This window comes from uncultured Sphaerotilus sp. (assembly GCF_963924895.1).
In the GTDB taxonomy this organism is placed as follows: domain Bacteria; phylum Pseudomonadota; class Gammaproteobacteria; order Burkholderiales; family Burkholderiaceae_C; genus Sphaerotilus.
Genome location: NZ_CAWURG010000014.1, coordinates 55784 through 171126 on the forward strand (window position 1 = coordinate 55784; position 115343 = coordinate 171126).

At 67.9% G+C, this 115343-nt stretch carries 91 protein-coding genes and 1 riboswitch (2 of these 92 running past the window's edge); of the genes, 45 read left to right on the forward strand and 46 right to left on the reverse strand.

Annotation, left to right across the window (positions count from 1 at the left end):
• Both AABN02_RS05545 and AABN02_RS05550 read right to left on the reverse strand, forming a co-directional pair.
• Positions 1 to 538, reverse strand: the 5' portion of a protein-coding gene (locus AABN02_RS05545; RefSeq protein ID WP_338413920.1) for an AbrB family transcriptional regulator. The gene continues 410 nt to the left of window position 1, outside the view; only the first 538 of its 948 coding nucleotides appear in the window; the start codon lies at positions 536 to 538; its stop codon lies off the left edge, out of view.
• Between the two features lie 98 nt (positions 539 to 636).
• Complete coding sequence (locus tag AABN02_RS05550) at positions 637 to 3294, reverse strand: FG-GAP-like repeat-containing protein (protein ID WP_338413921.1); 2658 nt, start codon at positions 3292 to 3294, stop codon at positions 637 to 639.
• A gap of 239 nt (positions 3295 to 3533) precedes the next feature.
• On the opposite strand from AABN02_RS05550, the gene AABN02_RS05555 reads away from it, so the two are divergent.
• Positions 3534 to 4541 carry an XdhC family protein gene (locus tag AABN02_RS05555; RefSeq protein WP_338413922.1) on the forward strand — a complete coding sequence of 336 codons (1008 nt, stop codon included), beginning with the start codon at positions 3534 to 3536 and terminating at the stop codon, positions 4539 to 4541.
• Between the two features lie 3 nt (positions 4542 to 4544).
• Here the strand turns inward: AABN02_RS05555 and AABN02_RS05560 are convergent, their stop codons facing one another.
• Entirely contained in the window at positions 4545 to 6668 is a 2124-nt protein-coding gene (locus tag AABN02_RS05560; RefSeq protein ID WP_338413923.1) for a xanthine dehydrogenase family protein molybdopterin-binding subunit, read from the reverse strand.
• A 1-nt stretch (position 6669) separates the two neighbouring features.
• Entirely contained in the window at positions 6670 to 7137 is a 468-nt protein-coding gene (locus AABN02_RS05565; protein ID WP_338413924.1) for a (2Fe-2S)-binding protein, read from the reverse strand.
• A 137-nt stretch (positions 7138 to 7274) separates the two neighbouring features.
• Between AABN02_RS05565 and AABN02_RS05570 the strand changes: the two genes are divergently transcribed.
• Positions 7275 to 7931: a nucleotidyltransferase family protein gene (locus tag AABN02_RS05570; protein WP_338413925.1), complete on the forward strand. Its 657-nt coding sequence runs from the start codon at positions 7275 to 7277 to the stop codon at positions 7929 to 7931.
• Between the two features lie 60 nt (positions 7932 to 7991).
• Positions 7992 to 8285, forward strand: coding sequence for an antibiotic biosynthesis monooxygenase (locus AABN02_RS05575; RefSeq protein WP_338413926.1), 294 nt, complete (start codon positions 7992 to 7994; stop codon positions 8283 to 8285).
• A gap of 25 nt (positions 8286 to 8310) precedes the next feature.
• Here the strand turns inward: AABN02_RS05575 and AABN02_RS05580 are convergent, their stop codons facing one another.
• Positions 8311 to 9354, reverse strand: a complete 1044-nt coding sequence (locus AABN02_RS05580) for a pirin family protein (protein ID WP_338413927.1) — start codon at positions 9352 to 9354, stop codon at positions 8311 to 8313.
• A 223-nt stretch (positions 9355 to 9577) separates the two neighbouring features.
• On the opposite strand from AABN02_RS05580, the gene AABN02_RS05585 reads away from it, so the two are divergent.
• Both AABN02_RS05585 and AABN02_RS05590 read left to right on the forward strand, forming a co-directional pair.
• Positions 9578 to 10141 carry a hypothetical protein gene (locus AABN02_RS05585; protein WP_338413928.1) on the forward strand — a complete coding sequence of 188 codons (564 nt, stop codon included), beginning with the start codon at positions 9578 to 9580 and terminating at the stop codon, positions 10139 to 10141.
• Complete coding sequence (locus AABN02_RS05590) at positions 10138 to 10767, forward strand: RES family NAD+ phosphorylase (RefSeq protein ID WP_338413929.1); 630 nt, start codon at positions 10138 to 10140, stop codon at positions 10765 to 10767. Before AABN02_RS05585 ends, AABN02_RS05590 begins: the two co-directional genes overlap by 4 nt.
• A 23-nt stretch (positions 10768 to 10790) precedes the next feature.
• On the opposite strand, the gene AABN02_RS05595 is transcribed toward AABN02_RS05590, so the two are convergent.
• The 14 genes from AABN02_RS05595 to AABN02_RS05660 form a co-directional block, all read right to left on the reverse strand.
• Positions 10791 to 13247: a glycoside hydrolase family 3 C-terminal domain-containing protein gene (locus tag AABN02_RS05595; RefSeq protein WP_338413930.1), complete on the reverse strand. Its 2457-nt coding sequence runs from the start codon at positions 13245 to 13247 to the stop codon at positions 10791 to 10793.
• Between the two features lie 16 nt (positions 13248 to 13263).
• Positions 13264 to 14433 carry a Gfo/Idh/MocA family oxidoreductase gene (locus AABN02_RS05600; protein WP_338413931.1) on the reverse strand — a complete coding sequence of 390 codons (1170 nt, stop codon included), beginning with the start codon at positions 14431 to 14433 and terminating at the stop codon, positions 13264 to 13266.
• A complete protein-coding gene (locus tag AABN02_RS05605) occupies positions 14430 to 15506 on the reverse strand; it encodes a sugar phosphate isomerase/epimerase (protein WP_338413932.1) in 1077 nt (358 codons plus the stop codon). The genes AABN02_RS05600 and AABN02_RS05605 overlap by 4 nt, the downstream gene beginning before the upstream one ends.
• Positions 15507 to 15519: 13 nt before the next feature.
• Positions 15520 to 16281, reverse strand: coding sequence for a sugar phosphate isomerase/epimerase (locus AABN02_RS05610; protein WP_338413933.1), 762 nt, complete (start codon positions 16279 to 16281; stop codon positions 15520 to 15522).
• A gap of 9 nt (positions 16282 to 16290) precedes the next feature.
• Complete coding sequence (locus tag AABN02_RS05615) at positions 16291 to 17370, reverse strand: Gfo/Idh/MocA family oxidoreductase (RefSeq protein WP_338413934.1); 1080 nt, start codon at positions 17368 to 17370, stop codon at positions 16291 to 16293.
• The gene (locus tag AABN02_RS05620; RefSeq protein WP_338413935.1) at positions 17367 to 18407 is read right to left on the reverse strand and encodes a substrate-binding domain-containing protein; all 1041 of its coding nucleotides are present in this window, start codon (positions 18405 to 18407) and stop codon (positions 17367 to 17369) included. The genes AABN02_RS05615 and AABN02_RS05620 overlap by 4 nt, the downstream gene beginning before the upstream one ends.
• Positions 18408 to 18423: 16 nt before the next feature.
• Positions 18424 to 20982, reverse strand: coding sequence for a glycoside hydrolase family 2 protein (locus tag AABN02_RS05625; RefSeq protein WP_338413936.1), 2559 nt, complete (start codon positions 20980 to 20982; stop codon positions 18424 to 18426).
• Positions 20983 to 21007: 25 nt separating this feature from the next.
• A complete protein-coding gene (locus tag AABN02_RS05630) occupies positions 21008 to 22093 on the reverse strand; it encodes an ABC transporter ATP-binding protein (RefSeq protein ID WP_338413937.1) in 1086 nt (361 codons plus the stop codon).
• A gap of 35 nt (positions 22094 to 22128) precedes the next feature.
• Positions 22129 to 23007 (reverse strand): carbohydrate ABC transporter permease, encoded by an 879-nt coding sequence (locus AABN02_RS05635; RefSeq protein ID WP_338413938.1) that lies wholly within the window; start codon positions 23005 to 23007, stop codon positions 22129 to 22131.
• A 21-nt stretch (positions 23008 to 23028) separates the two neighbouring features.
• Positions 23029 to 23928 (reverse strand): sugar ABC transporter permease, encoded by a 900-nt coding sequence (locus AABN02_RS05640; protein ID WP_338413939.1) that lies wholly within the window; start codon positions 23926 to 23928, stop codon positions 23029 to 23031.
• Positions 23929 to 24051: 123 nt separating this feature from the next.
• Positions 24052 to 25290 (reverse strand): ABC transporter substrate-binding protein, encoded by a 1239-nt coding sequence (locus AABN02_RS05645; protein ID WP_338413940.1) that lies wholly within the window; start codon positions 25288 to 25290, stop codon positions 24052 to 24054.
• Positions 25291 to 25303: 13 nt separating this feature from the next.
• The gene (locus tag AABN02_RS05650; RefSeq protein ID WP_338414015.1) at positions 25304 to 26647 is read right to left on the reverse strand and encodes a GH1 family beta-glucosidase; all 1344 of its coding nucleotides are present in this window, start codon (positions 26645 to 26647) and stop codon (positions 25304 to 25306) included.
• Between the two features lie 190 nt (positions 26648 to 26837).
• Positions 26838 to 27527 (reverse strand): aquaporin Z, encoded by a 690-nt coding sequence (gene aqpZ / locus AABN02_RS05655; protein ID WP_338413941.1) that lies wholly within the window; start codon positions 27525 to 27527, stop codon positions 26838 to 26840.
• A 156-nt stretch (positions 27528 to 27683) separates the two neighbouring features.
• The gene (locus tag AABN02_RS05660; RefSeq protein ID WP_338413942.1) at positions 27684 to 28451 is read right to left on the reverse strand and encodes a helix-turn-helix transcriptional regulator; all 768 of its coding nucleotides are present in this window, start codon (positions 28449 to 28451) and stop codon (positions 27684 to 27686) included.
• Positions 28452 to 28606: 155 nt separating this feature from the next.
• Between AABN02_RS05660 and AABN02_RS05665 the strand changes: the two genes are divergently transcribed.
• The 5 genes from AABN02_RS05665 (at position 28607) to AABN02_RS05685 (ending at position 33557) form a co-directional block, all read left to right on the forward strand.
• Entirely contained in the window at positions 28607 to 29092 is a 486-nt protein-coding gene (locus AABN02_RS05665; protein ID WP_338413943.1) for a YiaA/YiaB family inner membrane protein, read from the forward strand.
• Between the two features lie 79 nt (positions 29093 to 29171).
• Positions 29172 to 29603 carry a hypothetical protein gene (locus AABN02_RS05670; RefSeq protein WP_338413944.1) on the forward strand — a complete coding sequence of 144 codons (432 nt, stop codon included), beginning with the start codon at positions 29172 to 29174 and terminating at the stop codon, positions 29601 to 29603.
• A complete protein-coding gene (locus tag AABN02_RS05675) occupies positions 29600 to 30397 on the forward strand; it encodes a DUF2145 domain-containing protein (protein WP_338413945.1) in 798 nt (265 codons plus the stop codon). The genes AABN02_RS05670 and AABN02_RS05675 overlap by 4 nt, the downstream gene beginning before the upstream one ends.
• 74 nt (positions 30398 to 30471) lie before the next feature.
• Positions 30472 to 32436 (forward strand): MFS transporter, encoded by a 1965-nt coding sequence (locus AABN02_RS05680; protein ID WP_338413946.1) that lies wholly within the window; start codon positions 30472 to 30474, stop codon positions 32434 to 32436.
• The gene (locus AABN02_RS05685; RefSeq protein ID WP_338413947.1) at positions 32433 to 33557 is read left to right on the forward strand and encodes a GNAT family N-acetyltransferase; all 1125 of its coding nucleotides are present in this window, start codon (positions 32433 to 32435) and stop codon (positions 33555 to 33557) included. The genes AABN02_RS05680 and AABN02_RS05685 overlap by 4 nt, the downstream gene beginning before the upstream one ends.
• Here AABN02_RS05685 and AABN02_RS05690 read toward each other — a convergent pair.
• On the reverse strand, positions 33547 to 34515 hold the full coding sequence (locus AABN02_RS05690; RefSeq protein WP_338413948.1) for a LysR substrate-binding domain-containing protein: 969 nt from the start codon (positions 34513 to 34515) through the stop codon (positions 33547 to 33549). The genes AABN02_RS05685 and AABN02_RS05690 overlap by 11 nt on opposite strands.
• 194 nt (positions 34516 to 34709) lie before the next feature.
• Here AABN02_RS05690 and AABN02_RS05695 point away from each other — a divergent pair, with 194 nt between their 5' ends.
• A complete protein-coding gene (locus AABN02_RS05695) occupies positions 34710 to 35621 on the forward strand; it encodes a bestrophin family ion channel (protein ID WP_338413949.1) in 912 nt (303 codons plus the stop codon).
• 20 nt (positions 35622 to 35641) lie between these two features.
• Here AABN02_RS05695 and AABN02_RS05700 read toward each other — a convergent pair whose 3' ends face one another.
• From AABN02_RS05700 to AABN02_RS05710, 3 genes are all read right to left on the reverse strand, one after another.
• Entirely contained in the window at positions 35642 to 36070 is a 429-nt protein-coding gene (locus AABN02_RS05700; RefSeq protein ID WP_338413950.1) for a GFA family protein, read from the reverse strand.
• Positions 36071 to 36089: 19 nt separating this feature from the next.
• A complete protein-coding gene (locus AABN02_RS05705) occupies positions 36090 to 36722 on the reverse strand; it encodes a hypothetical protein (protein WP_338413951.1) in 633 nt (210 codons plus the stop codon).
• Positions 36723 to 37058: 336 nt separating this feature from the next.
• Positions 37059 to 37805: a TIGR04255 family protein gene (locus tag AABN02_RS05710; RefSeq protein WP_338413952.1), complete on the reverse strand. Its 747-nt coding sequence runs from the start codon at positions 37803 to 37805 to the stop codon at positions 37059 to 37061.
• A gap of 566 nt (positions 37806 to 38371) precedes the next feature.
• Here AABN02_RS05710 and AABN02_RS05715 point away from each other — a divergent pair.
• Positions 38372 to 38518, forward strand: coding sequence for a hypothetical protein (locus AABN02_RS05715; RefSeq protein ID WP_338413953.1), 147 nt, complete (start codon positions 38372 to 38374; stop codon positions 38516 to 38518).
• A gap of 96 nt (positions 38519 to 38614) precedes the next feature.
• Here the strand turns inward: AABN02_RS05715 and AABN02_RS05720 are convergent, their stop codons facing one another.
• The 3 genes from AABN02_RS05720 to AABN02_RS05730 all read right to left on the reverse strand — a co-directional run bounded on the left by AABN02_RS05720 (position 38615) and on the right by AABN02_RS05730 (position 43926).
• The gene (locus AABN02_RS05720; RefSeq protein ID WP_338413954.1) at positions 38615 to 39631 is read right to left on the reverse strand and encodes an NADP-dependent oxidoreductase; all 1017 of its coding nucleotides are present in this window, start codon (positions 39629 to 39631) and stop codon (positions 38615 to 38617) included.
• Between the two features lie 81 nt (positions 39632 to 39712).
• A complete protein-coding gene (locus AABN02_RS05725; protein WP_338413955.1) occupies positions 39713 to 40216 on the reverse strand; it encodes a hypothetical protein in 504 nt (167 codons plus the stop codon).
• Positions 40217 to 40236: 20 nt separating this feature from the next.
• Positions 40237 to 43926, reverse strand: a complete 3690-nt coding sequence (locus AABN02_RS05730) for a DUF748 domain-containing protein (protein WP_338413956.1) — start codon at positions 43924 to 43926, stop codon at positions 40237 to 40239.
• 119 nt (positions 43927 to 44045) lie between these two features.
• On the opposite strand from AABN02_RS05730, the gene AABN02_RS05735 reads away from it, so the two are divergent.
• Genes AABN02_RS05735 through AABN02_RS05745 form a run of 3 tightly spaced genes read left to right on the forward strand, consistent with a single transcriptional unit; the run spans position 44046 to position 47676 of the window.
• On the forward strand, positions 44046 to 46130 hold the full coding sequence (locus AABN02_RS05735; RefSeq protein ID WP_338413957.1) for a PAS domain S-box protein: 2085 nt from the start codon (positions 44046 to 44048) through the stop codon (positions 46128 to 46130).
• A complete protein-coding gene (locus tag AABN02_RS05740; RefSeq protein WP_338413958.1) occupies positions 46130 to 46945 on the forward strand; it encodes a response regulator in 816 nt (271 codons plus the stop codon). The genes AABN02_RS05735 and AABN02_RS05740 overlap by 1 nt, the downstream gene beginning before the upstream one ends.
• Before the next feature lie 11 nt (positions 46946 to 46956).
• Positions 46957 to 47676, forward strand: coding sequence for a Crp/Fnr family transcriptional regulator (locus AABN02_RS05745; protein WP_338413959.1), 720 nt, complete (start codon positions 46957 to 46959; stop codon positions 47674 to 47676).
• On the opposite strand, the gene AABN02_RS05750 is transcribed toward AABN02_RS05745, so the two are convergent.
• From AABN02_RS05750 to AABN02_RS05765, 4 genes are all read right to left on the reverse strand, one after another.
• Complete coding sequence (locus AABN02_RS05750) at positions 47622 to 48257, reverse strand: PAS domain-containing protein (RefSeq protein WP_338413960.1); 636 nt, start codon at positions 48255 to 48257, stop codon at positions 47622 to 47624. The genes AABN02_RS05745 and AABN02_RS05750 overlap by 55 nt on opposite strands.
• Before the next feature lie 10 nt (positions 48258 to 48267).
• Positions 48268 to 50850 carry a chemotaxis protein CheB gene (locus AABN02_RS05755; protein ID WP_338413961.1) on the reverse strand — a complete coding sequence of 861 codons (2583 nt, stop codon included), beginning with the start codon at positions 50848 to 50850 and terminating at the stop codon, positions 48268 to 48270.
• A gap of 262 nt (positions 50851 to 51112) precedes the next feature.
• Entirely contained in the window at positions 51113 to 51340 is a 228-nt protein-coding gene (locus AABN02_RS05760; protein ID WP_338413962.1) for a hypothetical protein, read from the reverse strand.
• A 259-nt stretch (positions 51341 to 51599) separates the two neighbouring features.
• A complete protein-coding gene (locus AABN02_RS05765) occupies positions 51600 to 52508 on the reverse strand; it encodes a hypothetical protein (RefSeq protein ID WP_338413963.1) in 909 nt (302 codons plus the stop codon).
• A 153-nt stretch (positions 52509 to 52661) separates the two neighbouring features.
• Positions 52662 to 52794, forward strand: a riboswitch (TPP riboswitch).
• A gap of 83 nt (positions 52795 to 52877) precedes the next feature.
• Here AABN02_RS05765 and thiC point away from each other — a divergent pair.
• Genes thiC through AABN02_RS05790 form a run of 5 tightly spaced genes read left to right on the forward strand, consistent with a single transcriptional unit; the run spans position 52878 to position 58513 of the window.
• Positions 52878 to 54758, forward strand: a complete 1881-nt coding sequence (gene thiC / locus AABN02_RS05770; RefSeq protein ID WP_338413964.1) for a phosphomethylpyrimidine synthase ThiC — start codon at positions 52878 to 52880, stop codon at positions 54756 to 54758.
• Entirely contained in the window at positions 54755 to 55819 is a 1065-nt protein-coding gene (locus AABN02_RS05775) for an FAD-dependent oxidoreductase (RefSeq protein WP_338413965.1), read from the forward strand. Before thiC ends, AABN02_RS05775 begins: the two co-directional genes overlap by 4 nt.
• Complete coding sequence (gene thiS, locus AABN02_RS05780; RefSeq protein ID WP_338413966.1) at positions 55816 to 56022, forward strand: sulfur carrier protein ThiS; 207 nt, start codon at positions 55816 to 55818, stop codon at positions 56020 to 56022. The genes AABN02_RS05775 and thiS overlap by 4 nt, the downstream gene beginning before the upstream one ends.
• Before the next feature lie 5 nt (positions 56023 to 56027).
• The gene (locus AABN02_RS05785) at positions 56028 to 56843 is read left to right on the forward strand and encodes a thiazole synthase (protein ID WP_338413967.1); all 816 of its coding nucleotides are present in this window, start codon (positions 56028 to 56030) and stop codon (positions 56841 to 56843) included.
• Between the two features lie 8 nt (positions 56844 to 56851).
• Positions 56852 to 58513, forward strand: coding sequence for a bifunctional hydroxymethylpyrimidine kinase/phosphomethylpyrimidine kinase (locus AABN02_RS05790; RefSeq protein WP_338413968.1), 1662 nt, complete (start codon positions 56852 to 56854; stop codon positions 58511 to 58513).
• Here AABN02_RS05790 and AABN02_RS05795 read toward each other — a convergent pair.
• On the reverse strand, positions 58503 to 59831 hold the full coding sequence (locus AABN02_RS05795) for a GGDEF domain-containing phosphodiesterase (protein WP_338413969.1): 1329 nt from the start codon (positions 59829 to 59831) through the stop codon (positions 58503 to 58505). The genes AABN02_RS05790 and AABN02_RS05795 overlap by 11 nt on opposite strands.
• 194 nt (positions 59832 to 60025) lie before the next feature.
• Between AABN02_RS05795 and AABN02_RS05800 the strand changes: the two genes are divergently transcribed.
• Complete coding sequence (locus AABN02_RS05800; protein ID WP_338413970.1) at positions 60026 to 60823, forward strand: hypothetical protein; 798 nt, start codon at positions 60026 to 60028, stop codon at positions 60821 to 60823.
• On the opposite strand, the gene AABN02_RS05805 is transcribed toward AABN02_RS05800, so the two are convergent.
• Both AABN02_RS05805 and AABN02_RS05810 read right to left on the reverse strand, forming a co-directional pair.
• Complete coding sequence (locus AABN02_RS05805) at positions 60786 to 66629, reverse strand: CHAT domain-containing protein (protein WP_338413971.1); 5844 nt, start codon at positions 66627 to 66629, stop codon at positions 60786 to 60788. The genes AABN02_RS05800 and AABN02_RS05805 overlap by 38 nt on opposite strands.
• A gap of 23 nt (positions 66630 to 66652) precedes the next feature.
• Positions 66653 to 67633, reverse strand: coding sequence for a caspase family protein (locus tag AABN02_RS05810; protein WP_338413972.1), 981 nt, complete (start codon positions 67631 to 67633; stop codon positions 66653 to 66655).
• A gap of 217 nt (positions 67634 to 67850) precedes the next feature.
• On the opposite strand from AABN02_RS05810, the gene AABN02_RS05815 reads away from it, so the two are divergent.
• Entirely contained in the window at positions 67851 to 68828 is a 978-nt protein-coding gene (locus AABN02_RS05815; RefSeq protein ID WP_338413973.1) for a GMP reductase, read from the forward strand.
• On the opposite strand, the gene AABN02_RS05820 is transcribed toward AABN02_RS05815, so the two are convergent.
• The 5 genes from AABN02_RS05820 to AABN02_RS05840 form a co-directional block, all read right to left on the reverse strand.
• Positions 68776 to 71667: an EAL domain-containing protein gene (locus AABN02_RS05820; protein WP_338413974.1), complete on the reverse strand. Its 2892-nt coding sequence runs from the start codon at positions 71665 to 71667 to the stop codon at positions 68776 to 68778. The genes AABN02_RS05815 and AABN02_RS05820 overlap by 53 nt on opposite strands.
• The gene (locus tag AABN02_RS05825) at positions 71664 to 73034 is read right to left on the reverse strand and encodes a FecR domain-containing protein (RefSeq protein WP_338413975.1); all 1371 of its coding nucleotides are present in this window, start codon (positions 73032 to 73034) and stop codon (positions 71664 to 71666) included. The genes AABN02_RS05820 and AABN02_RS05825 overlap by 4 nt, the downstream gene beginning before the upstream one ends.
• A gap of 146 nt (positions 73035 to 73180) precedes the next feature.
• Entirely contained in the window at positions 73181 to 74068 is an 888-nt protein-coding gene (locus tag AABN02_RS05830) for a Dyp-type peroxidase (protein WP_338413976.1), read from the reverse strand.
• Between the two features lie 70 nt (positions 74069 to 74138).
• On the reverse strand, positions 74139 to 74963 hold the full coding sequence (locus tag AABN02_RS05835) for a ScpA family protein (protein ID WP_338413977.1): 825 nt from the start codon (positions 74961 to 74963) through the stop codon (positions 74139 to 74141).
• Position 74964: 1 nt separating this feature from the next.
• A complete protein-coding gene (locus AABN02_RS05840; protein ID WP_338413978.1) occupies positions 74965 to 75165 on the reverse strand; it encodes a DUF3460 family protein in 201 nt (66 codons plus the stop codon).
• A gap of 63 nt (positions 75166 to 75228) precedes the next feature.
• On the opposite strand from AABN02_RS05840, the gene AABN02_RS05845 reads away from it, so the two are divergent.
• Complete coding sequence (locus AABN02_RS05845) at positions 75229 to 76167, forward strand: CYTH domain-containing protein (RefSeq protein WP_338413979.1); 939 nt, start codon at positions 75229 to 75231, stop codon at positions 76165 to 76167.
• Here AABN02_RS05845 and AABN02_RS05850 read toward each other — a convergent pair.
• From AABN02_RS05850 to metG, 3 genes are all read right to left on the reverse strand, one after another.
• Positions 76130 to 77938, reverse strand: coding sequence for a SulP family inorganic anion transporter (locus AABN02_RS05850; protein ID WP_338413980.1), 1809 nt, complete (start codon positions 77936 to 77938; stop codon positions 76130 to 76132). The genes AABN02_RS05845 and AABN02_RS05850 overlap by 38 nt on opposite strands.
• A gap of 169 nt (positions 77939 to 78107) precedes the next feature.
• Positions 78108 to 79565 carry an alpha/beta hydrolase gene (locus AABN02_RS05855; RefSeq protein ID WP_338413981.1) on the reverse strand — a complete coding sequence of 486 codons (1458 nt, stop codon included), beginning with the start codon at positions 79563 to 79565 and terminating at the stop codon, positions 78108 to 78110.
• Positions 79566 to 79678: 113 nt separating this feature from the next.
• Positions 79679 to 81748, reverse strand: coding sequence for a methionine--tRNA ligase (gene metG, locus AABN02_RS05860; protein WP_338413982.1), 2070 nt, complete (start codon positions 81746 to 81748; stop codon positions 79679 to 79681).
• A 68-nt stretch (positions 81749 to 81816) separates the two neighbouring features.
• On the opposite strand from metG, the gene AABN02_RS05865 reads away from it, so the two are divergent.
• Entirely contained in the window at positions 81817 to 82152 is a 336-nt protein-coding gene (locus tag AABN02_RS05865) for a 2Fe-2S iron-sulfur cluster-binding protein (protein ID WP_338413983.1), read from the forward strand.
• A 123-nt stretch (positions 82153 to 82275) separates the two neighbouring features.
• Entirely contained in the window at positions 82276 to 83373 is a 1098-nt protein-coding gene (gene apbC, locus AABN02_RS05870; RefSeq protein WP_338413984.1) for an iron-sulfur cluster carrier protein ApbC, read from the forward strand.
• 21 nt (positions 83374 to 83394) lie between these two features.
• Here apbC and AABN02_RS05875 read toward each other — a convergent pair whose 3' ends face one another.
• The 4 genes from AABN02_RS05875 to AABN02_RS05890 form a co-directional block, all read right to left on the reverse strand.
• Positions 83395 to 84825 carry a DUF1501 domain-containing protein gene (locus AABN02_RS05875; protein WP_338413985.1) on the reverse strand — a complete coding sequence of 477 codons (1431 nt, stop codon included), beginning with the start codon at positions 84823 to 84825 and terminating at the stop codon, positions 83395 to 83397.
• 8 nt (positions 84826 to 84833) lie between these two features.
• Positions 84834 to 87011, reverse strand: a complete 2178-nt coding sequence (locus AABN02_RS05880) for a DUF1800 family protein (RefSeq protein WP_338413986.1) — start codon at positions 87009 to 87011, stop codon at positions 84834 to 84836.
• A gap of 174 nt (positions 87012 to 87185) precedes the next feature.
• Positions 87186 to 87752 (reverse strand): hypothetical protein, encoded by a 567-nt coding sequence (locus AABN02_RS05885; RefSeq protein ID WP_338413987.1) that lies wholly within the window; start codon positions 87750 to 87752, stop codon positions 87186 to 87188.
• A 95-nt stretch (positions 87753 to 87847) separates the two neighbouring features.
• Complete coding sequence (locus AABN02_RS05890) at positions 87848 to 90502, reverse strand: S8 family serine peptidase (RefSeq protein WP_338413988.1); 2655 nt, start codon at positions 90500 to 90502, stop codon at positions 87848 to 87850.
• Positions 90503 to 90644: 142 nt separating this feature from the next.
• Here AABN02_RS05890 and AABN02_RS05895 point away from each other — a divergent pair, with 142 nt between their 5' ends.
• Genes AABN02_RS05895 through AABN02_RS05915 form a run of 5 tightly spaced genes read left to right on the forward strand, consistent with a single transcriptional unit; the run spans position 90645 to position 96944 of the window.
• Positions 90645 to 91616, forward strand: a complete 972-nt coding sequence (locus tag AABN02_RS05895; protein WP_338413989.1) for a LysR substrate-binding domain-containing protein — start codon at positions 90645 to 90647, stop codon at positions 91614 to 91616.
• 36 nt (positions 91617 to 91652) lie between these two features.
• The gene (locus AABN02_RS05900; protein ID WP_338413990.1) at positions 91653 to 92156 is read left to right on the forward strand and encodes an NAD(P)H-dependent oxidoreductase subunit E; all 504 of its coding nucleotides are present in this window, start codon (positions 91653 to 91655) and stop codon (positions 92154 to 92156) included.
• Positions 92153 to 93724 carry an NADH-ubiquinone oxidoreductase-F iron-sulfur binding region domain-containing protein gene (locus AABN02_RS05905; protein ID WP_338413991.1) on the forward strand — a complete coding sequence of 524 codons (1572 nt, stop codon included), beginning with the start codon at positions 92153 to 92155 and terminating at the stop codon, positions 93722 to 93724. The genes AABN02_RS05900 and AABN02_RS05905 overlap by 4 nt, the downstream gene beginning before the upstream one ends.
• A gap of 23 nt (positions 93725 to 93747) precedes the next feature.
• Positions 93748 to 96675 carry a formate dehydrogenase subunit alpha gene (fdhF, locus tag AABN02_RS05910; protein WP_338413992.1) on the forward strand — a complete coding sequence of 976 codons (2928 nt, stop codon included), beginning with the start codon at positions 93748 to 93750 and terminating at the stop codon, positions 96673 to 96675.
• Positions 96672 to 96944: a formate dehydrogenase subunit delta gene (locus AABN02_RS05915; RefSeq protein ID WP_338413993.1), complete on the forward strand. Its 273-nt coding sequence runs from the start codon at positions 96672 to 96674 to the stop codon at positions 96942 to 96944. The genes fdhF and AABN02_RS05915 overlap by 4 nt, the downstream gene beginning before the upstream one ends.
• Before the next feature lie 28 nt (positions 96945 to 96972).
• Here the strand turns inward: AABN02_RS05915 and AABN02_RS05920 are convergent, their stop codons facing one another.
• A complete protein-coding gene (locus AABN02_RS05920; RefSeq protein WP_338413994.1) occupies positions 96973 to 98679 on the reverse strand; it encodes a S8 family serine peptidase in 1707 nt (568 codons plus the stop codon).
• Positions 98680 to 99108: 429 nt separating this feature from the next.
• Here AABN02_RS05920 and AABN02_RS05925 point away from each other — a divergent pair, with 429 nt between their 5' ends.
• The 15 genes from AABN02_RS05925 to AABN02_RS05995 all read left to right on the forward strand — a co-directional run.
• On the forward strand, positions 99109 to 99732 hold the full coding sequence (locus AABN02_RS05925) for a WecB/TagA/CpsF family glycosyltransferase (protein WP_338413995.1): 624 nt from the start codon (positions 99109 to 99111) through the stop codon (positions 99730 to 99732).
• A gap of 12 nt (positions 99733 to 99744) precedes the next feature.
• Positions 99745 to 100554, forward strand: coding sequence for a WecB/TagA/CpsF family glycosyltransferase (locus AABN02_RS05930; RefSeq protein ID WP_338413996.1), 810 nt, complete (start codon positions 99745 to 99747; stop codon positions 100552 to 100554).
• A gap of 80 nt (positions 100555 to 100634) precedes the next feature.
• Positions 100635 to 101711, forward strand: coding sequence for a DegT/DnrJ/EryC1/StrS family aminotransferase (locus AABN02_RS05935; protein ID WP_338413997.1), 1077 nt, complete (start codon positions 100635 to 100637; stop codon positions 101709 to 101711).
• Between the two features lie 134 nt (positions 101712 to 101845).
• On the forward strand, positions 101846 to 102931 hold the full coding sequence (locus AABN02_RS05940; RefSeq protein ID WP_338413998.1) for an NAD(P)-dependent oxidoreductase: 1086 nt from the start codon (positions 101846 to 101848) through the stop codon (positions 102929 to 102931).
• 227 nt (positions 102932 to 103158) lie between these two features.
• Entirely contained in the window at positions 103159 to 104580 is a 1422-nt protein-coding gene (epsF, locus tag AABN02_RS05945; RefSeq protein ID WP_338413999.1) for a chain length determinant protein EpsF, read from the forward strand.
• Between the two features lie 113 nt (positions 104581 to 104693).
• Positions 104694 to 105551, forward strand: coding sequence for a polysaccharide biosynthesis tyrosine autokinase (locus AABN02_RS05950; RefSeq protein WP_338414000.1), 858 nt, complete (start codon positions 104694 to 104696; stop codon positions 105549 to 105551).
• A 22-nt stretch (positions 105552 to 105573) separates the two neighbouring features.
• Positions 105574 to 106497, forward strand: a complete 924-nt coding sequence (gene xrtB, locus AABN02_RS05955) for an exosortase B (RefSeq protein WP_338414001.1) — start codon at positions 105574 to 105576, stop codon at positions 106495 to 106497.
• Positions 106498 to 106560: 63 nt separating this feature from the next.
• A complete protein-coding gene (epsI, locus tag AABN02_RS05960; protein ID WP_338414002.1) occupies positions 106561 to 107217 on the forward strand; it encodes an exosortase-associated protein EpsI, B-type in 657 nt (218 codons plus the stop codon).
• 34 nt (positions 107218 to 107251) lie between these two features.
• Positions 107252 to 108553, forward strand: coding sequence for an oligosaccharide flippase family protein (locus AABN02_RS05965; protein ID WP_338414003.1), 1302 nt, complete (start codon positions 107252 to 107254; stop codon positions 108551 to 108553).
• 55 nt (positions 108554 to 108608) lie between these two features.
• A complete protein-coding gene (locus AABN02_RS05970; RefSeq protein WP_338414004.1) occupies positions 108609 to 109823 on the forward strand; it encodes a Coenzyme F420 hydrogenase/dehydrogenase, beta subunit C-terminal domain in 1215 nt (404 codons plus the stop codon).
• Between the two features lie 16 nt (positions 109824 to 109839).
• On the forward strand, positions 109840 to 111030 hold the full coding sequence (locus tag AABN02_RS05975) for a polysaccharide pyruvyl transferase family protein (protein ID WP_338414005.1): 1191 nt from the start codon (positions 109840 to 109842) through the stop codon (positions 111028 to 111030).
• Positions 111031 to 111062: 32 nt separating this feature from the next.
• On the forward strand, positions 111063 to 112553 hold the full coding sequence (locus AABN02_RS05980) for an O-antigen ligase family protein (RefSeq protein ID WP_338414006.1): 1491 nt from the start codon (positions 111063 to 111065) through the stop codon (positions 112551 to 112553).
• Positions 112550 to 113599, forward strand: coding sequence for a glycosyltransferase family 2 protein (locus AABN02_RS05985; RefSeq protein ID WP_338414007.1), 1050 nt, complete (start codon positions 112550 to 112552; stop codon positions 113597 to 113599). Before AABN02_RS05980 ends, AABN02_RS05985 begins: the two co-directional genes overlap by 4 nt.
• A 94-nt stretch (positions 113600 to 113693) precedes the next feature.
• Complete coding sequence (locus AABN02_RS05990) at positions 113694 to 114842, forward strand: glycosyltransferase (RefSeq protein ID WP_338414008.1); 1149 nt, start codon at positions 113694 to 113696, stop codon at positions 114840 to 114842.
• Between the two features lie 11 nt (positions 114843 to 114853).
• Positions 114854 to 115343 carry the 5' portion of a glycosyltransferase family 2 protein gene (locus tag AABN02_RS05995; protein WP_338414009.1) on the forward strand. It continues 416 nt past the right edge of the window, so 490 of the gene's 906 nt are visible here — the first part of the coding sequence; its start codon is at positions 114854 to 114856; its stop codon lies off the right edge, out of view.

Sequence of the window (115343 nt, forward strand, 5' to 3'; positions counted from 1 at the left end):
GCACCCACGGATTGGGCTGCCGCAGCGCGTGCATCGCCAGCGCGCCGGCCGCGGTCGCGAGTCCGAGCAGCACCAGCCCAAGTGGCTGCACACCGACGCGCGAGAGGGCCGCCGGATCGTGCCCGTGCAGCCCCAGCCCCTGGTAGCCGAAGGGGATGACGAGCACCACCAGCATCACCCGCAGCGAGTGCGCCGCCGCGACCAGATCGACCCGCGCGCCGACCCGCTCGGCAAACGCCGCCATCTCGGACGCGCCGCCGATGACGGAGGCGAAGTAGGCGGTCGTGGCATCGACCGTGCCCGCCGGCTGCGACCACAGCAGCCAGCGCCCGAACAGGTAGCCCATCAGCAGCGCCCACAGCGCACCCAGCAGCATCCACGGCGCCAGCGCGAGCGACTGCGCTGCGACGGCCGGGGTGAAGTACAGCCCGAGCACCGTGCCCACGATCCACTGCCCGCCATTGCGCAGCCGCCGCGAGGACAGCAGCGGCGCCCCGGCGATCGACAGCGCCGCCGTGGACAGCAGCGGGCCGATCATCCAGGGCAGCGGGGTGTTCAGGTGGACGCAGGCCTGGGCCGCCAGCCACGCGATGAGCAGCGTGGCGAGCAGGCGCAGGGGTCTGGCCGTGTCCAGGTTCAGTGGATGCTCCCGCCGTTCACCGGCGTGCGGCGCAGGCCGAAGCGGGTGCGCGGGCCGGCCAGCGGCGTGGCTACCTGCGGCAGGGCTGCGGCCCGGGTTGCAGGCGCTGCGCTGAATGCAGCGGCCGTGGGGCTGTCGGCGGGACGCTGGTACTGCAAGCGGAACCAACCGTAGTCCAGTGACATGAAGTCCAGCAGTCCATCTCCATTGAAATCTCCCAGGACAGGGGCGCCACGCCAGGTGTTCCAGTGCGGCGTACTCTCGACCAGTTGCTCGCTGCGCAGCAGTCCCTGTCTGGTCTGCAGGTACAGGCCCAGACGCGCATACGCTCCCAGATGTTGCACCACAAGGTCTGGTCGCCCATTGCCGTCCATGTCAGCGAGTGCAAGCCCGATCGGGGCAAGGCCAGTGTCGAGTTTCACCGGCGATGCCAGCGTGCCGTCTGCGCCTTGCAGGTACAGCAGCAAGTAGGGCGCCGCGCCGTTGGCATCGCCACTGACGATGACATCGGCGCGGCCGTCGCTGTTGAGATCGCCCACCAGCACGGCGGCTGGGCTCGCCAGCGTAGTGCGGGCTGGCATCGGCAGAAAGGATGCCGGGGCGAGCGTGCCGTCGCTGCGCTGCTTGATCAGCATGATGGCCTGGGCGTTCTCGGTCGTGTAGGGCAGCGCGACCAGATCGGTGCGGCCATCGCCATCCAGATCACCTGCGGCCAGACCAGTGAAGTAGGCCGGACTGGGATAGTCCGTTGGCGTCGGCAGCGCTGTCCGGATGATCGGACCGAAGCCGCCCGACGCCTTGCCGTAGGCGATGTGCAGCGCGTACTCGCCATTCGCCGCCCCAACCAGATCGGATCGGCCATCACCATTCACGTCGGCCACAAGGAGTTGACTGAAGGACGGCATGGCCACAGTGGCGGTGACGGACCATGTTCCGCTGGCCGAGCGTTCGGCAATCAGTACGCCGCAGTCCACTGAACCCAGAACGATGTCCGTGCGACCGTCGCTGGTGACATCCGCCAGGATCAGCGCTTTTGGCAGACAGGAGGGTGCCAGTGTGAGTGGTAGCGTGACGTGCGGATCTAGCGGCGAGCTGGACTGGTGCGGGTAGATGTGCAGGGCGGAAGTGGTCGAGCCATCGAACATCGACGGCCCGACTGCCACCACGAGGTCAGTTCGGCCATCCCCGTCGACATCACCGGCCTGTGCGGAATACGGGAAACCGCCAGGGCTGTAGTTGCGGGCCGGGTAGAAGCTGCCGAAGCCCCCGGTCGTGGTGAAGTTCGGGCCGGTGACGCTGGCGACGTTGCCGGCGCGGTCGGACAGTGGCGCACTGGTGGACACGCTGTAGATCTGCCCGGGGTCGATCTGCGCACGCAAGGTGACCTGATGGGCCGTCGTCCGGGTGGCCGACTGCACGGCGTACACGAGGTTGTTGCTGCGCAGAACGAAGGCGCCCGGCGTGACGCTGTCGGGCGCCAGCGGCTCACTGAAGTCCAGGGTGAGGGTGGCGTCCGGCATGCCGGCGGTGCCGCCGAACGCCGCAGTGAAGTTGGCCATGAACGGCGCGGTCAGGTCCGGTGCGACCAGGGTGAAAGACGTGGAGGGACCAGCCTTCAGCGAGTGCCCCAGCACGTCGGTGACGCCGCTGCCCAGCGTGACCGAGTAGGTGTCCGGCGGGAGTGTGCCGCTGGGGCGGAATTCCAGCCGGTCGCCGGCCACGCGGACAGTCTCGCCGGGCACCGCGGTGCCGTCGGCATGGCGCACGGTGATGGCGTCCCGTGCCACATTGCCCAACGCGCTGCCACCCAGGTCGAGCACGACCGGGCCGTTCCAGGCGCTGCTGGTGATGGTGGTGCCATCGACTGGCGACACACCCGTCACCGCCGGTGCGCTGGCGGGCTGCTGGCGACCACCGACGCTGAAAGCGACCAGTTCCAGCTCGTCCGTGAGCGTCTGGTTGGGAAAGACACTGACCTGCCGGTTCCTGACCAGGCCGACGCCCGGTGCGTACCAGTCGATGAAGGTGATGGTGCCGGTGAGCGTCTGGCTGCTGCGCGTGAGGGTGACGGTCTCCTTCAACACGGTGACGACACGCGCCGCGTTCGGGAAGGTGCCGGCCGACACCGTCACCGCTTCGGTGGCTTCGACGGTGGTCTGCGCGCGGACGCCCAGGCGCTCGTTGCGGCCGTCGCCGTCGAGGTCCTCGCCGAAGTCGAGATCGACCTGGTCGACCGACACATGCTGCGTGCCGGGCTGCAGCGGGAACCGCAGCACCTCGACGCGCGAGAGGCCGTAGATCAGCGAAGTGGGGGACGTGTCCGGCGACAGCGAATAGACCCCGCGGCCGGTCTTGGCGTAGTACTCGTCCCCGTCCTCGATCTGGCCGGTGGCGATGTCCTGCCGGCGGCCCACGGCCGCGCTCAGGCCCTGCACCGTGCGCGTCTCGGCGATGAAGTCGGCCTTGAGGGCGTCGGTGCCGTCGCTGCTGGTCTTGCGGTAGACCCAGCGGTCGCCGACGGCCATCGGGAAATGGTTGCCGACATCGCCGGGGCCTGTGGTGTCGATGGGCGTGTCCCCGGTGGCGGAACTGCCGTCGCCTCCACCACCGCCGCAGCCAGCGATCAGCGCGGCCAGTGCCCAGGTGGCCGTCATGGCGACGCGCCGAATGCGGGCCACTGTGTGCCTGTGTCTGAATCCCATGGGGTCTCCCTGCGTGTGACGCTGTCTGGCGTCTGGTTTCTGAAGAATTTCTTATTCTTTCTGATTCGGTCGGTGGCGTCGAGTTGGTGCATTCGCGACAAGCGACTTTGCTGCGCCTCTGCTACGTTCACGCCCGACCACTGCCACCACCACCGCTACCGCACGCCAGCGATTCACCAGGACACCGCACGATGGACAACCTCGACCTGCAGGTACTGCAACAAGCCCGCCAGTGGCGCACCGCCGGCCACGCCGTCTGGCTGGTCACCGTGATCGAGACCTGGGGCTCGGCGCCGCGGCCGCCGGGCGCGCTGCTGGCGGTGCGCGACGACGCGCAGGTGGTCGGCTCGGTGTCCGGCGGCTGCGTCGAGGACGACCTGATCGACCGTGTGCGCCGCCAGGAGCGGGTCGTGCGGCCGGCGCTGATGACCTACGGCGTGACGAAGGAGGAGGCGGCCCGCTTCGGCCTGCCGTGTGGCGGCACGCTGAGGCTGGTGCAGGAGCCGCTGGGCGACACCGGCTGGATCGATGAAGTGCTGGACCGCACGGCGCGGCACGAGCTGGTCGCGCGGGTGCTCGACCTCGACACCGCCGCGGTGACGATCGAGCCGGCCGCGCGTGGCGAGGCCTTCACCTTCGACGGGCGGCGGCTGCGGGCGCTGTTCGGGCCGCGCTGGCGGATGCTGGTCATCGGCGCGGGGCAGTTGTCGCGCGCGGTGGCGCAGATGGCGCTGATGCTCGAATTCGAGGTGATCGTCTGCGACCCGCGCGAGGAGTACCACCAGAGCTGGGACGTCGCCGGCACGACCTTCAGCACCGCCATGCCCGACGACCTCGTGACCGAGCTGCAGCTCGACCCGCACAGCGCGGTGATCGCCGTCACGCACGACCCCAAGCTCGACGACCTGGCGCTGCTGGAGGCGCTGAAGTCGCCGGCCTTCTACGTCGGCGCGCTCGGCTCGCGGCTCAACACCGCCCGGCGCAAGGAGCGGCTGGCGCTGTTCGACCTGTCCGCGGCCGAGATCGACCGGCTGCACGGGCCGGTCGGGCTGGACCTCGGCAGCCGCACGCCGGCGGAGATCGCGGTGTCGATCGTGGCGGAGGTGGTGGCCGTGCGCAATGGGGTGACGCTGCAGCAGAAGAAGGTCGGATCGGCGGCACCGCCACCCGGTGCGGGGTGTGCAGTGCCGGCCCGCTGAAGCTCAGGCCCGCTTCAACGCCGCGGTGTCGAAAGGCAACGACCGCAGCCGCTTCCCCGTCGCCGCGAAGATCGCATTCGCCACCGCGGGCGCGATCGGCGGCGTGCCCGGTTCTCCGATGCCGCCGGGGCCTTCGCTGCTCTCGACGAGGTGCACCTCCACCGCCGGCATCTCGGTCATGCGCAGCACCGGGTAGTTGTGGAAGTTGCCTTGCTCGACACGCCCGTCGGCGTAGCTGATGCGGCCATACAGCGCGGCCGACAGCCCGAAGGCGATCGAGCCTTCGATCTGGCGGCGGATGATCGCCGGGTTGACCGTCATGCCGCAATCGACCGCCGCGACGACGCGGTGGACCTTGGGCGTGCCGTCCGCGGCGACCGAGACTTCAGCCACCTCGGCGACATAGGTGCCGAAGCTCGACACCACCGCGATGCCCCGGTGCACCCCCTTCGGCAGCGCGCTGCCCCAGCCCGCCTTCTGCGCCGCGACCTCCAGCACCTTCAGATGCCGCGGCGACTTGCCGAGCAGGCCGCGCCGGAACTCGAACGGGTCCTTGCCCGCCGCGTGGGCCATCTCGTCGATGAAGCTCTCCATGAAGAAGCTGTTCTGCGAGTGCCCGACCGAGCGCCAGAACCAGACCTGCGGCCCCGGCTCGCGGCGCGCATAGCCGATCCGCTCGTGCGCGAAGTCGTAGGGGTGGTCGGCGATGCCTTCGACGGCGAAGTGGTCCACGCCGTTGTCGGGGATCTTCATGAAACCCGATGCGGCCATGATCGACGGCGAGGCCACGCTGCCGCGCAGCAGCACCGCCTTGCCCTGCGCGTCCAGCCCGCCGCGGAAGGTGGTCACCGAGGCCGGACGGTAGAAGCCCGCGGCCATGTCGTCCTCGCGGCTGTAGATCAGCTTGACCGGCGCACCGGCGAGCTTCGACAGCAGCGTCGCGTCGATCACGAAGTCCGGGGCAAAGCGGCGGCCGAAACCGCCGCCGAGCAGCATGGTGTTCACCTTGACCTGGCCCGGCTGGACCGACGCGATCTGGCCGAGGATGCCCTGCAGCGGCCCCTGGCTCTGCGTGCCGGCCCAGATCTCGACCGCGTCCGCGGTGACCGAGGCGGTGCAGTTCATCGGCTCCATGCAGGCGTGCGCGAGATACGGCGCCTCGTAGGTGGCGTCGACCGTGCGCGCAGGTGTTGCCGTGTCCGGGGTGCCCGCTGTCTTGGCGACCGCACCGGGTGTGCTGGCGCCTTCGGCCAGCATCGCGCTGATCTTCGCGGACGACAGGCCCGCCTTGTCGCCGAAGTCCCAGTCGATCTGCAGCGCATCGCGGCCCTTCTTCGCCGCCCAGTAGCCGCTGGCGAGCACAGCCACGCCGGACGGGATCGCGATCACCTTCTGCACGCCCTTGACCGCCCGCGCCGCGCTGTCGTCGAACTTGGCGATCTTGACACCCGGCAGCGGCGCCCGCGCCATCACGGCCACCAGCATCCCCGGCACCTGCACGTCGATGCCGTAACGCGCCGAGCCGTTGACCTTGCCCGGCGTGTCAAGCCGCTTGAGCGGCTGGCCGAGCAGGCGGAAGTCCTTCGGGTTCTTCAGCGCGGGTTTCTCGGGCGGGGTCTGGCGGCGCGCGGCCTCGATCAGATCGCCGTAGCGCAGGCGCCGGCCATCGGCGTGGATGACCTCGCTGTTCTCGGTGCGGCACTGGTCGGCGGTGGTCTTCCAGGTCTCGGCCGCCGCAGCGACGAGCATCGCGCGCGCTGCCGCGCCCGCTTCGCGCACCACCTGCCAGTGGCCGCGCACGGTGGTCGAGCCGCCGGTCGCCTGCATCCCGAAGGCCGGGTTGGCGTAGGCCTTGTCGACGGGGGCCTGCTCGACCTGCACGGTGCGCCAGTCGGCGTCCAGTTCTTCGGCCACCATCATCGGGATGGCGGTGAGCACGCCCTGGCCCATCTCGGCCGAGCCGCAGACGATGGTGATGCGGTGGTCGGGGGTCAGGCGCAGCCAGGCGCTGGGCGCGAACGGCGTGTTGCCCTGCGCCACCGCGCGCTGCGAGAGCACGGGCAGCGTGAAGCCGAGGACCAGCGCGGAGCCGGTGCCGGCGAGGAAGGTGCGGCGGGTGGTGTCCATCTCAGGCTCCCCGCTGCAGCGTGACCGCGGCGACCTGGATGGCGGCGCGGATCTGGTGGTAGGTGCCGCAGCGGCAGAGGTTGCCGCTCATCGCGCCGTCGATGTCGGCGTCGCTCGGCTTCTTGTTCTGCGCCAGCAGCGCGCAGGCGCTCATCACCTGGCCGGACTGGCAGTAGCCGCACTGCGGCACATCGCCCGCGTTCCACGCGGCCTGCACCGCCTGGCCCACCGGGCTCGCGCCGATGCCCTCGATCGTGGTCACGCGCTTGCCGGCAGCGGCTGACAGCGGGGTCTGGCAGGCGCGCACCGCCTGCCCGTCGAGGTGGACCGTGCAGGCGCCGCACAGCGCCATGCCGCAGCCGAACTTGGTTCCGGTGAGCTGCAGCTCCTCGCGCAGCGCCCACAGCAGCGGCATCTCGGGATCGGCATCGATCGACACCGCTTTGGAATTGACGTTCAACTGGACCATGACCACTGTCTCCTGGTGGTGCTGCCGGGCGACGGTGTCCGGCGAGCGCCGATCGTAGTCCGGCAACGGTGGCCCTGGTGGTCGCGCAGGTGTCCTTCTCGATCCCGGAAAACCCGTGGTTCCGTCATGCTCTGTCCATGGATGAACACACGACACCACGTTCGACTTCCACCCCGCAGCCCGTGGCCGGGCTGCTGCTGGCGGCGGGCCGCGGCGAGCGTTTCCACGCCGCGGGCGGCGAGGACAAGCTGACGGCGCGGCTGCCGGACGGGCGGATCGTCGTGCTCGAAGCACTGCGGCGGCTGCAGGCGGCGTTGTCGCCGTGCGGTGTGGGGTCGGTGGTCGCGGTGGTGCGCGCTGGGCGGGAGGATCTGGCCGACCTGCTGCGCGCGCACGGGGCTGCGGTGGTGGTCAGCGCGCGGGCGGCGCAAGGGATGGGCGCGAGTCTGGCGGACGGCGTGGCGGGCTGGCCGGACGGGCGGGCTGTGCTGGTCGCGCTCGGCGACATGCCCGCCATTGCGCCGACGACGCTGGCGGCGGTGGCCGAGGCGCTGCGTGGCGGGGCGTCGATCGTGCGGCCGCGGCACCGGGGGCAGGGCGGGCATCCGGTCGGTTTCGGGCCGGAGTGGCTGCCGGCGCTGCGTGCGCTGGAGGGGGATGAAGGGGCGCGCGCCGTGGTGCAGCACCACCGGGACCGCGTGCAGTGGCTGGAAGTGCCGGACGATCCGGGTTGCCTGCTGGACGTAGACACACCGGCCGACCTCGCACGGAACGCCCCACTTGCGCTGCGTTAACGCGGCGGGCGCACGCTGAATCCGCTTGTCCGCTGCATCCCACCACCGGAGGTTCCCACCATGTACGCCCGATTCATCACCGCCAGTGTCCGCCCCGATCAGGTGGAGGCGGCCATCGCGATCTACCAGGACTCGATCATCCCCGCGGCACGCCAGCAGCCCGGTTTCGTCTCGGCCATGCTGCTCACCGACCGGTCGCTGGGCCGCGCCACCTCGGTGACCATCTGGAAGGACGAGGCCTCGCGCGCCGCAGCCGATGCCAGCGGCTTCCTGCGCGAACAGATCGGCAAGCTCGCGCCGATGTTCCTGGCAGCGCCCACGCGCGAACTGCTGGACGTGGCGGCGCACTCCTGAGCGTGCCCGCCGGCAGGCCGCGAAGTCAGTCGCCCGGCTGCTCCTTGCGTCCGCCCGCGTGCTGCGCGAAGCGCGCCGGATCCGCGCCATGCACCGGCGCCGCATCCGGCCACTGCCAGCCGCCGAACTGCGTGCGCTGGTAGTCCGCGAACGCCTGCCGGATTTCGGCCTCGGTGTTCATCACGAACGGACCGTACTGCGCCACCGGTTCGCCGATCGGGCGGCCTTGCAGCATCAGCAGCTCGGCTGGTTCGCTGCCGCTGTTGACGATCTCGACCGGCCGGTCCGCGGCCACGTCGATGGCGGCGTGGCCCGGCACCGGCTGGTCGGCGATGCGCAGGCCGTTGCCGAGGAAGTAGTAGAGCCGCCGCTTCGTCGCCGCGCCGCCCAGCGCGGCGGGCAGCGTGAGGCGGGCGCCCGCGTCGAGCTTGAGCGTCCAGATCGCCACGTCGGCGTCGGCCACGCTGGCCCACGAATCGGGCGGCGGGCTGGGTGGCGCGGCCATGTCGGCCGGGGCGCCGGCCACGCACAGCAGCTCGCTGCACCGGCCGGCGCCGTCCGTCTCGACGCGGCGCGGGATGGCGTCGGCCCAGAGCATCGTGAAGTGCGGCGTGGCGAACTTGCTGCGCGCCGGCAGGTTCAGCCAGATCTGGAACAGGTCGAGCGGGTTCGGCGCGCTGGTGGACAGCAGCGGGAACATCTCGCTGTGCTGGATGCCGCGGCCCGCCGTCAGCCATTGCACGTCGCCGTCGCCGTAGCGGGCGGCCGCGCCCATCGAGTCGGCGTGGTCGATGCGGCCGGTGCGCACCAGCGTGACGGTCTCGAAGCCGCGGTGCGGGTGGGCGGGGAAGCCGGGCACCTGCTGGCCGTGGTACATGCTCCAGCCGTCGCGGTAGGAGAAGTCGCTGCCGATCTGGCGGCCGGCGAGCGACGCGGCGGGGCCGTACTGGCCGTTGCCTTTCGGGTAGCGGTCGTCGTGGTGGACGCAGAAGAGGAAGGGGTCCTGGGTCGGCCAGGGGAAGCCGAGGGGTAGGACGTTCAGCGGGGTGTCGGCAGGAGCGGTAGACATGGCGCAATCCGGGTGAGGGCGTCGGCGGTGGGGCTCACTGTACGTCGCCGTGCGGGTCTGTGCTCGATCCGGCGGGATGTCCGGCGTTTGACGCAACTGGAGTAACTGCCGATACTGACGTATCTGGAGTGACTTTCCTGCTCCGATTCTTCGAGGGGTACTGTCGATGACTGCCGCAGCCACTGTTTCTGCCACGATGCCCCAGGTGGGGAAATCTTCCAGGGTGTCGGCACGCAAGACGCCTGCTCCGGTCAAGGCCAATGTCAAAGCCAAGGCCACGCCCGGTGCCGACGAGCTGCCGGTCGCGCAAGGCTGGCAGGACTTGCTGGAGCGCGGGCTGCGGCACAAGACGGCGCTGCTGCAGTCACCGGAATTCAAGACGACGGCACAGGCCAGCGAACTGCTCGGGATCGGAGAGCCTGCTGTGCGCAAGCGCATCCGCGAAGGCAAGCTCTTTGCGCTGCAGACTCCGGGCGACGGGTCGCATCGCATCCCGGCGTGGGCGCTGGATCCCGCCATTGCCGGGTCGGTGACGCTGACCTTGCTGTCCTTGGCTGGAGGGGGCGATGCCTGGCTGCTCTACCACGCGCTGACCACCCCCAACGGCCATCTGCATGGGCTGCGGCCTTTCGAGTGCCTGCTGTCCCGGCAGAACCTGCCGCCCAGCCAGCGTGCGGCGCGTGAGGAACTGGCCGTGCACCTGCAGCTCTCTGCCAAGGATGCTTTGCTGGAGGTGGTCGGACGGGCGGTGCAAGCAGAGCTGGGCGACGCGGCCGCCACTGCATGAGTTCGACCTTGGTGCCCGCGCTCGACGCGGGTTTTCGCCTCGACATCGAGATCGTCACCCGAGCGGTGCTGCACCGGGTCTTCTGGCGCGGGCAGGATCCGCTTCGCCCCAGCGTCGCTGGCTCCAACCGCTATGACTGCCCCGGCGCCTCTGCCAAGGTGGACGAGGCATTCGGGGTGCTGTACCTGGGCTTCGATCTTGACACTTGCTGGATGGAAACCGTGGTCCGCGCCAACGTCGTCCGACCGGCGGGAACTGACATCGCGATTCCGATGGCGAAGATGGCCGATCGCTGGGCCTGCGAGGTCACGGCGTCCGAGCCTCTGGTGCTGGCCCGCTTCGCGGACACGGCACTCGTCCATCTGGGCGAGTGCGCATCCAACATCATGGCGGACAGCTACCTGCGGACACAGGCATGGGCGCGCTTGCTGCATGCCCATGCGCTTCCACAGGTGGATGGGCTTCTCTACCGATCTCGTTTCATGTCGGATCGTTTTTGCATCGCACTGTTCGACCGAGCGATCGGGGCGCGTGGGCTGCGCGTGCATCACCTGCGCAGCCTCCATCCAGCGACCTCGGCGGAGGCCCAGGCCGTCCTGCGCCGCTACAACGTGGTGCCGACCTGAGGCCCGCGCCCGTCACTCCACTGTCACGCCTTCGCGAACCATTCGCCCGCCAGCGTCACTGCGGCCGCGCCCCGGATGTCCCGCGACGACGCCCCGACCCGCAGCCCGAACGCCCCCGCCCCGGCCACCCAGCCGCCCCGCGCCGTGTCGAACCACGCGAACGCCCGCATCCCGAGCGTGATGGTCGCCGTGCCGGTCTCGCCCGGCTGCAGCGCGAGCTTGGCAAAGCCCTTGAGTTCCTGCGCCGGCCGGGCCACGCTGCTGACCGGATCGCTGACGTAGAGCTGCACCACCTCGCTGCCCGCCTGCGGGCCCGTGTTGGTCACGTCCACCGACACGGTGACGCTGCCGCCCGCGTCGATCTCGCTGCGGTCCACCCGCACCGCACCCCAGGCAAACGAGGTGTAGGACAAGCCATGCCCGAACGGGAACATCGGCTCGACCGCGTGCGTGTCGTGGTGCCGGTAGCCGATGAACACGCCCTCGTCATAGACCACGCGCCCGCCCTGGCCGGGGTAGCGCAGCGGGTCGCCGTTCGAGGTGACGACATCCGCCAGCCGCTTCGGCCACGTCTGCGGCAGCCGCCCGCCCGGCGCGGCGCGGCCCGTCAGCACATCGGCGATCGCGTGGCCGCATTCCTGGCCGGGGTACCACGCCTGCAGCACGGCCGGCACCTGGTCCAGCCACGGCAGCTCGACCGGCGCGCCGGTCTGCAGCACGACGATGGTGTTCGGGTTCGCGGCGACCACCCGCTCGACCAGCGCGTTCTGATGGTGCGGCAGCGCCATGTCGGGGCGGTCCAGGCCCTCGCAGTCCCACTCGGCGTTCAGGCCGATGAAGACGATCGCCACGTCGGCTTGACGCGCCGCCGCTTCGGCCGCCGCCAGATCGGCCTCGCCCCGCGGCAGGTGCACGCCCAGCCGCAGCGCCTTGAACGACACTGGCACGTTCGTCGGTGACGAATAGTCGACCGTGATCTTCACCGGCACGCCCGCACGCAGCGGGTGGCGCACGACACGCTCCGTGCAGCCGAAGGTGAAGTAGGTGTCGCCCTGGGCCCAGCTTTCCCAGGCTTCGACCACCTGCACGCCATCGACCCGCACCCGCGACAGCCCCGCGCTGGTGACCGAGATCTGGTAGTCGCCATCGGCCGGGGGCACGAAGTCGACTGTTGCGCGGGCCGAGAAGTGCAACGGGTCGATGCCGTCCTCGACCGCACCGGCCCAGAGCTTCTCGCTGCTCGGATAAACCGCCCGCAGCAGGGGCTCGCCGCTCAGGTCGGTCGAGGTGTAGAAATCGACCGCCATCGGCTGCTGCAGCGCCGGCACCCAGCGGTAGTTGTCGGCGCCTGGCACGCACACCAGCGTCGCGTCGGTCTGTGCCGCCAGTCCTTCGTGCGGCGTGATGCGGTGGAAGGCGTTCACGTTGGCGCTGCCGCCACCCATGATCTGCGCCGTGTCGACGTTCGGGCCGATCAGCGCGATGGTGCGCGCCGTGCCCGCCAGCGGCAGCAGCCCGCTGTCGTTCTTCAGCAGCACCGTGCCTTCTGCGCCGAGGCGGCGGATCAGGGCGCGGCGCTCGGGCACGTCCTCCGAGCGCTCGTCCGGAATGCCCGGCGACGCGAAGCCGCCGACCCGCTCGACCAGTTGCAGCACCCGCCCCGCGCAGGCGCGCACGTCGTCGGCCGACACACGGCCCTCGCGCACCGCTTGCACCAGCGCCTCGCCGCGGTGGCGGGTCGTGCCGGGCATTTCCAGGTCCATGCCGGCGGTGGCCGACTTGTGCGTGTCGTGCTCGGCGAACCAGTCCGACATCACCAGCCCGTCGAAGCCCCACTGCCCACGCAGGAGGTCGCGCACCAGCGGCGTGTTGTCGCCCGCGAAGTCGCCGTTGATGCGGTTGTAGGAGGTCATCACCGCCAGCACGCCGGCTTCCTTGACCGCCTTCTCGAAGGGCAGGAGGTACAGCTCGCGCATCGTGCGCTCGTCGACGATCGAATCGATCGACATGCGCTCCACCTCGCTGTCGTTGCAGACGAAGTGCTTGATGGTGGCGGCCACGCCGTTGTCCTGCAGCCCGCGGATGTAGCCGCAGGCGATCTCGCCGGTGAGGAACGGGTCTTCCGAGTAGCACTCGAAGTTGCGGCCGTTGAGCGTCGAGCGGTGCAGGTTGACGGTGGGCGCGAGCAGCACGGTGGCGCCCTTGAGCCTGGCTTCGTCCGCCAGCGCGTGGCCGGCTTCGGCGATCAGCGCGGGGTCCCAGGTGGAGCCGAGCGCGATGGCGACGGGGAAACACGCAGTCTGCGGACCGCCGTTGAAGATGCCGCCGCGGGCGCCGTTCGGGCCGTCGGTGACCTTGATGGCGGGGATGCCCAGCCGGGGAATGGCGACGGTGCACCAGAAGTCGGCGCCGGTGAGCAGGCTGACCTGTTCCTCCAGCGTCAGGGCGTCGAGCAGGGCGGGGATGTTGGGGGTCGTCATGGAATGGAGTTCCGGATCAGGACAGGTCGGAAGGCAGGTCGGTCCACGCGCCGTCATGGGCTGCGCTGGCGATGACCGTTTCGACGAAGGCGAGGCTGCGCACCCCGTCGTCCACGCCGGGCACGCGGGCCGGCTGGTCGAGGTGGCGCAGGTCGCTGGCGAAGTCGCGGTAGAGCTGGGCGAAGGCTTCGAGGTAGCCCTCGGGATGGCCGCCAGGGGTGCGGGTGGCGGCAGCGGCGACGGCGGGCAGCGACGCCATGCCGCGGGTCAGCCGCTGTGCCGGTTGGCCGGCCGGGTGCCAAGTCAGCGCGTTGGGCGTTTCCTGGTCCCAGTGCAGCGCGGCCTTGGTGCCGTAGACGCGCAGGCGCAGGTGGTTTTCCTCGCCCGTCGCGATCTGGCTGGCCCAGAGCAGGCCGCGCGCGCCGTTCGCATAGCGCAGTTGCACCTGCACATGGTCATCGACCCGCCGGCCGGGCACGAAGGTGGTCAGCTCCGCGCTGATCCGCTGCGGTGCCAGACCGGTGACGAACTCGGCGAGCTGCGCCGCGTGCGTGCCGATGTCGCCGAGGCAACCGGCGGGCCCCGCCAGCGCGGGGTCGGTGCGCCACGCGGCTTGCTTCTGGCCGGTGGCTTCGAGCGGCTGGGCGAGCCAGTCCTGCGCATATTCGACCTGCACGATGCGCACGTCGCCCAACTCGCCGGCCTCGACCAGCGCCCGTGCGGCGCGGACCAGCGGATAGCCGCTGTAGTTGTGCGTCAGGCACAGCCGCACGCCGTGCTGGCGGACGAGCGCCTGCAGGTGCAGCGCGTCGGCGAGGTTCGTGGTCAGCGGCTTGTCGCAGACGACGTGGATGCCGGCCTCGATGAAGGCGCAGGCGACCGGGAAGTGCAGGTGGTTCGGCGTGACGATCGCCACCGCGTCGATGCCGTCGCCGCCGTGGCGAGTGCGTTCCGCCTCGGCGCGGGCCATCTCGCGGAAGTCGCTGTAGCAGCGCGCCGGGTCGATGCGCAGCTCGGCACCACTGGCGCGCGCGCGCTCCGGATCGGACGACAGCGCGCCGGCCACCAGCTCCCAGTCGTCATCCAGCCGTGCGGCGATGCGGTGCACGGCGCCGATGAACGCGCCTTGCCCGCCGCCGACCATGCCCAGCCGCAGACGGCGCGGCGCGGTGATCGGTGCGTTCATGCGCGTGGCTCCAGCCCGAGCATCCGGCGGTTGGTCGCGTCGTCGGTGCCGCTGGCGGCGAAGTCGTCGAAGGCCTTGTCGGCCACGCGGATCAGGTGTTCGCGGATGAAGGGCGCACCTTCCGCCGCACCTTGCTCCGGGTGCTTGATGCAGCACTCCCACTCCAGCACCGCCCAGCCGGTGTAGCCGTACTGCGTCAGCTTGCTGAAGATGGCGCGGAAATCCACCTGCCCGTCACCGAGCGAGCGGAAGCGCCCGGCGCGGTCCTTCCACGACTGGAAGCCGCCGTACACGCCCTGTTTGCCGGTCGGGCGGAACTCGGCGTCCTTGACGTGGAAGGCCTTGATGCGCGCGTGGTAGCAGTCGATGTAGGCGAGGTAGTCGAGCTGCTGCAGCACGAAGTGGCTCGGGTCGTACAGCAGGTTGGCGCGCGGGTGGTTGCCGACACGCTCCAGGAACATCTCGTAGCTCGCCCCGTCGCAGAGGTCTTCGCCGGGATGCACCTCGTAGCAGACGTCGACACCGGCGTCGTCGAAGGCATCGAGGATCGGTCGCCAGCGCGCCGCGAGTTCGTCGAAGGCGGCTTCGATCAGGCCGGCCGGCCGCTGCGGCCACGGGTACAGATAAGGCCACGCGAGCGCGCCGCTGAAGGTCGCGTGTGCCGTCAGGCCGAGGCGCTGCGAGGCTTTGGCGGCGAGGTGCAACTGGCGCTTGGCCCACTCGGTGCGCTCGGCGTACTTGCCGCGCACGGCCTCCGGTGCGAAGGCGTCCATCGGCGCGTCGTAGGCCGGGTGCACCGCGACGAGCTGGCCCTGCAGGTGCGTGGACAGCTCGGTGATCTGCAGGCCGTGCGCGGCGAGGCGGCCGCGCAACTCGTCGCAGTAGGTGTCGCTCTTGGCAGCCAGTGCGAGGTCGATCAGGCGGGCGTCCCAGGTCGGGATCTGTACACCCGCATAGCCAAGCGACGCCGCCCAGCCGGCCAGGCCGTCGAGCGAGTTGAAGGGCGCAGCGTCTCCGGCGAATTGCGCCAGGAAGATGCCGGGGCCGCGGATCGGGGAGAGGGGGCTGCGCATCGCTTGCTCCGCTTCAGTGGCCGTTGATGATGAGCTGCTGGTACAGGAAGTCGTAGCTGGTCTTCAGCATCGTGGCGTGGTCGACCGGCCGGTCGTGCTCCAGCACGAACAGGCTGACATGCGCCGGCAGTTGCGCCAGCAGCGCCTCCCACGGCACGATGCCCTGGCCCAGCGCACACCAGCCGTCCTCCTCGATGGCGGTTCCCGGGGGCGCGACGTCCTTGACGTGCACCGAGACGAGGCGGCCTTCATGCCCGGCGATGGTGGCCATCGGGTCGAGCCCGGCGCGGGCGACCCAGCCGAGGTCGGCCTCCCAGCCCAGCTGCTGCGGCCGGGCGGTGCTGAAGATCCAGTCCAGCGCGGTGCGGCCGCTGTAGAGGTGGAACTCGAAGTCGTGGTTGTGGTACGCCAGCCGCAGGCCTTCGTTGTTCAGCTGGTTGCCGATGGTGGCCAGCCGCGCGCCGATGGCCTGCCAGCCGATCGCGGTGGACGGGCGCTCGCCCATCGGCAGCCAGGGCACGATGGCCAGACGGCAGTCGGTGGCGTGGCAGGTGTCGATCACGCCCTGAAGATCGTGTTCGGCCATCGCCATGCTGACGTGCATCGAGGACACCCGCAGGCCGTGCGCGGCCACCTTGTCGGCGAACTCCTCGGGCGGCAGGCCGTGGCTGGCCACCGATTCGACCCACTTGAAGCCGGCGGCGCGCGCCATCGCGAGCTGGGTGTCGAGGTCGCCCGCGTCACGCAGGGAATAGAGCTGGACGGAGAGTTTCATGGGGGGCTCCTAGAACAACTTGCCCGCGAGCGGCGCCGGGCGCTCGCAGCGGGTGGTGAGAGGAATGTGCTGGCCGGTGCGGCCGGCGTCGAGCGCGCGGTCCATCACCTCCAGCACGTGGAGGGCCATCTCGGCGCTGCAGCGGTGCGGGCGGTCTTCCTGCAGGGCCAGCGCCATGTCGATCAGGCCGATGCCGCGGCTGTTGGTGGTGTAGGGCCGGCCGCCGGGCGCACGCTGGAACTCGCCGGTCTGGCGGTTGTGGCGCACGGTGCCGCCGAACTGGTTCGGGTCGGCGCCGAGCAGGGTGCCGTCGTCGCCATACAGCTCCATCGGCGTGTGCGTGTGGCGCCAGACGTCGAAGCTGGAGGTCAGCACGATGTGCGCGCCGCTGGCGAAGCTGAGCGGCGTGACCACATGCGTCGGCACCACGACCGGCAATTGCTCACCGGCGCGCGGGCCGAGCGGGACGGTGCGCGGGTTGTGCGTGGTGTGGCTGGTCGAGGTCAGGCTGGCGACCGGGCCGAGGTGGTTCACCAGATGCGTCAGGTAGTAGACGCCGACGTCGTGCAGCGGCCCGCCGCCCGGCTGGTAGAAGAAGGCCGGGTTGGGGTGCCAGTGGTCGGGGCCGTGGTTCATGAACTGCGCGGTGCCGTGGCGGATGGCGCCGACCGTGCCGGCGTCCACCAGCGCCCGCAGCGCCTGCCCGGCCGCGCCGAGGAAGGTGTCCGGCGCGCAGCCGACCCGCAGGCCCTTGGCGCGTGCCAGCGTGACCAGCTCCAGCCCCTGCTCGAAGCTGGCGGCCAGCGGCTTCTCGGTGAAGAAGTGCTTGCCGGCGTTCAGCACGCGCAGGCCGACCGCGTGGTGGGCCTGCGGCGGCGTGAGATTCATGATGATCTGCGCCTCGCTGGCGAGCAGGGCGTCGATGGACAGCGCGGTGAGGCCGTGTTCGGCGGCGCGGCTGGCGGCGAGTGCCGCATTGGCGTCCGCGATGGCGACGATGCGCACGCGGCGGCAGCGCTGCAGCGTCTTCAGGTAGGCGGGAAAGATGTTGCCGCAGCCGATGATGCCGATGGGCAGTGCAGGGGTCATGGGAGTTCCAGCGGAGCGTGCGGACCGGGGCCGACCGAGGCGCGCCAGACGACTTCGGGCGGGAAGTCGCGCGTGACGGGCAGGTCCAGTCCGTAGCAGAGGTTGAGGACATGCCGGCAGGCGCTGGTGGCGACGCTGGCCGTGGGGATGCGGATCGTGGTCAGCGGCGGCGAGGCGTAGGGGGCGAAGTCGTCGTCGTCGTAGCCGAGCACGGAGATGTCTTCGGGCACGCGCAGCCCTGCCTGCACCAGCCGGCTGATGCAGGCCAGCGCCATCACGTCATTGGCCACGAACACGGCGGTGAAGGACGGCCGCCCGCCGGGTGCGGCGGCCAGCAACTGCCGCGCGGCCGCGTCGCCGCTGGGCAGGTCGAAGGCGCCTTCGGCGCTGTGCTCGGGGTGGATGCGGATGCCGTGGCGCGCCAGCTCGTCGTTGAAGCCGTTCAGCCGGGCCTCGTTGTCGGGGGTGTCGCGCGGGCCGCGCACGGTGGCGATGGCGCGGTGGCCCCGGGCCAGCAGGGTGCGTGCGGCCAGCTGGCCGCCGGCGCGGTGGTCGGCGCAGAAGGCGTTGTCGTGGTGCACGGTCAGCCTGCGGTTCACCGCCACCAGGGTGGGCACGCGGTCCATCAGCCGCTCCAGGTCGTCATCGTCCAGGCTGTTGGAGGCGACGATCAGACCGTCGCAGTCGCGGCCGATCAGGAAGTCGATGCCGTCGAGATCCAGCTGGCGGGACGAGCCAGTGCCGCAGCCGTTGGCGGCGATCATGTGGCGCCCGACCGAGCGCAGCACGCCGTCGATGGTGGAGACGATGCTGGAATAGAAATGGCCGTCGAAGCCGGGCACGTAGACGCCGATGGCGTTGGATTGCTGCAGCGACAGCGCGCGCGCCGTGCTGGAGGGCCGGTAGTCGAGCGCCGCGGCCGCGTCGCGCACGCGCCGGGCGGTGTCCTCGGAGACCGAGCCGTTGCCGGACAGGGCGCGCGAAGCCGTCGCCACGCCCACGCCAGCCAGCCGGGCGACATCCTTGATGGTGCTCATCGCGGTGGGGGGCAGGTCACCCCGGAGGGTCCTGCAGAGTATTGAGACAGGTCGCGATGATCCCATCGGCGGCACCCGCTGCCCCCGTCACCCGCAGGCGCTGCGGCTCGCCGGGCAGCAGATCTAGGAAGTTGTCCTCGAACCGCGCCCCCGGCACACCGGGCAGTTCCAGCCAGACGCCCTTGGCCGGCCGCGTCGCCTGCACGGTGACGGTGCCGTCCGCGTCGGTGGCGATCTGCAGCCCCGGGTCGGGGAATCGGTGCCAGCGGAACGGCTCGGGCCAGGCGTGGGCGCGGGCAGTGCCGTTGTCGGCGGTGAGCTGGAGCGAGGCGATCAGCGGCCGGCCCGGCTCGGCCGACCACGACGGCGGTGGCGCCAGCTCGGTGGTGGCATTGGCGAGCAGCGTTGCTGCGGTGGTGGCGTCGTCGACCGTGTCGCCGTCGATCGTGTGCAACTGCCAGCGCGCCTGCACGGTCAGTGGTTGCACCCCCGCGTGCATCGCCCAGGCCGCCACGCCCGACGCCCCACGCCGGACGCCGCAGGCCAGCGGCGCCATCGCTCGGCGGATGGCGTACCAGGCCGGCTTGGGCGTGCCGGCGCTGTCCACGATGGCCCAGCTGGTCACCGGCCAGCAGTCGTTGAGCTGCCAGACCAGCGCGCCGCCGCAGCCCCGCGCGCCAGCGGTCTGCCAGCGGCGGCGGAAGGCTTCGTAGGCGTGGCGCAGCGCCTCGGCCTGCACGAACTGCGTGGCGTAGACCTCGGCGGCCAGCGTGTCCGGGTGGCGCAGCGTGTCGGCGCGGTAGACGGCCAGCCGGCGGTGGCCGTCCGCGCCGACCGGGGAGAACGCCTTGTTGTGCCACTGCAGCGTGCGGCTGCCGGGGAAACGCTCGGCGGCGGGAATGGCTTGTTCCAGCACCGCCATTGACGGATGCGACTGCATCCCGAACTCGCTGACAAAGCGCGCGCCGACCTCGCCGTAGCGCTGGTACGGGAGCATGAGCTGGTGCCAGACCTCCCAGCTGTGGCGGTCGCCGACGGTGGGATCTTGCGACGGACGCACGCTGCTGCCGGCCACGGTCGCTTCCGCCCCCGTGCTGGCGGTGTAGGGACTGCCGGGCCAGTACGGGCGGCCCGGGTCGAGCGCGTGGCACAGCGTCGGCAGCACCTGTTCATAAATCGCCCGCGCCTCGAAACGCGAGAGATCGCCGCCCGGTCCGTAGGCGCCGACCGCCTCGGCGAGCATGTAGTCCTCGTTGTTGCCGCACCAGAGCGCCAGACTCGCGCGGTGGCGCAGCCGGGTGATGGCGGCACGCGCCTCGGCCTCGACGCTGGCGACAAACGCCGGGTGCGCCGGGTACAGGCCACAGGCGAACACGAAGTCCTGCCACACCAGCACGCCGAGCGCGTCGCAGGCGTCATAGAACGCGTCGTCCTCGTAGATCCCGCCGCCCCAGACGCGCAGCATCACGAGGTGTGCGTCCACCGCCTGCTGCACCCGCTCGCGGTAACGCGCCGGGGTGATGCGGTTGAGCAGGTTGTCGTCGGGAATCCAGTTCGCGCCGCCGCAGAAGACCTCGACGCCGTTGACCTCGAACACGAAGCTGCGTCCCGCCTCGCCCGCCACCGGCGCCTGCACCAGCCGCAGCCGGCGCAGGCCGAGGCGGCGCTGCTGGGCATCGACCACGGTGCCGTCGGCGCGGACCAGCCGGGTGTGCAGTGTGTAGAGCGGCTGCGCGCCGTGGCCCGCAGGCCACCAGAGCTGCGGCGCTTCCACCGACAGCGCCGCGGTGTGCTGCGCGGTGGCGGGGCTGCGGTGCGTGGCGACCGGCGTGCCGGCGTGGTCCAGCAGCGTGTGCTCCAGCGTGACGTGGCCGGACAGGTCGCCGTCGAGCCGGGTGTGCAAGTCGACGCGGGCGTGGGCCAGGTCGTCGCCGAGCGTCACCGGGCTGGCGAGTTCGGCGATGCGCAGGTCGGCCGACTCCAGCCGGATCGCCTTCCACGGCCCGCAGGTCAGCAGCGTCGGGCCCCAGTCCCAGCCGTAGTGGTAGGGCGCCTTGCGGACGTAGAGCCGGCTCGGGTCGCCGTTCCACAGCGGGCGGGCGCCGTGGTGCGCTTCGAGGGCGCGCCCGCGGCGCAGCGCGCTGTCGAAGCGGATCCACAGCGTGTGCCGGCTCGGCCCGGCGTGCGGCAGCCGGTCGGTGAGGTCCGTGCGCAGCGGCACGAACATGTTGTCGCTCTCGGCCAGCGGCTGGCCGTCCAGCCAGAGCCGGGCGAAGGTGTCCAGACCCTCGCACACCAGCGCCACACGCGCGCGCAGCGCATCGGCGCCGACCTCGAAGTCCAGCCGGTAGCACCAGTCCCGCTCGGCGACCCACTGCACGGCGGCTTCCTGGCGCCCGACGAGCGGGTCTGGAATGGCGCCGCTGTCGATCAGGTCCTGGTAGACGGTGCCGGGGACCGTGGCGGCGTGCCAGCCGTCGGTGGCGGTGAACTGTTCGGTGTCGCCCAGCCGAGGATCGGCCGCACGAAACCGCCAGCCCTCGTGCAGGGGCTGCTGAAGCAGGGGGCGGGCCATGGTGTGTCCTGTCTGGGGCGTCGGCTCAGAGGCGGGCTTCGCTCTTGGCGTCGAACATGGAGGCGCGGGGCAGGTCGAAACCGAAGGCGATGGTGTGACCGACCGTGCCCTGCCACTGGTCGTCGGCGATGGCGCTCAGCAGTACGTCGCCGACCGTGAACCAGACGATCTTCTGCGGACCGAGCGGCTCGATCAGCGTGAGCTTGCCGGTGTGCGGCGTGGCGGCGCCGACCTCGTGCGCCAGGCGGACCTGCTCCGGCCGCACGCCCAGCACCACTTCGCGGCCATCGGTGGCGGGTGTGGCAAACGGATAGGCCGACACGTCGGTGCTCAGGGCCGCGCCGGAGAAGGTGGTGCCGCCTGCGCGCGCGACCAGCTTGCCACGCAGCGTGTTCATCGTCGGCGAGCCGAGGAAGCCGGCGACGAAGAGGTTCACCGGGCGGGCGTAGATCTCGTCCGGCGTGCCGATCTGCTGGATCACGCCGAGCTTCATCACCGCGATGCGGTCGGCCAGCGTCATGGCCTCGACCTGGTCGTGGGTGACGTAGACCATCGTCGCGCCGAGCTGCTGGTGCAGCTGCTTCAGCTCGCGGCGCAGCTCGGCGCGCAGCTTGGCGTCGAGGTTGGACAGCGGCTCGTCGAAGAGGTAGACCTTGGCGTCACGCACCACCGCGCGGCCGATGGCGACCCGCTGGCGCTGGCCGCCGGAGAGCTGCGCCGGGCGGCGCTTGAGCAGCTCCGTCAGGTGCAGCATCTCGGCCGCCTTGGCCACGCGCCTGTCGATCTCGGCCGCCGGCACCCGCGCCACGCGCAGCCCGAAGGACATGTTGCGCTCGACGTTCATCGTCGGGTAGAGCGCATAGGACTGGAAGACCATGCCGATCTCGCGGTCCTTGGGGTCGGCCCAGGTGACGTCTCGGTCGCCGATGCGGATGCTGCCTTCGGCGACGTCATTGAAGCCGGCAATGGTGTGCAGCAGCGTGGACTTGCCGCAGCCCGAGGGGCCGAGCAGCACCAGGAACTCGCCGTCGGCGACGTCGAGGTTCATGCCCTTCAGGATGGTGTTGCCGCCGAGGACGATGTCGAGGTTCTCGATGTGGACGCTGGCCATGGTGGGGTCTCGTCAGAGTCTGCAGATGAAAGGAATCAGCCCTTGACGGCGCCGGCAGCGATGCCACGCACGAACCAGCGGCCCGAGAAGAAGTACACCGCCAGCGGCACGAGCGAGGTGAGGATCGTGGCGGCCATGTCGATGTGGTAGCGGCGCACGCCGAAGGTGGTGTTGACCAGGTTGTTGAGCTGCACCGTCATCGGGTAGTTGTCCTTGCCGGCGAAGATCAGGCCGAACAGGTAGTCGTTCCAGATGCCAGTGACCTGCAGGATGGTCGCCACGATCAGCATGGGCGTGCCCATCGGCAGCATGAGCTGGAAGAAGATGCGCCAGAAGCCGCCGCCGTCGATGCGCGCAGCCTTGAACAGCTCGTTCGGCACGGCGACGTAGTAGTTGCGGAACAGGAGGGTCAGCACCGGCATGCCGAAGATGCAGTGCACCAGCAGGATGGCCCAGTAGGTGTTGTAGAAGCCACCCAGCCGGAACCACGCCACCAGCGGATAGATCATCACCTGGAAGGGCACGAAGGCACCCAGCAGCATGATCCCGAACAGCAGGTCGCCCCAGCGCGAGCGCCAGAAGCTCAGCGCGTAGCCGTTGAGCGCGCCGAGGAACACGGACAGAATCGTCGCGGGCACGACCAGCCGCACCGAGTTCCAGAAGCCGCCCTGGATGCCCTCGCAGGCCAGCGCGATGCAGGCCTTGGACCAGGCTTCCGACCAGTTGCCGAACTGCGGCGAGGCCGGCCAGGCGAACAGCACGGCCTGCCGCACCTCGTCGGCCGACTTCAGCGAGGTCACCACCATCACGTAGAGCGGCAGCAGGAAAAAGGCCGAGGTGGTCAGCAGGAAGGCGTAGATGCCGATGCGGGCGGGGGTGACCAGCGGCCGGCGCGGACGAATGGCAGTGCGCATGTCGGTAACTCTCTCAGTCTCTCAGTGGCCGGCGTTCTGACGGGCCTGGACCTTGGAGCGCCAGTACAGCAGCGGCGCGAGCACGGTGAACACGGTGACCAGCATCACCACGGACGCGGCCGAGGCCAGCGCGATGTTGTTGCGGCCGAAGAGGTGGTCGATGATGAACTTGGCCGGCACTTCGCTGGCGTCACCGGGGCCGCCGCTGGTCATCACGATCACCACGTCGAAGGTGCGCACCAGCGCCACGGACAGCAGCACGAAGGCGGTCGCGAAGGCGGGGCCCAGCTGCGGCAGCACGACGCTCAGGTAGTAGCGCGGCTTGGACACACCTTCCAGGCGCGCCGCCTTCCACTGCTCCTCGTCCACGCCGCGCAGCGCCGCCAGCAGGATGGCCATCGTCGTGCCACTGCCCTGCCAGACCATGGCCAGACCGACGGCGTAGAGCACCATGTCCGTGCGCACCGTCCAGTCGAGCGTGAAGCTCTCCCAGCCCATCAGGCGGAAGGCGTTCTGCAGGCCCAGCGAGGGGTTGAACAGCCACTGCCAGATCAGGCCCGTGACCACGAAACTCATCGCGTAGGGGTAGAGGAAGATGGTGCGGAACCAGCTCTCTGCCTTGACCTGCTGGTCGATGAAGATCGCCATCAGCGTGCCGAGCACCATCACGCCGACGATGTAGACCACGGCGAGCACGCCCAGGTGCTGAATGGAGACGGTCCAGCGGTCGGTCTCGAACAGGCGCTGGAACTGGTCCAGGCCGACCCAGTCGTCGCGCGGGAAGAGCTTGGACGAGGACAGCGAGATCCGGATGCTCCAGAGCACCGAGCCCACATAGGCCAGCAGGGCGGTGATGGCCAGCGGCAGCAGGGCCGCGTGCAGGGCCAGGTTCAGGCGTTTGGGTCGTGCGGAGCGCGCCATGGCGGTTCTCGCTGGTCATGCAGCAGCCCGACCCGGCAGGCGGGGGGCCTGCCGGAATCGATTGCACGCGAAAGGGAAAAGCGGAGCGCGGAGCCGGTCAGGACCAGCCCCGCGCGGGGAACATCAGCGCTTGAGCGCTGCGCTCATCGACTTGATGGCGTCGTCGACCGACTGGTCGGAGTTCCAGAACTTGCTGACGGCGTCCTCGAAGGCACCCTTGGCATCGGGGCTCAGGAGTTCGTTGTCGCTCTGCAGCAGACGGCCTTCCTTGACGGCCTGGACGCCGGCTTGCGCGCAGATGTCCATCTTGCTGGTGTCGACGTCGGTGCGGATCGGGATGGAGCCCTTCTTGTTGTTGAAGGCCACCTGCATCGCTGGCGAGATCATCATCTCGGCCAGTTTCTTCTGGGCCGCATCAGACTCCTTCGACTTGGACTTCGGGAACACGAACACGTCGCCGCCGATGGCATACGCCATCTTCGGGCCGCCGGCCATGAAGCAGCCGTATTCCTTGCCCGCCGTCTTGCCGGCGTTGACGAACTCGCCCTTGGCCCAGTCGCCCATCATCTGGAAGGCGGCCTTGCCGTCGATCACCATGCCGGTGGCCAGGTTCCAGTCACGGCCCGGGGAGCCGGCGTCCACATAGCCCTTGAGCTTCTTGAAGGTCTCGACCGTCTTGCGGAATTGCGGGGTGGTCGCGTCCTTGTCCTTGAAGGTCTTCAGGTACAGGTCCTGGCCACCCACGGCCAGCAGCACGCCGCGGAAGGTGATGCCTTCCTGCCAGCCCTGGCCGCCCAGCGCCAGCGGGGTCACGCCGCCAGCGGCCTTGACCTTGTCCATGGCCGCGAACATCTCGTCCATGTTGGTCGGCTCCTTGGCGCCGGCCTTGGCCAGCACGGCCTTGTTGAACCAGACCCAGTTCTCGTTGTGCAGGTTGACCGGCACGGCGTAGTAGTGGCCGCCGACCTTCACGGCGTTCTTGATCTTCTCGGGCAGCAGCTTGTCCCAGTTGCCCTTGGCCGCGACGTCGTCGAGGTTGTTCAGCAGGCCTTCCTTGATGATCTCTTCGTACTGCTTGCCGTAGTTGTACTGGGCAGCGGTCGGGGGATCACCACCCATGGTGCGGTTGGCCATCACGGTGCGGGCCTGGGCGCCGCCACCGCCGGCGATGGGGGTGTCGACCCAGGTGCCGCCGCCCTTGGTGTAGGCCGTGGCGAATTCCTTGATGGCCGCGGCTTCACCGCCGGAGGTCCACCAGTGGATGACTTCGGCCTTCTGGGCCTGCGCGGCGCCGATGGCACCGAAGCTGATCAGCGCGGCCACGGCCACTTGCTTCATGCGGATGTTCATGGTCATCGTCATCGCTCTTGTCTCCTCAGGTTGTAAGGGCGGCTTGGGTAGCGGTCGCCCGACGCTGTTGAAGAAAGGAACGGAAGGCGAGGGCGCTGTCTTTCAGCGTGCGCACCTGGGTCCCGTAGTCGACGTGGACCAGCCCGAAGCGGCGCTCGTAGCCAAAGGCCCACTCGAAGTTGTCCATCAGCGACCACACGAAGTACCCACGCACCTCGACGCCCGCGTCCATCGCGCGGCTGACCGCGGCGAAGTGGCGCTTCAGGTAGGACTGGCGCTGGGTGTCGTCGATGCGTCCACCCTCGACGCGGTCATCGCTGGCCATGCCGTTTTCGGTGATGTAGATGGGCGGCAGATTCGGATAGACCGACTTGAAGCGGCGCAGCAGGTCTTCCAGGCCTTGCGGGTAGACCTCCCAGCCCATCTGCGTGCGCTCGACATCGGCCAGCGGCACATCGGCGAAGCCGTGCGCGCCGTCGCTGTGCAGGTTGCTGCGGAAGTAATAGTTGATGCCGAGGAAGTCCATCGGCTGGCGGATGAGGTCCATGTCGCCGGGCAGCACCAGCGGCGCGCTGCCGGGCCAGAGCTGGTCCCACAGGTCCGCGGGATAGCTGCCGGCCAGCAGCGGCTGCAGCACCCAGTCGTTGTGCTGGAGTTCGTAGAGGCGGGCGGCTTCCTGGTCGGCCGGGTCGGCGCTGTCGGAGGTGCCGCGGCCGATGTTGGCGACGATGCCGGCGGGCGTGCCCGGGTCGATCTCGCGGATCGCCTGCAGCGCCAGCCCGTGGCCGAGCAGCAGGTGGTGCATGGCCTGCGTCGCATAGCGCGGATCGGCCAGACCCGGCGCGTGGTGGCCGTTGCCGTAGCCGAGGAAGGCCGAGCACCAGGGCTCGTTCAGCGTCATCCAGCCTTCGACCAGCCCGTTCAGTTCGCGCACGACCAGCGCGGCGTACTCGGCGAAACGGTAGGCGGTGTCGCGGTTGAGCCAGCCGCCGCGGTCCTCGAGGTGCTGCGGCAGGTCCCAGTGGTAGAGGGTGACGTAGCGCTGGATGCCGTGGGCGCCGAGCCGTGCCAGCAGGCGGCGGTAGAAACCGAGGCCTTCCTGGTTCGGCGTGCCGTCGGCGTGCATGACGCGCGGCCAGGCGATCGACAGGCGGTAGGCGTCGACGCCCAGGTCGGCGATCAGGTCGACGTCGTCGGCCCAGCGCGCGTGGTGTTCGCAGGCCTGCTCGCCGGTGTCGCCTCCCAGGGTCTTGCCGGGGATGGCGGAGAAGGTGTCCCAGATGCTGGGCAGGCGGCCATCGGCGTCGATGGCGCCCTCGATCTGGTACGACGCCGTTGCCGCGCCCCACAGAAATTCGGGCTGCGCCATCGCCGATCCGGGCGGCGGGGCAATGCGGTGGGACAGCGGGCTCTGGTCGTGATCGGACAAGGGAGACTCCGGAAACTGGGACCGTTGGAACCGGTTCCAACGAACTGTCAGTTTCGCGGTGTCAGTACGTAGTCAGGAGAGGGGAAACCCGATTCATCGGGAATCCCCGCAGTGGACCTTCAGGATCAGCTCAGCGGTCGTCGTCGCCAATCAGGCGGTACAGGCCGGCACCCAGCAGGGCGCCCGCGATCGGGGCGACCCAGAACACCCACAGCTGCTCCACCGCCCAGCCGCCGACGAACAGCGCCACGCCAGTCGAGCGCGCCGGGTTGACCGAGGTGTTGGTCACCGGGATGCTGATGAGGTGGATCAGCGTCAGCGCCAGACCGATGGCGATGGGCGCGAAGCCGGCCGGGGCGCGGCGGTCGGTGGCGCCCAGGATGACGATCAGGAAGAAGGCCGTCATCACGACTTCGGTGACCACCGCGGCCAGCATCGAGTAGCCGCCCGGCGAGTGCGCGCCGTAGCCGTTGGACGCGAAGCCCTTGGCCACGTCGAAGCCGGCCGCGCCGCTGGCGATGGTGTAGAGCACCGCGCCGGCCGCGATGGCGCCGAGCACCTGCGACACGATGTAGGGCAGCAGTTTGCCCGCCGGAAAGCGCCCGCCCGCCCACAGGCCGATCGAGACCGCCGGGTTGAGGTGGCAGCCGCTGATGTGGCCGATGGCAAACGCCATCGTCAGCACCGTCAGGCCGAAGGCGAGCGACACGCCGTGCAGGCCGATGCCGACACCGGGGAAGGCCGCGGCCAGCACCGCGCTGCCGCAGCCGCCGAGCACCAGCCAGAAGGTTCCGAGAAATTCTGCGCCGTAAGCTTTCATGGGGATCTCCTCTTTTGGTTGAACAGGAGTGGTCCAGCTTAGGCAGCTGACAGGAGATGGTCTACTGGTCAAAAGACTTGTTCAGCCAGTTTCAAGCTGTTTACTGTCGTCTTTGATCAGCAAATCTGGACAATTTGGAGAAAATTGGCCCCTCCTTTAAGGCGCTGACAAGCTCTGCGGCGCGCCGCCCGCTTCGCGGCGCAGGTTGCGAAACGGCCCGAACAGCCAGGAGCGCATGCCGATCACCAGCGTGTAGGGCCGCTTCTGGTCGTCGGGCAGGCGCTGGTCGGCCAGGTGCTGCTGCGCGAAGTCGCCGGCGATGCGCGCCAGGCGTTCATTGAAGACCTGGGCGACGCGGGTGTTGATCTCGCCGTGCACGAGCATGAGCTGCTCGCCTTCGCCGTCGAAGCCGCCGCGGAAGTAGTCCGGCACCACCTCGGCGCGGAAGAACTGCATCACCGGCCCGTGCGGCCGCCAGCGGAAGGTCTTGGCCACCTTCAGCCGGTAGCGGTTGTGCGGCCTCAGCTCGATGATGCCGAGCCGGTCGAGCTGCACGAAGTAGCCCGTCAGTTCGGCCTCGGTGTAGCCGTAGCCGCCCAGCACCTGCTCGAAGGTCCACTGGCTCAGGCAGCAGATCGCCGCCAGCAGCAGCTTGCGGTCGGCGACCACGGCGCGCTCCTGCTCCGGGGTCAGCTCGATGCGGGGCGGCGTGTCCTCCGCCACGCGCCGCGCCAGCTCGGCGAAGTCGGTGCGCAGCACGCTGCAGATGGCGTCGATGCGCGACAGCGGCATGTCCCCCTGCGCGAACATGCGCTTGACGCTGGACTCGGCCATGTCGAGCTGCGCGGCCAGCGCGGCGTAGGTGATGCCGGCGGACTTCAGCTCGGCCTTGAGGACGCGGATCAGGTCGGCGGTGGTGCTCATGGTGTGGATGTGCCCTCGGGCTGCGAACTGGTATCGCCAAATGATACTCATCGAGGCATTGGCCGATATTGCGTTGCCTATGGTTGCACCCTGGGATGCTCTGCCCGAGTATCCATTCCGTGTTCCACGCACTGCCAGCCGAAAGGTGTTCCGCCATGATCCCCGATGTTTCCACCCCGTCGTTCTCGGCCGCTTCGTCCAGCCTGGTGCGCCGCGATACCCGCGCCTGGCGCCTGCAGGTCTGGATCTCTTTCGGTCTGGCGGTGACGCTGTGCGCAACCGGCCTGGCCTGGCTGCCGGGGCAGGACCTGGACCGCGCGTTCATGGTGATGGGCTACCTGTTCTGCCTGACCTCGGCCTTCGGCCTGTCCAAGTTCATCCGCGACAACGACAAGCGCCGCAACGACACCCCGGGCTGGCGTTACGTGGTCTGGGGCGGTTTCTTCCTGGCGATGGGCCTGACGGCGTGGGGCCTGTGGCGCATGGACGTGCAGCCGGTGTGGAAGGCCTACCTCGCGGTGAGTTGGCTGTTCCTCATCTCTTCGGTGTTCACGCTGGCCAAGACGCTGCGTGATGCCTACGAGGCCGATGTGCTGGAAGCGCGCCTGCAGGGCCGCCGCGAAGCCCGCGACGAGGCGTGATCGTGGGTCCTCGCATTCGCGAGGATGACGATTCCTGGTGGCGATTCCTTCTGCATGAAGCTTGAACAAGGTGAACTCCATGAAGACGATGAAGAAGCTCCTCGCGCTGGCGCTGGCCGCCAGCGTCGTGATCGCCCCGACGCAGGCCTGGGCGCACCGGGATGGCTCGGAAGCCAGCGCGCTCTCGGCCCTGTCGCTGGGCGTGCCGCTGGCGATCTCGGCGGCGCCGGCTGCGTCGGTGCTGACCGCCGGGGCCGTGGTGACGGTGGCCAGCGTGGAAGTGGCTGCCGCCGGTCTGGTCTGGGTGGTGACGCAGGCGGCGACCGGCGCCAGCGTCGCGCTGACGCTGAGCGCAGCGGGCGCCGAGGCGCTCTCGGTGACGGCGGGCACCACGGTGGTGGTCATGGCGCTGAGCACCGGCTGGATCCTGTCGGCCGCGGGCAAGGCGCTGTGTTTCATCCCCAACGAGATCGGTGCCTCGCTGATCTACAACGAACGGATGACGCGATGAACACCACCGCCGTGCGCCTGGCCCCCTGGGCGCTGCTGCTGCCGCTGGCGCTGACCTCACCGGCCGCCCATGCTGGCCGGAACTGCGAGCAGAAACCGCCGTCCCCCGAGCAGATCCGCAGCGCGCTCGACCTGGCCGTGAAGACCGCGCGCTGGCTCGACAGCAGCGGCGCCAAAGTGGCCGTCATCGCCCGCCGCGGCCAGAACCTCGACCGCTACGGCGTGCGCTACTCGCACCTCGGTTATGTCTACCGCGACGACAGCGCCAAGGCCTGGCGCATCGTGCACAAGCTCAACCAGTGCGGCACGGCCGAGTCGGCGCTGTACCGGCAGGGGCTGGCCGAGTTCTTCAGCGACGACCTCTATGACTTCGAGGCCGGGCTGGTGATCCCGACCCCGGCCGTGCAGGACGCGCTGCGCCCGCTGCTGCAGGACAACACCCGCGCCGCCGCGCTGCACCACAAGCCCTACAGCATGGTCGCCTACCCGTGGGCGCAGCGTTACCAGCAGAGCAACCAGTGGGCGCTGGAGACGCTGGCCTGCGCGGTGGAGCCGAGTGCCTGCGACCGCCCCCGCGCCCAGGCCTGGCTGCAGTTCAAGGGCTACCAGCCGACCACGCTCAACCTCAGCGCCGGCCAGCGCCTGGGCGCCCGCGTCGGCAGCGCCAACGTCGCCTTCGACGACCACCCGACCGCCCGGCGCTTCACCGACCGCATCGACACCGTCACCGTCGATTCGGTGTTCGCCTTCCTGCAGCGCGCGGGACTGGCCGGTGCGCCACAGACCGTGCGCTGATCCCGCACTGCTTGCACTACAGTGTTCCCGCGGCGCCGACCCCTGTGCGCTGCGCCTGACGAGGACCGCTCCCGATGAGTCACCCCGACCAGACCAGCCAGTTCGCGCTGCTCGGCCAACGCCGCTTTGCACCGTTCTTCTGGACCCAGTTCCTCGGCGCCGCCAACGACAACCTGTTCAAGTTCGCCTTCACGGTGCTGGTGACCTACCAGCTGCAGGTCGAATGGTTGCCGCCCTCGCTGGCGGGGCTGGCGATCGGGGCGCTGTTCATCCTGCCCTTCCTGCTGTTCTCGGCCACCAGCGGGCAGCTCGCCGACAAGCTCGACAAGGCGCTGCTGATGCGTTTCGTCAAGTCGCTGGAGATCGGCATCATGGGGCTGGCGGCCTGGGCCTTCGTGCAGGACGCGGTGAACGTGCGGGTCGTGACGCTGCTGGGCTGCGTCTTCCTGATGGGGCTGCACTCGACGCTGTTCGGCCCTGTCAAGTTCGCCTACCTGCCGCAGCACCTCGGCGAGCGCGAGATCACCGGCGGCAACGGCATGGTGGAGATGGGCACGTTTGTCGCCATCCTGCTCGGCAACGTCGTGGGCGGTCTGCTGATCGGCATGGCCGAGGGCGGGGCGCAGGCGGTGGCGATCGGCTGCGTGGCGCTGGCGCTGCTGGGGCGGGTGGTCGTGCAGTTCGTGCCGCCGACGCCGGCCACCGATCCGACGCTGAAGATCAACCCCAACCCCTTCACCGAGACCTGGCGCAACCTGAAGCTCGCGCACGGCAACATCGTCGTCTTCCGCTCGCTGCTGGGCATCTCGTGGATGTGGTTCTTCGGCGCGGTCTTCCTGAGCCAGTTCCCCGCCTTCGCCAAGGAGGTGCTGCACGGCAACGAGCAGGTCGCCTCGCTGCTGCTGGTGGTGTTCTCGATCGGCATCGGCACGGGCTCGCTGCTGTGCGAGGTGCTGTCGAAGCGGCATGTCGAGATCGGCCTCGTGCCGCTGGGCGCCATCGGGATGACGGTGTTCTCGGTCGACCTGTACTTCGCCGCGACCGGCCTCGCGCTGCCGCAGGGCGCCGCGTCGTACACGCTCGGCACCTTCCTCGCGCAGCCGGCGCACTGGCGCGTGATGCTGGATCTGGCGCTGCTGGCCGGCTCGGCGGGGCTCTACAGCGTGCCGATGTACGCGCTGATCCAGCTGCGCGCCCCGAAGAGCCACCGCGCCCGCATCATCGCCGCCAACAACATCCTCAACGCGCTGTTCATGATTGCCAGCTCGGTGATCGCCGGTGCGCTGCTCGGTGCCGGTGCCACGATCCCGCAGGTCTTCCTCGCGACCGGGCTGGCCAATGCGCTGGTGGCCGGCTACATCTTCCTGCTGGTGCCGGAGTACCTGCTGCGCTTCCTGGCCTTCATGCTGACGCGCTTCGTCTACCGCCTGAAGCTGACCGGCGACGCCAACATCCCGACCGAAGGTGCCGCCATCATTGCGGCCAACCACGTCAGCTTCGTCGACGCGATCGTGCTGGCTGCGGCCAGCCCGCGGCCGATCCGCTTCATCATGGACCACCGCATCTTCGCCACGCCGCTGCTGGGCGCGCTGTTCCGGCTGGTCAAGGCCATCCCGGTGGCGCCGCAGGCGGAGGACCCGGTGGTCTACGAACGCGCGTTTGCCGAGGCGGCGAAGGTGCTCGCCGAGGGCGATCTGCTCGGCATCTTCCCGGAAGGCGGCATCACCCGCGACGGCACGCTGCAGCCCTTCAAGGGCGGGATCATGAAGATCCTGGAGCGCCAGCCCGCGCCGGTCGTGCCGGTGGCGCTGGTCAATTTGTGGGGCTCGACCTTCTCGCGCATCGAGGGCGGGCGCGCGATGGCCCGGCCGCTGCGGCGCGGGCTGTTCAGCCGGGTCGAGGTGATCGCCGGCCCCGCCATCCCCGCGGCGCTGGTCACGCCGGAGCGGCTTCAGTCCGCTGTAGGCACGCTGTTGCACACTGGCGGCCAGCGTCCTGATCCTGTCCCCATGCCCGTCTCCCGTTCCTCCACGCCATGAACCTGCCCGAGTCCCGCGCCGCCGCCCTGTCCGTCACCCTCGTGCGTGACGAGTCCGCCTTGCTGGCGCTGCGGTCGGCGTGGGAGTCGCTGGAGGACCAGGCGGTGGAGTACGGGCTGTACGTGACCTGGGGCTATGTCCACCACGCGTGGCAGCACCTGGCCGAGCCGGGGCACGCACTGTGGGTGATGGCCGTGCACGACGCCGCGGAGCGGCTGGTGGGCGTGCTGCCGCTGGTGCGGGTGCCGGAGCGCCACTACGGCATGACGATGCAGGTGCTGCGCCACATCGGTATCTGGGAGGGGGACCAGCCCGGCCTGCTGGCGCTGGAGGATGCGGACCGCGTCTGGAGCGTGCTCTGGCAGGAACTGGTCGCGCTGCGCTCGGAGTGGCAGGTGCTCGACCTGCGCGAGCTGGTCTCCGGCGGCTGGCCGCTGCGCGAGCTGCAGCGGCCGGGGCGGGGGTTCTCCAGCGAGTCGCTGCCCGACATCGAGGCACCGTACCAGCGGCTGGACGGGGACTGGGAGCTGCACGTCGCCACCCGCCGCGACGCGGTGCAGGCGCAGTGGGCACGCATGCAGCAGCGGCTGCAGCTGGAGCAGCCCGGCGCCTGCAGGGTGGTGGCGCAGGGGCCGGACGACATCGTGGAGGCGCTGGAGCGTTACCTCGCGCTGGAGCAGGCGCTGGTGCAGGCCGGCGGCGGCGTGACCATCGGCAGCGACCCGCGCCGCGCCGCCTTCTACCGCGCGTGGCTGCCGGTGCTGGCCCGGCGCGGCGATGCGGCGGTGTGGCTGCTCGCCAGTGACGGCGGTGAGCTGGCCGGCCTGATCCGCCTGCGCTGTGGCGACACCTGGATCGAGCGCCACGCCTGCTACGACCCCGCCCACGCCGACATCACGCCGAGCCTGCTGCTCACCGTCGAGGCGCTGCAGCAGGCCTTCGAATCCACGGCCGAGGCCTCGACGCTGGTCAGCGTGCGCGAGCCCGAGGGCGCCAGCGCGTCGGTGCTGGACTGGTACGACGGCCGCAGCCTGACGCGGCGCCTGTCGGTGTGGAACCTGCAGTCCCGGCTCGGGCCGATCGCGCTGCTGAAGGGGCTAGGCAGCAAGTTCAGGGGCTGACGGCGTCCAGCGCCACCTGCGCCACGACCCACTGCCGGAATGCCACTGCCGCCGGCCGGCGTGCCACATCCGCCCGCGCCACCAGCCAGTAGGTGTACGGCGAGCGGATCGCCACCGGAAACGGCGCCACCAGCGTGCCCGCCGCCAGACTCGGCGCCACCATCGGCCGCGCCGCCAGCGCCACGCCCTGGCCGGCCAGCGCCGCCTCGATCGCCAGCATCGCGTCGGAGAAATGCCGCCCCGGCGTCGCCACCGGCGTGTCCACCCCCGCCGCCTGCAGCCACTGCGGCCAGCCCCAGGGCTGCCCGCTGCGGCCGGTGCTGCCGTAGATGTCGCTGTGGATCAGCACCTGCCGGCACAGATCGGCCGGGGTGTGCAGCGGCCGGGCGGCGGTCGCGAGACCCGGTGCGCACACGGGCACCAGCTCCGGCGCGAGCAGCGCGTCCACCCGGCAGCCGGCGTGGTGCCCCGCGCCGTAGACGATCGCCATCGCGCAGCCCTCGTCGCCCGGCGGGCGGTCCAGCGCCGCGAGCACGGCGGCTTCACCCCCCGGGTCCACCGTGTCGGCGCGGCTGGCCAGGTGCAGCTCGATCTCGGGGTGGGCGGCGTGGAACGTCGGCAGGCGCGGCACCAGCCAGTGGCTGGCGAAGGAGGGCGGCGCCACCACCGTGAGCCGCCCGCCGGTCTGCACCACGCCGGCCCGGCGCACCGCCTCGTCCAGACACCCGAACGCCGCCTGCACCGAGGGCAGCATCGCCGCCCCCTGTTCGCTCAGCCGCAGCGCCCGCGTCAGCCGCAGGAACAGCGGCACGCCCAGGTGCGTCTCCAGCGCCTTGATCTGCTGGCTCACCGCCGCGGGCGTGACGCACAGCTCGTCGGCGGCCTTCTTGAAGCTGAGGTGGCGGGCGGCGGCCTCGAAGGTGCGGAACAGGGGCAGGGGAGGGAGGCGGTCGCGCATCGGGGCTGGGTCAGGACGGGTAAGCAGAACTTAACCGTCGGATCATAAGTGCTCGTTTGTCGGCGGCGACCGGGCTGCCTAGAGTGCCGGGTTGTCTCCACTTTCTCCAGCCCCTGCTGCTGCGCCGACATGTTCCACGACCGCCGCTTCCTTCTTCCTGCCCTGCGCGGCCGCTGGATGCCGGTCGCCGCGGCATGATCATCCGACCGCGGCCGCACTGGGTGCACCTGCTGTTCGTGCGGCGGGGGTCGATGGTGCGGCAGATCCTGACGCAGCAGCTCTTCACCGTCGGCTTCGCGCTGCTGGTGGCGCTGGCGCATGGTTATCTCTTCCAGTGGAAGGTGACGCTCACGGCGAGTCCGTTCTCGCTGATGGGCGTGTCGCTGGCGCTGTTCCTCGGCTTTCGCATCAACGCGAGTTACGACCGCTACTGGGAGGGCCGCAAGCTCTGGGGCGCCGTGCTGGTCGAGGCGCGCAACCTGGCGCGCCAGGCGCTGACGCTGACCACGCGCGACTGCGAGACGCGGCCCTTCGTGCTCGGCCTGAGCGCGTTCGCCGCGGCGATGCGCAACCAGCTGCGCGGGCAGGCGCCGGACACCGGGCTGGTCGGGCTGCTGCCGCCGGAGGTGCTGGCGCGGGTGACGCGGGTGCGGCTGGTGCCGATGGCGGTGGCGCTGTGGCTGGGCGGGCAGCTGCGCGACTGGCGCGAGCGCGGCCAGCTCCAGCCCGATCTGGCCGTCAAGCTGGAGCAGTCGCTCGACCTGCTGACCGCCGCGCTCGGCGGCTGCGAGCGCATCGCCAGCACGCCGCTGCCGTTCACGTATTCGGTGATCCTGCACCGCAGCGTCTATTCCTATTGCCTGCTGCTGCCCTTCGGGCTGGTCGATTCCATCGGGCTGATGACGCCGCTGGTGGTGGCGTTTGTCTCCTACACCTTCTTCGCGCTGGAAGCCTTCAGCGAGGAGATCGAGCAGCCCTTCGGCACGATGCCCAACGACCTGGCGCTCGACGCGATGGTCGCCGGCATCGACGCCAGCCTGCGGGAGCTGCTGGGGGAGGTGCCAGCGGCCTTGCCGGTGCCGGATGGGGAGTTTGTGCTGCGCTGATGCGGGGGCGGGCCGGTGCGTCAGGCGGGCTTGGCGCTCGGCGGCGGCACGGGCTGCTTCTCGACCTGCTCCAGTGTTGCATCCAGACAGGCCCACGTCGGCGCGCTGCTGGTCCAGATGTTCATCGTCGGCTTGACGGACGAGGGATCGTCCAGCGCGCCCACGCGCACGACGGTGAATTGCGGGCGTGCGGACGAGTTGGCGAACAGCGACGAGCCGCAGGTCGGGCAGAACCGGCGCCGCATCGTGTTGCCGCTGTCGGCGGTGCTGGTGTATTCGCTGGTCGGGCCGTCAATGTCGAGTGCCGCGGTCGGCACCAGGATATTGACCGTGCCGTTTGCCGCCAGATGCTGGCAGTCGCGGCACCAGCAGATTCTGGTCGCGACCGGTTCAGCCGAGAGGCGGAAGCGGACGGAGCCGCAGAGGCATTTTCCGAGGCGAGTTGACACTAATTTTGCCTAGGCGTATTTATGTTTGGATTTGTGTCTCGGTAACTATTCCGTCACGAAAAACATTTTCATGAAATCTGCAGAAATGAATTGATAATTTAAATAGGAACATAAAAAATCCGATCTGACTGAGTGTGAAAAATTTTGTCTTCCCTGACATCCCATCTGAATTTAAAGTTACGCTGTGGAGATCGTCTAGGATGGCTATGTAGTCTTCTTCTAGTGGACCTCCTTCAGGGAGGTAAAAAATGGAGGTGACTTGTTGTTTTTTTATGGATTCAATTTTTGCTTCTATTGAATTAAATTCAGCATTATCTTTTTGAAGTTGTGCTTTGTATCTGCTTAGTTTAATTATTGGGGCAAATACATATTTTGGTGGAATCTGGCGCTTATTTTCTGTACTAATGTCGCAACTATTGCTTAATATTATACCTTTGGTGCTTTTTCTTTCAAGATTATTTGAATCACTGATGCGCAAAACATCAAGATTGCCCCAGCCATCACCTTGTAGAAAATCGTCTTTGCGCTGGTCTGTATAGTAATTAATTTTATTTGGAAAATCATCTTTTAATGCTTTTAACATTCCGTCTTTTGCGGACATTGTTAAATACAATGGAAGATGATCTTTTATGTCATTTATTATTGAACTCATGGTTAATCGTATAAATCCCAAAGATTTTTAAAAAGTATTTTTTCAAATTCCTCTCCAAGTCGCTCCTGCTTCGTTGTCAAGGATGAGTAAAATTCAGAGATTTCACTTATGAAGTGATTGGATGCATCGTGAATTGATGGATTTTGAGAGTTTTTTATTCCAGATAATGGTAGATAGTCATATCTTGCATTATTGCTTAAGCGATTTAGTGATGTGTGGTAGATTTTGGCGTCAATTTTATCTAGTGATTCAATGTCATGTGGGGAAATTGAGGCTAGTATGAGACCGGAAATTATCGCGGTCTGAATTGTTTGGGATGTTCCTTTGTACTTGATATTACTCATAAACTGGCCCTAGGTTGGATATTCCATCAACTGTCAAAGAGTTAAAGAAGGTTTCTTTGCTTACAAGGTGAATGTCGTCTAGAGATTTTTCCAGTAGTTGGCTTTCTGCACTTAATAAATCAAAGCCAATTCTAATTGTGTCGATGTCAATTATAAGTCCTGTTTTTGTTGATCCATTTGGCAGGGTTATTGTTGCGTTGGATATAATTTGCACGACATTTATGAATTCCCTTTCTAGGTATTCTGTTTTTAGATGAAATTGGCTATCAAGCATATCTTTCGGCCCCATTTTTATGATGATATTTGCCGCTTTTGACGTAGTTTCTGCATCGTTCTCTACAATATCTATATATTTCGTTGAATACCGCTCTATTTTTTGTATTAGATTTGATTTTTTTACAATAGATAAAATTTTCTTAATTGCCTCTTTGAAATTGTTCCATCCCTTGTACGGCAGGTTTGCTGCGATCGCTAAATTTCTATCTCCAATTAATATATTGTAGTCCATCCAATTTAATTTTATTATTGGTAAATATTGCAACAATGGGTCGTCTTTTCTGAGTTTTTCTGGAATTTCGGCTTGGGGGAGGCGCTCGAATCCTTTTATGTCTTTAAGTTCTGAAAAAAACAAACCTGGTAATACGCTTGCTATAGGGGTGCTGGAGTCGAATCTGATTTCGAAAATTGCATCAATGATCGGTTCTTTGGTTAGTCTTTTTGGTAACTTTGAGTTGTTCATTTGGGTAAATAGTTGAGTTGCTGTTTGGGCGCTGAAGACATCGACTAAGTGTCTGAGGTGTGCAGGAAAAGAAAATCAACCACTAGAAATTCACCCTGATATCGGCATCAATCATTGGTGGTGTAGTCGCTTGATTGTTTTGTGTGGCCTTATCGTTAAAACTGCACGACCTTACTGATTCCTATTAATAACCTAATACTTTCCATTGCTGGTGCAACTGGTTGAGCCCTTGCGCGATGATCCAGCATAGCGAAACTACCGTTTCAGGTCTACACCTGTCAGAGGTCGCTCTGGGGCACTTCTCGAAACCGGCCCTGACCTCCACCTGAGCCGAGCGCTGCGGCAAGATGCAGCCCATCTGTCAGCACGCACCCGATTTCCCCCCACCGAATACCCACATCCCACACCTACGCCACGGCCCCGACCAACCCCGCAGCGCCCCTGTCTTTTTTGCGCCCAGCCCTGACGGATCGCAACGGTCGCGCTGACATCCGCTCCTGAAATTATCATTTCCGGCGCATCAAGCGCCTGCCAAGCAGTTTCCTGTCTACCGAAGGCAGCGCCCCATGTTGAAGACTCCATTCGCGACTCCTGCCGTTCTGGCGGCAGTCGCCGCCTCGATGCTGGCCGGATGCGGCGGCGGTGACGGCAGCAGCAGCACCGTCCACCAGAGCACCGACGCCGGCACGACCGGCACACGCCGATCGCGGTGACGTTGAACAAGGGCTACAACACGGTGCGGGTGAAGACGCGGGTCGAGACCTCGGGGTTCGAGCTGACGGCGCTGGTGGTGAAGTAGGCGCGGCTGCTCAGTCCGCCGCAATGCGGATCAGGCGCTTGCCGAGGTTCTCGCCCCGGTACAGGCCCGCGATGGCGTCCGGGGCGTGCTCGATGCCGTCCAGGATGTCTTCGCGGTAATGGATCTGTCCGGCTTTCACCCAGTCGGTCAGCGCGCGCAGGCCTTCCGGGTAGCGATCGGCGAAGTCGAAAATCAGGAAGCCCTGCATCCGTGCCCGCTTCACGAGCAGGTGCCGTTCCACTCTCGGACCCAGGGGCGGCGGGTTCCATGAGGCAATGGACGCGGTCCCGCAGATGATCACGCGGGCGCCGACCGCCAGGTGCTTGAGCACGGCGTCGCTGATGGCGCCGGCGGTGTTGTCGAAGTAGACATCGATCCCGTTCGGGCAGGCCTCGGCCAACCGCTCTTCGAGCTGATCCGCCCGGTAGTCGATCGCGTGGTCATACCCGAATTCGGACAGACACAGCGCGGTCTTCTGCGCGCCACCAGCAATGCCGACCGTTCGGCAACCCTTGAGCTTCGCGATCTGGCCCACGCAGGATCCGACCGCGCCGGCCGCGGTCGACACCACCACGGTCTCGCCGGCTTTGGGTTGACCCAGGTCGAGCAGGGCGAAGTAGGCCGTGAGTCCGTTCAGTCCGAGCACGCCGAGTGCGGTCGAGATCGGGAGTTCCAGATCGGTGATCCGGCGCTGGACCATCGATCCGTCCACCACGGCATGGTCCTGCCAGCCAAACATCCCGGTCACGACGTCGCCCACCGCGCACCCAGGACTGCGCGAGGCCACCACCCGACCCACCGTGAAGGCGCGCATGACACCGCCGAGCGGGACCGGCTCGGCGTAGTTGCCGACGTTGCTGACCCAGCCGCGCATCGCGGGTTCGACGGCGAGGTACTGGTTGCGAACGACGATCTGACCCTCGTTCGGCGCCGGCACCGGGGTCTCGACGATCTCGAAGTGTTCGGCCTGCGGAATGCCCGAAGGACGCGCCTTCAGCAGTACCTGCCGATTGAGAAGTGTCTGCATGGGGTGACGCGCTTTCCAGGGGGTTCAGCGCAACGTCGGTGTCACGCCGTGGGCCAGCATATCGACAACACCCGAGCCGGTCTATGCCCGCCAGCGCTGGATGCGCCGGACCACCCCGCGCCGAAACCACCGCCCAATCCGCCAGGTCCGCGACGCCCGCACCCGCGCCAGCGCGGCCTCTTTCCACACGCTCCACCGCCCGTGCAGCCGCGCGAACCACGCCAGCTGCATCAGCGCCGGCTGCGTGAGCTGGAAGATCCGGGCCACCAGCGCGGTGCCGAGCAGCTTGGCCAGCACGATCACGGAGATGCCGACAACGACGTGACCGCGCGAGACCAGCGCCAGCGCGGCGAGCTTGACGGGCAGCAGCATCAGCCCCGGCGCGAGGAACACCACCAGCGCCAGCGCGGGCGGCAGCCGCGCGACGCGGCGCTCCAGCCAGCCGATCAGCGGCAGCTGCGCCAGTTGCGCCAGCAGGCGGGCCAGCGGCTCCCAGCCCCATTCCTCGAACAGGACGATCAGGGCGATCAGCCACTGGAACAGCCAGCGCAGCGGGCGGGTGAGCAGGTCGATCAAGGGGGGCATGGAGATCCGTTCCCGTTCGTTCACTTGGCCGACAGCGTCATCGCGGCCGAGGGCTTCCACGCCGCGGCGTCGCTTTCGCTGCGGCCCACCTTCGGCGCGCCGAGGAAGATCCGCTCGTTCGACAGCTGCCGCGCCAGCAGCGCATCGCGCACCGCTTCGCCGCGTTGCGCGGCCAGTTCGCGCCAGACGTCGGCGGACACGGGCATGGCGGCGGCCAGCGTCGCCGTTAGTTCGGCGTCGGTCGGCTCGCCGGAGGCCTTGGCAGGTGCAGCCGGCGCCGATGCCGCGGCCTTGCCCGGCGCCGGCTTCGGCATCTTGGGCAGTTGCCGGACCAGCGTCCGGAGCAGGCGCGTGCGTTCCTCGGCCGACAGCGGGGCGTCCATTGCCTCGGGCGCTTCGCCGGCCTCGGCCCGCTCGCGCTGGGCGGCGGCGAGCAGGCGCTTTTCCAGCGCGGCGGCCCGGTAGGCGTCCTGTTCGGTCGGGCCGTCGGCCAGGCCGTGCAGCGTCAGGGTCAGGGCTGGCCGGTCGGTCAGCGCCTGCGCGACCTTGTCGGCGGTGCTGCGGCCCTCGGCGGTGAGGGTGGCGGTGCCCGGCTCGAAGGTGACGGCGCTCAGGTCGTCGCTGCTGCCGCCGGAGAGGAAGGAGAAGGGCGCGGTGATCGCCTTGGTCAGCACATTGCCGATCACCTTCAGCGCCAGCCCGAAGACGCTGAACTGCGGGTCGTTGATCGAGCCGCTGATGGGGATGTTCAGGTCGATCACGCCGTTGCGGTCCTTCAGCAGCGCCACCGCCAGCAGCACCGGCAACTGCGTGGCGCTCGGGCTTTCGACCCGGTCGCCGAAGACGAGCTGGTTGATGACGATCTGGTTCTTCGCGTCGAGCGTGCCGTCGGGCGCGATGCGGTAGGACACGTCCATGCTCAGCTTGCCGCGCTCGATGCCGTAGCCGGCGTACTTGCCGGCATAGGGCGACAGCGGCGTCAGCTCCAGGTCGGTGGCACGGGCGCGCAGGTCCAGCGCCAGCGGCTGGGCGGTCGGGTTGATCTGGCCGCTGATGTCCAGGCTGCCGGTGCGCTGGACCTTGCCGCGCAGCGCGAGCGTGGCCATGTCGCGGTTGCCGGTGCGGAATTCGCCCAGCGTGCCCTGCAGCTCGCTCAGGTCGGCGCTGTAGTTGGGCTGGATGAAGCGGTCGGTGAAATCGACCGTGCCGCGGCTGATGCGCGTGGCGCTGATGGTGAGATCGACCGGCGGATCGGTGCTGGCGCTGGCGGCTGCGACGGCGGCGCTGGCCGCAGGGGCCGCACCGGAGGCCGCAGCAGCCGGCGCTGACGCTGCCGCGTCCGGGCTGGCCCCGACGTCCTGCAGGTTGAAGCGGCCGTCCTCGGTGATGACGAGCTTCGAGAAGAAGTTGTCCAGCGCGAGTTCGCGCACCAGCACCCGCGGGCGCTGCGAGGGCTTGATCGCCACGTCCAGGCCCTGCAGCGTCAGCGTCTGCCAGCGCAGCAACTCGTCGGCGTCCTCCGTGGTGCCGCCGGCCGCGTGCCGGCGGGTGTAGAGCTGCAGATCGCCGATCCGCCCGTCGCCGCGCAGCGCGACCGTCCAGCCGGCCGGCGCTTCCTGCAGCGCCAGATCGCCCTGGTAGCCGAGCAGCGCGCGGCGCAGGTCCAGCCCGAGCGCGTCGCCGAAGTAGGGCTCGACCGCGTGGACCGGGAATCCGTCGATGCGCAGCGCACCGCGCACCTGCAGCGGCTGCAGCGCGAGTTCGCCGCGGCCGTCGAGCGTGCGTGTGGCGGCGGCCACCTTGCTCGGGCGCGCCCGCGGCAGCTCGCCCGCGACGTTGCCGCTGAGCTGCCAGCGCAGCGGCGCCAGCGTGTGGTCGCCGCGGAGCTGCACGTTCTGCAGCCCGGCGGCGAGCTGGGTGATGTCGAGCTGGACTGCGCGGGTGCCGGCCTGCGCATCGGCATAGCGCAGGTGGCCGTTCTGCAGCTGCAGCTCCTTCAGGGTGATCTGCCAGGGCGGGGCGGCGGCGGGCTTCGGCGCCGCGGTGTCGGGCACGAGCCACTGCGCCACGTTCCACTGCCCCTTGGCGTCGCGGGCGACGAGGGTGTCGGGCTGGACCAGCTGCACCTTGCCCAGCACCACGGTGCGCGCGGCCACATCGACGGCGGCGTCGTCCACACGCAATTGGCCGAGGGCGGCCAGCGGCGGGGCATTTGCGGCGGCGGCGGGGTCGGTGAGTCGGAGCGTGTCGAGCTGGCCCTTCTGCAGCGCGAGCGTGAGCTGCATCGGCGTGTCGCCCGCGGCCGCTGCCCAGCGCAGCTGCCCTTGCGCGGACAGCGCGCCGCTCAGCCGCGGTTGCAGCACCGGATTCAGGTAAGGCGCCAGCGCGGACAGCGCGAGCTGGTCGAGCTGCAGATCGAGCTGCGCGGCCTTGTCGTCGGTCTGCCCCTGCACCTGCAGGCGGCCCAGCTCGGGCGCGCCGTCCGCCGTGCCGCGCAGCGTGGTGGCGGCCTTCACGGTGACGGGCTGGTCGAGCGGCCAGTGCACCGGGCCGGTGTCGAGCGACAGGCCGTCGAGCAGCAGCTGTGCCGCGGGCTGCGTGCCGGCGTCGTGCCAGCGCACGCGGGTGTTCTGCAGGGCGATGGCGTCCAGCGCGACGCGCCAGGGGGTGGCGGGCGTGCTGGCCGCGGCGTCCGGCTCGTCGCCGAGCTGCACGAGGTTGATCCGCCCGCGGGCGTCGCGCGTGACGTCGAGCGACAGGCCGTCCAGCGTCACCGCGCCGAGCGTGATCTGCCGGGCCAGCGGCTGGACGTCGTGCAGCGCCACGTCCAGCGCGCCCCAGGACAGCAGTGCGGCACCGGCGCGGTCGGTCAGGGCGAGGTCTTCGGCGTTCACGCGGCCGCTCAGGCGCAGGACGGGCGGCTGCTTCGGGGGCGCCTCGAAGTGCAGCGCCAGCTCGCTCGACACCTTGCCGCGCTGCAGCTTCACCGGCAGCGCGTCGGGCCAGTAGCCGAGCCAGGGCGCGAGATCGAAGCCGTTCAGCTTGAACTGCGCCTGGGTCGGGTGCTGGCTGGCGAAGGGCTTGGCCTTGGCGTCGGAGTCGAAGGCGGTGCCGTCGAGCTGGAAGGCCAGCCGCGACGTCACCTCGGTGTCGATCGCCGTCGGCAGGTTGGACAGGAAGGGCACGGCCAGCGTCAGGCCGGTGAGCCGGTGTTCGCGCTGCAGCGGCTGGTCGGTGAAGTGCACCGCGCCGCCCCGCAGCTGCACGTTGTGCAGCGCGAAGCGGGCCGGTTCCTCGTTCGGCTGTGCGGGGGCCGGCTGGCTGAAACGGGCGATCAGGTCGTCGATGTCGTAGTGGCCGGCGGCGGTGCGGGTCAGGCGCAGCTCGGGCTGGTCGATCTCCAGCGCGGTGAGCACGGGGGCCAGGTTCAGCACCGAGCGCAGGTCGGCATCGGCGTGGAGCCGGGCGATCTTCAGCAGCGGCTCGGCCGAGGCCGCCCCCGGCGCGGCGCCGATGGCGAACTGTTCGGCGGTCAGCTCCAGCGTCCAGGGCTTGAAGTCGATCCGGCCGACCGTCACCGGGCGGCCGAGTGCGGCGCTGGCGTGCTGCTCGATCTGCGACTTCAGCAGCGGCGGCACACCGACCCAGGCCAGCGCCAGCAGCCCCAGCACGGCCAGCACCGCCCAGCCCAATCGCTTCAGTCCTGTCAACACAGTTGCTTCTTTCTCGTGAATTAAATGGTCTGCCATGTATGGCACCGCACAGACGAGGGCCGGTGTGTCCGGGACGATTCGCGACGAATCGTCACACGCTTTGCACAGGAATCTGCATGTCCGAGACAGAAAACGGCCTCACCCTGGCTGAAGTGCAGCGCCAGGCGTCCATCCTGAAGACCGGCGCCTTGCAGGACGCGATCTTCAACAGCGCCAATTTTTCCAGCATCGCCACCGACGCCAAGGGCGTGATCCAGATTTTCAACGTCGGCGCCGAGCGCATGCTGGGCTACGCCGCCGCCGATGTGGTGAACAAGATCACGCCGGCCGACATCTCCGACCCGCTGGAGGTGATCGCCCGGGCGCGGGAGCTGAGCGCGGAGCTGTCGACGCCGATCACGCCCGGCTTCGAGGCGCTGGTGTTCAAGGCCTCGCGGGGCATCGAGGACATCTACGAGCTGAGCTACATCCGCAAGGACGGCAGCCGGTTTCCGGCCGTGGTGTCGGTCACCGCGCTGCGCGACGCCGGCAACCTCATCATCGGCTACCTGCTGATCGGCACCGACAACAGCGCCCGCAAGCAGGTCGAGGCCGAGCAGAAGAAGCTGGACCAGCGCCTGCGCGACCAGCAGTTCTACACCCGCTCGCTGATCGAGTCGAACGTGGACGCGCTGATGACGACCGACCCCTCGGGCATCATTTCCGATGTCAACAAGCAGACCGAGGCGCTCACCGGCTGCACGCGCGACGAGCTGATCGGCGCGCCGTTCAAGAACTACTTCACCGACCCGGGGCGGGCGGCGGCGGCCATCAAGCTGGTGCTCAACAAGAACAAGGTCACCAACTACGAACTCACCGCCCGCGCCCGCGACGGCAAGGAAACCGTGGTCTCGTTCAACGCCACCACCTTCTACGACCGCGACCGCACGCTGCAGGGCGTGTTCGCCGCGGCCCGCGACGTCACCGAGCGCAAGTTCCTCGACCAGGCCCTGCAGGAAACCAACCTGGAGCTGGAGAGCGCCAAGTTCGCGGCCGAGCGGGCGAACCTGGCCAAGTCCGACTTCCTGTCGAGCATGAGCCACGAGCTGCGCTCGCCGCTGAACGCGATCCTCGGCTTCGCGCAGCTCATGGAGTCCGGCGCGCCCAAGCCGACGCCGAGCCAGAAGGCCAGCATCGACCAGATCCTGCAGGCCGGCTGGTACCTGCTGGAGCTGATCAACGAGATCCTCGATCTGGCGCTGATCGAGTCCGGCAAGCTCTCGCTGTCCCAGGAGGCGATGTCGCTGAGCGAGGTGTTGGCCGACTGCGAGGCCATGATCGAGCCGCAGGCGCAGGGGGGGCACATCCACCTGCAGTTCCCGGTGTTCGATGGCCCGTTTTTTGTCAAGGCCGACCGCACGCGGGTGAAGCAGGTGTTCATCAACCTGCTGTCGAATGCCATCAAGTACAACCGTGTCGGGGGCGGGGTGGAGGTGTCCTGTCGCGAGGTGGGTGCCCGCACGCGCATCAGCTTCCGCGACACCGGTACCGGCCTGACACCGGACAAGCTCGCCCAGCTGTTCCAGCCCTTCAACCGCCTCGGGCAGGAGGGCAGCGCGACCGAGGGCACCGGCATCGGCCTGGTGGTGAGCAAGCGGTTGGTGGAGCTGATGGGCGGCGAGATCGGCGCGCAGAGCACGGTCGGCGTGGGCAGCGTGTTCTGGGTCGAGCTGAACACGACGGCGGCACCCGGGCTGGCGCCCTGCTTCCAGGCGCCTGAGCCGACCGCATCCGCGCCCGTGCCCGACGGCACGCCCATCCGCACGGTGCTGTGTGTCGAAGACAACCCGGCCAACCTGATGCTGGTCGAGCAGCTCATCGCGCGCCGGCCCGATCTCCGCCTGCTGAGCGCGCGCGACGGCCAGAGTGGCGTGGAAATCGCCCGCACGGCGCTGCCGGACGTGATCCTGATGGACATCAACCTGCCCGTCGTCAATGGCATCCAGGCGCTGAAGGTCCTGGCACGCGAGCCTGCCACGGCCGGCATTCCGGTGATCGCGCTCAGCGCCAATGCCATGCCGCGGGACATCGAGAAGGGGCTGGAGGTGGGCTTCTTCGGCTACCTCACCAAGCCGATCAAGGTCGATGTGTTCATGGCGGCGGTGGACGCGGCCCTGCAGGTGCGCGCCACCCCCCACGTTCTCACACCAGAAAGCACCTGATGGTCACCGAGCATGAAATCCGTGCAGCCAGCATCCTCATCGTCGATGACCAGGAGGCCAATGTGCTGCTGCTGCAGCGCCTGCTGGCCGACAGCGGCTACACCTGCGTCAGCGCGACCCAGCAACCGGCCGAGGTCGGTGCGCTGCACCGGCACCATTGCTTCGACCTGATCCTGCTCGACCTGCAGATGCCGGAGATGGACGGCTTCCAGGTGATGGAGGACCTGAAGATCGGCCTGCACGAGGACTACCTGCCGGTGATCGTGCTGACCGCGCAGCCGGGGCACAAGCTGCGCGCGCTGCAGGCGGGGGCCCGGGATTTCATCAGCAAGCCCTTCGACCTGCTCGAAGTCCGCACGCGCATCCGCAACATGCTCGAAGTGCGGCTGCTCTACCGCCACCTGGCCCACGCCAACGAGGTGCTGGAGGCCACCGTCGCGGAGCGTACCGCCGAACTGCGCGAGAGCGAGGCCCGCTTCCGCAGCCTGGCCGAGCTGGCCTCGGACTGGTACTGGGAGCAGGACGAACATGGCCACTTCACGCGGGTGTCCGGTCCGGTGCTGGAGATGCTCGGGATCTCCGTCGATCCGCTGGCGGGGGAGGCCGATCCGGCCCGGGGCGATGGCTGGAACGCGCTGGAGCGCCAGACGCTGCGGGACACCATCGCCGCGCGCCAGCCCTTTCTGGATTTCACCTTCAGCCGGGTCCATCCCGATGGCGTGGTCCAGCGCTACCGGGTCAGCGGCGAGCCGATGTTCGGCGAGGCCTGCCGCTTCGTGGGCTACCGCGGCATCGGCGTGGAGATCACCGCTTGAGCGGCTCCACCATGCCCGACCCGCTCCACCACACCGCACAGAACCACCTGCTCGCCGCGCTGCCTGCCGCGGTGCTCGCGCCGCTGGTGCCGCATCTGGAGCTGGTGGCGATGCCGCTCGGCCAGCTGGTCCACGGACCGGGGCGACCCCTGCAACACGCCTATTTCCCCACGACGGCCATCGTGTCGCTGCACTACGTGACGCAGTCCGGTGCCTCGTCCGAGACCGCGGGCGTGGGCAACGAGGGCGTGGTCGGCATGGCGCTCTTCATGGGCGGTGACACGACCCCCAGCTCGGCCGTGGTGCAGACCGCCGGCCATGCCTACCGGCTGGAGTGCAGCGTGCTGAAAGCGGTGTTCGAGCAGGAGCCGCAGGTGCGCGAGCCGCTGCTGCGCTACACCCAGGCGCTGATGACGCAGGTCTGCCAGACGGCGGTGTGCAACCGCCACCACTCGATCGACCAGCAGCTCAGCCGCTGGCTGCTGCTGAGCGCCGACCGGGTGCCGGAGCGCGAGCTGGTCGTGACCCAGGAGCTGATCGCCGGCCTGCTGGGCGTGCGCCGCGAAAGCATCACCGAAGCGGCCGGCAAGCTGCAACTCGCCGGCTGCATCCGCTACCGCCGCGGGCACATCGCGGTGCTGGACCGGGCGGGGCTGGAGTCCCGCGCCTGCGAGTGTTACGGCGTCGTCCGCAGGGAGTGGTCGCGGCTGCTGGACAGGGCCAGCAGGTAGCGCCCGCCGACCGGGTCCGCGGCGGCCGAGGCGTCGACGTGGCGGCGGCGGCCGTCGCGGGTGATCAGCTCCAGCGTGCAGGTGGCAGGGTCGTCGCCGTGGTGACCGTCACCGAGGCTGACATCGACCTGCCCCAGCAATGCCTGCAGCGCGTCGGCGCTGGGCGGGGTCAGAAAGGCGTTCAGCGTGCGCCCCGTCAGCGCTTCGCGCTCGACGCCGAGCAGGCGTGCGCCGGTCAGATTGACCTCGCACAGCACCGTGCCGCGGTCGATGGTGAAGCAGCCGACCGGCGCGTGGTCATGGCACTGGGTCAGGCGCAGCAGATCGGCTTCCAGCTCGGCGCGGCTGCGGTGCAACTCCTCGTCCTGCAGGTCCACCTCCATCTGGTGGACCTGCAGCTCGTGCAGCAGGGCCAGCGCGTCCGCGGCGGTCGAGGGCGACGACGCGAGCTGGTGCAGCACGCCGAGCGCCACCGAAGCGTTGGACCGCGTACCCGTCGAGGCGCTGTTCCCGGTCAGGCGGGACAGGGCCTGTGTGCGCAGGGCGTGTTGCCGGTCAAGTTCAATGGTGTGTTGGGGCATGGCGACCACTCTACGCCGCACGCAGCCGCGATTCGAGTTCTTTCGCGTCCGTGATGTCGACGAAGGTGATCACCACGCCCTGGATCACGTTGGCCACGGTCCGGTACGGCATGATCCGCACGTTGAACCAGCGCCCGTCCAACGTGGTGATCTGCTTTTCGGAGATGGCCAGCGTGCGCAGCGTTTCCCGGGCATCGGCGTGCAGTTCCGGGTAGAGCAGGGTGCTGGCGAGGTCGCTGAGCGGGCGGCCGATGTCGCCTTCGCGCAGGTGGATGATGCGCATCACCCGCTCGGTGTAGCGGCGCACGTTCAGCGCGCTGTCGAGGAACAGCGTGGCGATGTCGGTGCTGTTGAGCAGGTTCTGCATGTCGCTCTGCGCCAGCGCGAGGTCGTCGAGCTTGGAGTTCAGCTCGTTGTTGATGGTCTGCAGCTCCTCGTTCATCGACTGCGCCTCTTCCTTCGAGGTGGTCAGTTCTTCGTTGGCCGACTGCAGTTCCTCGTTGGTGGACTGCAGCTCTTCGTTGGCGGCCTGCAACTCTTCCTCCGACGAGCGCATCTCCTGGCGCAGCACGCGGAGTTCTTCCTGCAGGAGCACGAGTCCGTCGTTGAAGGACAGATCGCCCGCCCGTGCCGTGCGCCGCCGCCGTACCCCACTGGCCGGAGGAGGATCGGCCGCCTCGCGGAACACGATCATCACCATGCCGGCGAGCGGCTTCGGCTCCTCGACACGCTGCACCGTCACGTCCACCGTGCGGTGTGCGTCGTGTTCCAGCTTCAGCCCTTGCAGCGTGACGGGCCGCTTGTCCTGCAGCGTCTGGTGCAGCGCGGTGGCGATCTGCGTGCGCAGGCCGGGGCGCGCCATGACGTGGATGTTCCAGTTCGCCTTGCCCGCCGCGGGTTCGAGGTACTGGCCGGTGCGCCCGCTGATGTAGACGATGTCACCGCTGTTGGTGACCAGCACCGCTGGGGGCGAGAACTGCTGCAGCAGCACCTGTTCGGCGAGCGCCTGCAGGTTGGCGAGGTGGGGCGGAGAGGGGGACGGGGAGGAAGGGGACACGTTCGGTTCCTGCGCAAGGTTGCGCGACGGGAAATGGCGATGCACCGGGAAATCCAGCGTGCTGATGCGCAGGGCCTGGTCGTTGCGCTGGTAGAGCCGCGTGCCGGGGTCGAGCGGGGCGAACAGCGCCAGCGAGCGGCCGACGGTCTCCGAACCTCCCAGCAGCAGCACCCCTTGCGGGCGCAGGCTGTAGTGGAACAGCGGCACCAGCCGCCGCTGCAGCGTCGCGCTGAAGTAGATCAGCACGTTGCGGCAGGACAGCAGGTCGAGCCGCGTGAAGGGCGGGTCGAGGATCACGTCGTGCTGCGCGAACAGCACGCACGTGCGCAGCGACTTGTCCACGCTGTAGCCGGCCCCCTCGGCGTTGAAGAAGCGAGCCAGGCGCTCGGGGGCCATGTGGTCGGCGATCTTCTTGGGGTAGTGCCCCTTGCGGGCCAGCGCAACGGCGTCCGCGCTGAGGTCGGTGGCGAAGATCTGCAGCGTGAACGCCTTGGGATCGGGCTGGGCGTCCATCGCTTCCCGGAAGACGATGGCCAGCGAATACGCCTCTTCCCCGGTCGAGCAGCCGACCACCCAGGCGCGCAGCCGTGTGCCCGGCGCGGTGCGGGCCAGCAATGCGGGCAGCACGGTGTCTTTCAATGCTTGCCACACGGGCGGATCGCGGAAGAAGCTGGTGACGCCGATCAGCATCTCCTTGAACAGCAGGTCCAGCTCCTGCGGATTGCGGTGCAGGAACGCCTCGTAGTCCGCCACCGACGCCAGCCCATGCACGGCCACGCGCCGCTCGATGCGGCGCGTCAGCGTGCTGGGTTTGTAGAGCGAGAGGTCATGTTTGCTGCGTTCGCGCAGCAGGGCGAGGATGGTGGTCAGCGGGTGGGGGGCAGGGCTGTCGTCCGCTGGGAGGATGGCGGGGTGCGGCGGTGCCGGCGGTTGACTGGCGGTGATGCGCAGGATGTGCTCGGGCATCTCGGCCGGCAGCGCCACGATATCGACCACGCCGGCGGCGATGGCGCTGTGGGGCATGGAGTTGAAGGACGCCGACTCAGGCGACTGCGCCAGGGTCAGTCCGCCGCGGGCGCGGATCGCCTGCAGGCCGAGCGTGCCGTCCGAGCCCATGCCGGACAGCACCACGCCGACCGCCCGCTCGCCCTGGTCGCGGGCCAGCGAGCCGAACAGCACGTCGATCGGCAGCCGCAGGCCGCGCGGCTGGGCGGGATGGGCGAGGTGCAGCAGGTCGCCGGCCACGGTGAGTTCGGTGTTCGGCGGAATCACGTAGACCACATCGGGCTCGACCCGCATCGCCTCGGTGGCCTCGTGCACCGGCATGGCGCAGCCGCGCTGCAGCAGCTCGGCGAGCATGGCCTTGTGCGTCGGATCGAGGTGCTGCACGACGACATACGCCAGCCCGCTGGCCGCCGGGACGTGGGCCAGGAACTGCGTCAGCACCTCCAGCCCGCCTGCGGATGCCCCCAGCCCGACGATGCGTGTGTGGCCTGGTTCGTCGGAACGGGGCGTTCTGGGAAGCGGCTGGGACATGGCGGAGGTCTGGGTCGGTGCGGCGGCACGGAGTGGGGCGCGGCCCATTACAACCCAGTCCGCTGCAGCGTGGTTGCCTGGACGCTGCGGATGGTCGGCAGCGCACGCAACGACGGCACCGGTCCGGGCAAGGTGTCCAAGACCTGGCGCCGACCTGCTGGTACCAGTCGCCGAGTCCGCTGAAGCTGATCAGCCATGACGCACTCGACAAGGACAAGCAGGTCCAGTCACCCCGCACGAAGTGAGCCGGTCCCTCCGCGGTTCAGAGCCAGTAGTCCCACAACCGCCCGAACCATTCCTGCAGGTGCAACGCCGGGCTGCGGTGCTCCCATGCGGCGAGTTCGATGGCCGTCCACCAGCGCCGTCTTCGAATGCAGCACGACGCCGCGGCGATGGCGCCCAGCATGGCACGGCTCTGTGCGGCCGACAGCGGGCCGTGCACCCCCTCCAGCGGCACTGGCCGCGCCGATCGGTGCGCCAGATCGGGCACGAAGGTGGGCAGGCTGCTGCAACTCAGGCACAGCGGCGGGTGTCAGCACGGTCACGCCCCATCCGAAGTCAGCCTTGGCGTGTCACCGTGCTCAGCCGGGGGTTGGCCATGTCGGTCCTTGGGAGGTGCACTCAGTGCACGAACAGCGCGATCAAGATGATGATCGGAATGGGAATGCCGAGAAACAGCAGCAGAAGTGAACGCATGGCAGCCTCGATGAGCGTGGATGGGATTGGATGGGATTGGATGGGCGTGAGGTTCAGGCGTCGCGGCGTCGGCCTCCGAAGGTGGCGGCCAGACTGGCGACGAACGCACCGATGAGCAGCGACACGAACAGCCACAGCGCGCTGTAGGCCGAGGCCTTGCGCGCCTTGTCGGCGGCGTCACGCGCAGCCGCTTCCGCGTCGCGCACCTTGGCCTGCGCCTTGGCATGGACATCAGCGACCCGCTTCTCCGCATCCTGCTGCGACAGGCCCGTGCGTTGGGCCACCCGCTGGCCGACGTATCGGAGGTCTTCGGGCGGCAGTGGCTCCGAACGACCGGCGTTCATGAAGATGCGGCTGACCTCGGCCGCGTCGTTGCCCGATGCCCGTTCGTTGGCGGCCATGCCGGATGCCGCAGCGACTGCATCGCGCCTGAACAGCGAATCGACGAAGTAACCCATCGGCCCGGCGTCGTCGCCCGTCGCCATGCGCACCGTGGCCGCGGCACCACCGACCACCGAGGCTCCAGCCTGCACGCCGCCGCTGAGGATCGATCCGATGACGGAGGTCAGCAGTGCCGCAGTCGCCAGGGCCGACACCGCCCATGCCAGAAAACCATGGGCGGTGTCGCGGAAGTACACCTCGTCGGTGTGCACTTCGGGCCACTTGGTGCGCAAGCGGCCGGCAAGGTAGCCGCCCATGGCCGAGGCCAGCAATTGGGTGAGCGTCAGCCACAGGATCGTCGAGACCCCGAAGGTCGTGGCGCTGACACCCTCGCGGGCCCACGGCGAAACAGAAGACAGCCCGAGTCCGACACCCAGGATCAGCAGGATCAAGGACAGCGATGCGGCCGCAGCCGCGCCTGCGGCAATGGCAGCCCAAGAGACGGCGCTGTTGAGCGACCTCGCGTTGTCGGCGAAGCCGCGGGGGCGGTCTTCAGCGGTGGATGTGGTGGAAGCGGCCATCGAAACTCCTGCACTCAGGGTGAGTTGGAGAACCGAGATTGGGGCAATCGCGTTGCGCGGTCTGTGCGTTAGCGAACCTCTCTGCGCCTCCCAGGTCGGCGCATTCCGTTCCTGTAAGCGGACGAGGTGCCCCGCCTGATGGGGCACAATGCACCCCACGCTCCGGGGTGCCCCGGGCCGGCAGTTCTTCACTGGCTGCGGTCCGATGTGCTGAGATGGTCGAACGACCGAACCCGCTGTACTTGACCCGGTTAGTACCGGCGTAAGAAGAGCCCGCACCTCGACCACCAAGGCATCCGTTCCCCGGACCGCCGGCCCAGGGCACCCTTCGGAGCGTAGCCATTCCGTCCGCCGAAGGAGATCCGCCCGATGAACGCCCCCGACAAGCTCCAAGAACTGCTCTCGCTCACCCGCGAGCCCTTTCCCGCGTCCACCAAGGTCTATGTCGACGGCACGATGCCCGGCGTCAAGGTGCCGATGCGCGAGATCGCGCTGACCAACGGCGAGCGCGTCACCGTCTATGACACCTCCGGTCCCTACACCGACCCGACTGCGGCGATCGACGTGCGCAAGGGCCTGGACTCGGTGCGTGCCGGCTGGATCGAGGCCCGTGGCGACACGGAGACCTACACCGGCCGCACCCGCATCGTGCTCGACGACGGCGGCAAGAACGAAGAGCGCGACAGCGGCCGCATCGAGGCCCTGCGTGCCGAAGCGGTCGCGCTGCAGCGCACCCCCCGCCGCGCCAAGGCCGGCCAGAACGTCACGCAGATGCACTACGCCCGCCAGGGCATCGTCACGCCGGAGATGGAGTACATCGCCATCCGCGAAAACGGCAAGCGCGAGTGGATGCGCGAATACCTGGGCGACGCCGAGCGCGAGGCCCGCCTGAAGGGCAATGCGATGGGTGCGCGCATCCCCGAGATCATCACGCCGGAGTTCGTGCGCGACGAAGTCGCCCGTGGCCGCGCCGTGATCCCCGCCAACATCAACCACCCCGAAGTCGAGCCGATGATCATCGGCCGCAATTTCCTGGTGAAGATCAACGCCAACATCGGCAACTCGGCCGTGACCTCGTCGATCGAGGAAGAGGTCGAGAAGCTGGTCTGGTCGATGCGCTGGGGCGGCGACACCGTGATGGACCTGTCCACCGGCCGCAACATCCACACCACGCGCGACTGGATCGTGCGCAACTCGCCGGTGCCGATCGGGACCGTGCCGATCTACCAGGCGCTGGAGAAGGTCGGCGGCGTCGCTGAAGACCTCAACTGGGGCATCTTCCGCGACACGCTGATCGAGCAGGCCGAGCAGGGGGTGGACTATTTCACCATCCACGCCGGCGTGCGCCTGCCGTTCATCCACCTGACGACCAAGCGCCGCACCGGCATCGTCTCGCGCGGCGGCTCGATCCTGGCCAAGTGGATGATCACGCACCACAAGGAAAACTTCCTGTACACGCACTTCGACGAGATCTGCGAAATCATGAAGGCCTACGACGTGACCTTCTCGCTGGGCGATGGCCTGCGTCCGGGTTCGTCGGCGGACGCCAACGACGAGGCGCAGTTCGCCGAGCTGAAGACGCTGGGCGAGCTGACCAAGGTGGCGTGGAAGCACGATGTGCAGACCATGATCGAAGGCCCGGGCCACGTGCCGATGCACCTGATCCAGGCCAACATGGACGAGCAGATCAAGCACTGCGACGAGGCGCCGTTCTACACCCTCGGCCCGCTGACCATCGACATCGCCCCCGGCTACGACCACATCGCCTCGGCGATCGGCGCGGCCATGATCGGCTGGATGGGCACCGCGATGCTGTGCTACGTGACGCCCAAGGAGCACCTGGGCCTGCCGGACCGCGACGACGTGAAGCAGGGGATCATCGCCTACAAGATCGCCGCCCACGCTGCCAACAACGCCAAGGGCCACCCCGGCTCGCGTGCCCGCGACGACGCGATGAGCAAGGCGCGCTTCGAGTTCCGCTGGCGCGACCAGTTCGCCCTCGGCCTCGACCCGGAAACCGCTGAGTCCTACCACGACGAGACGCTGCCGAAGGACTCGTCGAAGGAGGCGCATTTCTGCTCGATGTGCGGCCCGAAGTTCTGCTCGATGAAGATCACGCAGGACGTGCGCGACTACGCCGAGAAGCTCGGCGTGGACGAGCAGGCGGCGCTGGCGCAGGGCATGGCGGAGAAGTCGGCCGAGTTCAAGGCGGTGGGCGGCGAGCTGTACATCCCGATCCATCCGGCATGAACACCGCCCGCATCGGCATCGCCGGCGCGGGCGTGCTCGGGCGGCTGCTCGCGTGGCAGCTCTCGCACGCCGGGCATCGGGTCGAGGTCTTCGATCCGGCGCTGGGACCGGAGCCGCGCAGCGACGGGCTCGGTCCCGCCGGCTTCACCGCGGCCGGGATGCTCAGCCCGCTGGCGGAACTCGATGCGGCGGGGCCGGAGGTGGCGACGCTCGGCCTGCGCTCGGTCACGCTGTGGGCCGAGGTGGCGCAGCGGCTGGCGGCGCTGGACGGGCAGGGCGATGCGGCGCGCTATTTTCGCCAGCACGGCAGCCTGCTGCTCGCGCACGGGCCGGACCTGGGCGCGGCGCAGCGGGTGCTGTCGCGGCTGACGACGGCGCCAGCCGGCATGGTGGCGCCCAAGCGCCTGACGCGGCCGGGGCTGGCCGAGCTGGAGCCGGCGCTGCTGCCGGGCCTGCACGCATGGTTCCTCGATGGCGAAGCGCAGGTGATGCCGCAGGCGGTGCTGCCGGCGCTGTGCGCGCTGGCGCCGCAGGTGCAGTGGCACTGGGGCCGCACGGTGACGCAGACGGCACCGGGGCAGATCACGCTTGATGACGGCAGTTCGGCCACGTTCGACCTCGTGTTCGACGTGCGCGGCCTGGGTGGGCGCTCTGCGGAGCAACCGCTGCGGGGTGTGCGCGGCGAGGTGATCTGGCTGCACGCGCCCGGCGTGCCGCTGACGCGTCCGCTGCGCCTGCTGCACGCCCGCCACCGCGTCTACATCGTCCCGCGCCCCGACGACCGCATCGTCATCGGCGCCAGCGAGATCGAGAGCGAGGACCGCTCGCCGGTCAGCCTGCGCTCGGCGGTCGAGCTGATGGCGGCGGCGCACAGCGTGCTGCCCGCGCTGGCCGAGGCGCGCATCCATCACATGGAAACCAATCTGCGCCCCGCGCTGCCGGACAACGCGCCGAAGCTGGCCGTTGAGCCGGGTCTGGTGTCGATCAACGGCCTGTTCCGCCACGGCTGGCTGCTGGCCCCGGCGCTGATCGAGCAGGCGATGAACCAGGTATCGACATGACCCTCCACGTGCTCCTCAATGGCGAGATGACCGAACTGCCCACGGGCACGACGCTGGCCGCCCTCATCGCGCAGCGTGGCCTAGCGCCCGAAGCGGTCGGCTCCGCCATCAACGGCCGCCACGTGCCGCGCGCCGCCCGCGCCGAGCGTGTGCTGCTCGACGGCGACACCGTCACGCTGTTCCAACCCATCGTCGGAGGCTGAACGCCATGCATCCCGTGCTTGCCCCGTCCCCGTGGACCGCCTACGGCGTCACGCTCCACAGCCGCCTGCTGCTCGGCACGGCCGGCTACCCGTCGCCCCAGGCGCTGCACGAGGCCATCGTCGCCTCGGGCACCGAGGTGGTGACGGTCGGCCTGCGCCGCATCCACGCCGGTGCCTCGGGCGCGGGCGACAACGGCCACATCGCCGCGATCCAGTCCGCCCTGCACGCACGCGGTGCCCGGCTGCTGCCCAACACCGCCGGCTGCCGCACGGCGCGTGAGGCCGTCGAGCTGTCGCACCTGGCGCGCGAGCTGTACGACACGCCGTGGATCAAGCTCGAAGTCGTCGGCGACGAGCAGACGCTGCAGCCCGACCCGTGGGAGCTGGTCAGCGCCGCGGAGGAACTCATCCGCGAGGGCTTCGCGGTTTTTCCCTACTGCACCGACGACCTCGTCACCTGCCAGCGCCTGCTCGACGTGGGCTGCGAGGTGCTGATGCCGTGGGGCGCGCCGATCGGCTCCGGCCAAGGGCTGATCAACCCGTGGGCGCTGCGCACGCTGCGCGAACGCTGGCCGGACGTGCCGATGGTGGTGGACGCCGGCATCGGCGCGCCTGCGCACGCGGTGCAGGCGATGGAGCTGGGCTATGACGCGGTGCTGCTGAACTCGGCGGTGTCGCAGGCGCGCGAGCCGGTGCGCATGGCCGCGGCCTTCGGGCAGGCGGTGCAGGCGGGGCGGCTCGGCTTCGAGGCGGGCGTGATGGCGCCGCAGTCGATGGCGGTGGCGACCACGCCGGTCGGCGGCCGGCCCTTCCTGCTGTGAGCGGCGCCATGAATCGTCCGGTCGTCTGGAGCGTCGCCGGCAATGACAGCGGCGGCGGCGCCGGCCTGAGCGCTGATGCCCGTGCCGCCGAGGGCTGCGCGGTGCACCTCTGCCCGGTCGTCGCGGCCGTCACGGCGCAGAACTCGCTCGGCGTGCAGCGGGTCGTTCCGGTCGCGCCCGAGGTGCTGGAGGCGCAACTCGCCGCGCTGGCCGAGGATCTGCGCCCAGTCGTTATCAAGACCGGCCTGATCGGCAGCGTGGACGGTGTGGCCGTGCTGGCGCGCTGGCTGGACCGGCTCGATGCGGACGGCGGCCCGCGTGTGCGCTTGGTGATCGACCCGGTGCTTGGCGCGAGCGCGGGTGGCGCGGCCTTCGCAGACGCCGCGCTGATCGACGCCTACCGCACGCACCTGCTGCCACGCGCCGACCTCGTCACGCCGAACCGGCGCGAGGCGGCGCGGCTGCTCGGCCAGCCTGAAGTGGCGACGCTCGCCGAGGTGCCTGCACAGGCGACGGCGCTGCGGGCGTTGGGCGCGGCGGCCGTCTGCATCACCGGTGGCGACAGCCCGGACGGCGCCGACGCGCTCGACTGGCTCGACACGCCGCACGCCCGCGGCTGGCTGGCGCTGCCGAGGCTCGACGTGCGGCACACGCATGGCACGGGCTGCACCTTCGCCACCACGGCTGCGGCGGCGATGGCGCGCGGCTTTGTCACGGCCGACGCGCTGGTGCTGGCCAAGATGGCGACGACGGCGGGGCTGGCGGTCGGCCATGCGGCGGGGCAGGGTGTCGGGCCAGTCGGGTTCGATGCTGGCTTTGCGGCGGACCCGCGCTGGCTGCCGCGCCTGGGTTGCGACGAGTCGCCGGTCTCCGGATCCAGCGGGCCGGCGCTGCCGTGGCCCGCCGGTCTGTACGCGATCGTGGATGCGGCGGACCAGGCCACGCCGCTGCTGGCTGCGGCCGAACCCGCGCTGTGCGCGCTGCAGCTGCGCATCAAGCGGGCGTCGCACCCGGCGCTGGACGACCAGGCCTTCGCCGTCGAAGTCCGTGCCCAGATCGACCGCACGCTGGCGCAGGCGGCGGCGATGTCCGCTGCGGCGCGTCCGGTGATCGTCGTCAATGACCACCACGCGCTGGTGCTCGACGCGGTCGAGGCCGGCACGATCGACCCGGCCGGCATCGCGTTGCACCTCGGGCAGGAAGACGTGCTGGCGCTCGGTCAGGACGGTCGGGCGCAGCTGGCGGCCGCGCAGGCCCGCGGGCTGCGGCTGGGGGTGAGTTCGCACAGCCTCTGGGAGCTGTGCCGGGCGGCGGCGCTGGCGCCGGCGTACATCGCCTGCGGTCCGGTCTGGGCCACGACGACCAAGGACATGCCCTGGCATCCGCAGGGGCTGCACAACCTGCGCTGGTGGGCGGCGGTGTCGCCGGTGCCGGTGGTGGGCATCGGCGGGCTGCTGGAGATGGCGCAGGTCGAGGCGGTCGCGGGCAGCGGCGCGGCCTGTGCCTGTCTGGTGCGGGCACTGGCCTCACGGCCGGGAGAGGCCGAGCCGGTCGCCCGGCGTCTGCAAGCGGCGGTGCTTGCTTGGACGTCTGGCCGTGCCGCGCCTCGGCCGCCGGCGCCGGACTGGCCGCAGCCGAGTCTGGATCCTTCGGACGCCGTCAGCGCCTGACCGCCGGGGCGTGCGCGCGCGTGCTCCCCGGGTGACCGGCGCACCACGCGAGCACCTGCTCGGCCGGCATCACCTTGCCGCAGGCGGTGCCCTGGGCGCCGTCGCAGCCCATCTCGCCCAGCCAGGCCAGTGTGTCCAGATCGTCGACACCATCGGCGACCACGCGGGCGTTCCAGCCCCGCGCCAGTGTCAGGATGGCGCGCACGACGGCCGTGCGCTGCTCCGGTCGAGGCAGCAGGCCCAGCGCGGCGACATCGAACTTGAATTCCGCCACCGGCTCCAGCCCGGCCAGCGCGACATGCAGGTTCAGGCCGGATCCACCGTCATCGAGCGCCAGCGCCACGCCGGCCCGCGTGAGCGCCTCGATCACGTCACCACCGCGCTGGGCGATGGCGGCGGCCTGGGCTTCGACCATGAAATGGCGCGCCGGCCAGCGGTGGCGGTCCAGCAGCGCGAGCAGCGCAGGGGCCAGCCCCGGCTCGTCCAGCAGCCGCCCCGGCAGCGGCAGCGACAGGCGCTGGACCAGCCCCTGCTGCCGCCAGGGTTGCGCGTGGCGCAGCGCCGCGTCGGTCGCGGCGATCAGCTGCGCCATCAATTCCTTGCGGCTGGTCTGGCCGGTCGAGCCGAGTTCGGTGGGCGCGAAATCGTCCTGGGCGGGGGCCAGTCCCGTGGTCGAGATCTGCAGCCGGGAGAGGCCGCCGGTGTGCAAGTCCTGGACGGGCTGGAAGGCCGAGCGCAGGGCACTGTCCGTGATCGACGCGAAGCCGGAGGGCACAGGCGCTGAACGGGGTTCGAACAGCGCGGTGGTGACCTGTGCGAGGCGGGCTTGCTCGAGCGCCGCGCGGGCCTGCGTGAGCAGGGTGTCGGCGTCACTGGAATGCCGCGGGCACAGCGCCACGCCGATGTGCACCTGCACCCGGTCGGCGAACTCGGTCGCGATCTTCTGCCCCATCGCCATCAGCCCGGCCACCGACGGATTGCCCGGCAGCAGCGCCGCAAAGTCGGAGGCGCTCATGCGCGAGAAGCTGTCGGTGCGGCGGCTCAGCCGGTGCAGCTGGCGGGCGAACTGCTGCATCACGGTCTCGAGCGCCGGGCCGCGCATCGCGGGCGTCGCCGGGCTGGTGCCGATGTACATCAGCGCAAACGCCGAACCGCCGCGTGCCACGCCGGCCGTGGCCTGGCCGAGCCGGTCGAGCAGCAGGTCCCGGTGGGGCAGGCCCGTCTCGGCGTCGATCAGGCCGAGTTGCCGCATGGTGGCGTCGTGGTCCTCCGCCAGCAGGGGACCATGTTCCATGACCACGATGCGCAATTGATTCATGAAAGTCAGTTCGGCGGAGGAGTGTCTAGGGATGGAAAAAATGCTAACACAGGGTGTCAGACCCGGCTGAAACGAAAACGTTCCGATGACTGCTATCAGGCTCGCTTCATGAATACCGTGATGGTTTTCACGATAGTAGGCACATTGCATTTAGTTACAAAACGTAACCCATTGCCTTGCCAAGGAGGTGTTCCATGAGTGTGATCGGTCAGGGTTGGTGGCTGGATCTGTTGTTGGCAGGTCTGACCGGACTGGTGCTGGGAGGGCTGTTCCAGACACTGCGCGAACGACAGACGCGTCTGACCGAGATTGACGCGGTGCACCGCCGTTGCTGGGCCGAACAGGACCGCTGGCTGGAGGAGCACGCGCAGCAGTCGGAGGCCGAGATCGCCCGGCTGCGCGAGGACGCGGCCCGGGCGGACCAGGCGGTGCGGGAGCTGACCGAGGACCGCGACCAGCAGCTGCAACTGGTCGAGCGGGTGCGCCGCGAGATGGACGGAGCGCGTGCCGGCTACTGCCAGGCCGAGCAGGCCCTGTGCCAGCAGTTGCTGTCGCTGGAGCGGCAGGTGGGCGGCGAACGGACCGCGCACCGGCGGGAAGTGCAGGCGCTGCGCATGCAGTGCGACGAACTGAACGAGCAGCTGGCGGCGGCCCGCGCCGAGTTGCTGGCCATGCAGGCGAAGCAGGCCCGCGAGCGCCAGACCCTGCAGGTGGACGCCGAGGAACACCAGCAGGTCTGCCAGGTGCGCGATGACTTGCGGGCCGAGGTGAGCAAGCTGCTGGACCTGCTCGACCAGTCGGACACGGCCCAGGCCGCGCTGCAGCACCGGGCCAATGCGCTGGAGCAGCAGCTGGCGATCGGGCAGCGGCAGCTGGAGGACGTGCGCCAGCGCCTGCAGCGCGAGCGGCGGGTGTTTCCGGCGCAGTTGCCCCCCGGTGTGCCGGACCGGCGGGTCAGTGCGCCGATGGAGCGGGAGCGGGTGGCGGCCTGATCGGGCGCGGCGGCCGCGCAGGCCGTTCGCGGCGCGGCTGGCTGCCGGGGAGCAGTTCCTCGCACAGCGTCAGCAGGTGCTCGGCGGTCCACCAGTGGTGCAGGGCTTGCTCATCCCTGTTGCCGCTGCTGCTGCTGCTGCCGCTGCCGCTGCCGCTGCGGTCGCTGATGTCGAAGAGCACCAGGGCATCGAACAGGCAGGACAGCGTGCGCAGCCGCGCCATCACCGAATCGATCTGCCTTGGCTTGACGGTCAGGTTCGACAGCGCCTCCTGGTAGGCGCGGCGCATGTCGTCGAGCACGGGGGTGTCGGGCCGGCCGAGTTCCCCGTCCAGCAGCACCTCGACCAGCCGCGCCTCCGGCACCATCACGGCGTTCCAGAAGTTGTCCCGGGTCCCGAACTGCCGCTCCGCGACCTGGCCCGCCTCGGTCGCCAGACGGCGGGCCGCCATGCGCTCCTCCTCGCTCTCCCAGGGTGTGATGGCGTCGAGCGACAGCCGGTTGATGGCATGGAAGGGCGAGAAGGGTTTGCTGCCCTGTCCGCCCTCGGCCTGGGTGTAGGCGGTGATCGCGGCCTTCAGCGCATCGAACATGCTTTGCCCATCCTTGCGGACGAGCAGCGGGTTGTCCGCGTGCCGCAGCACATTGGCCGCGTGCAGGCTGGCCAGGTGCACATGGCTGCCGCCGACCATGGCGCAGTGGTCGGGGCTGTCGGGGGTGCTGTTGCTGCGGTCGTGCAGGCCGATGACCCGGCGCACGCCTTTCAGGCGCCGCAAGGCCTGCCGGATCAGGCCAGGGTTGCCGGAACGCTCGCCCCAGCGCGCCTCCATCAGCGCGAGCTGCTCGATGGCCCGCACGGGCACCCGGCCGCGCAGATCCTCGCGCTGCAGCGCGGCCCGGTAGGCGAGGCAGGCCTGCTCCGGCGCGTCGAGTTCGGCCCAGGTCGTGCCGAGCGCGGACAGGATCATCGGATCGTCCTGCCATTCCGGGGGCACGCGCTGCGCGATGTAGGTGGCGAGCTGCTCCCGCTGCGCCGCCAGCACCCCCGGGTTGAGCAGGCTGATGCGCCGCGAGGCCTGCGCGCTGTGGCGGGACAGCTCGTCCAGCAGCTCCTCGATGCTGGCGGGCGGGGTCTCCTTGCTCGGCGCGTTGCCGCGCTCGCTGCCGCCGGCCTCCGCCTGCCAGGCTGGATCGCCGTAGGCCTGGAAGGCGCCCCAGGTCACGTCGTCCGGCGCCTCGTCCCAGAGGGCCTTGCGGGCGCGGAAGACGGCCTCGCCGAAGGGCTGGTTGTCGCGCAGCAGGGCCTCGTAGAACACCTGCCCGAACTGCGCCGCCAGCGTGTCGGTCACCGCCCAGCCCGCCACCACGACACAGCGCACGCCAATGCCGATCAGGCGCTGCGCCAGGCTGGCCGCCAGCCGGTTGCCCTGCGGCTCGCCGCCCACCACCACGCCGAGGTGGCAGCAGTTCAGGAACACCAGCTCCGGCACCGCCTCCATCGCCTCGATCTCGGCCGCCGTGATCAGCAGTCCGTCCGACAGCACGACCCCCGAGCGCAGCGCGCCGTCCCGGTGCTGCAGCTGGTGGATGCCGTGGGCGCTGATGTGGACGATGCGGAAGGGCTGGCCGAGCAGCGAGCCCAGCACCTGCGTGGCGGTGGCCGCGGCTGGCCCGACCAGCGAGACGACCTCGTGGCCCAGCCCTTCCATCAGCTGGGTCAGCGCGCGGGCCTCGGCCTCGGCGCCGGGCAGGTCGTCCGGGTCCGCCAGCGCGCTGCCGTCGCGGCCGCGGAAGCCGGCGGAAAAGCCGCGCACGCTCGGGTTGCCGATCATCAGCACCGAGCGGCCCAGGCTCTGGCGCACCCGCGGCCGGTATTGCGTCGTGTCGAGCTGGCGCACGACGCGGGTCCGCAGCGACAGCGGGAGGCAGGTCTTCTCGTCGTCCGGGTCGGGGGCGTGGAGCAGCTCCCAGGGCACGTTGGCGGTCGTGTCGTCCACCACCAGCACGATGCGCTCCATCTGGCGGGCGGTGTCCTTGAAATCGTTCGGCACCATCAGGTGGAACAGCATCCGGCCGATGTGCTCGTTCCAGACCGGGCTGCCGTTGTGCTGCTGGACGATGGCCTCGATCAGGCCTGGCTGGCGCTGCTGCACGACCGATTCGGCCCGGGCGCGCTGGCCGACGTAGAGGAACTTCAGGCAGTCCGCCATGTGCGGGCGGCCTGGTTCGTCCCGGGCGGGTGGGTCGGCATCGGTGCGCGGAACGACCGGGGTGCCCCGGGTGCCGCGGGTGCAGGGGTCATCGTCCCGGGCATCGGTGACCATCAGGCGCGGCCAGTAGTTGGCGTTGCGCGTATCGGCCAGCCGCGGGCGCAGGCCGTCGCCTTCGACGAGGCGGGTCTGGCAGTGCAGCGTGATGTCGGCCACGCGGGCCTGGCGGGTGAGGGTGGGGGACAGGTCCCGCAGCGCATGGACCGCGCTGATGGCGGTGTCGATGTACAGCTCGACGATCTCCAGCCGCTCGATGTGCAGCCGCGCGCGGGCGGTTTCGGCGAAGCGCTGGTTGGCCTCCAGCACGCCGCGCACCAGCGCCTCCACCGACGCGGCCACGGTCAGGTTGAGCGAGGAGTTGTAGCCGATCAGCAGCGTGCTCAGCGACAGCGCCCGCTCGGCGCTGCCGAGCACGTCCTGCGCCTGCATCAGGTAGCGCAGCGCGCCGGTGCGCACCGACTCGGTCAGCTCGCGGGCGCCGAGCGCGCCGTCGTAGCGCCCCAGGCCGACCACGATGGCGCCACGCAGGCTGCCGCGGCGCCGCTCGGTGTCGTTGGGCGGCGAGAGGACGACGGTGGCACTGCCACGCGGCCCGGCGTAGAGCCCGAGGCGGTAGCGCTCGCTGAGCGCGCCGTCCAGCAGCTCGCGGTCGACCACCAGCTGCGGCCCGGCAATGGGGTCGTGTTCGTAGTGGCCGACCATCAGCGGCGTGCTGACGAAGCGCAGGTCGCCAGCGCGCACCTGCACCGTCATCGACCGCGTCGGCGAGCGTGGCACCCGGACGGCGGGGCGGCGCGGCCGGCGCGTGCCGCCGGACAGGCCGCGCATCAGCAGCGCGGTGTCGAGCGCTTCGGGCGGGCCGGCGTCGTAGCGGGTCGAGACGTCCGGGGCGGCGTCGCGCACCACCGGGGGCGTGCCGGGCAGCAGCCGCGTCAGGCCGCGCTCCAGCAGTTCGGTCAGCGCGGGGAAGCCGTCGCGGCTGGTGGTGAGTTCGCCGTGTTCGGCGGCGAGGTAGTAGTGGCGGCCGATGCCGTCGAGGTGGCCCGAGGCCCAGGTCACCGTGCCGTCGCCGCGCGCGGTGCCGACCATCTGCAGCCGCCCGTCCTCGATGCGCAGGCCGCAGGGGGTGAGGCGGGCGATGCCGTGGACGGCGATCGTGCGGTCGGTGTAGGCCGCCGGCAGGCTGCCGCCCGACTCGGCCGACTGGTGCCAGAGCCAGCTGCCTTCGTCGAGCGCCCGCTGCGAGGGCAGTCCGCCGCGGCCGTCGCCGAACCAGCGGTCCCGGTTGGCCTGACGCAGCGTGGCCCAGGTCTCGGCGCGCTGGAAATCCGGGTGTTCGCGTGCGCCGGCGTGGGCGGCGTCCTCTTCGTCGAAACCGCGCCGCGGCAGCAGCTGCAGCAGTCCGCGGAATTCGGCCAGCATGCCGAGCACGCTGTCCATCGGCTGCGCGGTGTCGCGCCAGACCAGTCCGCGCAGCGCCGCCGACTTGCCCAGCAGCGCCTCGACGGCGGCGTGCGTGCCGTGGTGCGGCGTGCCGAGCAGGACGAGGCGGGCGCCGTCGCGCCGCATCAGTTCGTCCACCACGGCACGGCGCCGGTGGATGCAGGCCCGCACCACCAGCCCGCCCAGCCCGTGGGCCAGCAGCCGCAGCGGCCGGTCGGTCTCGCGCAGCAGGGCGGTCAGGCGCTCGCCCAGGCGGTCGGCCAGCACGTCGAGCGGCTGGCGCCAGTCGTAGGGGAAGGTCTCGACGCGGTGCGTGGCGGCCAGGTGCTCGGCCAGATCGGCGTAGACCGCGTCGAACAGCGACTCGGCCTCGACCTGCTGCTGCGACCAGGTGATGGAGGGCAGCCCGCCCAGCGGGAGCGTCTGCGGATCGAACCAGGTCCGCTGCCCGTCCGGGCCGCGCAGGTGCGAGCCCATCAGCCCGGGCAGGAGTAGCACGACGGGCTGTTCGAGGCGGTTGGGTGCGCGCGGGGGTGCTGCGCTGCGGCTGCCGGCTGCGGGTGGCTCGGGCAGGGCAGCGCCGGTCAGTGGAGTCCAGCCGGGTTCCGCGCGGGGTCGCTCGGCGCTGAGCCAGCTGCAGGTGGCGCGCCGCGTGCTGTCGTTGGTGAAGTAGCGCCAGTGTCCGACCTGCCGCCCGCGGTCGAGCAGCACCCGCGCGTCCGCCGCCACGGCCACGCCGCCGAGCATGGCGTCGGTGCCGATCAGCAGGTCGTGCTCGCCCTGGTCGAAGCGCAGGCAGTCGCTCAGCGAAGCGCCCAGCTGGTGCAGCAGCGAGCCACCGCCGGCGTCGCCCGCGATCACGGCCATGTCGATGCCGGGCTGCACCCGGGCGCGCAGGAGCAGCCGGGCCATCGGGGCGCCCGGCAGCAGGGCTTCGAGGCCGGGCACGGCGCGGAGATCGATCTGCCGCGCCACCAGCTCGATCACCGCCCGCCGCAGCGCGGTGTGCACCGGGCGCCCCGCCATCTGCGGCACCTGGCCGACCTGGCCTAGCAGCAGGGACAGGAACAGGTCCGGGTGCTCGTCCAGCCAGAGCGAGCCGGCCGCGGGGCTGGCGATCCGGACATAGCGCTGCACCACCGGCTGGCGCGCGCCGAGCCGGCTGGCCAGCGTGTGCATCAGCTCGCGCTGCGTGGCGGTGGCGGGGTCGTCCTCGGTCAGGCACTGGGCGATCACCGCCTCGATGTCGCGCAGGCACAGCAGGTCGCCCACCAGCCCGCCGCGGCCGTGGGTGACGAGGTTGAGCTGGGCGCCGACGGGCAGCGCGTCGAGCAGGTCGATCGCGTTGCGCAGCGGGCTGTCGGACAGCGTGTGGTGCTCCAGGGCCCAGATGCCACCGCCGTAGCGGCGCTCCAGCCCGGCCCACAGCGCGCGGTCGCGGCTGGCCAGTTCGGCAAAGCTGCCCGCGGTGTCCGAGCCCAGGTCGTGGATGAACACGAGCATCGGCTGCGCTGCGCTCAGGCCCTGGGGACGCCGGACGAGCGTCTGCCCGTCCCAGCGGCACAGCCCCGGCACCCGCGGCGCTTCGATGGCGCGCAGCAGGGCCTGTGCACCGTGGCCGATCGCATCGACCAGCGGATCGCTTAGCGGCGGCAAGCCTCCGGCGATCGCCACATGCACCTGCGAGATCACCGGCATCGGCCGCATGGTCGCCGGCTGCGCGCCGGGTGCGGGCGGCAGGCTCAGGCGGTCCAGTTGCCACACGCCGTCCGCATCGGCGAGGCTGGGGTGGTGGGCTTTCAGCGCGTGCTCGAGCCGCCCGGCGGTGGTGAGCCAGGTGCTGCCGTCTGCCAGAACGAGCGCCAGCAAGGTGCGGGCGTCCGGGTCCGTCGCCGGCGCGGTGTCCTGCTCGAGGGTGTACAGCGGGGCGTCGGGTTGGTCCGAGACCGTCAGGCTCTGGTGCGCGCGCAGGTAGCCGGCGGGCATCCAGCGCTCGTCCTCGCTGGCGGGCACCGACTGGGCGGCACCCGGGTGCGCCGGTGTGCGCAGCAGCGCCGGCAGCGTGGGCGTCCTGGGCTGTGCGCGGAGTTCCATGGCGGCACCCGGGGTGTCCAGCGTCAGACCGTGAACGGCCGCTGGGTCAGGAAGCTGGCGGCGCTGCCCAGCACGAACAGGTTGGGCGTCTGGGTGGCGGGCAGCCCGGCGACGATGACATTGCGGAACTGGGTGTAGTTGCCCGTGAAGCCGCCGTTGTTCCAGACCTGCAGCAGCCGGCCGGTGAAGGCGCCGTTGAAGTCGCCGTCCATCGAGGTCTGGTTGTCCTGGCAGCCGGAGATCAGGATCACCGAGGGCGCGAAGGTACTGACCACCGTGGTGAGGCGGCTGCTGTCGACCGCGACCTGCGCGAGCGCGCTGTCCGGGTCGATGATGCCCGCCTTGCCGGCTTCCGCGGCGACTTCGCGCTGCAGCCCGTCGTAGAAGGCCTTGTGTTCGCGGTAGGTGCGCAGCGCGATGGCCGGCGGCATCATGCGCGGCCGCCCGGTGACGGTCGTCGCCTGCACGGGCATGACCTCGCGCGTCACGGTGCCGCTGTGGCAGCTGTCCGAGAACACGAGGACGCGCACGCCGGCGGCGAAGCGGCTCAGCTCCAGGTACAGCTCGTCGTCGATGAGCTGGCCGTCGAAGAGGCACCAGGTCTCGTCCTTGCGGTCGAGTTCCTCGCCGGTCACGTCGGCCACCTGCCCGCCGTGGCCGGAGTAGGTCAGGAAGAAGAAGTCGCCGCGCTTGAGGGCCTTGGCGGCGGCGCGCATGGCGGCCAGCACCGCCGCGCGGGTGGCCTTGGTGGTCAGCAGCGTGGTCGCCTTCATGCCCTTGGCCTTGGCGATGGCCTGCATGTCGCTGGCATCGGCCTCGCAGGCGGCGAGTTCGCCGCTCCAGCCGCCGTAGTGCGCCGCGCTGACGGCGTTCAGGCCGATGTGCAGCGACTGCGCGACGACCTTGGCGGGGATCTTGGCGGGGATCTTGGCGGTGGCCTTGGTCGCAGTCTTGGTGGCGGGCTTCTTGGGCTTGGCGGCAGGAGCTTGTTCGGAGGTGGTCATGGCAGCGGTTCGACAGGTGGAACGGATTCCGGCACGCAGCGCCGGAAATGAAACGAGTTGAATGCGCCGGGCGCCGGAAGTCCATAGTCGAATGAATGACGTCGGACCTTTCCTGCGTGCAAAGTTCACGGCAATTCGCACGCGGATCGCCCGCAGCCTGCGGCGTAGAATTCCTCATCGGCCCCACCGCCGCCCGACAGTTCGAGCGTCACGCCCCATGGACATCTTCGACTACGACAACGTCCTGCTCCTGCCCCGGCGCTGCCGCGTGGACAGCCGCAGCGAGTGCGACACCGCGGTGGAGTTCGGCGGTCGCCGCTTCCACCTGCCGGTGGTGCCGGCCAACATGAAGACGGTGCTGGACGCGCCGCTGGCCGCCTGGCTGGCCGCCAACGGCTACTTCTACGTGATGCACCGCTTCGACCTGGACAACGTCGCCTTCGCGCGTTCGATGCGGGCGCAGGGGCTGTTCGTCTCGATCAGCTCAGGCGTGAAGCCGGCCGACATGGCGGTGGTCGACCAGCTCGCCGCCGAGGGCGTGGGGGCCGACTACATCACCATCGACATCGCCCACGGCCACGCCGACAGCGTGCGCCGCATGATCGAGCACATCAAGACGAAGCTGCCGCACACCTTCGTGATCGCCGGCAACGTCGGCACGCCCGAGGCGGTGATCGACCTGGAGGCCTGGGGGGCGGACGCGACCAAGATCGGCATCGGCCCCGGCAAGGTCTGCATCACGCGGCTGAAGACGGGCTTCGGCACCGGCGGCTGGCAGCTCTCGGCGCTGAAGTGGTGTGCCCGCGTGGCGACGAAGCCGATGATCGCGGACGGCGGCATCCGCCACCACGGCGACATCGCCAAGAGCGTGCGCTTCGGGGCGGCGATGGTGATGATCGGCTCGCTGTTCGCGGGCCACGCGGAGTCACCGGGGCAGACGGTCGAGGTCGATGGCCAGCTCTACAAGGAGTACTACGGCTCGGCCAGCGACTTCAACAAGGGCGAGTACCGCCACGTCGAGGGCAAGCGCATCCTGGAGCCGGTGAAAGGCCAGCTGGCCGACACGCTGCGCGAGATGCGCGAGGACCTGCAAAGCTCCATCTCCTACGCCGGCGGCACCCGGCTGCAGGACATCCGCCGCGTCAACTATGTGATTCTGGGTGGCGATAATGCAGGGGAACATCTGCTGATGTGAGCGCCTCCCGGACGGCGTCGGGACTGCCAGGGCGACCGTAGAGGTAGCCCTGCACGATGTCGCAGTGGTGCTCGCGCAGGAAGCGGATCTGCGCCTCGTTCTCCACACCCTCGGCCACGACCGGCACGCCCAGCCCGTGCGCCAGCGCGATGGTCGCCCGCACGATGGCCGCACCGTTCGGGTCGCGGTGGATGTCGGCGATGAAGCTCGGGTCGATCTTGATCTGGTCGACCGGGAAGCGCTTGAGGTGGGCCAGCGAGGAGAAGCCGGTGCCGAAGTCGTCCAGCGCGATGGCCACGCCGAGCTGGCGCAGCTGCAGCAGCAACTGGCGCAGGTGGTCGAGGTCGGCCATCGCCGTGCTCTCGGTGATCTCGACCTTGAGCAGCGAGGCCGGCACGTTCGCGTCCTTCAGCGCCCCGGCGATCACGTCGATCAGGTGCGAGTCCATGCACTGGCGGGCCGAGACATTGACCGACACCGGCACCGGCGTGACCCCGGCGTCGATCCAGCGCCGCAGCTGCGCCGTGGCTTCGCGGATCACCCAGTTGCCCACGGCCACGATGAGCCCGGTCTCCTCGGTGATCGACAGGAAGCGCGCCGGCGCCCACAGCTCGCCGTCCTCCTGCCGCCAGCGCAGCAGGGCCTCCAGCCCCATCGGGCGCCCGGAGCGCAGGTCGGTCTGGATCTGGTAGTGCAGCACGAACTCGCCGGCGTCGAGCGCGTGGCGCAGCCGGTTCTCCAGCGCGAGCCAGTCGCGGGTCAGCGTGGACATGCCGGAGGTGTAGAACTCGAAGCGCCCGCCACCGGCCGCCTTGGCCCGCATCATGGCGGCCTCGGACATCGTCAGCAGGCCGTCGGTGGTCTGCGCGTCGTCGGGCGAGAGCGCGATGCCGATGCTGCAGGTGCAGGCGATGGCGACATCGTCCACGCGCAGGTCGCGGGCCACCACGTCGATGAGCTGCGAGGCGAGCGCGGCCACGACCTCGCGCGAGGTCACGTTCTCGAGCAGCACGACAAACTGGTCGCTGCCCCAGCGGGCGATGGTGTCGTGGGCGCGGAAGACCCGGCGCAGGCGGGCGGCGATCACCTCCAGCACCTCGTCGCCCTGGCGCTGGCCGAGGCTGTCGTTGATGCGGCCGAAGCGGTCCAGATCGACGAACAGCACCGCCAGGGCCTGGCTCTGGTGGCGGCCATGGGCGAGGGCGTGCGCCAGCAGGTCGGTCAGCAGCACGCGGTTGGGCAGACCGGTGAGGCCGTCGTGGGTGCTGCCGTGTTCGACCAGCTGTTCGGCGCGGGCCGTGGCGGTGATGTCGGCCAGCACGATCACGACCCCGCGTTCCGTGTCGGCCGCGCTGCCCGTCGGGCTGATGACGGCCCGCACCAGGTGCTCGCCGTCGCTGGTCTCGACATGCAGCGACAGGTCGATGGTCACGACCCGCTGCTGCGTCTGGCAGTCGGCAATCGCCTGCAGCAGGATCGGCTCGTCGGTGCCCGCCAGTCGCAGCACGGACTGGATGGGCTGGTTGCGCGCGGCGCCGGGCGTGTCCGGCAGCGCCAGACGCTCGGCGCTGGGGTTGAGGTAGCGGACCCGGTGGGTGTGGTCGAGCGTGATCACCGCATCGGTGATGGCCTGCAGCGTGACCTCGGCCAGACCACGCTCGCGCTGCAGCTCGGTGCGCGTGCTGCGCAGCTCGAGCGCCCGGCTGAGCAGCAGCGCGATCGACCAGCCCAGCACCATCGCCCCCAGCGGCAGCCAGTAGTGTCCCCAGAGCAGGGCTGCGCCTTGCGCCAGCAGCGGCAGCGGCAGCAGCCAGAGCATCACCTTGAGGCGCACGCCCAGCGAACGCATCACCAGCCGCCCGAACAGCGCGGCGAACACCAGCGGCAGCACATTGGCCGCCAGCACGACCGGCTCGCTGGCCAGGTTGACCATGCGGTTGCGGTCCATGGCCTGGTGCACCTGGGCCTGCCACTGCACGGTGCTCAGCGTCGTGCTGCCGCGGGAGCCGGGAACGATCACCATCGGGTCGATGCCCTGGGCAGTGACGCCGACCCAGACCACGCGGCCAGTCAGCAGGGTCACCAGACTGGGATCGCGCAGCAGTTCGGAGGCGGAGATCTGCGAGATCGGGCTGCTGCCGGAGGGCATGAGCTGCACCCGCTCGCGCCACCATGGATCGACCCCGTGGGCGCTGACATTGACGCCGGACAGCGTGCTGGCGCGCGAGGCGCTCACCCGCTGCACGGCCAGGGGCAGCGCTTCCCAGGCCGTCGAGCCGCTGCCGGCGACCAGCGCGACGCGGCGCACCTGGCCGTCCAGGTCGATCGGCGACTCGGCATGGCCCAGTGCGGCGGCGGCCTTGGCGAGCACGGGCAGGGGCTGCAGCACCCGGATCCGGGTGTCGTCGAGCCGGCTGCTCGGTGCGACGGGCAGCACGATCTGGCCGTGGGCGGCGATGGCTTCGGCCAGCCGTGTGTCCTCGGCCGGATCGGCGGAGGGTTCGGTGAACAGCACGTTGTAGCCGACCGCCTGCGTGCCGGCGCTGCGCAGCACGTCGATCAGCTCGGCGTGGCGCTGCCGGGGCCACGGCCAGCGACCGAGTGCCTGCAGGCTGGCGTCGTCGATGGCGACGACGATGCTGTCAGCCGCGGGCATCGGCCCGGACAGCGGCTCGACCACGTTGCGGGACAGCAGGTCGTGCACGGCCAGATCGAAGCGGTCGACCAGCGGGCGGGCCGTCAGCAGGAGCAGGGCGCTCAGCACGGCGGCGAACCACCAGGGGGCCGACATCAGCCAGAGCGCGAGGGTTCTCCGGGCGAAGGGAGTGGGCTGGATCACGGCGGGGGTTCCTGGGGCGAGCGAGGGTCGAAGGCGCGCGGCTCGGACCACCCGCTGCGACCACCATCGGTCTGCAGCACTCGAACGCGTACGAGGTAAGGCCCGGGCCGGTGTGGCGCGGGCAGGTTCAGCCCCTCTCGGGGTGTCAGTTCATCGAGGACCACCTGCGCGAAGGCGCTGTCCGTGGCGATCTGCACCTGGACACAGGCCTGCGGATCGAGCGGTGGCCAGCGCAGTTCGACGCGGCGGTCGAGCCAGTGGACGTCCAGTGGCGGTGTCCGGGGCCGTGGTGGCGGGGTGCGCAGCGTGAGCGAACGGGCGGCAGGCAGGCCTTCCAGCCCCATGGCGTCGATGGCCCGCACGCGCAGCTGGTACGGGCCGTCGGTGAGGGGCGGCACATCCGGCTGGACCTGCTCCTGCACCGATTCGTGCAGCAGGCGGGCTGGCCTATCGGCGCCAAACCACTGCACGCGGTAGGCCACGGCGCCGTCGATCGGCGGCCAGCGCAGGGCGCGGATCTGGTCGGCGGAGAGCGTGTCGGCGGTGGCTTCCAGTGCAGGTGCTGCCAGCAGCGGCACGGCGGCCACCGGCTGCAGGCCCAGGTCGGCGCGGGAGCCGGTGGCCGTCCCCAGCGGAACGTTGCCCAGCGCGTTGCCAAAATCGACCCGGCCATGCACGACCTCGGCCCGCGTGCTGTCCGCATCGGCGGAGACGCGGAATTCGGTGCCGCGCACGGTGGTCACGGCCGACGGCGTCCGGATCTCGAAGCGGCTGTCGTCCCGCTGCGGCTGCACGGTGCTCTCCAGGCCGCCCCGCAGCAGTTCGATGCGCACCGGGGCCGTGCTGGCGCTGGTGCGCGGTCCCGCGTCGCTGGCCGGCTGCGCCTTGATCCACGCTTCCTGCTGCGCCCGGTCGAGCGGGATCAGGCGCAACTCGCTGGACGGACGCACCAGCACCCGCGTGCCGTCCTGCATCAGCAGTGTTGCGGTGCCGTCCGCGGGGGTGCGCAGCCAGGTGCCCGGGGGCAGGGCGGTGTCGGCCCGGGCGGCTGTCCAGCCGGTGCCGCTGTTGAGCGTGACACCGCCTTGCAGCACCGCGAGCCGGGCTTCCTGCGTCGTCAGCCGCAGCCAGGGCAGCGGGATGCGCAGCACCTGACCGGGCTGCAGCCGGTCGTTGCGCAGCTGGTTGTTCGTTCGCAGGTCCTGCCAGGTGTGCTGCTGGTGCAGGTAGCGCGCCGCGAGCGTCCAGACCGAGTCACCCGGCTGGACGGTGTACAGGAATTCGTCCGGTGCGGCCGATGCCCGGCCCCCGGCTGCGGACAGCAGCAGGGCCAACAGTGCGGCGACCGGACGAGGGAACGGTGTCATGGGAGCGTGTTGCCAGCGGTTTGCCTGGGAGAAACCCCGGAAGTGACAGATTTGCTCCGAGCATCTTATGCGTTTGCCCGGTCAGGACCGAGGGGTGGAAACGGTAATTCACGCCACAGTTGTTCAGATAGGGCGCGGCTCATGCCTTAGTACAGGCGGCGCAGGTCCAGCCGGCCCGCGTGTACCGGCGGGCACCAGTAATAGGCGCCGCTGACCGGCTGGCTGAAACGGAAGAGGTCGTCGACCACGCCATCCTCGACCCCGGCCATGCGGGCGAGCTGGGCCTCGAAGGCGTCGAAGCCGGTGGCGAAGGCCGTGAAGTGCAGGCCGCAGCGCCCACCCTCGATCCACGGCATCGAGCGCCGCACGACAAAGGCCTCGGGCGAGAAACTCTCCTGCGCGGTGCGCTTGACGTGGGCGCTGGGTGGGGCATCGTCGAGTTCGACGTTGTCGTCGCGGCGGCGGCCGACCATGCGGTCCTGCGTGCTGCGGTCGAACCGGTCGAAGCGGTCCAGCGCATGCTCCCACTGCTGCACGGCGACGAAGCTGCCGCCGTCCAGCCCCGGTCCCTGGCCCTGCACGCCGATGGTGTCGACCATGTCGCGGCCGGTGGGGTTCTCGGTGCCGTCCTCGTAGCCGGTCAGGTCGCGGCCGTCGCGGTGGCGGAAGGCGGCGAGTTCGTGGGTGACGTCGAAGGCGGGCGCCAGCAGGCCGGCCAGAGCGCGGCCCCGATGAAGCAGTGCGCCGGGATCGTCCTCGCTGCGCAGCCACAGCCACAGCTCGGTGGGCGTGGCCGGCAGATCGACCCGGCTGGCCGGCGGCGCGCTGAAGCTGCGCAGGCCGGGCACGGCGGCGTCGAGCCGTGCGACCAGCGTGGCACCCAGCCCGACGACGGTGTGCAGGCCGTCGGCCTCGGCGGCCAGCGCCTGCAGCGTGGTGCGCACGGCGGCATCGGCGTCGGGGCGCAAGGCCAGGCTGAGGTAGCGGCCGTGGGCGGGAACGCGGGCCGCAATGCCGGCTTGGATCGTGGACATCTGCACACTCCTGAAGGGTTTTCAGCGGAGTGTATGAGGAGTGCAGGGGGGAGTGCCGGGCGAGGTCTGCTCAGGACGGGGTGTAGGTCAGCCGCACGTAGATGGGCGCGAAGGCCTCGGCCTGGGTGATCTCCAGCAGGCGCTCGCGGGCCAGTTCCAGCATGGCGATGAAGGTCACGACCAGCACCGGCACACCGCGTGTGACGTCGAACAGGTCGTGGAACTCGACGAAGCGCCGGCCCTGCAGCGCGCGCAGCACCAGCGTCATGTGCTCGCGCACGGACAGCGCCTCGCGGCCGATGTGGTGGCGCTGGGTCAGTTTGGCGCGCTTGAGGACATCGGCCCAGGCGTTGCGCAGGTCGATCGGGCTGACGTCGGGCAGGCGCGGCTCCAGGGCCTGTTCGATGTGCACCGCCGCGGCGAGCAGGTCGCGCCCGACGAGTGGCAGCTGGTCGATCTTCAGCGCGCCGAGCTTGATGCGCTCGTACTCCAGCAGGCGCCGCACCAGCTCGGCCCGCGGATCGGCGGCTTCCTGGTCGGCGGCCACCTGGCGGGGCGGCAGCAACATGCGGGACTTGATCTCGATGAGCATCGCCGCCATGAGCAGGTACTCGGCAGCGAGTTCGAGGTGGTGTTCGCGCAGCTGGTCGACGTAGGCCAGGTACTGGCGCGTCACCTCGGCCATGGGGATGTCGAGGATGTTGAAGTTCTGCCGCCGGATCAGGTAGAGCAGCAGGTCCAGCGGGCCCTCGAAGGCATCGAGGTAGACGGCCAGCGCCTCGGGCGGGATGTAGAGATCCTGCGGCAGCGCGAACAGCGGCTCGCCATACAGCCGGGCCAGCGCCAGCAGCGCCGGGTCGGTGTCCGACGCGGCGGTGCCGGGATCCTGGGTCACGTCAGGCCTTGGTCTGGTAGACGTAGGGTTGCTGCGGCACGTTGGCGGTGTTGAAGTCGCCCTGGGCGCTGCGGTTCTGCTCGCGGTCCCACAGCAGGGCACGGCCTTCGCGCTGGCGCTGCTCCAGCTTCGGGTCCTGCTTCTTCAGGCTCTCGATGAACTGGGTGGTCTCGGACTTGTAGTGCTTCCAGAAGAGCGGCATGGTGTGTGAGCGGGGGCGGACGCTATGGCTATAGAGTGAACCCCTGATTTTACAGGCGCTGTCATGCAAGAGATTGAACTGAAATTCCAGATTCCCCCCGCTTCCCGTGCGTCGCTGTCCGAGTCCCTGCGCGACGCCGCCAGCGCGACCACCCGGCTGCGCGCCCGCTACTTCGACACCGGTGACCGCCTGCTGGCGCGCTCGGCCTTCGCGCTGCGGCTGCGGCAGGAGGGCGAGGGCTGGGTGCAGACCCTCAAGGGCCGCGGCGACGGCCTGATGACCCGGCTGGAACACAACGCGCCGCTCGGCACCGACTCCGGCGACGAGGCACCCGCACTGTCGCTGGAACGCCACGCCGGCACACCCGCTGGCGTCGCCCTGCTCGCGCTGCTGGAAGGTGCGGGGCGCACGCCAGCCGATCTGGCGCTGCAGTTCTCCACCGACATCACCCGCACCCACACCGAGGTGGAGGCCGACGGCGCGGTGGTCGAGGTGGCGCTGGATGTCGGTCAGATCGAGGGTGGCGGTCGGACGTTGCCGGTGTGGGAGATCGAATTCGAGCTGATCAGAGGGGAGCCGGTCGGTCTGCTGGGGCTGGCTTATCTGTGGACCGAGGCGTTCGGACTCTGGCTCGATGCGCGCAGCAAGGCCGAGCGGGGCGACCGGCTGGCGCGGCAGCTCACGCACGGTGAGGTGCCTGCGATCAAGCCGGTTGATCCCCGGCAGCCTTGGTCGCAGCAGTTGGCCAGGGCGCTGGCTCCGGTGCTGGCGCTGGTGGGCGATGTGGCGGACGGACAGGCGTCGACGGCGCAGCAAGTGGCGCTGGCACAGGCGATCGTGGCGTTGCTGGACGTGCTGCGGCGTGATCCTGTTGCGGCCGATGTGATCGAGCCCCTGACCTTGCTGGCCGGCCTGGTGTTTGATCCGGAGGTCTGGCGTCTGGTCGATACGCAGGCGCTGTGGTTCAACCTGCTGGACTGGAGCCTGCCGGACGCCCGCTGAGCGGATCCGCATACAGGTGCGCGGCTTCGAGCGCAGCAGCCAGCGTCGGCGCGATGCCGTGTTCGCCGAGCAGGGTGTCGAAGCCGGAGCGGGTCAGCAGCGAGCGGGGCTGCTCGTTGAGCGCCGCCACGATCAGCCGCACGCCACGGCGCTGCAACTGCCGGTGCAGCTGCACCAGCGCGTCGACGCCCGAGGTGTCGACCGAGATCAGCCGGTGCATCTCCAGCACGACGACGCTGGTGCCGGCGCGCAGGCGCTCGGGCAGCGACTCGACCTTGCCGACCGCGCCGAAGAACAGCGTGCCGTAGAGACTGAAAACCTCGACGCCTGGCGGCGGGGTCGGCAGCGTGTCCTGGAAGTCGCCGGTGGGGGCGGTGTCTGCGGACACCCGCTCGACCTGGAACAGCTGGCTCATGCGCCAGATGAAGAAGCCGCAGGCCAGCAGCAGCCCGACCTCCACCGCGATGGTCAGGTCGAAGATGACGGTGAGGAAAAACGTGCCGAGCAGCACCGAGCGGTAGGGCAGCTTGAAGTGCCGCAGCCGCGCAAACTCGTGCCACTCGCCCATGTTCCACGCCACGAACAGCAGGATGCCGGCCAGCACCGCCAGCGGCACGTTCATCGCCAGCGGCGCGGCCACCAACATGACCAGCAGCAGCGCCAGCGCGTGCACCATCCCCGCCACCGGCGACACCGCCCCGGCGCGCACGTTGGTGACGGTGCGGGCGATGGTGCCGGTGGCCGGGATGCCGCCGAACAGCGGCACGACGAAGTTGGCCACACCCTGCGCCATCAGCTCCTGGTTCGGATCGTGGCGCTGGAAATCCCCCATGTTGTCGGCGACCCGGGCGCACAGCAGCGACTCGATCGCCCCGAGCAGCGCGATGGTCAGCGTCGGCATCAGCAGCTGCTTGGCGGTGGCCCAGGTGAACTCGGGCAGGTCGAAGGCTGGCAGCGCCTGCGGGATGCCGCCAAAGCGCGAGCCGATGGTCTCCACCGGCAGGTGCAGCAGCCAGCTCGCCAGCGTCAGGGTCACCAGCGCCACGATCGGCCCTGGCACGCGCGAGATGACCCGCGCGCTGCGGCCGGCGACCACCTGCGCGGGCAGGATGGTGCCCGGCTTGAACAGCCGCAGCCAGACGAACAGCCCGCCCAGGCAGGCCGCGCCGAGCGCGAAGGCCCAGGGGTTGAAGCTGTCCCGGTGCTGCCAGAGCGTGTGGATCTGGGCGAAGAAGTCGGCCGGCATCTTGTCGATCTTCAGGCCGAACAGGTCCCGCAGCTGTGACAGCCCGATCAGCACCGCGATGCCGTTGGTGAAGCCGATGACGATCGACACCGGGATGTAGCGCACCATGCCGCCAAGCTTGAGCAGCCCCATTGCGAACAGCAGCACCCCGGCCAGCATGGTCGCGATCAGCAGGTTGGGCAGGCCGTAGCGCTCGATGATCCCGTAGATGATGACGATGAAGGCGCCGGCCGGGCCACCGATCTGCACCGCCGAGCCGCCCAGTGCGGAGATCAGGAAGCCCGCGATGATGGCGGTGTAAAGCCCCTGTTCCGGCTTGACGCCCGAGGCGATCGCGAAGGCCATGGCCAGCGGCAGTGCCACGATGCCGACGGTGGCGCCAGCGCCCAGATCGGCCAGGAGGCGTTCGCGGCCGTAGCCGGCGCGCAGGGTGTCCAGCAGGCGCGGATGGAAGGGGTGCAGGCGCTGCAGCCAAGCTGGCTTCGACAGGTAGGTGGACCAGTTCTGCACGCGGAGTGTCTCCATTGGATGGCCTGTGCCGTGATCCGGCATCGTTGCAACCAGTGTGCGCCTGTTGTGTACCAGTGCCCTTACAAGGTCGGTGCAAGGGCCTGTCGTTGAACCCTGAAGCCAAACGCACAAGAGGCCCGAAGGCCCCTTGCATAGATCAGAAAATAAGCAAATCCGGTTGATCTCAGGGGCAAGGCACGGAGTTCGCCAGGGTGGCCGGGCGCAGCGCGTTGGTCGTGGGGCTTTCGTCAGTGCCCAGGGTGTTGTTGGTGAACTTGCAGCCGTAGCTGGCCGCCGCCACGGTGGCAGGCGTCACGACGTCGTCGCCCGTGGGCTTGAGGCCGTCACGCTCCCACTTGATCATGTCGTCGAAGGCGGTGGCCTGCTCTGCGACGGTGAAGTCGCAGTGGCTCACGCCGCGGATCGCGCGCTGGACCAGCCATGCGCTGTTGCCCTTGGCGGCCACGCGCTTCTGGTAGACCTGCTCCATGCTGAAGGGTACGAACAGGTCGCCCAGCGTGTGGATGGAGACCACGGGAATCTTGAACTCGCCGTTCGCCTGGGGAATCCAGCGCAGCCCGTCGCGGCGCAGGCGGTTGGCGTCTGCCGTCGGGGTCAGCTTGAGCGCGGCGGCATTGAGTGCCGTGGTGCCGGCCGCGTCGCCGTCGATGGCGTAGGTCAGGGTGCGGGTGTCGAGGATGTTCTTGTTCAGGATGCCCGTCACGGTGCCGTCCGAGCCGAAGGTGCCCCAGGCCGAGGGGAAACTGCCGCCGAAGGCAATGCCCAGGTTGAACATCGGACGCTCGCCGCCGGTGATGTTCTTCAGCACCGACAGGTACTTGGCGCCCGTGGCGGTCGGCGCGGACGGGAAGGTGGTGAACAGCGTGCTGGTCACCAGCGCGCTGATCTCGCTCCACTTGTCGGTCGGGTAGCTCGGCAGCCCGGCCAGCGCCTGCGCGGTGACCTGCATGGCGGCGAACTGGTTGAACAGCTCGGCGTCGCCCAGCACGCCGCACATCGGTACCGCACCGCTGTACTGGACCTTGTTGATGGCGGTGGTCTGGGCCTCGTCCTCGATGGCGGCTGCCGTGATGTGGCCCCCCATCGAATGGCCGGTGATGTACGTCTTGGTCGGCGAGGACAGCGTGCGGCCGTTCGCGGCGGCGATCTTGTTGAAGGCGAGCGCCAGCGCGTTGGTGTCTTCCACACCGGCGCGCACGTCGTAGTAGTTCTTGCTGTAGCTGGACGCTGCCCAGGCATAGCCGTTCTGGATCAGGTAGCGGCGGATCGACGGGTTGTTCACGCCGAGCGCGGCGCCGGTGCCGGCGTAGCCGTGGGCGTACATGACGAGCTTGCCGTTCCAGTTGGCCGGCACCTCGACGCGGTAGGCCGCGCCGCCCTGCACACCCGCCCAGCGGCTGGTGGTGGCCATGGCGGTCACGTCGCCCGGGGCGGCGGCCATGGCGGCGAAGGTGGTCGCGGTGGCGTCGGCGGTGAAGGTGCGGGTGTCCTGGGTGCGGGTTTCTTCGGGCACGACCGGGGCCGGGTCATCACCACCGCCACAGGCAGCGAGCAAGGCTGTGGCGGCCAGCGCCAGGGCGGTCAGGCGCAGCGTGGGGGGGCGGGGCGAGAACGTCTGCATGGTCGATCTCCGAGGGACAAGGCGGGATCGACAGCGTAGTCCTCGACAAGGTCCGGGCGTGAGGGGCGCTAACCCGTACAGCTTGTCTCGTCGGAGACAAGCTGCGTCCGGCCTCAGCGGATGCGCATGCCCGGCTGCGCGCCCGGGAAGGGCTCCAGCACGAAGATCCCCGGGTTCTTCTTCTCGTCGGCGTCGCTGGCGGCCAGCACCATGCCTTCGCTGATGCCGAACTTCATCTTGCGCGGCGCGAGGTTGGCGACCATCACGGTGAGCTTGCCTTCCAGATCTTCTGGCTTGTAGACCGAGGCGATGCCGGAGAAGACGTTGCGGGTGCGGCCTTCACCGGCGTCGAGCGTCAGGCGCAGCAGCTTGGTCGAGCCGTCCACTGTCTCGGCCTTGACGATCTTCGCGATGCGCAGGTCGACCTTGGTGAAGTCGTCGATCTTGATTTCCGGGGCGATGTCCTCGCCGCCGGGGATGACCTTCTCCGGCTCGGGTGCGGCGAAGAGTTCCTCCAGCAGCTTCGGATCGACGCGCTGCATCAGGTGCTGGTAGGTGCCGATGGTGTGGCCGCCGAGTGCGCGGTTGGCGGCGTGGAAGTCGAGCGGCTCGACCTGGAGGAAGGCTTCGACCTGCGCTGCCAGCTTCGGCAGCACGGGCTTGAGGTAGATCGTCAGCAGCCGGAACGCCTCGATGCAGACCGAGCAGACATCGTGCAACACGGCGTCCTGCCCGGCCTGCTTGGCGAGTTCCCACGGCTTGTTCTGGTCGACGTACTCGTTGACGCGGTCGGCCAGCGCCATGATCTCGCGCAGCACCTTGCCGAGTTCACGCGCCTCGTACAGCCCGGTCACCGTGTCGCGGTGGGCGCGCAGCGTGTCGAGCAGCACGCGGCCCTCGACGCCCAGGTCGCTGCTCAGCTGGCCGCCGAAGCGCTTGCTGATGAAACCGGCGGCGCGGCTGGCGATGTTGATGTACTTGCCCACCAGGTCGGCGTTGACGCGGGCGGTGAAGTCGTCGCGGTTGAAGTCGATGTCCTCGACGTGGGCGTTCAGCTTGGCGGCGATGTAGTAGCGCAGCCACTCGGCGTTCATGCCCAGCGACAGGTACTTCAGCGGGTCCAGGCCGGTGCCGCGGCTCTTGCTCATCTTCTCGCCGTTGTTGACGGTCAGGAAGCCGTGGACGAAGACGTTGTCCGGCGTCTTGCGGCCGCTGAAGTGCAGCGTCGCGGGCCAGAACAGCGTGTGGAAGTAGGTGATGTCCTTGCCGATGAAGTGGTACTGCTCGATCGCCGGGTCGGCCATGAACTCGGCGTAGCTGCGCGTGTCGCCGTACTTCGCCTTCGGGCCGCCCTTGTCGAACCAGTTCTTCAGCGAGGCCAGGTAGCCGATCGGCGCGTCCAGCCAGACGTAGAAGTACTTGCCCGGCGCGTCCGGGATCTCGATGCCGAAATACGGTGCATCCCGCGAGATGTCCCAGTCGCCCAGGCCGCCCTTGCCCTCGTCGTCCTTGGTGAACCATTCCTTGATCTTGTTGAGCACTTCGGGCTGGAGCTTGCCCGGCTCGGTGGTCCATTGCTGCAGGAACTCGACGCAGCGCGGATCGCTCAGCTTGAAGAAGTAGTGGTCGCTGGTCCGCAGCACCGGCGTCGCGCCCGACAGCGCCGAGTAGGGCTGGATCAGTTCGGTCGGGCTGTAAACGGCGCCGCAGGATTCGCAGGAGTCGCCGTACTGGTCCTTCGCGCCGCACTTGGGGCACTCGCCCTTGATGAAGCGGTCGGGCAGGAACATGCCCTTCTCGGGGTCGAAGAACTGCTCGACGGCGCGGACCTCGATCAGCCCGTTGTCGCGCAGGCCGCGGTAGATGTCCTGGGCCAGCTCGTGGTTCTCGACGCCATCGGTCGAGTGCCAGTTGTCGAAGCTGATGTGGAAGCCGTCGAGGTATTCCTTGCGGCCGGCGGCGATGTTGGCGACGAACTGCTGGGGGGTGATGCCGGCCTTTTCTGCCGCGATCATGATCGGTGCGCCGTGGGCATCGTCCGCGCCGACGAAGTGGACCTGGTGGCCCTGCATCCGCTGGTACCGCACCCAGATGTCGGCCTGGATGTACTCCATGATGTGGCCGATGTGGAACTTGCCGTTGGCGTAGGGCAGGGCGGTGGTGACGAAGAGCTGGCGGGTCATGTCGTGGCGTCTTGGCAGAGTGCGCGGGAAGGAGGGCGATTTTAGGTCGCCGCGGTATCGTGGCGGCGATGAATCCGAGCCCGCCGCCCGATCCTGTCGATCCCGCCGATCCGCGACCCGTCCTGACCGTGCAGCCGCTGGGCTGGTGCGTGCGTGTGGCACCGGGGCAGTCGCTGGTCGAGGCGGCGCGGGGCGCGGGCGTTCGTCTGCGCAGTTCCTGCCGCAACGGCACCTGTCGCGCCTGCCTGTGCCGGCTGGTGGCAGGCGAGGTCGCCTACCGCGTCGACTGGCCGGGACTCACCGCCGAGGATCGTGCCAGCGGCTGGATCCTGCCCTGTGTGGCGCTGCCGCGGGGCGATGTGGTGGTCGAAGCCGTGGCCGAGCCGGTGGAGATCCGGCGCTGATTGCTCCAGTTTGGAGCGAGATCGCGGCCGATGCGCGAATACCGCTTTGCACCTAGCGACTTTCCCTTTCACCGCTGCGAGAGGGGTTCGCTAGACTGCGGGCTGTTTTTCTCTGACCACATCATGTCCAACATCAACGACGCAGCGATCAAGCAAGCCCTCCAGGCTGTCATCGACCCCAACACCGGCCGGGACTTCGTGTCCACCCGCCAGTTGAAGAACCTGCGCGTCAGCGGCAGCGATGTCGCGTTCGACGTGGAACTCGGCTATCCCGCGGCCAGCCAGATCGACAGTCTGCGCAGCGCGCTGATCGCCGCGGCCCGCTCGGTCGAGGGCGTCGCCAACGTCAGCGTCAGCGTCACCAGCAAGATCGTCGCGCACTCGGCGCAGCGCGGCGTGCAGCTGCTGCCCGGCGTGAAGAACATCATCGCCGTGGCCTCCGGCAAGGGCGGCGTCGGCAAGAGCACGACGGCCGTGAACCTGGCGCTGGCGCTGGCCGCCGAAGGTGCGGCGGTCGGCATCGTCGACGCCGACATCTACGGCCCGAGCCAGCCCATGATGCTCGGCATCACCGGCGCCCGCCCGGAGAGCTACGACGGCAAGACCATGGAGCCGCTGATCGGCCACGGCCTGCAGGTGATGTCGATCGGCTTCCTGGTGGACAACGACCAGGCCATGATCTGGCGCGGCCCGATGGCCACCCAGGCGCTGGAGCAACTGCTGCGCCAGACCAACTGGAAGGACCTCGACTACCTGATCGTCGACATGCCCCCGGGCACCGGCGACATCCAGCTGACGCTGGCGCAGAAGGTGCCGCTGACCGGCGCGGTGATCGTCACGACGCCGCAGGACATCGCGCTGCTCGACGCCAAGAAGGGCCTGAAGATGTTCGAGAAGGTCAGCGTGCCCATCCTCGGCGTGGTCGAGAACATGGCCGTCTACTGCTGCCCGAACTGCGGCCACACCGAGCACATCTTCGGCGCTGACGGCGGCAAGAAGATGGCGGCGGAATACGACATCGAGTACCTCGGCGCGCTGCCGCTGAACCTGTCGATCCGCGTGCAGACCGACGCCGGCTGCCCGACCGTGGTGGCCGAGCCGGACGGCGAGATCGCTGCGCTCTACAAGACGGTGGCGCGCCGCATCGCGGTGAAGGTCGCGGACAAGGCCAAGGACTACTCGTCCAAGTTCCCGACCATCACGGTGTCCAAGGGCACCTGAGCGTCCCGGGGGCGCGCCGTGTCAGGCCAGGAAACCCAGGTCTGACACGGAGAAGTTGCCCAGGTTGGGCAGCACCGTGCCCAGTTCGCTGCGGCTCAGGCCCATCCAGTGGCCGAGCGTGGCGGCGTACTCCGTCACCGAGACCGTGGGCAGCAGGCGGCCGCTATCGACGTCCGTGCTGGTGCCGAGCGCAGTGATGGGAAAGTTGCCGTAGATCTGGCGACCCTTGACCGCGCCCCCCGCGATGAAGTGGTGCGAGCCCCAGCCGTGGTCGCTGCCTTGGCCGTTGCTGGTCAGGGTGCGGCCGAAATCGCTCGCGGTGAACAGGGTCATGCGGTCGAGCAGGCCGGCGCCCTGGAGCGCGGTGAGGAACCAGTCCACGCTGTGGGCCACGCGGGCCATGAGCAGGGGCTGGTCGCGCAACTGGTTCGCGTGGGTATCGAAGCCGCCGACCGACACCATGAACACCTGGCGGCGCATGCCCAGACCCGGTCCCGCCGCGATCATCTGCGCGACCATGCGCAACTGCCGGGCCAGCCCCTCCTGGTCGAGGCGCAGGCTGCCGCCGGAGGGCAGCGTGAGCGCCGTGGTCGGCAGCGCAGGCACGGCGGCATTGGCCAGCGCCGTGCCCAGCAGTGCGGTGGTGTCGAGCGAGCGCTGTGTGAGGCGCGCGTAGTCGGACTGGAACGGATCACTTCCCCCGGCGAGGATGACCCGGCGCAGCAGCGCCGCGGTCTGCGTGGACCCCATCATCCGGTCGCGTCCGAGGGCTTCGATGCGGATCGGGCCCGATTCGCCGATCTGGTATTGCTGCACCGTTTGGCCGGTGAGGAAGACGGCGTTGCCGGACGCGGAGACGCTCGTCAGCAGCGGCTGCGTGTTGGCGGACTGCAGCAGATCGCCCATGCGCCCGCCCCAGCCGGACGCCGCGCCTTCCGGTGCCAGCGACTGCCAGAACGACTGCTGGTCGTTGTGCGAGTAGAGCTTCGGCGGCACCGCGGAGCCGCCCGCCGTGTACTCGGCCTTGGTGAGCGGGCGCGCCAGCGCACCGACGTTGGACAGCACGGCCAGCTTGCCGGCTTCGTACCACTTGCGCATCGGTGCCAGCTCCAGAGGCATGCCGAAGCTGCGGCCTGCGGCCTGACCGGTGCTGCTGAGCGCCTGGAGTTGCTGGGCCGGCCACGCCAGCGGGCCCCGTGCCCGGGTGTAGTCCAGATGGCTGGCGCTGTCCGTGGGCACGATCCAGTTGTGGGCATCGTTGCCACCGGCCAGGTACAGACAGACCAGGGCGCGGTAGCCGCTGGTGTCGGCGGCCACCGCTTGCCCGGCGGCCAGCGCGCCGATGCCCGCCAGTCCCATGGCCAGCGGCGTGTCGAAACCGGGCAGCAGCGGCGCGGCGGTGGCGGCCAGTCCGCAGGACTGGCGCAGGAAATGGCGGCGCGAGGCGTTCATGGTGGGGTTCAGCGTTGGATCCGGAATTCGGGAGAAGCCAAGGTCAGGAAGACCGCCAGATGGACACGGTCGGGGTAGCTGCGCGGGCTGCCGTCCGCGACGCTGACCACCGCCTCGGTCAGGAGCTTGCGCAGCGTGGCCGACATGCGGCCGCCCAGCAGCAGCACGTCGATCTCGTCCAGCAGACCGCTGACACCGCCGTTGGCGAGCGCATTCAGCAGGTAGCTGTAGTTGCCGGGGATCTCCGGGACGGTGTCGACCCAGCCGAGGCCCCCGCTGCCCATCGCGTCGGCCAGGTTTGCCCAGGCGGCCACGCTGTTTTCGTCGAGGATCTGGAACTCGGGTGCCGTGGCCTTGCGGGGCGCAAACCCCGGGCTCGGCGGGACATAGCCGGGGCGGAAATAGCCGAACACCGAGGGCGCCCGGAACGGCGTTTCACCGAGCGGATCCAGTTGCCAGCCCATGCGGTAGCGGCCGTTGATCGAGCGGGCGCCGAAGGTCCGCATCCAGTGGAGCATGCCCAGCACCGGCTCCCGCAGCTTGCCGGACGGGCTGCCTGCGGTCGGGACCGTGCGTGCCTCGGGGTCCAGCAGGATGGCGCGCACGACCGCACCCAGATCACCCCGCACGCCTGTGCCGTTGTTGTTGAAGACCGCGGCAACGCGGCCCACGTAGGCCGCACTCGGCTGGCTGGTGACCAGCTGCTGGATGAGCTGGCGCCCGATGAAGGGGCCGACGTTGGGGTGCCGGAACAGCGTGTCCAGCGCGGCCTTCACGTCGGCTTGCGCCGACGACCCGGCTGGCAGTGTCACCGCCCAGGGCTTGCCGGTGAACAGCTTCTTCTCGGCCGTGGAGTGCTGGTCGGCGAGGGGCTTCATGCGCTGCAGATCGACACGCTGGTCGGTGGCGGCGGTGTAGGCCGGGTCGAGCCAGCCGAACTTGTCGCTGGTCATCTGGCCGTCGGGGAAGCCCCAGGTGAAGCCGGTGAAGACCTTGGCGAGCGCCATCACGTCGGCATTGCGGTAGGTCTCGATCGGCTGGCCGGTGCTGTCGAGCTTGAGACTGCCATCCGGATTCAGCTCCTGCAGGCCGATGGTGAAGAGCTGCATCAGCTCGCGCGCGAAATTCTCGTCCGGCTGCCGGTTGATCGATGGATCTTCCTTGCGGTTGCGCAGGTGCGAGAGGTAGATGCCCATGGCCGGGCTGAGCGCCATCTCCTCGAGCAGCGTGCGGAAGTTGCCGAAGGCGTTGCGGTTCAGCAGGTCGAGGTAGTTGGCGTAGGCGCGGCTGTGGAACCACAGATTGGCATCGACCTGGGACACCATGAAGATGTGGTGCAGCGCGAAGGCGGTGCGCTTGCGCAGCTGGTCCGGTGCTGCCGGGGCCGTGCGCCAGAAGATTCGCACGATTTCAGACGGGTCGTACTGGTCGCCGCCCGGCCGGTAGCTGTCGCTCTGGCTGTAACGTGCCTGCACCGCATTGACGAAGTCGTTGGTGGCGGGCAGGGCCATCTGGGCGGTGATCCAGCTGGCGTCGGTGGTCGCGGCCAGTGCATCGACCGCCGCGGCCGTCGGGCCGAAGCTGGCCTGGAGCAGCAACCGGGCCGCCTCCTTGCGGCGTGGGAGGGTCGATCCCGCTGAACCGGACGCAGTGGGCCAGGTGACCCGCAGGGCCCCGTCGCTGGCCAGGGTGCTGCTGCCGGGGAGCAGGTCCTGACCGTCGAACGCCGCGCTGCCGGTGCCGCGGTCGATGACGATGCCGGTGGTGAAGGGCAGCAGCACCGTCGTGCCGTTGCCCAGCGAGGCGATGTAGAGGTTGCGGTCGACGCCATTGGCAGAGAGGTCGTTGGTGAAGACCGCATCGACCTTGTCGCCGCCGCGCAGGGCCGGGACGCTGAAAGTGAAGTCGGCCCAGTCGGCGGTGTTCTTCACCTCGACTGTGCCGACCACCTGCTGGTTGACGCGGACCACCATGACTGGACCGACCCCGGCGTAGAGGCTGCCTTTGGCGCGCACCGTGAGCAGGCTCGGCGCGGTGGCAGTTTTCGTGGTGGCGAGGGCGTCTGCGGTGGTCATCAGCGCGTCGGCGAGCGGAGCGCCAGCGCTGCCGCCGCCACACCCCGCCAGCAAGGCCAGCAGCAGTGCAGGCGCCGCGGTGTACGGACGCAGGAAGGAACAGAGGGCCATCGCGGTGGTGGGCCTGGCTGGTCGATCCATCGGGATCCACGGTGCAGCGCAGGCGAACAGAGGTTGCAGGATGCGTCTGTTCTAACCGCCGGAGCACCGAGTCAATTCCCGCAAAACGGGGAGTAATTGATCGGTTGTTCCCGAAAAATGGAAATTACTGAAGAAATTGCAATCTCAGGGCCGTGTCGGCACGACCTTGATGCGCTGCCAGTAGGCGCGGTCAATGGTCGTCATGACGCAGGGCCGGGTCAGCACGGTCGCCTTTTCGGCGCCCATTTCCGGCATCACCTGCCGCACGGGCCAGTACAGCACGCCCTGCGCCAGCCGGATCACCCGCGACGGAGCGTCCAGGCGCACCCCTGCGTAGGGCTTGGATTCGAGTGCATAGACCAGCACCCGCTCCCTGGACCAGCGCACCTTGCGGCCCAGCGCGGTGATCTCGTCCTGGTGTTCGATGGTGTCGTCCCACTCGCGCGGCGAGTCGATGCTCAGCAGGCGGGTGTTCTTGCCCGGCAGCGGGCATTGCATGTGGCTGCGGGTCGAGAGCACGCGCAACGCGGTCGGCCCGGCTTTCGACTGGCTGGTGCTGCTGGTGTCGGCCACCGGATTGCGGGTGACCTGCAGGCCCTGGGCCGAAGCGACCTGCGCGGCCGCAGTGATCACCAGGCCGAGCAGGGGCCTTGCGAGGCAGGCGGTCCACCGGTGCGGGCGGGGTCGAAGCGGCGCTGAGGGCGTGGTCATGGGCTCCCGGTGGCAGTTGAGGCAGTCGATTCGGCGAATATACCGAGATTCGACCCGCCATCGCCAGGGGGAACCCGTAGCGCTAAGAATGTGCTTCAGGGTCCCCAGGGGGCCGGTGACAGGTTCAGATCCAGGTCGGTCTGGTCCGCTGACAGTGACAGGATCCGCTCGGCACCACACGGCTCGCCCGGCCCGCAGACGGTGCCGTCGTTGTTCGGATCGGCACCGGCGCGGACCACCACCTTCGCGCGCCGGTAGCCGCTGAATTGCCAGGCGTAGCGCCCCTGGCTGGCGTGCACCAGCACGGTGTGCAGCAACCGGCCGGTGTCCGGATCGCTCAGCGTCACGTAGACCGGCCCGAAACCGGGGCCGCTGCTGGCGCTGCCGGCGGGCCGGTCGAGCGTGACCGGCACGGTCAGCTCCGCGCCGTTGCTCAGCGTCAGCGTGATGGTGGCGCTGAAGCTGCCGTCCGCGGGCAGCAGGCGGCGGTCGACGTCGAGGAGCTGCCGGTTCAGGCTGATGCTGGGGTCGGCGGTGCCGGTGCGCAGCGTGAGCGCCGGGCTGCTGCTGCGCACGGCGGTGACGGTCGCGGTGACCGAGGCGCGCTTGCCCGAGGTCACCACGAGGTCGATGGTGGCCGCGCTGCGCAGGCTGCCAAGGTCCAGCCGGGCCGGGCGGATGCCCAGCGTGGCCGCGCCGCTCGTCGTGCTGCTGGAGCCGGTGGCGGATTCGAGCGCGGCGTCAACGGCCTTGCGCGCGTTGATCAGCCCGTGGCCGTAGAGGCTGTCGTGGCCGGTGGCGCCCAGATCGTCGGTCAGCCGGCCGGCGGCGAACAGCGCGTCGATGTCCTCCACGGACAGGTCCGGGTTGAGGTAGCGCATCAGGGCGAGCACACCACTGACCTGCGGCGTGGCCATCGAGGAGCCCTGCAGCGGACCGACCCCCGCCACGCGTTGTCCGTCGCCGGTGTAGTTGACGAGGGTGCTGAAGATGCCCTCGCTCAGGCCGATGGAGGCCGCGTCCGTGCCGAGGTCGCCACCGGGCGCCATCGCGGTCAGCGCGGTACCGGAGTTGGCATAGCGCGAGAGCTGCCGGTTCGAGTCGACGGCACCCACGGCGATGACGCCCGCGCAGTTGGCGGGCTGGTGGACCTCGGCGGGCTGACCGCCGGGGTTGTCCGCCAGGCTGCCGGCCGCGGCCACGACCAGTGTGCCGGCTGCACGCACCCGGTTGATGGTGTCCTGGAAGGCCACGCCACAGGCGCCGGGGCTGCCCATGCTCAGGTTGATCACGTCGGCCCGGCGCGCCGGCAGCACGCCGGCGCCGTTGTCCAGCCCGGCCGCGTAGAGCATGGCCTGCAGGATGTCGATGGTCTTGGCCGAGGTGTGGCGGCCGAACACGTTCAGCGGCATCAGCCGCGCCATCGGCGCCACGCCGGCCACGCCGACGCCATTGAAGGTGGCGGCGGCTGCGGTGCCGGCGACGTGGGTGCCGTGGGAGACGGCGCGGTCCTCGGCCAGACGCTGGTCGTCGCCGTTGGCCTGGTTGCGGTCGCCCGGGAGGCGGCTGGTGAGGAAGGTCCGTCCGAACGAGGCCAGCTGCGGCTGCAGGTCCGGGTGGTCGAGCATCACCCCGGTGTCGATCACCGCGATGATCGGCCGCTGTGCGGGCTGGACCGGCAGCGCCTGGATGCGGTTGATGGCCGCGGGCAAGGTGATGAGGTCGTAGTCCCAGCGCTGCTCGCCGTAGTGGAGGTCATCGGGCGGAAAGAGGCCGATGGTGGCGGACGTCTCCATCCACACATTGGGCTGGACATAGTCGTAGGCGCCGGTGGCCTGCAGTGCCTTGGCATAGCGCAGGGTCTCCAGGCGGGCCTCGATGCCGTCGCGCAGCGGGGAGGCAGACGGGCTGGTCGACTGCGTGCGCGCGGTGGAGGCCACGGCCCGGTCGCCGGACAGCAGGGCGAGCCCGCTCCGGCGGGTGGCTGGCTGGCCGGGCAGCAGCAGGAGTTGGGGGCCTTGCGCCGACGGGCCCGCGGCGGTCGTGATGCCGGAGCGCCGGACCAGCGCCTGCGCATTGACGGTCGCGAGGGTCGAGCCGCTGCGGGCCTGCGCGACGAGTTCGCCGGGATCGAAGGCGGTGCGGGCCGTGGTCGCGGTGCAGTCCGTGGTCGGGGTGGTGGCCGGGCCGGCCCGCAGCGTGTAGCCGGCGGCCCGCTTGAAGGCCTCGAGCCGCAGGTAGTAGCGGCCGGCCTGCGTGATACGGACGCACTCGTAGCGCGTGTCGCTGCGGTCGGAGGCGCCGGTCAGCACGCCATCGGCGGATGCCACGTACAGGTCCAGATCGGCGGGCTCCGCGGTCGTGCCGGGGGCGAATTCCAGCTCGACCAGGTCGTCGCGCTGCAGATCCAGCACATAGGCATCGGTGGTGTCGCCGTCGGTCTGGTTGCTGCCGGCCGGGCCGGTGCCGGGGCGGTTGACGCTGCCCACCAGCAGCACCGGTGCGCTCAGGGCCTGCGCCGTGGCCAGATCGTTGTTGCGGGTGCGACCGAGCTGGTTGACGTCGTTGAGGTCGGAATCGACCGCCGCGCCCGCCGGCACCGACAGCGTGCCCGAGAGCCGATAGCCGGCTCCAGCGAGATCCGTGCCTGCGTCGCCCCCATTGCCGCTGTCTGCACCACCACATCCAGCCAGCGCTGCACACGCCGCCAGACCCACCCATGCCCATCGGGCCGTTCCCCTGATTCCCATGCAATTGCTTCCTGAATGTGTCTAAGTGTGACGTATTGCGCGGAAAATCATATACATTCGCAGCGAATGGACCGGTTTTGCTCCTGCCACAGCGCCGCAGCGCAGTGCGGTATTGCACAGTTCCGCGGCTACAGTTGTGACCATGAACCTGCTCGACGCCATGCGTTACCTGGCCGCGCTGGCCCAGCACCGGCATTTCGGCCGCGCGGCCGAGGCCTGCCACATCACCCAGCCCGCGCTGTCCAACGCGGTGCGCGCGCTGGAGCAGGAATTCGGCGTGACCATCGTGCGCCGCAGCCGCCAGTACGAAGGCCTGACGCCAGAGGGCGAGCGCGTGCTGGCCAGCGCCCACCGCATGCTCCACGAGCGCGAGGCACTGCGCCAGGACCTGAGCGCCTCGGTCGACCGGCCCGGCGGCCCGCTGGTGATCGCGTGTGTGCCCACGGCAGTGCCGGTGGCGGCTCGGCTGGCGGCCCGGCTGCGGGAGCGCCATCCAGACATCCGGCCCTCGGTGCGCTCGCTCAGTTCGGCCGAGATCGAGACCGGGCTGGAGCAGCTCTCCTTCGATCTGGCGCTGGGCTACGTGGACCGAGCGCGGGCGCGGGCCCTCAAGGCACAGGTGCTGTCCACCTACCGCGAGCGCTATGTCCTGCTGCGCCGCCGCGATACCTGCGCGGTGCCCGACGAACCAGCCCCGATGCGCTGGGCCGACGCGGCGCGCCTCGACCTGTGCATGCTCACCCGCGAGATGCACAACCGCCACATCGTCGACGAGGCCTTCGCCCAGGCGGGCGTGGTGGTGCAGCCGGTGATCGAGACCAACTCGGTGCTGACGCTGATGCTGACGGTGGTGGAGGGCCGGGTCTGCAGCGTGATGCCGGGGGTGCTGGCTGCGCTGGCGCGGCAGTACCCGGCGCTCGAACTCGTGCCGCTGGTCGAGCCGGATCTCACCGTCACCATGGGCCTGCTGCTGCCGCAGGGCGGGCGGCTGTCGCTGGCGCAGCAGGCGGCCACGGCGCTGGCGGCGGATGCAGCGTGGTGGCGCGGCGTGGTCGGCACGGCGGATGCTGCGGTGCATCATTCGAGCGCTGTATCGGACGGTTCGGCGATGTGATTGGACAGGGGCGGCGTGCAGGCCGATAGTGCCGGCATGAACGCTCCTGCCTCTGCCGCACCCGCTGCCGCGACCGCCGATGTCCCCCTGACCCCACGCCAGCAGCAGGCGCTCCAGGCGGTGCTCGCCGAACGTGGCGCGCTGCCCGGTGCGCTGCTGCCGGTGCTGCATGGCGTGCAGGAGGCGCTCGGCTTCATTCCACAGGCGTCTCTGCCGGTCATCGCCCGTGCGCTGCAGTTGTCGCGCGCCGAGGTCCACGGCGTCGTCACCTACTACCACCACTTCCGCACCACGCCGCCACGCGGCCGGGTCGTGCAGATCTGCCGCGCCGAGGCTTGCCAGTCCATGGGCGCCGAAGCGCTGATGGCCCACGCGCAGGCGGCGATCGACGCGCACGGCTGCGACACGCTCGAAGCCGCGTACTGCCTGGGGCTGTGCGCGCAGTCGCCCGCTGCAATGGTCGGCGACCGGTTGCATGCGCGGATGACGCCGGCAAAGCTCGACGCGCTGCTGGCCTCCGTACAAGGAGCAGGCGCATGAGCGCGACGCTGACCCTCTACGTGCCGCGTGACAGCGCCGCACTCGCCGTCGGTGCCGATGCAGTGGCCGACGCGCTGCACGCCGAGGCACTGGCGCATGGCACTGCACTGCAACTGATCCGCAATGGCTCGCGCGGCCTGCTCTGGCTGGAAACGCTGGTCGAGGTCGCGACGCCGCAGGGCCGCGTCGCCTTCGGCCCGGTGGCGCCCGAGGACGTGCCGGCGCTGTGGCCGGCGCTGGTCGCCGAGGCCAATGGCGCGCCGTCCGAGCATCCGCTGCGCCAGGGCGTCACCGACCAGATCCCCTACCTCGCGCTGCAGGAGCGGCTGACCTTCCGCCGCGTCGGCATCACCGATCCGCTGTCGCTGGACGACTACGCGGCGCATGGCGGCTGGGTCGGTCTGCAGGCCGCGGTTGGCATGGACAGCGCCGCGATCCTGCACGAGGTCACGCACAGCGGGCTGCGCGGGCGGGGCGGGGCGGCGTTTCCGGCCGGCATCAAGTGGAAGACGGTGGCCAACGCTGCCGTGGCACCGGGTGCGACGAAGTACGTGGTCTGCAACGCCGACGAAGGCGACTCCGGCACCTTCGCCGACCGGATGCTGATGGAGGGCGACCCGTACCTGCTCATCGAAGGCATGGCGATCGCCGCGCTGGCGGTCGGAGCCACCGAAGGCTATGTCTACATTCGCTCCGAGTACCCGCACGCGGTCGCCACGCTGACCGAGGCGGTGGCGCGCGCGACGGCCACCGGCTGGATCGGCGACGACGTGTGCGGCTCGGGGCGTGCCTTCCATCTGCACGTCCGCATGGGCGCCGGCTCCTACGTCTGCGGCGAGGAAACCGCGATGCTGGAAAGCCTGGAAGGCAAGCGCGGCATCGTGCGCGCCAAGCCGCCGCTGCCGGCACTCGAAGGCCTGTTCGGCCAGCCGACCGTCATCAACAACGTGCTGACCTTCGCCGCCGTGCCGACCATCCTTGCGCAGGGCGGGGCGTTCTACCGGAACTACGGCGTCGGCCGCTCGCACGGCACGCTGCCCTTCCAGCTCGCCGGCAACATCCGCCGCGGCGGGCTGGTCGAGAAGGCCTTCGGGCTGACGCTGCGCGAGCTGCTCTACGGCTTCGGAGGTGGCACCGCATCGGGTCGGCCGGTGAAGGCCGTGCAGGTCGGCGGGCCGCTGGGCACTTATGTGCCGGAGTTGCAATGGGACGTGCCGCTCGACTACGAAGCCTATGCCGCCATCGGCGCGGTGGTCGGCCACGGCGGGCTGGTGGTGCACGACGACACCGCCGACATGGCCGGGCTGGCGCGCTACGCGATGGAGTTCTGCGCGCTGGAGTCGTGCGGGAAATGCACACCGTGCCGCATCGGTTCCACGCGCGGCGTCGAGGTGATCGACCGCATCACGCTGAACCGCGACAAACCCGTGGTCCGCGACCAGCAAGTCGAATTGCTGCGCGACCTGTGCGAGACGATGGTCGGCGGCAGCCTATGCGCGATGGGCGGCATGACGCCGTTCCCGGTGCTGTCGGCGCTGAACCACTACCCCGCGGACTTCGGTCTGTGATTCGACGGAGAGCGGAGAGAGACATGAACCACCCGATCATCCCGATCAAGGTCCAGGAAATCGACTACGGCACCCCGGTCAGCCGCCTGGGCGCGGACGCCGAGTCGGTCACGCTGACCATCGACGGCTTCGCCGTCACGGTGCCGAAGGGCACATCGCTGATGCGCGCCGCCGTGGACGCGGGCATCCAGGTGCCGAAACTCTGCGCGACCGACTCGCTGGAGCCGTTCGGCTCGTGCCGGCTGTGCCTCGTCGAGATCGACGGTCGGCGCGGCACCCCCGCGTCCTGCACCACGCCCGCCGAAGCCGGCATGAACGTCCGCACGCAAAGCCCGGCGCTGCAGAAGCTGCGCAAGGGCGTGATGGAGCTGTACATCAGCGACCACCCGCTCGACTGCCTGACCTGCGCGGCCAACGGCGACTGCGAACTGCAGGACATGGCCGGTGTCGTCGGCCTGCGCAACGTGCGCTATGGCGTCGGCGAAACGCCCGTGGCCGGCATCACCGGGCGCCACCACCTGCACCTCGCCCATGCCAAGGACGAATCGAACCCGTACTTCACCTACGACCCGAGCAAGTGCATCGTCTGCAACCGCTGCGTGCGCGCCTGCGAAGAAGTGCAGGGCACGTTCGCGCTGACGATCTCGGGCCGGGGCTTCGAGTCGCGCGTGTCGCCGGGGATGGACGAGCCGTTCATGCAGAGCGAGTGCGTGTCCTGTGGCGCCTGCGTGCAGGCCTGCCCGACCGCGACGCTGACCGAGAAGACGGTGATCGAACTCGGCCAGCCTGAGCACAGCGTCGTCACCACCTGCGCCTACTGCGGCGTGGGCTGCAGCTTCAAGGCAGAGATGAAGGGCACGCAGGTCGTGCGCATGACGCCGTGGAAGGACGGCAAGGCCAACGAAGGGCATAGCTGCATCAAGGGCCGCTTCGCCTGGGGCTACGCGACGCACAAGGATCGCCTGACCAAGCCGATGCTGCGCGACAAGATCACCGACCCGTGGCGCGAGGTGAGCTGGGACGAGGCACTGGCGCACGCGGCCGGCGAGTTCCGCCGCATCCAGGGCACCTACGGCCGCGATTCGGTCGGCGGCATCACGTCGAGCCGCTGCACCAATGAGGAAACCTACCTCGTGCAGAAGCTGATCCGCGCCGCCTTCGGCACCAACAACGTCGACACCTGCGCCCGCGTCTGCCACAGCCCGACCGGCTACGGCCTCGGGCAGACCTTCGGCACCTCGGCGGGCACGCAGACCTTCAAGTCGGTCGAACACACCGATGTGGTGATGGTCATCGGCGCCAATCCGAGCGAGGGCCACCCGGTGTTCGCGTCACGCCTGAAGAAGCGGCTGCGTCAGGGCGCGCGGCTGATCGTGGTCGATCCGCGCCGCATCGATCTGGTGGACGCGCCGCATGTCCAGGCCGACGTGCACCTGCAGCTCAGGCCTGGCACCAACGTCGCCGTCATCACGGCGCTGGCGCATGTCGTCGTCACTGAAGGGCTGGTCGACGAGGCCTATGTCGCCGAGCGCTGCGACCCGAAGAGCTTCCAGCAGTGGCGCGACTTCGTTGCCAAGCTGGAGAACTCGCCCGAAGCGATGGCCGAGGTCTGCGGCGTGCCGGCCGACGCGTTGCGCGCTGCGGCGCGGCTCTACGCCCGCAAGGGCAACAGCGCGATCTACTACGGCCTGGGCGTCACCGAGCACGCGCAGGGCTCGACCATGGTCATCGGCATTGCCAACCTCGCGATGGCCTGCGGCATGGTCGGGCGCGAAGGTGTCGGCGTGAACCCGCTGCGGGGCCAGAACAATGTGCAGGGCTCCTGCGACATGGGCAGCTTCCCGCACGAGCTGCCCGGCTACCGCCACATCAGCGACACGACCGTGCGCGCCCAGTTCGACGCCGCCTGGGGCGTGACGCTGAACCCGGAGCCGGGACTGCGCATCCCGAACATGCTGGACGCGGCGCTCGACGGCAGCTTCAAGGCGCTCTACGTGCAGGGCGAGGACCCGGCGCAGTCCGATCCGGACACGCAGCATGTCGCGGCGGCGCTGTCGGCGATGGAGTGCGTGGTGGTGCAGGACATCTTCCTCAACGAGACCGCCAAGTACGCCCACGTCTTCCTGCCGGGCTCGTCCTTCCTGGAGAAGGACGGCACCTTCACCAACGCCGAGCGCCGCATCAGCCGTGTGCGCCAGGTGATGCCGCCGCTGGCCGGCAAGGCGGACTGGGAGGTGACGCAGGCCTTTGCCAACGCGCTGGGCTACCCGATGCACTACACGCATCCGTCAGAAATCATGGCCGAGATCGCGGCGCTGACGCCGAGCTTTGCCGGCGTCAGCTTCGAGAAGATCGAGCGCCTGGGCAGCGTGCAATGGCCCTGCAACGAGACGACCCAGGAGGCGGGCACGGCGATCATGCACGTCGGCGGTTTCGTGCGCGGCAAGGGCCGTTTCCTGCCGACGCAGTACGTGGCGACGGACGAGAAGGTCACGCGCCGCTTCCCGCTGATCCTGACCACCGGGCGCGTGCTGAGCCAGTACAACGTCGGCGCCCAGACCCGCCGCACCGAGAACAGCCGCTGGCACGAGGAAGACCGCCTGGAGATCCACCCGCACGACGCCGAGGAGCGCGGCCTGCAGGACGGCGACTGGGTCGGCATCGCCAGCCGGGCGGGTGAGACGGTGCTGCGGGCGGACGTGACCGAGCGGGTGCAGCCGGGGGTGGTCTACACGACCTTCCACTTCCCCGAGTCCGGCGCCAACGTCATCACCACCGACTCGTCGGACTGGGCGACCAACTGCCCCGAGTACAAGGTGACGGCGGTGCAGGTCAGCAAGGTCACGCAGATGAGCGCATGGCAGCGCGATTTCGCGGCGTTCACCGAGGTGCAGGAGGGCTTGCTGGCGCAAGGCCACGACCACACGGCGCAGCCGGAGGCCACGCGATGAGCGCGCCGGGCCAGGACCAGAGCCACTCCCACGATCCAGATCAGACCATTGTCCGGCTGGCCAACCGCATCGGCGACTTCTTCGAGGCCTTTCCGGACCGGGACGAGGCGATCGAGGGCGTGGCCAGCCACATCCGCAAGTTCTGGGAACCGCGGATGCGGCGGCAGCTGTATGCCTATCTCGATGGCCCGCAGGCTGGGGCCGGGCTGAACGAGCTGGTGCTGGTGGCGGTGCGGGCGCGCCGGACGGCGCTGCGTCCGGACACCTGAACGCCGCGGGGCCCGGCGCAGCGGCGGGTCATGGCCGGGTGACGAGCGTGTAGTGGAGCCGGTTGTCGGCCGCCTTGTAGGTCATGGCCGTGCCGCTGAGCTGGGTCACGGCGAAGGCCACATCGGGGGTGGCCACGGGCAGATTGGCGCTCCGCATCACGCAGGTGCCCGCCGCCGTGGTCAGGCAGGTCATCAGGTTGGACCTGTTCGAGAACTGCCCGGAGACCCGCACGTCCTTCTGCGGCTTGCCTTCCTCGTTCTGCACGGTGACGGTGACGCTGGCCTGCCAGCCGAGGCGGGTCACGGTCTTGCCGAGGGGGGTCAACTGCTCGATGTGCACGTCCCAGGGTGTCGGGAAGTAGAGCTGTTTGCCGGGCCCGGTGAACAGCAGCTTGTTGGGCGCGCCCTTGGCATCCGTGATGCGCGAGGTGGTGGCCTGGTAAAGCATCTGCGAGGCGACCTGGGCGGGGGTCAGCTTCGGGCGTTCCTGCAGCAGCAGCGCTGCGGCACCCGCGACGTGTGGCGAGGCCATCGAGGTGCCGCTGAGGATCCTCCACCCATGCGGATCGGACGCTGCCGCCGAGCTGATGTTGGTGCCCGGGGCGAACAGGTCGACGCAGCGCCCGAAGTTCGAGAAGCCGGAGCGCGCGTCGGTGGGCGTGCTGGACGCCACGGTCAGCGCCGACGGCGCGCGGGCCGGAGACTGGTTGCAGGCATCGGCATTGCTGTTGCCCGCGGACACTGAAACGGTGAAGCCCGCGTTCACGAGGCGGGTGACACCTTCGTCGAGCGCGCTGCTGCCGAGGCTGCCGAGGCTGAGGTTGACGACGCCCGGTCGCTGGCCGTGGGCTGCGATCCAGTCGAGGCCCTGAAGGATGTCGCTCAGGCTGCCTCGGCCGGTACAGTCCATCACCCGGACTGGCACCAGCGTGGCACCGGTCGCGACCCCGGACATCGAACCGGCCGCCGTGCCGGCGACGTGGGTGCCGTGTCCGTTGCAGTCGGTCGTTCCGCGCCCGTCCAGCAGCGTGTTGAAGCCGGTATCCGAGAGTCGGCGGCCGAATTCATCGTGGGGGCTGATCCCCGTGTCGACGATGTAGACGTGCACGCCGCTGCCGTCCAGGCTGCTTCGGAACTCGCTGTTCAGTGGCAGCTTCGGCTGGTCGATGCGGTCCAGTCCCCAGACCCGGCTCTCGAGCGCGCGGACGACCACCGGGGCGGTCGGCGGGGTCGCGGTGACGGTTGGTTCCGTGCCGATGGAGGCGACTCGGTCGTGTTCGATGCGCAGGACGGCCGGGTCCTCCCGGAGGCGCTGGACGAAGTCGGCGGCCTCGGATTGCGGCACATGGACCGCGAATCCCTGCAGCACATGGGCATACAGATGGTGTGCCCGCGCGTGGCCGGAGCTGCCCAGCAGCCGGGCCGTGACGGTCTGCACGGCCCGTTCTGCCAGCGCCATCGGCGCTCCGGCGCCCAGCGTCCTGGCGGTCAGTCGTTCATTTTCCGCGACGGATGCGGCGTTGAGCGTGACGATGAAGTGTTCGCTGTCGGGGGCCGTTTCCGGACTCAGGGCCGCTCTGGCCGCGCGCTCCGTGTCGTCGAGGGGATCCAGCTCGACGGCCGCCGCACTGGCCGACTCCGGGTGGTCGCCAGCATCCCCACCGCCGCACGCCATGAGCAGGATGGCCAGGGTCGTGGTCATCGCCCGCTGGGGGAGCTTGTGCGCAAGGTGCATGGTCAAAAAGTCCGGTGGTTGGGCCGGGCATGGCCGGTATGGTCAGCGATGGGGTCCCTTGGGTCCTTCGTGTTGTCGATCGCTGCAAAAGAAAGTGAATCCCCGCCTTTTCATTTCGATGCGCTGCCCCCTGCATGTGTGAATTCGTGCGCGTACATATCGTGCGGCGCACGCAAGGTCGCTCAGGTGCCGGGCGTTTCGACCGACAGGCCCGCTTACCATTCAAGCCCTCACTATTCCCAGAACATGCTCCATAGGTCCGACGTCTCCCGCATACCACCGCCAGCAGAGCTGCTGCCTCCGGCAGGCAGGCGCACGTTGGTCAGTGTCATCGGGGCACCCATTGATGCCATCTCCTGGGACGAGACCTGTGCCGTGATCACCGGGTGGGCGGATCGCCGGGAGAGCCGTTATGTCTGCATCTGCAACGTGCATTCGGTGATCACCGCACGGCAGGATCCCGACTTCCACGACGTCATCCAGCAAGCGGACATGGCCACGCCGGATGGCGCCCCGGTCGCCTGGATGATGCGTCGGCTCGGGTACCGGGACCAGATGCGCATCAACGGGCCCGACCTGATGTTCCGGTATTGCGCGCAGGCGGCCCGGCGTGACGAGCGCATCTTCCTGTACGGCAACACGCCGGAAACGCTGGAGACCCTGCAGAAGCGTTTGCACAAGGCGTTCCCCACCCTCCAGATCGCCGGCTGCTACTCACCGCCGTTTCGCGCCCTGACGCCCGAGGAAGACGCCGAGATCGTGCAGCGCATCAATGCCTCCGGGGCGGGCACGGTCTGGGTCAGCCTGGGCTGTCCGAAGCAGGAGCGCTGGATGGCGGTGCACCGCGGCCGCATCAACGCCGTCATGGTGGGTGTCGGTGCGGCCTTCGATTACCACGCCGGGACCCTGCAGCGTGCGCCCATGTGGATGCAGCGGCATGGTCTGGAATGGTTGCACCGGTTCTGGTCCGAGCCGCGTCGACTGGGTCGGCGCTACATGGTCACCAACACCAAGTTCGTGCTGCAGGTCATGAAGCAGCTGCTGGGTCGATGAGGATGCTGCCCCGTGCAAACGCTGGAATTCCCGGGTTCTGAACGGACGCAGCACCCCGTGCTGGGTGTGCCGGTCGATGTACTGGACTGGTCCTGCGCGGTGGCACGCATCTGCGACTGGGCCGAGCGGCGGGAATCGCGCTATGTGTCGATCTGCGATGCCCACTCGATCGTGCGGGCCAGCCGGGATCCGAAGCATGGGCGGCACATCGCCGACGCGGACATGGTGACGCCGGACGGCTGGCCCGTGGCCTGGATGCTCCGCCGGGTCGGCCATCCCGCCCAGCAGCGCATCAACGGGCCGGATCTGATGGAGCGGCTGCTCGTGGCGGCCGAGGACCGCGGCCTGGGTGTCTATGTCTATGGAACGACCGACCGCACGCTGGATGCGCTGGCGGCTGCGTTGCGCAAGTCCTATCCCCGCCTGAAGATCGTGGGGCTGCATTCCCCACCGTTTCGTCCCCTCGATGCGGTCGAGGATGCCGCGGATGTCGAGCGCATCAATGCTTCCGGTGCGCATCTGGTGATGACCGGCCTGGGCTGCCCCAAGGAAGACCGCTGGATGTTCGAACACCGCGGGCGCGTCCAGGCGGTCATGCTGGGCATCGGTGCGGGGATCGATTTCCATGCAGGCACCGTGGCGCGCGCGCCGGTCTGGATGCGCGAGCATGGCCTGGAATGGCTTTTCCGACTCTCGCAAGAGCCCGGTCGCCTCTGGCAGCGCTACCTGGTCAACAACACCCTGTTCGTGGTGGGTGCGATAGGGCAGTTTGCACGGCACGCTTTGGTACACCATGCACGGAATCGGACACGCGGCGATTAAGCTCTGCGCTGACACTTAACGTCGGCAAAAAAGGGGTTAAAAGCATGCAGTTCCATCGTATTCAGCAAGTTGAGCCTTGGTTGGGACGTTCCGAGCTTGAAGCACTCAACGGCTGCATCGAACGGAACTGGTTGACCGAGGGCCCGGCCGCAGCCGCCTTCCGGCAGAGCCTGAGCCAGCTCACGGGCGCCAACCACATTGCCCTGGCGCCCAATGGCACGCTCGGCCTGTTCCTCGCCCTGCTGGCGCTGGATCTGCCGCGGGGTAGCGAAATCATCATCCCGGGGTTCACCTTCATGGCGTCGGCCAGCGCGGCGGTGTTCGCGGGTCTCAAGCCTGTCCTGATCGATGTGGACCCGCACACCTTCACGGCGCGTCCCGAAGCCTTCGAGCGCGCCATCACGCCCCGGACTTCGGCGCTGATGCCCGTGCACATCTATGGCCAGGCTGCGTATGCCGCCGAGATCGCGCAGGTGGGCAAGCGCCACGGTCTGGCGGTCATCGAAGACGCTGCGCAGGCCTGTGGCGTGCGCTACCGCGGTCAGCACGCGGGTACGTTTGGCGATGTCGGCGTGATCTCGTTTTTTGCCGACAAGACGATCACGATGGGCGAGGGCGCGGCCGTGCTGTCCAGGGAGCAGCGTCTGGCCCGGCGCATCAGCCTGCTGCGCAACCAGGGACGCGAGTCGAGCGGCTCGTTCATCCACGAAACCCTGGGCCTGAATTTCCGGGTGACGGACATGCAGTGCGCGGTCGGGCAGGCGCAGATGGCGCGCCTGCCGCAGGTGAAGTCGGATCGCATGCGCCGCTACAACCTGTTCCAGGAAGGCCTCACCGGACTGGCGCAACTGCGCTTCATGAAGGTCGATCCGAATTCGGAATTCATTCCGTTCCGGTTTCCGATCCTGTGTCCACGCATGCCCGAGCTTCGGGAGGCGCTGGAGTCGGCGGGTGTCCAGACCCGTTCGATGTTCTACCCCCTGCACCGCCAGCCGTGTCTCGCGGGGCTGATCGACCCGGTCGATTTGCCGATTTGCGACACGCTGTACGGGGAAGGGCTGTGCCTGCCGATCCACCAGGGGCTCCAGGACAGCGATGTGCACCACGTGATTGACGTGATTCGCAACACCTTGTCGCGCAAGTCTTCAGTCAGTTGACTTAGTTCTCATCTTGTGCAGGTATTTGGAAACAACCCGTATTCGAGTGGTCCGCATTCCGTGGTGAACGCGGCACAGTCCTGAAGTGGTGCACCGAGGCACCGCACCACTTCTCTCCAAGCCGCTCTCACACCATGGTCCGCCCTCAGCACATTCTGGTCACCGGCGCCGCTGGCTACATCGGGTCTGCGCTGGTCCGTGCGCTGCTGGCGCGGGGGCATGCCGTCACTGCGGTAGACAGCATGATCTTCGGCGAGCAGGGGCTGGCGGACCTGCGCCACCATGCGCGGCTGCAGATCCGCCACATGGACACCCGCGCGCTGCACCGTGGCCACCTCACCGGCATGCAGGCGGTGGTTGATCTGGCCGGGCTGTCCAGCGAGCTGGCGGCGGAGTCGGACCCGGCCGGTGCCGCTGCGGTCAACCACCGCGCGCAGGTCCGCCTGGCGCAGCTGGCGCGCAGCTGCGGCATACCCCGCTACCTGCTCGTCAGCCACTGCAGTGTCTACGGGTTCACCAGCGCCCAGGAGTCGACCGAAACCTGTCCGGTGCGTCCGCTGACCCACCAGGCCCAGCACTGCCTGATGGCCGAAGCGGCCATCCTGCCCCTGGCGATGCCTGGATTTGCACCATCGGTCGTGCGTCTCGGGCTGGTCCACGGACACGGTTCGCGCATGCGGCTCGACCTCATGGTCCACGCCATGGTCCTCAGCGCGCTGCGCCTGCATCAGATCACGCTCGACAACCAGGGCATGCAGTTCCGCGGACATGTGCATCTGTCGGATGCCGTCAATGGCCTCATGGCGGTGCTGATGGCGCCCACAGGCGTGGTCAGCCGGCAGATCTTCAACATCAGCCACCACAACGTGAGTGCTGCGCAGGTGGCTGAGGTGATCCGGATGGTGCTGGGTGGCCAGATCCAGATCAATCTGCATGGCGGGGGGAGGGACCTCCACCACCACCGCCCGACCTACCGGAAGGCGCAGGATCTGCTGGGCTATGCGCCCCAGGTAGGACTGAGTGAGGCTGTGCAGGAACTGGTCGATACCCTGGGCCCCGGGACGGCCAGCGAGCTGCCAGAGGCGCTGGCGATGCGCTGGGTTCGCGAGATCCTCGCGCAGGGTCGTGAGGAGCGCGCAGCCCTAGAGTACACCACCGACTACGAGCGTGGTGCCAGTCGGTTGCGCAAGTCCTGGGCGGGGCTGACGCTGTCAGGCTGAGTGCAGGTTTCCGGCCTTGCCCGCGGGGTGTCAAGTTTGAATGGTTCACGTTGGTTCCTTGGCTGCGCAGTCGCCACCGCAACTGTGCAGACTTACCGGCGCAACTTGGCGTCAAGTGCTGGCAATACGCCTGCCCTGCGGACGACGCGCTCTGGCATGGACCAATCCAGCTAAGATGGCATGGAAACCTCTTGTTTTTCGAGAGATTGCCGGACTCGCCAAAAATCATGAAATTTTCACAGTTTCTGTCAATTCTCCATGCGCGCTGGATGGCGGTCTCTATGGTCCTGTGCATGACCGTGGGGGTCACGACAGCAGTGAGTCTGATGCTGCCGAAAAGCTACACAGCCACAGCCACGGTGATGATCGACGCACGCTCGCCAGATCCGATGACGGGTGTCATGATGAATGGAATGGCCGCGCCAGCGTACATGGCCACCCAGGTGGATATTTTGACCAGTACACGCGTCGCGCAACGCGTTGTTCAAAATCTGGGTATTGCCAATAATGCCCAGTTGCTGTCCGAATGGCGCGAAAAAACAGATGGACGTGGTATTTTCGAAGTATGGGTGGCTGAGTTGCTACTCAAGAATCTCAACGTGAAACCTGCGCGCGAGAGCACGGTGATCGAGGTGTCGTATCGAAACGCGGACCCCAAGTTCTCGTCCGTGCTTGCCAATGCCTTTGTACAGGCATATATCGAAACGAGTGTCGGTCTGCGTGCATCGCCGGCAAAGCAGTATTCGACATTCTTTGAAGATCGGTCTCGCAAGTTGCGTCAGGAACTGGAAGCAGCGCAAGTAAAGCTGGCCGCCTTTCAGGCGCAAAACGGGCTCACCGGTCAGGATGAGCGATTCGATCTCGAAACCATGCGCCTCAATGAGTTGAGTTCCCAACTGGTCGCTTTGCAGGCACTTTCAGTTGATGCCGAGAGCCGTTCGCGCCAAGCAGGTAGGTCCGCAGACCGGTCGCAGGAGGTCATTGCCAACGGACTGGTGTCGGGCCTGAGAGCTGACATGTCGCGTCAGGAGGCGCGTCTGCGCGAATTGAAGGCACGCTTGGGTGATGCTCATCCGCAAGTGATTGAACTGAGGGCCAACCTCGAAGAACTTCGGGTTCGCATTGATGTGGAAAGCCAGCGTGTGGCCGGGGGTGTTGACTCCAACAGCCAGATCATGCAGCGCCGGGAAAGCGAAGTCCGTGCTGCCTTGGACACCCAACGAACCAAGGTGCTGCGTCTGAAGGATGTGCGTCAGGAGTTGATGGTCCGCATGCGCGAGGTTGAAAGCCTGCAGCGCAACTACGATCAAATCGTTCAGCGGATGACCCAGACCGACATGGAAAGCCAGAATACCCAGACCAATATCGCTTTGCTGACACCCGCGACCGAGCCGGTGGAGCCTTCTGGGCCACGTTTGATGCTCAATATCCTGCTGAGTCTGTTTCTTGGTTCTGGATTGGCCATTGGTTTTGCTGTGATCCGCGAGATGATGGATCGTCGTGTCCGGACGCTAGAGGATATTTCCGGTCAGTTCGGCATGCCCGTGCTGGGCGTGCTGCCGCGCCCTAAGGGTCGACCGCTGACGCGGGGTCAGGCAAGGCTTACTCTATCTGGTACGGATGTTCCGCAAGTCAAGTCCAGTACTTGACAGATGATTGATTTAAAAAATTCGCCTTTTGGCCGAAATTTTGACTCACTCCTATTATGATAAATCCCCAGCGACCACAGAACTCCACGCAATATCCATCCAAGGTGCACCACATGGCCGAGGAGGCAATGTCGGAAGTGCAAGACCGGAGCATCGGGGACATTATTCGTGATATTCACAATCTATCGGCCGAGCAGATTGATTCCATCCTGGACTATCAGCGCCAGAAGGGGGTTCGCTTTGGCGAAGCGGCCGTGGCGCTCGGGCTGGTGTCCGGTGAGGACGTGGTCTTTGCGCTCAGTCAGCAATTCCATTATCCTTACACGCCGGTTGAGCACTATGTCCACCCGGAACTGGTGACTGCATCCCAGCCATTCGGGTCGCAGGCTGAAGCATTTCGGGCAATCCGCAGTCAACTTATCAATCGAGTTTTCAATGCAAGAGAACCCAAGCGTGCATTGGCGGTGATCAGTTCGGAAAGTGGCGATGGAAAAACTTTTTTCGTCGCCAATCTGGGAATCGTGCTTGCGCAGATGGGTGGTCGGACCTTGGTGGTCGACGCCAATTTACGTAATCCGCGGCTGCATGAACTGTTTGGTGTTTCCAATACATCTGGATTGAGCGGAATTCTAAGTGGTCGCCAGGAAGATAATGTCATCTATCAGGTGACGGATATTCCGAGCCTGTATGTGATGCCGGTCGGTGTCACACCACCAAATCCTCTGGAACTCCTTGAGCGACCTGCGTTCCGCTTGCTGATGACGGAATTGCTTCGACGTTTCGATCATGTGGTGGTGGACACTGCAGCCAGCAGCCTGGGTAGCGATGCGTGTGTGGTCGTGGCCAAGTGCGGCGCTGCCCTCACGGTTGCCAGAAAGGATCGCACGCGGACGAACAAGCTGACAGAACTGGTCGATGCCGCCAGTGGCGTGGCATCGAACATGGTCGGTGTGGTCTTCAATCAATACTGATCCTGATCGGACTCGATCCCCCATGCGCTCTGTCGTGACTCATTCTGCATCAATGTCCCTTACATCGCTGAAGACCATTCTGGTCAACCGACATATTCATCCTTGGCTGATTGTGTTGGTCGGGGTCGCGGCGATGTTCGGTCCTACTTTCTGGGGGCTGTTTCATGGCTTGTGGGCGACTGACAGCCAAGGGCACGGGCCCATCGTACTGGCTATCTCGCTCTGGTTGTTGTGGCGCAAGGTGCCAGAAGTTGCGACTTTGCCGATTCAGCCTTCGCTCGCTTGGGGTTGGGGTGTGTTTGCCTTGGCGATGGTGCTGTATGCACTCGGACGCTCACAGGACATCCTGCTGTTCGAAGCCGGTACGCTCATTGTCGTCATCTGCGCAGTGGTTCTCTTGCTCAAAGGGGCCGCGGCTGTGAGGGTGTTGTGGTTCCCCCTCTTCTTCATGGTCTTCATGATTCCACTGCCCAGTGTCATCGTCGATGCCATGACGCAGCCGATGAAAATGGCTGTTTCCTATGCTGCAGAAGCATTGCTTTATGCGGGCGGATATCCAATCAGCCGCAGCGGTGTCATTCTGCAGATTGGGCAGTACCAATTGCTGGTGGCTGATGCCTGTGCCGGCCTGCACACGCTATTCACGCTGGAAGCCCTCGGTTTGCTGTATTTGAACCTGATTCGGCATGAGTCGGTAGCGCGCAATGCAGTGCTGGCTGTGTTGATCGTTCCCATCAGTTTCACAGCCAATGTCATCCGGGTGATCGTGCTCACGCTGGTGACTTATTACCTGGGTGATGAGGCGGGGCAGGGTTTTCTGCATGGTTTCGCCGGCATGGTGCTGTTCATGGCTGCTTTGATGCTGATCATTCTCTCCGACACACTGATTCGCACCGCCGTGCGTTTCTGGTCGGATCGGGTTGGGATAAATTCTGTCAAAGCATGAGTAATACAAAAAATGTCGCGAAGGAATGCGGTGAAGCCCAATGTATCAATTAGGACGGCCGTGATGATAGCCGTCATCATGACAGCCACGGCAGTGCTGGCGTCGGTGGCTAAACCGACACGCATGCTGGCCGACACGCGGCAACAACTGAAAATAGAGCCTCTGATTCCGATTAACTTCGACGACTGGCGTGTCGTGCCGAATAGCGGGGGTATCGTCAATCCGCAGGCAGAAGACTTCATTAATCGGTTCTATTCGGAAACTGTCTCGCGCATCTACGAAAATTCCAAAGGCCAGCGGGTGATCTTGTCCATCGCATACGGAAAGAACCAGAGCGATGATTTTCAAGTGCACAAACCTGAAATCTGTTATCCGGCCCAGGGCTTTCAGGTCCGCACCAATGTCAAGACTCAATTGAACACACCCAACGGTGTGATCCCGGTGCGTCGTCTGGAAACGGTGCTGAGTCAGCAGCGTTACGAGCCGGTGACTTATTGGACCACCCTGGGAGATTTTGCGGTGTCTGGGGGGGTCGAGAAGAAGATGCTTGACATTCGCTATGCGATGAAGGGGCTTGTCGCCGATGGTCTGCTGTTTCGCTTGTCGAGTATTGACCGCGACAGCGCCAAGGCGTTCGATTTACACGAGCAGTTCGCACGCTCGCTGCTGTCCCACGTCGGACAAGCCGAGCGTCTTCGGTTGGCTGGTCTTGCCCAGTGAAGGGTGACCATCGTGCGGCTTCAGGACTGGACGCGTGAAGTCGCTGTCTGTCACCAGGAGCCTGGCCTTGACTGGATTGGGGAGTGGGGCACGGCTCTTTTCTTCGTTTGTCTCGATCGGCGTGACCGCTCGGTGTCTCGGGCCTGGTGAATTTGGTGCATTGATGTTTGCGCTGACGCTGGCTACCTTGCTGGTGGTGCCGGCGAATTTTGGTTTGTCCACCTACGTGCTGCGCACAGTTGCACAGGCATCTGGCGATGCCGATGTGGTGGTGTCCGATGCCATGTCTGCGCGGTGGCTCGCTGTCGGGCTTTCCACGCCGCTTTTCTTGGCTGCGCTGTTGATGCTTCCGGCTATCCTGTCCCGAACGCTGTTCGGCTTGCTGCTGCTGGCTATGCTGGCCGAAGGTTTCTCGGAATTCTACATATCGGCCCTGCGCGCTCGCGGTCACTATGGCGAGGATGCCCGGTTGGGTGTGGAGACTGCGTGGCTATACAGTCTTCCGGTCGGTCTGACGGCTTGGGCGACCGCTTCCGTCGATGCAGTGGCATTGGCATACCTCCTGTCACGTCTAGTCATGGCTGTACGGTGTCGGCGGGTGCTGTCGGCCACGGGTATGCATGCTTCCTGGACCGGGGCCAGATCGGCGTGGACCCGCCTTCGCTCATGCAGGGCCTATGCGACAGATTACGCAATGACCGCGATGTTCGGTCAGGTTGACGGCATTGTCTTGAATCATTATCTCGGGGCCGTGGCTGTGGGTGTGCATCAAGCGGGGATGAGGTTGTTCATGGCCGCAGCCCAGATTGGCCCAATCTTGGCTAATGTTTTTCTGCCACGGGTCGCATCGGCGGCGATCCATCGGACAGCGGACTTGCATGCTGAGTCATTCCGATTGCAACTGACCTTTGTGCTGGTAGGGGCCGTGGTGGGTTTGGCCTTTTCTCTGGGGGCATCTGTGCTGGTTGGGCTGGCATTCGGTCCGCAGTATCAGGAGTTGGTCAGGCTGATGCCGTGGTTCGGGTTGTTGTTCCAGGTGCGTTTCGCTGCGGCGGCATGGGGTATCACGCTGACATCCCGGGGGCAGCAAACGTTTCGTGCTGCAGCGTCTGTTGGGCACTGGATTCTGGTTCTTGTGCTGGCAGCAGCTTTGGTGCCAGCATTTGCGGCCAAGGGCTGGTTGATGGCCTTGGTGATCGGGAATACCGTCTTGTGGATAGCTTATGCCGGGCGGATCATTGGTTGTAGTGGCGTCGGGCAGGCTGGAGGGGGGGCAGTGGTGGTAGTCGTTGCACTGGTGATGATGTTGCCGCAGGGTTTCTTGCTCGCGCGGTGAGTCGGTGAGTGCTTGGACAAGTTTGCCAAGAAAAGTTGGGGTGGGGAGCCGAAACATGAAGAAGAGATTGGTGGTCGAGAAAGTGGTCAGTAGTGGATCGTGTTCTGGATGCGGCTTGTGTGCATCTGTGGTTGCGCCATCGAAGATCCGGATGGTGCCATCGGCTAGTTTGCAGTGGCGACCTGCCGTGGTGCAGCCCTTGTCAGCAGACGAGTTGCAGCGGTTCTATGCCACATGTCCCGGGGTCTCCCTCGTGCATGATGTGCCGACCCAACCTGAGCAAGTCGATCCGATCTGGGGAAGTGTGCTGGGCTGCTACACAGGCTATGCCGCTGACCCTGTGGTACGACGCCAGGGCTCATCAGGGGGGGTGATCACCGCTCTTGCCCAATTCCTGTTGCGCACTGGCCAGGTCGATGGGGTATCCCAGAATGCGGCGTCTTCTTCCAACCCCACCGGCAACGAAGTCCAGTTTTCCCGCGGCCGAAACGATGTTCTGCGGGCCGCCGGTTCTAGGTATGGGCCTGCGTCGGCACTTTCAAGGGTTGAGGAAATGCTGTCGGGAGGGCAGACGTTTGCCTTTGTCGGCAAACCCTGTGAGGTGGCGGCATTGCGCGCACTAGGCCGTATCGACGCTCGGGTCGGACGCCAAGTGCCTTTTCTGCTGTCCTTCATGTGCGCAGGTACGCCGAGCGGCCTCGGTACGCAGGCATTGCTGGCCGCCATGGGTGTGGTGCCTGAACAGGTGGCGAGTTTTCGCTACCGAGGGGATGGATGGCCAGGCAAGGCGCGCGCGGTGACCCATGCCGGAGAGGCATTCGAGATGGATTACAACAAATCATGGGGGACCATCCTGAATCGGCATCTCCAGTTTCGCTGCAAGATCTGTCCGGATGGGACCGGGGAATTTGCTGACGTGGTGTGTGCCGATGCTTGGTATGGTAAGGATGGCTATCCTGATTTCACGGAGCGCGATGGTCGAAGTCTGATTCTGGTCCGCACACCTCGCGGTGCACAATTGCTTGCCGATGCGGTTGCGGCTGGAGATGTGTGCACCGAAGTGCTGGATCTGGGTGAGGTGGCGGCCATGCAACCGTATCAAGTTGAACGCAAGCGCATGGTGCTTGGGCGTTTGCTGGCTGCGCGGGCCGCGCAGGGACACGCTCCCGTGACACGAGGTCTGCGGCTTGTGGCCGCGGCCAGGCAGGCATCGATCGGCGAATTTCTGCGTAGTGCGGCAGGGACTTTTCGCCGGGCAAAAGGTGAATGATGAACAACACAAATAAATGGGGAAATCTGTGCGCAAGTTGCTGACGGTCGGGCTCATTTGGCATTCCGTTTCATCGGATAACCTTGGCGTCGGTGCGTTGACTGAGTCGCAGATCGCGCTGTGTCGCCGTGCGGCACATGCCATTGACTGCGAGATAAAGTTTGTGATTTTCGGGACCGAGGGGCGCCTGTCCTACGTTCCTGAAGGAGCCGAGATCAGCATCGCGGCGCGCTTGTCGCTCAAGCAACTGGTGCTGGGGCGTTCTGATTACCCGGCCAAGATATCCGAGTGCGATGTTGTGCTTGATATTGGCGAGGGCGACAGCTTTACCGATATCTACGGATTGCAGCGGTTTATATTCTTGATCGCCAGCAAGCTCATCGTCTTGGGGCAGGGCAGGCGACTGGTGTTGAGTCCGCAGACCATCGGCCCGTTTGATCATTGGTATTCCAGATGGATCGCCCGTTCAGTGATGAAGCGGTGTGAGAAGGTGTTTGTACGCGATGGACTTTCTGCCGAGTATATGCGGTCACTTGGACTGCTCGATAATGTCGAGGAAGTCATTGATGTTGCATTTTCCTTGCCCTACTCTAGGGGAGTTGCCCCGGAGCTCGGCCGAATCAATATTGGACTGAACGTGTCTGGGCTGCTTTTTTCTGGTGGTTATACAGGAAAAAATCAGTTTGGCTTGACGATTGATTATCCTTCGCTGGTGAGGAAGTTGCTGGCTGCATGGTCGCTGGATGCCCGCTATCGGGTCTGGTTGATTGCACATGTCGTGCCCGATCAACTGCCGCGCGATGACGATCGGGTTGCCATCGAAGTACTTGCCAAAGAGTTTCCAGAGGTTCGTAGGGCGCCTGACTTCACCTCTCCAGGGCAGGCTAAGAGCTTCATTTCGACGCTGGATTTCATGACGGGAGCGCGTATGCATGCATGCATTGCTGCTTTTTCGAGTGGCGTTCCCGTGGTGCCCGTCGCGTACAGTCGAAAATTCAACGGATTGTTTTCGTCTCTGGGGTATGAACATGTGGTGGATGGTCGGTCCAGTACGACAGAAGATGCGTTCGGAACGATCATGGATGTGTTTTCGCGGCGTGCGCAGGTGCAGGGTGACATTGACCGTGGCAATCAGTTGGCTCAACAGCGATTGAACCGCTATGTGCAAACCCTGCAGGATGTTTTTTGCAGGAATTTTGCTTCCTGAGTTGAGTCGAGACCAATGACCTGGAGATATTCATGATCGCATTCCGCAGACCGGATGGCCGATCGCTGCTCCTGAACAGTGTAGCGGTGGTGGTGTCCGTCCTGTTCGGGTTGATGGCTGTTGTGCTGCCGTGGTGGTTTGTGGTTGCTCTGCTGATCCTGCCGATCGGCCTGTTGGTGTCGGCACTATTTCCGGAAATGGGTCTGGTGCTAGTTGTCGTGCTTGTGTCTGGATTGCTTCCGGAAGCCATGACTCCCTCCATCAGCGCCGGGCCGGGTAAATTGCAGGCGCATGAGATTGTCATGGTTTTGTTGACGGTGATCGGGGCTTTTCGTGTTCGGGAGCGCGGCTTGTTGTCGGTCCGGTGGTTGCAGCCTGTTTATGCGATCTTGCTGTGTGCCTTTATCGGTAGTGTGGTGGGGCTGGTTTATTCAGGCGCCCAGATGCGAGACCTGCTGCAGGAGGTCCGTATCCAAGGGTATTGGCTGTTGGCCCCGATGTCGGTTGTGCTAATACAGGATGCCAAAGCGCTGAAGAGATTTATTGTCGGAATATTGATTGTTTCCTTCCTGATCTCCGTGGCCGTTTTGCTGCAGTTTTTCTTCAACATAAAAATACTGAGCACGGCCCGTGTTGAAAATCTTAATACGCTGACGGAATCCTACTCGGATGTCACGCGCAGCACAGCAGGTGGAGCCATATACTGGATCATCTTTTCGGTGTTCATCGCGACGGTCGGTGCTGCCTTCCGGTCTATTTCGCGCTGGATTGTCGTCCCGCTTGTGCTGGTGATGGCCGGTGCCATCGTCGTGAGTTTTGGTCGGGGAATCTGGATCTCAATGCTCATGGGTGCGATCTTGCTCGGCTGGATGACCTTTCGCGGCAAGGGAGTCTTTACCGTGTCGGTATTGACAGTGGTGTTGTCTGTTTCGACTGTTGGCGCGCTGGCGACTGTCAAGCCGCGCATCATCGAAGTCGCAATCGACCGCGTAATCAGTACCACCAAGGAAGGGGATCCCAATTCATCACTGGGCTGGCGCCTGAATGAGGCAAATTATGCGTGGGTCAGTCTGTCCCGCAGTCCGGTGATCGGCATCGGGTTTGGTGTGGCTTACAAGCCATTAGAACGATTAAATGGAACTGATGCCGATTTTGGACTGATGCGCTACATACATAACTCCTTTCTTGGCGTCTGGTTGAAGATGGGATTGTTGGGATTGCTGGCCGTGTTGTGGATTGGTGCTCAGACGCTTTACATGGGATGGGATCTTTCCCATCGTGCAGTGCATCCGGGATGCAAGCGGCTTGCAGCGACCGTTGTTGCAAGCTTCACGGTTCCGTTGATCACATCCATGACACAGCCTGAATGGCTTGCGCCAGCTGGAGTCACCTATTTTGCACTGATGATCGGAATTCTGGCCGTCGCGAGCCGTCTGGACAAGCTGGCCGCGTCTGGTGTTATGTCCGACCTACGCGCAAAAAATGTCTCGCGTTCTGGAATCCATCCCGTCAGTGCTCGATGAACTACGTCCTTCTTCTGAACTGGAACGGCTGGCGTGACACCTGCGAGTGTCTGGAAAGTCTCGTGCGTCTCGTCGGCGAGAAGCCGAAAATCGTGGTCTGCGACAACCATTCCCACGACGGCTCGCTCGACCACATCCGCGCTTGGGCCCGCGGTGACGAGATCAGCAGGCTTCCCGCCTGGTGGGCGGTGGAGACTGGTGCCGGGATGGGTGAGACTGTTTCTCACGCGGCCTCGCCCGTGGCTTCCGCACTGCGCCTTGCCGAGGTGCGTCTCGTGGATGGAGGCGGTTTCGACTGTGACCAGCCTGATGCCGATCTGTTCCTGCTGCCGACAGGGGCCAATCTCGGCTTCGCTGGCGGTTGCAACGTGGGATTGCGTTTCATTCTGACGCAGCCCGCAGCCCGGTCTGTGTGGCTGCTCAACAATGACACCGTGGTGGCACCACAAGCTTTGCAGATGCTTGTGAACGAAGCACGAACTCGCCCAGGTGTTGGCATGGTTGGTTCGGTCTTGCGTTACTACCACCGACCTGAAGTGGTCCAGGCCCTTGGCGGCGGACGGTTAGACCTGCAGCGCACGGCGACCATGCACGTTGGAGAAGGTACACGTTTTGCGGAACTCGATGCTTCGATCCAGCAGCAGACCGAGCGGGAACTGGCCTACATCACAGGGGCGTCGCTGCTGGTAACGCGCGAGTTTCTGGAGACGGTCGGACTGATGCAGGAAGATTACTTCCTCTATTACGAGGAAATCGACTGGGCCGAGCGTGCACGGCGTTCCACACCCGCCTTCAGCATGGCGCTGGCCAAGGACAGCATGGTCTTTCACAAGGAGGGGGCGTCTGCGGGAACCAATTCCCGCTCCGTGTTGTCCTCCCGGTTGCTGGCTCGCAACCGCTTGCGATTCATCAAGCGGTTCTATCCTGCCCAACTCGGGAGGGCGCGCCGCCATGTCCTGCGGGATGCACTGGTAGCGCTGGTCAAGGGACGGTGGCGCATTGCCTGGAGTGTGGCGATGATTTCCTGCAGTCCGGTGCGCATCTGAGCGCTTTGGTTTTTCTCCCATCGGTGTCTCCGTGAATATATTGCTCATTGCCAGGACGTGTCCTGTTCCCGCCAACGACGGCGAAAAACTCCGCGTGTTCCATCTGCTGCGGGTGATGTCTCTAAGCCACCGTGTCACGCTGGTGTGCCGGGTCATGCACCAGGAAGAGGAAGATGCGCTGCAGTCTCTGCGCGCCCTGGGTATCGAGGTGGTGGGTGTGCGCATCGCGCCGCCGAACGGGCACCTGGAGCGTCTGCGCTGGGTGGCACCGTTTTTACTATCCCACTATCCGATTTCATTGTGCACCGTCTACTTCCCTGCGATTCGTGACGCCTTGCGTCGACTGGTTGCTGACCGGTCTTTCGATGTGGTTCAGATTGAACACTCCTCGCTCGCCATCTATCTCGACCACCTGACCTTTTCGAATGATCCGGCGCGAGTCGTCACAATGCACAACATTGACTACGTGCGCAATGAACGCATCATTCGCAATACGCCTTTCGGGGTGCGCAAGTGGTATCACCAACTCAATCAGGTGCGGTTCCGTCGGTGGGAGTTGGCGTCAGTGCGCCGTTTCCATCGTGCGATGGTGATGTCGGATGTCGATGCGCAGATCCTGCGCCGTGATGTGCCCGAGGTGCCAGTGGACGTGGTCCCCAATGGCGTGGACTGTGAGGCATTGGCGCACCAGTTGCCCGAGATCGGGCACCAGGCGGTGGTGTTCGTCGCGTCGATGGACTCGGAGGCCAACAATGACGGCGCGCTCCATTTTCTCGATGCCATCCTGCCGTTGCTGCGCACGCGCCTACCGGACCTGAAAATCTGGATGGTGGGCCGCCAGCCCTCGGCGCAACTCCGGGCACGGCACGATGGCCGACACGTGTTTGTCACGGGCAAGGTAGACGAAGTGGTGCCCTTCTACCGCGAGGCAACGGTCGCGATCGTGCCCTTGCGTTCGGGAGGGGGTACACGGCTCAAAATTCTGGAGGCGATGGGGCTCGGTATCCCGGTGGTATCGACTTCCGTTGGAGCCGAGGGGATTGACCTGCTTGATGGCGTCAATGCTCTACTGGCCGACACCGACCAAGCCTTTGCCGATGCCGTGCATGCTCTGCTGACCGATATCGGGCGCCTTCGCGCCATCAGCCTGCAAGCCCGCGCACTGGCCGAGCGCCGGTATGACTGGCGGCACATTGGACGCATGCAGGATGCTGTGCATGTTCAGGCACTGGCGCGAACTTGACGAGGACGAGGATGACGCTACCGATAATTTCCCTGGTCACGACCTGCTACAACGCCGATGCCTACATCGAGGCCACGCTGCGGTCCGTGCTCCAGCAGGACTATCCCGCGCTCGACTACGTGCTGCTGGATGGCGGGTCCCAAGACGGCACGCTCGATATCATCCGGCGTTATGCGTCGGGTTTGTCTCATTTCTCCAGCGAGCGTGATGAGGGCCAGTACCACGCCATTCAGAAAGGAATGTCGATGGCCTCCGGAGAAGTCTGCGCTTGGCTGAATGCGGATGACATCTATCTGCCCTGGACCCTGGCAGTTGTCGGGGAGGTCTTTGCCCAGTTTCCTGAAGTGGACTGGATCATCGGAGCGCCGGCCTATCTGAATCGTCAGGGGCAATGCACCCGTGTGGCGGGGGTCCAGGCGCCCGGCTATCCGCGCAGCGACATTGCCAGCGGTTGGTACCGCGAATCCCTGTCTGGCTTCCTGCAACAGGAGAGTATGTTCT

Bases quoted from the DNA above. Each gene is read 5' to 3' on its own strand.
- AABN02_RS05550 (WP_338413921.1), bottom strand. From the start codon at position 3,294: ATGACGGCCACCTGGGCACTGGCCGCGCTGATCGCTGGCTGCGGCGGT.
- AABN02_RS05555 (WP_338413922.1), top strand. From the start codon at position 3,534: ATGGACAACCTCGACCTGCAGGTACTGCAACAAGCCCGCCAGTGGCGC.
- AABN02_RS05560 (WP_338413923.1), bottom strand. From the start codon at position 6,668: ATGGACACCACCCGCCGCACCTTCCTCGCCGGCACCGGCTCCGCGCTG.
- AABN02_RS05565 (WP_338413924.1), bottom strand. From the start codon at position 7,137: ATGGTCCAGTTGAACGTCAATTCCAAAGCGGTGTCGATCGATGCCGAT.
- AABN02_RS05570 (WP_338413925.1), top strand. From the start codon at position 7,275: ATGGATGAACACACGACACCACGTTCGACTTCCACCCCGCAGCCCGTG.
- AABN02_RS05575 (WP_338413926.1), top strand. From the start codon at position 7,992: ATGTACGCCCGATTCATCACCGCCAGTGTCCGCCCCGATCAGGTGGAG.
- AABN02_RS05580 (WP_338413927.1), bottom strand. From the start codon at position 9,354: ATGTCTACCGCTCCTGCCGACACCCCGCTGAACGTCCTACCCCTCGGC.
- AABN02_RS05590 (WP_338413929.1), top strand. From the start codon at position 10,138: ATGAGTTCGACCTTGGTGCCCGCGCTCGACGCGGGTTTTCGCCTCGAC.
- AABN02_RS05595 (WP_338413930.1), bottom strand. From the start codon at position 13,247: ATGACGACCCCCAACATCCCCGCCCTGCTCGACGCCCTGACGCTGGAG.
- AABN02_RS05600 (WP_338413931.1), bottom strand. From the start codon at position 14,433: ATGAACGCACCGATCACCGCGCCGCGCCGTCTGCGGCTGGGCATGGTC.
- AABN02_RS05605 (WP_338413932.1), bottom strand. From the start codon at position 15,506: ATGCGCAGCCCCCTCTCCCCGATCCGCGGCCCCGGCATCTTCCTGGCG.
- AABN02_RS05610 (WP_338413933.1), bottom strand. From the start codon at position 16,281: ATGAAACTCTCCGTCCAGCTCTATTCCCTGCGTGACGCGGGCGACCTC.
- AABN02_RS05615 (WP_338413934.1), bottom strand. From the start codon at position 17,370: ATGACCCCTGCACTGCCCATCGGCATCATCGGCTGCGGCAACATCTTT.
- AABN02_RS05620 (WP_338413935.1), bottom strand. From the start codon at position 18,407: ATGAGCACCATCAAGGATGTCGCCCGGCTGGCTGGCGTGGGCGTGGCG.
- AABN02_RS05625 (WP_338413936.1), bottom strand. From the start codon at position 20,982: ATGGCCCGCCCCCTGCTTCAGCAGCCCCTGCACGAGGGCTGGCGGTTT.
- AABN02_RS05630 (WP_338413937.1), bottom strand. From the start codon at position 22,093: ATGGCCAGCGTCCACATCGAGAACCTCGACATCGTCCTCGGCGGCAAC.
- AABN02_RS05635 (WP_338413938.1), bottom strand. From the start codon at position 23,007: ATGCGCACTGCCATTCGTCCGCGCCGGCCGCTGGTCACCCCCGCCCGC.
- AABN02_RS05640 (WP_338413939.1), bottom strand. From the start codon at position 23,928: ATGGCGCGCTCCGCACGACCCAAACGCCTGAACCTGGCCCTGCACGCG.
- AABN02_RS05645 (WP_338413940.1), bottom strand. From the start codon at position 25,290: ATGACGATGACCATGAACATCCGCATGAAGCAAGTGGCCGTGGCCGCG.
- AABN02_RS05650 (WP_338414015.1), bottom strand. From the start codon at position 26,647: ATGGCGCAGCCCGAATTTCTGTGGGGCGCGGCAACGGCGTCGTACCAG.
- aqpZ (WP_338413941.1), bottom strand. From the start codon at position 27,527: ATGAAAGCTTACGGCGCAGAATTTCTCGGAACCTTCTGGCTGGTGCTC.
- AABN02_RS05660 (WP_338413942.1), bottom strand. From the start codon at position 28,451: ATGAGCACCACCGCCGACCTGATCCGCGTCCTCAAGGCCGAGCTGAAG.
- AABN02_RS05665 (WP_338413943.1), top strand. From the start codon at position 28,607: ATGATCCCCGATGTTTCCACCCCGTCGTTCTCGGCCGCTTCGTCCAGC.
- AABN02_RS05670 (WP_338413944.1), top strand. From the start codon at position 29,172: ATGAAGACGATGAAGAAGCTCCTCGCGCTGGCGCTGGCCGCCAGCGTC.
- AABN02_RS05675 (WP_338413945.1), top strand. From the start codon at position 29,600: ATGAACACCACCGCCGTGCGCCTGGCCCCCTGGGCGCTGCTGCTGCCG.
- AABN02_RS05680 (WP_338413946.1), top strand. From the start codon at position 30,472: ATGAGTCACCCCGACCAGACCAGCCAGTTCGCGCTGCTCGGCCAACGC.
- AABN02_RS05685 (WP_338413947.1), top strand. From the start codon at position 32,433: ATGAACCTGCCCGAGTCCCGCGCCGCCGCCCTGTCCGTCACCCTCGTG.
- AABN02_RS05690 (WP_338413948.1), bottom strand. From the start codon at position 34,515: ATGCGCGACCGCCTCCCTCCCCTGCCCCTGTTCCGCACCTTCGAGGCC.
- AABN02_RS05695 (WP_338413949.1), top strand. From the start codon at position 34,710: ATGATCATCCGACCGCGGCCGCACTGGGTGCACCTGCTGTTCGTGCGG.
- AABN02_RS05705 (WP_338413951.1), bottom strand. From the start codon at position 36,722: ATGAGTTCAATAATAAATGACATAAAAGATCATCTTCCATTGTATTTA.
- AABN02_RS05710 (WP_338413952.1), bottom strand. From the start codon at position 37,805: ATGAACAACTCAAAGTTACCAAAAAGACTAACCAAAGAACCGATCATT.
- AABN02_RS05715 (WP_338413953.1), top strand. From the start codon at position 38,372: ATGTTGAAGACTCCATTCGCGACTCCTGCCGTTCTGGCGGCAGTCGCC.
- AABN02_RS05720 (WP_338413954.1), bottom strand. From the start codon at position 39,631: ATGCAGACACTTCTCAATCGGCAGGTACTGCTGAAGGCGCGTCCTTCG.
- AABN02_RS05725 (WP_338413955.1), bottom strand. From the start codon at position 40,216: ATGCCCCCCTTGATCGACCTGCTCACCCGCCCGCTGCGCTGGCTGTTC.
- AABN02_RS05735 (WP_338413957.1), top strand. From the start codon at position 44,046: ATGTCCGAGACAGAAAACGGCCTCACCCTGGCTGAAGTGCAGCGCCAG.
- AABN02_RS05740 (WP_338413958.1), top strand. From the start codon at position 46,130: ATGGTCACCGAGCATGAAATCCGTGCAGCCAGCATCCTCATCGTCGAT.
- AABN02_RS05745 (WP_338413959.1), top strand. From the start codon at position 46,957: ATGCCCGACCCGCTCCACCACACCGCACAGAACCACCTGCTCGCCGCG.
- AABN02_RS05750 (WP_338413960.1), bottom strand. From the start codon at position 48,257: ATGCCCCAACACACCATTGAACTTGACCGGCAACACGCCCTGCGCACA.
- AABN02_RS05755 (WP_338413961.1), bottom strand. From the start codon at position 50,850: ATGTCCCAGCCGCTTCCCAGAACGCCCCGTTCCGACGAACCAGGCCAC.
- AABN02_RS05765 (WP_338413963.1), bottom strand. From the start codon at position 52,508: ATGGCCGCTTCCACCACATCCACCGCTGAAGACCGCCCCCGCGGCTTC.
- thiC (WP_338413964.1), top strand. From the start codon at position 52,878: ATGAACGCCCCCGACAAGCTCCAAGAACTGCTCTCGCTCACCCGCGAG.
- AABN02_RS05775 (WP_338413965.1), top strand. From the start codon at position 54,755: ATGAACACCGCCCGCATCGGCATCGCCGGCGCGGGCGTGCTCGGGCGG.
- thiS (WP_338413966.1), top strand. From the start codon at position 55,816: ATGACCCTCCACGTGCTCCTCAATGGCGAGATGACCGAACTGCCCACG.
- AABN02_RS05785 (WP_338413967.1), top strand. From the start codon at position 56,028: ATGCATCCCGTGCTTGCCCCGTCCCCGTGGACCGCCTACGGCGTCACG.
- AABN02_RS05790 (WP_338413968.1), top strand. From the start codon at position 56,852: ATGAATCGTCCGGTCGTCTGGAGCGTCGCCGGCAATGACAGCGGCGGC.
- AABN02_RS05795 (WP_338413969.1), bottom strand. From the start codon at position 59,831: ATGAATCAATTGCGCATCGTGGTCATGGAACATGGTCCCCTGCTGGCG.
- AABN02_RS05800 (WP_338413970.1), top strand. From the start codon at position 60,026: ATGAGTGTGATCGGTCAGGGTTGGTGGCTGGATCTGTTGTTGGCAGGT.
- AABN02_RS05805 (WP_338413971.1), bottom strand. From the start codon at position 66,629: ATGGAACTCCGCGCACAGCCCAGGACGCCCACGCTGCCGGCGCTGCTG.
- AABN02_RS05810 (WP_338413972.1), bottom strand. From the start codon at position 67,633: ATGACCACCTCCGAACAAGCTCCTGCCGCCAAGCCCAAGAAGCCCGCC.
- AABN02_RS05815 (WP_338413973.1), top strand. From the start codon at position 67,851: ATGGACATCTTCGACTACGACAACGTCCTGCTCCTGCCCCGGCGCTGC.
- AABN02_RS05825 (WP_338413975.1), bottom strand. From the start codon at position 73,034: ATGACACCGTTCCCTCGTCCGGTCGCCGCACTGTTGGCCCTGCTGCTG.
- AABN02_RS05830 (WP_338413976.1), bottom strand. From the start codon at position 74,068: ATGTCCACGATCCAAGCCGGCATTGCGGCCCGCGTTCCCGCCCACGGC.
- AABN02_RS05840 (WP_338413978.1), bottom strand. From the start codon at position 75,165: ATGCCGCTCTTCTGGAAGCACTACAAGTCCGAGACCACCCAGTTCATC.
- AABN02_RS05845 (WP_338413979.1), top strand. From the start codon at position 75,229: ATGCAAGAGATTGAACTGAAATTCCAGATTCCCCCCGCTTCCCGTGCG.
- AABN02_RS05850 (WP_338413980.1), bottom strand. From the start codon at position 77,938: ATGGAGACACTCCGCGTGCAGAACTGGTCCACCTACCTGTCGAAGCCA.
- AABN02_RS05855 (WP_338413981.1), bottom strand. From the start codon at position 79,565: ATGCAGACGTTCTCGCCCCGCCCCCCCACGCTGCGCCTGACCGCCCTG.
- metG (WP_338413982.1), bottom strand. From the start codon at position 81,748: ATGACCCGCCAGCTCTTCGTCACCACCGCCCTGCCCTACGCCAACGGC.
- AABN02_RS05865 (WP_338413983.1), top strand. From the start codon at position 81,817: ATGAATCCGAGCCCGCCGCCCGATCCTGTCGATCCCGCCGATCCGCGA.
- apbC (WP_338413984.1), top strand. From the start codon at position 82,276: ATGTCCAACATCAACGACGCAGCGATCAAGCAAGCCCTCCAGGCTGTC.
- AABN02_RS05875 (WP_338413985.1), bottom strand. From the start codon at position 84,825: ATGAACGCCTCGCGCCGCCATTTCCTGCGCCAGTCCTGCGGACTGGCC.
- AABN02_RS05880 (WP_338413986.1), bottom strand. From the start codon at position 87,011: ATGGCCCTCTGTTCCTTCCTGCGTCCGTACACCGCGGCGCCTGCACTG.
- AABN02_RS05885 (WP_338413987.1), bottom strand. From the start codon at position 87,752: ATGACCACGCCCTCAGCGCCGCTTCGACCCCGCCCGCACCGGTGGACC.
- AABN02_RS05890 (WP_338413988.1), bottom strand. From the start codon at position 90,502: ATGGGAATCAGGGGAACGGCCCGATGGGCATGGGTGGGTCTGGCGGCG.
- AABN02_RS05895 (WP_338413989.1), top strand. From the start codon at position 90,645: ATGAACCTGCTCGACGCCATGCGTTACCTGGCCGCGCTGGCCCAGCAC.
- AABN02_RS05900 (WP_338413990.1), top strand. From the start codon at position 91,653: ATGAACGCTCCTGCCTCTGCCGCACCCGCTGCCGCGACCGCCGATGTC.
- AABN02_RS05905 (WP_338413991.1), top strand. From the start codon at position 92,153: ATGAGCGCGACGCTGACCCTCTACGTGCCGCGTGACAGCGCCGCACTC.
- fdhF (WP_338413992.1), top strand. From the start codon at position 93,748: ATGAACCACCCGATCATCCCGATCAAGGTCCAGGAAATCGACTACGGC.
- AABN02_RS05915 (WP_338413993.1), top strand. From the start codon at position 96,672: ATGAGCGCGCCGGGCCAGGACCAGAGCCACTCCCACGATCCAGATCAG.
- AABN02_RS05920 (WP_338413994.1), bottom strand. From the start codon at position 98,679: ATGCACCTTGCGCACAAGCTCCCCCAGCGGGCGATGACCACGACCCTG.
- AABN02_RS05940 (WP_338413998.1), top strand. From the start codon at position 101,846: ATGGTCCGCCCTCAGCACATTCTGGTCACCGGCGCCGCTGGCTACATC.
- epsF (WP_338413999.1), top strand. From the start codon at position 103,159: ATGAAATTTTCACAGTTTCTGTCAATTCTCCATGCGCGCTGGATGGCG.
- AABN02_RS05950 (WP_338414000.1), top strand. From the start codon at position 104,694: ATGGCCGAGGAGGCAATGTCGGAAGTGCAAGACCGGAGCATCGGGGAC.
- xrtB (WP_338414001.1), top strand. From the start codon at position 105,574: ATGCGCTCTGTCGTGACTCATTCTGCATCAATGTCCCTTACATCGCTG.
- epsI (WP_338414002.1), top strand. From the start codon at position 106,561: ATGATAGCCGTCATCATGACAGCCACGGCAGTGCTGGCGTCGGTGGCT.
- AABN02_RS05970 (WP_338414004.1), top strand. From the start codon at position 108,609: ATGAAGAAGAGATTGGTGGTCGAGAAAGTGGTCAGTAGTGGATCGTGT.
- AABN02_RS05975 (WP_338414005.1), top strand. From the start codon at position 109,840: ATGGGGAAATCTGTGCGCAAGTTGCTGACGGTCGGGCTCATTTGGCAT.
- AABN02_RS05980 (WP_338414006.1), top strand. From the start codon at position 111,063: ATGATCGCATTCCGCAGACCGGATGGCCGATCGCTGCTCCTGAACAGT.
- AABN02_RS05985 (WP_338414007.1), top strand. From the start codon at position 112,550: ATGAACTACGTCCTTCTTCTGAACTGGAACGGCTGGCGTGACACCTGC.